Here is a 111,202-nt window from a genome sequence, read left to right on the forward strand (position 1 = left end):
ACGCAAGGCCATCTTCAACAAACCAGCATCATATTATCTGAAAAGGGGGTCCCTCTTCGACGCCGATCGGGGGTCCCTTTTGAACGCCGTTTGACACCCTTGGTGGTCAGATACCCCTCATGGAAGGTGACTTCGCCGCGATGGCTGATGGCAACATAGACCCGCCCACCTTTCTTCTTCGGGCAGCGCTCATGCTCCCATGTGTGGAAATAGTCGCCGCGCTCCAGGACGACGACCTCCGGCCATCCCGCCTCGCGATAGCTTGCGGCTCGCTGCTCGACCGCCGCCATCTGCGCCGTCCAGAAATCTGAGGAACAAACAAAATAGCTGTCCTCGCCGAACAGGTTGGAGACGGTTTCGCCGGAATAGCTGGCAAGGTCGAATAGCGCGACCTTGGTGGAAATGCTGCTCCCACCAAATAGCCATGATTTAAGATTCTGACCCATGGGGGCGTGATCGGTCTCACTGTCGAACAATGCCAGCCAGTCCCGCTGTTGCCCCTTGGTGGCAAGCGTCAGATGCCGGACGGTGATGGCATCGATCCTCTCGGCCCGATAGAGATTGCGGATGCGCGGCATGAGATTGCCCAATGCAAGGGTGCGCTTCACCTGCAATGCGGTCAGGCCGAAGGTCAGGGAAATGTCCTCCACATTGCGTCCTTCACGGACCAGTCGCGTAAAGGTTTCGCACTGGGTCATTTCGTCGGCATCAAGCCGGGCGATATTCTCGATCAGTGACGCTTCCAGCGCTGCCGCGTCATCGCCCGCTTCCATGACGGCGCAGGGCAACGGGTCGATGCTCCCGCTTTCCTCTGCCACGGCTAGCGCCGCATGATAGCGCCGCTTGCCCGCAACGATCTCATAGTTGGTCGGTGAACCTCCCTCGACAGGCTCGGGACAGGATTTTGCTCGCACGATCAGCGGCACAAGAATGCCCCGCGCCCGGATGGACGGCAGAATATTGGTGAGGTCCGGTGCCTTCTTCACGCCGCGCATGTTGGCAGGCGAAACCGAGAGGCAGGCGATATCGATATGCTTGAGTTCCATGTTCTTTACTCCTTGCCAAAACACCGGCCCCGAAATGCGGGGTGGGCGGCAAGAGCGACCGGAAGGCGCGTCGGCAGAGGCGGGCTGCACCTGCAAGGCTGGAACGAAGAGGAAGACCCGGCACAGCCGGGTTGCGGCCCGCCGCGACGGGCCTAGAGGGTAGCGACGCCCACACCGCTTGTCGGAGCCGGTCAACGCCATCGCGCCCGCCGCGATGTCCACATGGGTCCCCCGCGTCATGCGATCGTAACGCCCCTTGGCGACGAGACGGCGCGCAGCAGCGGCTCGGTGGAGCGAAGCGGAATAGAGCGCGGCCCGTGCGGAACGCACGGGGACGCCCCCTCGCTACCGCCTGCACCCTGGCTACGAAAACCAGACGCTGAGATGCATAAAGCGGCGTGCCAATGCGTAACCGGCACTACAGTGCCCACGCCCTTGCGGGGTGGGGGTGTTTGCGGCAGATTGATTCGCGGCGGGCAGGCCATCGCAAAGGACGATGGATATGCCGAATACATCATAGCTCAGACGATCTGCGGGGACCGGCTAGCGTAAAAATCGTGGCAATCAGGCAACAGCGCCTGAGAAAATACGCATGGGTGATGAGGCAGGCAAATTCCCGCCAATTCCCTCTACGTCCGTCGATGTCCCTCACCGTCCCTCTACAGCCCTACGACATATATCCGGGCGGCCTGACAGGCTGCAACGGGTGTCTTGTCTTGCGCGGAAACTCCGCCAATTCTGGCTTTAGGGGGCTTTGGCAACGCATGACTTGAAAGCTCTCTTATGCCCAACACCGATCGTATCATTCGCCTCAAAACCGTTCTCGACCGCACCGGCCTTTCCCGGTCCACCATCTACCGCAAGATCGCGGAAGGGACTTTCCCCCGGCAAGTACCGATCAGCATCCATGGTGCTGGCTGGCACGAGTCCGCCGTCAATCGCTGGGTCGCTGATCCTGTCGCTTACCGGCCAGACAACGACAATCCTCCATCGCTTGGGAAGTCGGGCCATGGAGAAGGATGACAACACCGCGCCGCCCAATCGCCTGACCGCCGCCAACGATAACGGGCCTCTCACCGAGCCGTCCAGCGTGGACGTTGAGGCGGCGCTAATCCGCATCGCGGAGGCGATCGGCCGCCATATTGCGCGTCAGCATATTCGCGCGTGCAAAGCCGCCAATGACAATGAGCCCGAAGTAACAGAATGATGGAATCATTGACATCAATGCTATTCGATGGCATATAATCCATCATGAAGGCGGAACCGTTGCTCAACGAACGCCACCAGCTTGATGCGAAGTCCTTTGTAGAGCTTCGTATCTGGCGGGTGCCGCAGCCGGTGAAGGGATCGATACACGATCTCAAATATGCCCTCGCCTATATTGTCGATGGCGTCTGCGTGCTGCGCTATGACAATGAGGCGGGCAAGAGCGATCATCGGCATATCGGCGAGAGCGAAACGGCCTATGCCTTCACGACGCCCGCCGCATTGCTGGCGGACTTCTGGAAGGACGTGGACCAATGGAGGCAAAAATGAACATCGTAACGCTCTCCGTCGCCAGCCGCGACGATGTGACGCGCCGTGCGCTTGCCGCTTTCGGGGGCGAGGCCCAGGGCGCGCATCATAGCTTCGCCAGTCCCGATCTGTTGTGGCAGACGCTCACCCGCAAGCGCTGGGATTTGATCCAGGCGATGACCGGGCAAGGCGTCATGTCGATCCGTGAGGCTGCGCGGCGCGTGGGTCGGGACATGAAGGCGGTGCATGGCGACGTGCAGGCACTCATCGGCGCTGGTGTAATCCATAAGGAAGGGCGCGGCATCGTCTTTCCCTATGACGGCGTCCATGTCGATTTCATGCTGACTAAGGCTGCCTGACGGCGGAACGGATCGCAGGAGTTTTTCTCATGACCCGCATTGCCCTTTATGCCCGTTACTCCTCGGACCAGCAGAGCGCCGCATCGATCGAGGATCAGCTTCGCATCTGCCGCGAGCGCGCCGAGCGTGAGGGCTGGCATGTCGTCCACAGCTATCAGGATGCCGCGATATCGGGTGCGAGCATGATCCTGCGTCCGGGCATTCAATCGCTACTCCAGGACGCGCAGGCGGGTAAGTTCGATATCGTTGTTGCCGAAGCGCTCGACCGCGTGTCGCGCGATCAAGCCGATGTGGCGACGCTCTACAAGCATCTTCAGTTTGCGCGCGTGCCGCTCGTGACGCTGGCCGAGGGCGAGATCAGCGAACTGCATGTCGGCCTCAAAGGCACGATGAACGCGTTGTTCCTCAAGGACCTGGCGAAGAAGACCCATCGCGGGCAGCGCGGGCGGGTGGAAAAGGGCTTCTCGGCAGGGCCGGTGGGTTATGGCTACCGCACGGTGCGGCGGCTTTCGAGCGAAGGCGAGCTGGTGCGCGGAGAATGCCGGATCGAGCCGTCGGAGGCGCCCATTGTGGAGCGCATCTTTCGCGAGTTCGCGGCGGGCAAGAGTCCGCGCGCCATCGCGCGTGACCTGAACCGGGACGGCATTGCCGGTCCATCCGGCCGCGTTTGGAGCGATACGACCGTACGCGGCAAGCCCAAGCTGGGCATCGGCATACTCCACAACGAAATGTATGTCGGCCTGCGGGTCTGGAATCGCAAGCAGGCCGTCAAAGACCCGCGCACGGGACGGACCGTGCGGCGTCTCAATCCCGAATCCGAATGGGTCCGGGTCGAAGTGCCTGACCTGCGAATCGTCAGTGACGAGATGTGGCAGGCGGTGAAGCGGCGGCAAGATGTGCTGGTCGAGCAATATAAGCCGATGATCGATGGCCTTCATGCGGCGCAGGCGAGCCGGATGCACCGGGCCCGTCGTCCCGTCACTCTGCTGTCGGGCCTTGTCGAATGCGGCATGTGCGGCGGCACGGTGGGCTTGGCGGTCAACGGGCGCTTTGGCTGTATCAATCACCATCGCCGCCATATCTGCGCCAACAACCGGACCATTCGCCGCGAGGCGCTGGAAGAGCGGGCGCTTGCGGGTCTGCGCGAACGGCTGCTGTCGCCGGAGAAGGTGCAGGCGGCGGTCGCCGCTTACGCCGAACATATCAACCGAGAGAACCGCGAACACGAAGCGCAGGTCGAAGCCGACCGCCGCGCGCTGGACAAAATCGAGCGCGCCATTGCCGGGATCATGACGGCGATCGAGGACGGGCTATACCAGCCCACGATGAAGGCCCGCATGGCGGATCTGGAGCGGCAGAAGACCGAAATCGCTGCCCGCATGGCGTCGGTCCCGCACGTCGTTCCGGCGGTCCACCGCGGTATCGCCGCAATGTACCGGCGCGAATTGGAGCGGTTCACCCAAACGCTCGAAGACCCGCAAACTCGGCTCGACGCCTCCGACGCCATTCGTTCGCTCATTCACCGGATTGTCCTGCATCCCGGCGAAAAGCGGGGCGAAATCCATGCCACGCTCCATGGTGCTCTGATGGGCATCCTCGATTTTGCCAAGGAAACCCCTCGGCCCGCCGCCGTTGTTACGACGAAGGTGGCTCAGCCTTCGCTGGGGTGACGGTATAGGGGATGACAGCATTCGCGCGGCGGCGGCGTCGAAGCGGAACGCTGGATCGAATTCGGGGTCACGCAGACAATTCGACGCCCTGCCCGACGCCATGGCGGGCGCGGTAGCGGGAGGGACTCATGCCCGTCCACGCATGGAAGGCGCGCGTGAAACTGCGCGGTTCGGCATAGCCCAGGGCAGCCGCGATCGCTTCCACGCTGCGCCCAGTGCCGGCGAGCGCGCGAGTGGCCGCGTCGCGACGGACATTTTCGCGAATGGTGGTGAGGCTGCTTCCTTCCGAACGCAGGCGGCGGCGCAGCGTGTCAGGGTGGAGCGTGAGCGCCTGCGCCACCCCATCCGCACCCAGCGCCGGGTCCTGCGCCAGCATGAGGCGTACCTTGCGGGACAGGGTGCGGTCGCTCGCGGGGATCGACATCATGGCGAGCGGCGCGTCGCGCAGCATCTCCGCCAGTTCATCCCTGCTGCGGCGCACGGGAGCCCTGAGCGCATGGGCATCCATGGCGATGGCGCGTTCGTCCGCGTCGAAAACCCGGGGACAGGGGAAGAGATATTTGAACTCCTCGAAATAGCCGTCCGGGCGCGGATAATCGAAGCGCGCTTCCAGCATCGGCACCGTCTCTCCCGCCAGCCAGCAAGCCAGTCGATGCCAGATGATGAGCCAGAATTCGCTGAAATAATGGGTCGGGTCGCGCTGCGGTTCGGCGAAGCGGACGGCGATGGCCAGACGATCGTGACTGTCGTGCGCGACCGTGTGGATGTCCTGGCTGGCGAGATTGTAGAAGCGGATCGCGCGGCGCAAGCCGTCGGCGACGCTGGGGCCGGCGAGCGCGACTTCGCAGGCGAAGGCGAAGGCGCCGAGCGGCATGGCATGGGCGGTGTAGCCCATATATTCGTCACCAAGAGCACGCCATATGCTGCGCACGAGGCGCGCCATCGCATCGACATCGCCGCGCCAGGCGGGGTCATGGAGCTGGGCGGGCGCGATGCCCGCTGCGCGGAGAAGATGGTCGACGTCCACGCCCCGGCGGCGCGCGCCATCGGTGCACACATGGAAATAATAGCGGTCGATCGTGGCCATATCGTTCTGCCCGATTTGGTGAGTTTAAGTCGCTCATACTGACCTGTTGGCGTCCGACAGGGAAGCCTAGACTAAGCCCCATTCGTTTCGCCGGGTAGGGCGAGAAACGATCCGAGGAGATCATCATGGCCACCACCATCGACCGCATTCCCGACCGCATCGACACCGGCGTGCAGCGCCGCGAGGAGAGCGCCGCAGAGCGCTGGGCGCGCTTTGCGCCAATCGCCACGGGCGAAGACTATGTGGAGTCGTTGCGCAATCGTGGCGTGACCGTCTATCTGTTCGGAGAGCGCATAGCCGAACCGGTCGACCATCCGATCATCCGCCCGTCCATCAATGCGCTGAAACGCACCTATGACCTGGCGGTGGAAGACCCGGAACTGGCGACCGCCCATTCGTTGCTGATCGATGCGCCGGTCAATCGTTTCCTGCATATCGTAGGCAGTCCGCAGGATCTGGTGATGAAGAACCGGATGCAGCGGCGGCTGGGCCAGTTGACCGGCACCTGTTTCCAGCGCTGCGCGGGGCTGGACACGATCAGCGTTCTGCATTCGATCACCTATGATATCGACCAGAAACACGGCACATCCTACCATCGGCGCTATCTGGACTTCATGAAGGAGGCCCAGCGCAACAACATCATCCTGGGCGCGGGCATGACCGACCCCAAAGGCGACCGGTCCAAGCGGCCGAGCGAGCAGGCCGATCCCGACCTGTTCCTGCACGTGAGCCGCCGCACCGAGAAGGGCATCTATGTCCAGGGCGCCAAGGCGCACATGACCGGCGGCCTCAACAGCCACTGGATCGCGGTGATGCCGACGATGAACATGGGCGAGCAGGATCGCGACTATGCCGTCGTCGGGCTGGTGCCGGGCGATGCGGAGGGCATCACCTATATTTATGGTCGCCAGTCCTGCGACACGCGGGCGATGGAAGCAGGCGACATCGACAAGGGCAACGCGCAATATGGCGGGCAGGAAGTGCTGGTCGTGTTCGACGACGTCTTCATTCCCCATGAGCATGTGCTGATGGATGGCGAATATGAATTCGCGCAGGAGATGGTCGCGCGTTTCACCGCCTATCATCGCGCCTCCTATGTCTGCAAAACGGGGCTGGGCGACGTGATGGTGGGCGCGGCCGCCGCGATCGCCGACTATAATGGCGCCGACGCCGCCAGCCATGTGAAGGACAAGCTGGTCGAGATGACGCATCTCAACGAAACGATCTTTTCGTCCGCCATCGCGTCCAGCCATGAGGCCAAGCCGTTGCCGTCGGGTATCTTCATGAACGACGCGATGCTGGCCAATGTGTGCAAGCATAATGTCACCCGCTTTCCTTATGAGATCAGTCGGCTGGCGCAGGATCTGGCGGGCGGTCTGATGGTGACGCTGCCCAGCGAGCAGGATTTCGACCATGACGTCGCGGGCCCGATGCTGAAGAAATATTTCCAGGGCCGCGCGAACGTGCCGATCGAATTCCGCCAGCGCATGTTGCGGCTGGTCGAGAATATGACGCTGGGCCGCAATGCGGTGGGGTATCTGACGGAATCGCTGCACGGCGCGGGCAGCCCGCAGGCACAACGTATCCAGATCCTGCGCGGCATGGAGGTGGAACGGAAAAAAGGCTATGCGCGCGATCTGGCCGGCATCCGTAACGCAGAGAGCGACGCGGCCTGACCGGCGATAGATCGACTGTGGCGCCCGGCGTGATCCGGCATCGGCCGCGGTCATCGCCTGCTGGAAAAGGGTCCGGCCGCATTTCGCCGGTTGCCGTTGGGGGACAAGCCGGGCAGAACGGTGGTTCAGTCGCGGCAGACCCCCTCGTGCGCCGGCGCGCACCCTTATATCAGACACGCCGTAAGAGCGGCAATGGGAGGCATTATGACCGAGATCATCGACAGGAGCAGGGCTGATAGCCGTGCCGACATCTATGACCGCATCGTCGCCGAGCGACGATCGGTGCGCGCCTTTCTGCCGACGCCCCTGCCCGCCGACCTGATCACGCGGCTGTTCACCGTAGCCGGGCGCGCACCGTCCAACTGCAATGCGCAGCCATGGACCACGCATATCGTATCGGGTGCATCGCTGGCGCGCATCCGCAATGTGTTGCTGGAACAGGCGAGGGCCGGACAGATCGATCCCGACGTGCCGCTGACGTCGACCTATGTCGATCAATATAAGGCGCGGCGGATCGGTTCCGCCGTGACATTGTTCGAGGCGACCGGCGTGGGTCGCAACGATCCGGAGGCGCGGGAAGCATCCTTCCTGCGCAATTTCGAGCTGTTCGACGCACCCCACGCGGCATTCTTCTTCATGCCGCGCTATTTCGGGCTGCGCGAGGCGGCCGATGTCGGCATGTACGCGCAGACGCTGATGCTGGCGCTGACGGCCCATGGTCTGGGATCGTGTGCGCAGGGGGCGCTCAGCCATTATGCCAGCGCGATCAAGCGCGAATTGGGCGCGTCCGACGAACTGATATGCCTGTTCGGCCTCAGCTTCGGCTATCCGGACGAGGATCATCCGTCTGCTGCGGCGATCACCGACCGGGCGCCCCTGTCGGAAACCGTCATCCTGCACGACTGAAGCCATTGGGGAATATCGCCATGTCCACGCTACAACCCCTTGGTCCCACATCGCACAGCTTCGTGTCGCAGCGGCTGCGGCTCAACTATCTGGACTGGGGCAATGCGCAGGCTCCGACCCTGATTCTGATCCATGGCGGGCGAGACCATGCGCGTAGCTGGGACCAAGTGGCGCAGGCGCTGCGCGACGACTGGCACATCATCTGCCCCGACTTGCGCGGCCATGGCGACAGTGCATGGTCGCCGGACGGGGCCTATACCATGCCCTATTTCATCTGCGACCTGGCCCAGCTGATCCACCAGCAGGGTGAGGCGCCGGTCACGATCGTCGCCCATTCGCTGGGCGGCGCGATCTCGCTGCGCTATACCGGCCTCTATCCCGAACATGTGCGCAAGCTGGTGGCGATCGAGGGGCTGGGCCTGCCTTCCGCCGCGACCGGCATGGGCGTGGAGAGGCCCTTCAACACGCTGTGGCGGGACTGGATCGAGGAGCGGCGCAGTCTGGCCGCGCGCCAGCCGCGCCGTTACGCCTCGATCGAGCAGGCGCTGGCGCGGATGCTGGCGGAGAACAGTCATCTGACGGAGGCGCAGGCGCGGCACCTGACCGTGCATGGCGTCGCCCGGAACGAGGATGGCAGCTTCAGCTGGAAATTCGACAATTATGTGCGGAGCGGGCCACCGTTCGACATCAGCCCTGCGGAACTGCACGCGCTGTGGGGCAACATCAGCTGCCCGACGCTGCTATGCTATGGTAATGACAGCTGGGCCGAAAACCCGCTCGAAAATGGACTGTCGGCGCATTTCCGCGATGCGTCGGTCCAGACCTTCGACAATGCCGGTCACTGGCTGCATCACGACCAGTTCGATCAGTTCATCGCGACCCTGCGCGCCTTTCTCTAGCCTCGTCGCGGGCGATCGCTTCGCTCCTTGCGGACCACAGGCTGCACGCAGGAGCGATCCCTAGGTTCGCGCGCCCGTCATGCTGCTCCGCACCAATTGGGCTTGACAATATTGAGTGAGCTAATGCTATGCTTGCTCACTATTTGAGTGCCGCGCCGTGACCGCCGAGTCCCGCGGCTTTGGAACAGAGGGGAAAATCCATGCGCTTCATTCTTGCTCTTGCCGCCGCGATCACCGTTGCCTCGCCCGCGATGGCGCAGACCGCCGCCAATCCGCCGAAGGAAGGCGCGATCATCCGTGACGCGGCCAAGGCACGATTGGGCAAGATCGACCGGGTCTATCCCGATGGCTCGGTCCAGTTGATCTACCGTTCCAAATTCGTGACGATCCCCGCCGACAAGGTGATCGTGGCCGAAGATGGCGTGATGACCTCGCTCAGCCGCCAGGAAGTGTCGAAACTGAACTGATCGCAGGGCGCGCCGCAAGGCGGATCGCGGACGGAAAAAAGGGCCAGCCGGCAGCGACCGGCTGGCCCTTTTTTGAATGACGCCGTCTTCAGAGCGTCCGGGCGATCAGCATCTTCATGATTTCGTTCGATCCGCCATAGATGCGGCTGATCCGGGAATTGCGGAACATGCGGGCGATCGGATATTCATTGATATAGCCGTAACCGCCATGCAGTTGCAGACACTGATCGACGATTTCCCATTCGGTATCGGTCGCCCATAATTTGGCGATGGCGGACGTGGTGCCGTCCAGCGTGCCGTCGATTGCCTTTTCGATACAATCGTTGACGAAGGTGCGGGCGATCCGTGCCTTGCTGTACATTTCGGCAAGCTTGAACTGGGTGTTCTGGAAGTCGAACACCGGCTGGCCAAAGGCCTTGCGCTGTTTGGTATAGTCGATCGTGAGGGCCAGGGCCTTTTCCATAACGATAACGCTGGTGATGGCGATCAGCAGCCGTTCGCGTGGCAGTTCCGCCATCAGTTGGAAGAAGCCCTTGCCCTCCTCCTCACCCAGAAGATTCTGCGCCGGAACCCAGACATCGTCGAAAAACAGTTCGGACGTGTCCTGCGCCTCGTTCCCGATCTTGTCGAGATTCTGGCCACGACGGAAGCCCTCCACCTCGTCGGTTTCCACCACCAGCAGCGAGACGCCACGCGCGCCCTTCGACGGGTCCGTCTTGGCCACGACGACGATGAGGTCGGCGATCTGGCCATTGGAGATGAAGGTCTTGGACCCGTTGATGCGATAGCCGTTCCCGTCCTTGAGCGCGGTCGTGCGGATCGCCTGGAGATCGGACCCGGCGCCCGGTTCACTCATCGCGATGGCGGCAACGAGATCGCCCGTCACCATCCGCGGCAACCAGCGCTGCTTCTGTTCCTCGGTCCCGTGCAGCTGGATATAAGGGGCGACGATGACATTGTGCAGCGACGCGGCGAAGCCTTCCGTGCCCTTGCGCGAAATCTGGTCCACGACGACCAGATCATGGCGGAAATCTCCACCATGGCCGCCATAGGCCTCCGGCACGGACACACCCAGCAGGCCGGCTGCGCCCGCCTCGCGCCAGAAGGCGCGCTCCACCTGACCGTCCTCGCGCCATTTATCCATCCGCTCGGCGGGAGCATGTTGGTCCAGGAACTTGCCGACCGCATCATGGAACATGGTGAGTTCCTCATCGGCCATGTAGGCGGGCTGGGGGAATTCGAGCGTCATCGCGGAGCCTTTGCAGCAAGGGGCGAATGTTTCGCCCGCGGGGAATCAAACCATTTCCATCGCAAAGAATGGCGCAAAGAGCAATATTACTTAGTGATATACGTCAATCAATATCCATCGACTCGCAGGCCGGCAGCCCCGCTGAGAGATCAGCCTGCTCAAGATTGGCAATCATCCGGTCGAGTATATCGCTGACCATGGCCAGCTCCTCACGCGTCACCCCTGCCAGCTGGTTGCGCTGCTCATCCTCGCCAAGCATCGTGAGTTGCGCCAGCAGCGGTGTGGCGGCGGGGGTGAGGTACAGACGGTGGGCGCGGCGATCATATTGATCAACGCGCCGTTCGATCCAGCCCTTTTCCACCAGCCGATCGACCAGCCGACTGGCGGTCACATCGCCGACATCCATTGCTTCCGCGATGGAGCGCTGCGTCGCCCCTTCGGCACGGCTGACGGCATGGATGACCCGCCATTGGGCCAGCGTCATGCCCATGGTGCGAGCGCGCATGTCGAACCGCTTGCGTTGCAAACGGGCGGCGAGGCTGATGCGCAGACTGATCGTGCGCTCGCAATCTGTCAGGCGCTCGGTGATCGCCCACCTCCCATATAACCTGGTTAAACATCTTGCCCTGCGCCGCATTGCACGGCAAGGACGGTCAGGAGATGAATAGCGGGAGGGAAAGCATGTCGCCAGTTGAATCACAAGCCGTCATCGAACGCCCCGGCATACGCATCAAGACCCGGTTTACCGAACTGGCGGGGATCGAGCATCCCATCGTCCAGGGCGGGATGCAATGGGTGGGAACCGCCGAGATGGCGGCAGCTGTCTCCAATGCTGGGGGCCTGGGCATGTTGACCGCGCTGACGCAACCGACTCCTGACGCACTGCGCCGCGAGATCGAACGATGTCGCACGATGACCGACAAGCCGTTCGGCGTGAACCTGACCATATTGCCGTCCATCAACCCGCCGCCCTATGCCCAATATCGGCAGGCGATCATCGATGAAGGCATATCGATCGTCGAAACCGCAGGCTACAAGCCGCAGGAGCATGTCGATGCCTTCAAGGCGCACGGCATCAAGGTCGTGCATAAATGCACCGCCGTGCGCCACGCTCTGTCGGCCGAGAAGATGGGCGTGGACGCCATATCCATCGACGGGTTCGAATGTGCCGGCCATCCGGGCGAGGACGATATTCCCGGCCTGATCCTGATCCCCGCCGCCGCTGACAAGGTGAAGATCCCGATGATCGCCAGCGGCGGCTTCGGCGACGGGCGCGGCCTGGTCGCCGCGCTTGCCCTGGGTGCCGAAGGGATCAATATGGGCACTCGTTTCTGCGCCACGAAGGAGGCGCCGATCCACGAGAATATAAAGCGGGCGATGGTGTCCGCAGACGAACGTTCTACCGCCCTGATTTTCCGAACCTATCGCAACAGTGCGCGCGTGGCGAAAAATGCGATTACCGAGCAGGTGCTCGCCGCCGAGGCGAAGGGTTTGCCCTTTGAGGAGGTTGCCCATCTGGTGAAAGGCGCCCGCGGCAAGGAAGGCCTGGATAATGGCGATCCCGATCATGGCATCTGGACCGCCGGCCTCGTCCAGGGGCTGATCCACGACATACCCAACTGCCAGGACCTGATCGACAGAATCATGGCCGACGCGGTGACCATCATCAAAGGACGCCTCGCCGGCTTCCTGTCCCGCTGATCCCGACCCGACCGGTCGCAGCGAAGGGGAAGACAGAACGGGCGCCAGTGAAGGAGAGCAGGATGCACAGTGTCGACCACATGAGCGCCGAGACCGGCCCCTCCCCCGCGCGCCAGCTGTCGGCCGCGCGTCGGATACTGCTGATCGCGGCGATTCTGAGCGGCAATGCCGCCGCCGCCCTGCTGTACGATGCGTTGCCGCCGATCCTAGCGGATCTGGCAAGGCTGCTGGGCGGCGGCACGCGCGGCCAGTTCCTGGCGCAATTGGCGAGCACGTTGCCGATGCTGGGCGTGATGCTGTCGGGGCTGTTTTCAGGCCTGCTGATCGCCATGATCGGCATCCGACCCGTGCATCTGGGCGCGTTGGTCCTGTTCGCCCTGTTCGGCACGGCCGGTGCCTTCATCGACCAGCCGCTGCTGCTGCTGGGCAGCCGGTTCGTCATGGGTTGCGCGATCGGCACGATGATTACCTGCGGCACGACGCTGATCGCGGCGTGGTTTACCGGCAAGGATCGCGCGCGCATGAACGGGTGGCTGGTGAGCGCCGGGGCGATCGCGGGGATCAGCTTCCTGTTCATTGCCGGGCAGGTCGCTTCGGCCTGGTGGCGCGCGCCCTTCCTTCTGCACGGGCTGGTCGGCATCCTCTTCCTGCTTCCGATCCTGCTGCTGCGCCCCCTGCCCGCCGTGGCGACGCCCCCGCTGGGCACACAGCCGGGCCATATCGCGCGCCTGCGTCGCTTGGCGCCCGTAACCCCCATCTACCTGATCGCGCTCGCTCTCTTCATCCTGATGCTGCTGTTCAATGTCCAGACGACCTTCCTGATGAGCGACGTCGGCATCACAAGCCATGCGAAGATCGCGCTGGTATTCATGGTCAACGCCGCCGCCGTGACGCTGGCGTCGGTGGGATTCGGCTATGTCGCGAACCGCCTGACCCCGGCCAATGCCATGCGGATCGTGTTCCTGCTGGTAGCGGGTTCGATGCTGATCGTCGGGGCCGCCCGTGCGCAATGGCAATTCGCGCTGGGGCTTGGGATCAGCGGCATCGGTGTGGGCGTCGGGCTGACGACGCTGTGGACCTGGACCATGCAGCGCGCGCCCAAGGATGTGCTGCCCCATGCCGTGGGCCTGATGATGACCTGCATGTATCTGGGCGGGGCGGCCAGCCCGTTCGTGCTGGCGCCGGCCCGGGCGATATTCGGCCTTCGCGGGCAATATTTCGCGCTGGCCGCATTGATCGTCGCCATCATATTGCTGCTGGCAATGACGGGACGCCGCCGATCGGATCGCCCGATGCCGGCGGAATAGGCCTATTTGCGCCGTTCGTTCGCAAGCGCGGTGCAGGCGATGAAGCCGATCGCGCCGTTGCGGTCGTGGATCCGGCAATGTCCGACCGCTATGCCGTCCGACGCTTCATGCCCGGTCGCCTCGAAGCCGATCCATTCCCCTTGCGGCGGGCGATGGAGGTGCAGGCTGACGTCGCTGTTGATGTAGCGAATCCCTGCGTCGCCCGCGTGAACGAAGGCGCTGACGAAGTCGGCGGCGAGCGCGACGCGGGCATAGGGCCCGAGCGGTTCGCCGGCGACCAGCGCCAGCGTTTCGCGCAGCCACAGCCGTTTGGGCGCGACGGCGCCCAGATGGCCTGCAATCGCGCGAATTTCGAAATGGCGGGGCTGCTTTCCATCCGGCATCGGCGGCAGGGCGGCGGGATCAGGCGCATCCCAGGGCGGCGGCGCCCAGACGCGACCGGGAGGCGCTTGCGTGAACCGCAGGAATTGCATCGTCGCACGCGCCACGGTCGCGTCGTTCACCATCATGGTCGCTTCGACCAGCGCCATGCGCGGCCCCGCGCGCACGACATGGGTCTCGATCCGGGCCGGGGCGAAAGGCGCGATGCGGACCATGTCGATCGTGAAACGCGCGGGCACCCAGTCGGCCGCACCGTGTCTAAGCGCGATTTCAGCGCCCATCAGCCCGACCAAGGCACGCCCATGCAGCGAATCATGGCGCCACCAGCCCCGCGCAGCCTCCTGCGGAACGAAGGATGTGCCGTTCCGAACGAAGAATGAAAGCGCGTCCACCCGTTGACCGGCCCCGTCTATTGCCCGCGGCCGCGCGCCTGCACAGCCTGTCGGCGCGCCTCGACATCTTCGGGCGCTACCTTGCCATTGGCCGCCGAGGAAATGCGGTGCTCGATCGCCAGCGCATCGCCGAAGCTGGCGGCATAGCCTTGGTCGATCAACTGCTTGTAGGCGAGCATCATGCGCGGTTCGATGCTGGCCATGTCGGCCGCCAGCGCGCGCGCGCGCGGCATCAACTCCTCCGGCGCGACGACCTGATTGACAAGTCCCCAGCGTTCGGCCGTCGCTGCGTCCAGAAAATTGCCGGTGAACGACAATTGTTTGGCGCGGCTGATGCCGATGATGCGGGAGAGCTTCTGCGACAGGCCCCAGCCGGGCAGGATGCCGACGCGGGCATGGGTGTCGGCAAAGCGCGCATTGGTCGATGCGATCAACACGTCGCAGGCCAAGGCGACTTCGAACCCGCCGGTAATGGCGACGCCATTGATGGCGCCGATGACGGGCTTGGTGCAGACCTCGATCGCCTTGACCGGATTTTCGTCCGCGCCTTCAGCATTGGCGGCGCCGAGCGCGCCCGGCTGCGAACCCAGTTCCTTGAGGTCGAGACCGGCGGTGAAGGCCCGCTCGCCCGCGCCGGTCAGGATCACCGCGCGCACGTCGTCGTCGCTATCGATCTGCGTCATCACTTCATAGAGGCGCGAACGCAACGCCTTCGACAGCGCATTCATTGCTTCGGGGCGGTTGAGCGTCACGACCGCGACGCCATTGTCCTTCTCGACGGTAACCAGATCGCTCACGCGGCTTCCTTTCCTGCTTCCGCACGCGCTCGTGCGCGCAATTCATGCTTCAATATCTTCCCCGTGCTGTTGCGCGGAAAATCATCGACCAGGACCAGTTGTTCGGGCGTCTTTTGCCGCGCGATACCGGCCTTGGCGAAAAAGTCGCGGACCGATTCAAGGTCCACGCTCGCGCCGGGTCGGGGCACCACGTAGGCGCGCACGACTTCGCCCATCCGCGGGTCGGGCGCGGCGACGACAGAGGCTTCGGCAATGTCGGGATGGGTGAAGAGCAGATCCTCCACCTCCCGTGACGAGATATTCTCGCCCCCGCGAATGATGACGTCCTTCTTTCGGTCGGTGATGATGAGGAAACCTTCGGCATCCAGTCGGCCGATGTCGCCGGTGCGAAACCAGCCACCAGGCAGGAAGGCGGCAGCGTCGAGCGAATCGTCGAGATAGCCAAGGAACAGTTCGGGGCCACGCACGATCAGCTCGCCTTCTTCCCCGTCCGGCACCCTGTGGCCGTCATCATCGACGAAGCCGACTTCCGATCCGCGCATCACCTGTCCTTCGGTCGTCAGGCGCTTTTCCATCGAATCGCCAGGATGCCCGGTGGTAACGGTGGGATGTTCGCTCGACCCATAGCAGCGGAAGGTCTTCAACCCGTGCGCGGAACAACGGGTGATGAGGCTGGGCGGCACCGGTGCCGCCCCCACCATGCAGCTGCGCAGGCTGGAGAGGTCGCGACCGTCTCGCTCGGCAGCTTCCAGCAGGCCCGAGAGATGAAAGGGCGTGAAGGAAGAGGAGACGATACGGTATTTTTCCACCAGCATCGCCGCTTCGCCCGGTTCCCAATGGTCCATCAGCACCACCGGCGCGCCGGTAACGAGAAAGCGCATCAACTGGAACGCGCCTGCGACATGGCCCGGCGGCCAGGGACAGAAGGCGATTTCATCCTCCAGATCCCGGCGCGACCAGGCGATCGCGTCGACTTCGGACAGAAGCGTGCGCGCGGAATGCTTCACGCCCTTGGGATCGGCCGTGGTGCCGGAGGTGTAGACGAGAATCGCCAGATCGTCCGGACTGCGCGCAGCTGCAGGGCCGATCGCGATCGGGGCGAGCATGGCGTCCCAGGGCACCGTGCCGGGCGCGGCATCGCCGATCATGACGTGCGTGGTAAGCGCGGGGAGTTCCCCGGCCTCAGCCAGCGTCGCGGCATAGTCCGCCTTGCGCCAACGGTCGGGGGTGACGATGAGCCGGGCGCGCGACTGGGCCAGGATGAAGCGCAGTTCCTTCGCGCCATAGATGGAGACGACCGGTAACAGTACCGCGCCCGCATGGGCGATTCCGACCGCCGCGATCATCCATTCGGTCCAGGCGGGCAGTTGCACCGCAACGACATCCCCCGGCGCGATGCCGCGGGCGCGCAAATGTTCGCCAAAGCGCAACCCCTGTTCGTGGACCTGCGTCAGAGTCTGCCTGCCCGGCCGAACCTGCGAGGAGACAGCGACCCAGCTGGCCCCGTGGATCTGCGCACCCTGGGCGAACGCCTCGCTCAGGCTGCGATCGGCAAAGCTTCCGGCTTCCATCAGCGTCTTGCGCTCCTCTTCCACATGCGGGCCGTGGCCATTGCAGATCCAACAACTCGCCGGTCTCATATAACAACAAAGTCTACTTAGCTAGCGATGTTGCTTCCCATTGTCACCCGCCCTTGCTAACAGCGTCGCGGTAACGGAAGCCAGGAAGAGGGACGCCGCACCGATGACGCACGAATCGCCCGCGGAGACTTATCCCGAAATTCGGGACGGCGTCCGCCAGCTGGTTGCTGCATTCCCGGGCGAATATTGGCGCGCGCTCGATCGCGAGCGCCGCTATCCCACCGCCTTCGTCGAGGCTCTCACCAAAGCGGGCTATCTGGGCATGTTGATCCCGGAAGAATTTGGCGGGTCGGGCCTGGGCCTGTCGGCGGCCTGTGCCGTGCTGGAGGAAGTCCATCGGTCCGGCGCAAACGGCGGCGCGGCGCACGCCCAGATGTACACCATGGGCGCCATCCTGAAACATGGCAGCGAGGCGCAGAAGGCCCGCTATCTGCCGGCGATCGCCGCGGGCGCGCTGCGGCTCCAGGCCTTTGGCGTGACCGAGCCGGGCGCAGGCACCGACACGACCCGCATCAGTACCTTCGCGCGGCGCGACGGCGATCATTATGTCGTGAACGGCCAGAAGATATGGATCAGCCGGGCCGAGCATTCGGACCTGCTGCTGTTGCTGTGCCGCACGGCTCCGCGCGATGAAGGCGCCAAGCCGTCTGCGGGCATGAGCCTGTTGCTGGTCGACATGCGCGAGGCGAAGGGCAACGGACTTACCATCCAGCCGATCCGCACCATGCTGAACCATGCGACGACAGCTTTATTCTTCGATGACCTCAAGGTGCCGGTGGACAACCTGATCGGGATCGAGGGGCAGGGATTCAAATATGTGCTGGACGGCATGAATGCCGAACGCGTCCTGATTGCGGCCGAATGTATCGGCGACGGCCGCTTCTTCATCGATCGCGCTTCCGCCTATGCCAAAGACCGCACTGTCTTCGGTCGGGCGATCGGCGAGAATCAGGGTGTCCAGTTCCCGATCGCCCGCGCCCATGTGCAACTGTCGGCGGCAGCCCTGATGGTCGACAAGGCCGCGGCGATGTTTGATGCAGGCCAAGCGTGCGGTACCGAGGCGAACATGGCCAAGCTGCTGGCATCGGAAGCGAGCTGGTATGCGGCCGATCAATGCATCCAGACCCATGGCGGCTTCGGTTTCGCGGAGGAATATGACGTCGAGCGCAAGTTCCGCGAAACGCGGCTGTACCAGGTTGCGCCGATCAGCACGAACCTGATCCTGAGCCATGTCGCCACACATGTCCTGGGATTGCCCAAGAGCTTTTGAGGACTGCGCATGACCGACACACCGGACCTTTCCCCTCTGTTCGCGCCCTTCGCCTGCAAGACGATGCGGCTGCGCAACCGTATCGTCATGTCGCCCATGACGCGCCAGTTCGCGCCCGACGGCGTGCTCGAGCCAGCGGTGGACGATTATTATGCGCGCCGCGCCGCGGGCGGCACCGGACTCATCATCACCGAGGGCACTGCGGTCGGGCATCCGGTGGCCCATTATTCGAGCAAGATTCCGCATTTCTATGGCGAGGCGGCGCTGGCGCGATGGCGATCCGTGGTCGCGTCGGTCCACGCACAGGATGGCGCGATCGTCCCGCAACTGTGGCATACGGGCCTGTCGCGGCGGCGCAGCCACACGGCCAACCCCGATGCACCCAATATATCGGCGTCCGCCCTGACCGACGAGGATCTGAGCGCCGAGGCGGCGGCAGGCACGGCGCCTGCGCCCACCAAGCCGCGGCGCCCTGCGGAGGTCATGACGAAGCATGATATCGACAGCGTGATCGGTGCATTTGCCCGCGGCGCGGCCGCGGCCAGGGAGGTCGGGTGCGACGGCGTAGCGATCCATGGCGCCCATGGCTATCTGCTCGACCAGTTCTTCTGGGAACGCTCCAACCGCCGCGAGGACGCCTATGGCGGCAGCCTGGAAAACCGCATCCGCTTCGCGGTCGAACTGGTCGCAGGGGTGCGCGTCGCGGTGGGCCCCGACTTTCCCATCCTGTTCCGCTTTTCCCAGTGGAAGGCGCAGGATTATGCTGGAAAACTCGCCGACACGCCGACCGACCTGGCACGCATCCTGGAACCGCTGGCCGATGCCGGGGTCGATATATTCGATGCCTCGACACGTCGTTTCTGGCTGCCCGAATTTGACGGCAGTCCGCTGAATCTGGCCGGATGGGCAAAGAAGCTGACCGGCAAGGCGGCGATGACGGTGGGATCGATCGGCCTGGAATCACCCTTCCTGGGTGGCGGGAGCAGCGCGACCAGCGCAGTTACAGCCGACAATCTGGGCCTGCTGGCGCGGATGATCGACCGGGGCGACTTCGACCTGGCAGGCGTCGGCCGGGCGCTGATCGCCAATCCCGCCTGGGCCGATCTGGTCCGTGAGGCCCGATTTGACGCGCTGCGAACCTATGATGCCCGAGGCCATGTCAAAACGCTGGAGCAAGTGGACGGCTGATGGGTTCAGCCGGTCGCCAGGCCTGCCCCCATTTCCTGCGCGAAAACGTCAATCAGGCGCAGGATTTCGCGGTCGCGGTCGCCTGCGAAGCGGCGCATGAGGAAAGAGAGCGAGAGCGACTGCCACACGACAAGCTGGGCGACGCGGGCGGTATCGGCATCGGCCCTGACTTTGCCCGCGCGTTTCAGTCCATCCAGTCGTTCGGCCAGGATGATGGCGCCGCGCTGGGTGATGCTGTTGTCGAATCCGGGGGCAAGCGTGGGATCGCGCACCAGTTGGGGCAGCACGATCTGCAACAGACGGGCGATGTCGTGCAGATGATCATGCTTCCAGTGGAGGAAACGACCGATCTCCTCTTGCGCGGAACCAGACGGGGGCAGCGCGGCATAGGCGGCATCATTGTCGCGCCGTTCCAGAAAATGGGCGTAGACTGCGGAGAGCAGCCCCGCCTTGCCCCCGAAATAGCGGGTGATGAGCTGTTCGTTGAGCCCCGCATGGGCGGCAATGGCGCGCGTGGTCGCGGCGTCATAGCCCTGCTGCGAAAAGAGCGCGATGCCAGCGTCGAGGAGCGCGCGTCGGCTCGCTTCGCGGTCCCGTCGCCGGGTCGGCGTCTTCACGGCTTTGACATCCACCATGCAAAATTCCTTTCCACCCCGCGCAGCTTAGCGTAAGTATGCAATTGCATACAAAAGCCGTTCCGGAGAGTCGATATGACCAAAGCCCCCATCCGTGTCGCCAATTTTTCTGGCGCGCTCGGCGATTATGTCGGCGCCTTCGCCGATGCGATCGCCGACGAGACGATCGATGTCGCGATCGGCGACTATCTTGCCGAAATGACGATGGGACGTGTCGCGGAGGGGTTTTGCGCCGCCGGCAAGCCCGAAGCGCTGGCGGGCTATCATGCCGATGTCTTCCTGCGCCAGATAACGCCCGAACTGGGACGGATCGCTGCGCGCGGGGTGAAGGTCGTAACCAATGCGGGTGCGTTCAATCCCGCCGGACTGGCAGGCCGAATTGCGCAGGAGGCCGCGGCGCAGGGGCTGGCCCTGCGCGTCGCCTATGTCGAGGGCGACGATCTGCTGGCCCGCGTGCCTGCGCTGGCGGCGGAAGGGCAGCTCGCCAATCTGGACGATGGGAAGGCGATCGGGTCAATTGCGGACAGGCTGCTGGCGGCCAATGCCTATCTGGGCGGATGGGGCATCGTCGCCGCGCTGGAACAGGGCGCGGATATCGTGATCTGTGGTCGGGTATCGGACGCATCGCTGGTGCTGGGACCGGCCGCCTGGTGGCATGGCTGGGCGAAGGATGATTGGGATGCCCTGGCCGGCAGCGTCGCAGCAGGCCATGTCATCGAATGCGGGCCACAGGCGGTAGGCGGCAATTTTTCGGGGTTCGCACAACTGGGCAACCCGGCCCGGCTGGGCTTTCCAATCGCAGAAATCGCGGCGGATGGCAGTTCTGTCATCACCAAGCGCACAGGCGACGCGGGCGCGGTTACGGTCGATACCGTCACGGCGCAACTGATGTACGAGATCCAGGGCGCGCGTTACCTCAATCCCGACGTCATATTGCATGTCGATTCGATCGCGCTCAGCCAGCAAGGCCCCGATCGGGTGCTGCTGAGCGGTGTACGCGGCAGCCCGGCTCCCGAGACGACCAAGGTCGGTTGCTTCTATCAGCACGGGTGGCGGGCGATGATCTGGGGATTCGCAACGGGGCCTGACTGGCGCGAGAAGGCGGATTGGCTGCGTGGGCAGTTGGAGGCGCTATCCGCGGACCTGGCGCTCGACGAATTTCATTTCGAGCCGCTGGGCCAGCCCATCGCCGACCCGGCGAGCGAGGCCGAGGGGACGGTGGCGATCCGCATCGCCGCTGCGGCGCAGAGCCGGTCGAGCCTGTCCAAGCTGCTGGCCGGCTATGCCTCCTTCGGATTGGGCGGCATCCCCGGATTCCAGGGCGATGGTGCAGGTCCACCACAGCCACGCGTCCATTATTGGCCGGGGCTCGTGCGGCAGGCGGACCTCGAGCATCGCGTGACCTTTATCAACGGGCCGAGCATGGCGGTGACGATGCCCCCCGTAGCACCCTTCGCCGCCCCTGCCCCGGCTGGCCCGGCGCCTGCTGCCACGGCGGGCGAGACTCGCACAGTCATGCTGGGATCGCTGGTTCATGCGCGATCAGGCGACAAGGGCGCCAACGCCAATATCGGCGTCTGGGCGAAGCGACCGGAGATATGGCCATGGCTGCGCGACACGCTGGATGCCGACCGACTGGCGCAGTTGATGGGCCTCAATCCATCGGTACAGGTGGAACGGCATGACCTGCCCAATATCAACGGCCTGTTGTTCGTGCTGAAAGGCTATTTCGGGACGAGCGGCACCGGCAATATCGCACTCGACCAGATCGGCAAGGCGGCGGGCGAGTTCCTGCGCGCCCGCTTCGTGGAAGCGCCTGTGGTCCTGCTGGACGATGCAGCAACGATGGAGGCGGTGGCATGACGATGGTCCAGCATGATGCGCAGGCGCTGGCCGCCCGTATGCGGGCTGCGGTGTCCCAGCCCGCCAGCGACGACAGGTTCGATATCCAGGGAGAGTTGGCCGCGATGCTGGCCGAACTGGGCATGACGCCGGCGGACGGCGGCGGCGCGATCGATTTCCATGGCCTGGACCCGTTGGTGCCCAGCACGATCCGTCTGGGTGGCGGCGCAGCGCTGGGACTGGTGCAGCAGTCGGTCGTGGCAGCCGCGCTGCATCGCGACCGGGGCGGGCCGGGGCAGGATATTGCCATCCAGCTTTCGCAAGCGCTGCGCAAGCTGGCACCCGGATTCGAGCGGCGATGGGAATTGCTGAACGGCCATATGGCCGTACTGGAAGACCCAAATATCATGACCATGCTGCGCTTCTACCGCACCGCCGACGATCGCGAGGTGCTGGCCGCCAATCTCTATCCCAAGCTCAAGTCAGGGATGATGGCGCTGCTGCAATGCTGGGACAAGCCCGAGGCGGTAGCGCAGGCGATTGCACGCCATAGCGCCGATGAACTGGAGATGATGTTCGAGGCGGCAGGGCTGGTTATGGCCAAGGCCCGCACGGTCGAGGAGTTCATCGCCGAACCGGTGTTCGACTATCTGGCGGCACGGCCCTTGATCGAGATCGAAAAGATCGCCGACGGCCCGCCCGAACCGCTGCCGCCGGCCGGGGCGATGCCGCTATCGGGCATCCGTGCGCTGGGGATGGGGCATGTGATAGCCGGCGCAGGCGCGGGCCGGTCGCTCGCGTCACTGGGCGCCGATGTCCTCAACATCTGGCGACCCGCCGAATTCGAGCAGGAAACGCTGTATCTGACCGCCAATGTCGGGATGCGATCGGCGAAGGTCGATCCGCGATCCGACGCCGGACGGGCAAGGCTGCGCGAACTGGTCGGCGAAGGAGATATTTTCTTCGCCAATCGGCGGCCGGGACTGCTGTCCGAGTTCGGGCTGGACGCCGCGACGCTGGCACAGGTGCGGCCCGGCATCGTCCATGTGACGATGAGCACCCATGGCGAGGGGGGACCGTGGGCGCAGCGGCCGGGGTTCGACCAGATTGCGGGTGCCGTCACCGGCATGTTGTGCCTGGAGGGATCGCCCGACCGCGTAAGCCTGCCCCCGACAATCATCGTCAACGATTTCCTGACCGGATGGCTGGCCGCGACCGGGGCGATGGCGGCGCTGCGGCGGCGGGCGAGCGAGGGGGGCAGTTATCGCGTCCATGTCTCGCTGACGCGGGTTGCTATGTGGCTGCTATCGCTTGGTTCGTTCGACAAGGCCTATGCCAAGGCCATCGCCGGAACGGATGGTCCCCATGCCACCGTCAACCCTACCCTATTCACGGTCGATACACCGCTCGGCCGCTATCAGGGCATGGACGAGCAGGTCCGCATGTCAGCTACGCCACGCGCATTCCAGACAGTGCTGGTCGCGCGGGGATCGAGCCGGCCGGAATGGATGCCAAGGGACTAAGAGTGATGGGCGGAGGATGATCCTCCGCCCATCAAGCGCGCGTCAGTCGAACATGCCCTCGTCGCCTTCATGGGTGACGCGGATGCTGACGGCCTGTTCTTCGGGGAAGCGGGCGCGGGCCTCCGGGCTTTCCCAGATCACCGCCTTGTCGCCGTCGCGCCGCAATTGGGAGACGGTGAAAGCCGAGAAATCCTCGCGATCAAGCAGGTCGAGCGGCCGGGCGGCCTGCCCTTCGCCCGCGACAATCTCGACCCGGACACGGAAACGGGGCAGCTTGACGATCTCTTCGTCCAGTCGGTGGGAAGCGTCATTCTCCTCGCGCCATCCCGCGTCCCAGGCCGCCGCCTTGTCGGTCCCCTGCGGATAGGGGTTATAGGCGCTCGTCAGGCGCTGCGCATGATCGGCGCGGGCCATCGCCCGAATGGTATCGAGTTCGCTTTGCGGGGTCAGGGTCGGGGTCAATTGAGGTTCCTCTATCTCGAATGATCCTTAGCCAGGATGAGCGGGATATACCAGCTGCGCCTTATCGTGCGGACGCATCGCGCCGCGCCTGCACGGCCGCCGCCAGCTTCGGCAGGAGGTCACGCTTGACGATCTTGCCCGTCGCGTTCAGCGGCAATTCGTCCAGGATGAGGATCGTGCGCGGCAGCTTGTTGTTCGCCAGCCGATCGCCACACCAGCCGACAAGCTGTTCGACGCTCACATGTGCACCGGGGCGCAAGGCCACGGCCGCGGCAATATCCTCGCCCAGGACATCGTGCGGGACGCCGAGCACGGCCGCATCCTTGACTGCCGGATGCGCGTGCAGGACATTTTCGATCTCGATCGGCGTGATGTTATAGCCACCGCGAATGATGAGTTCCTTCGACCGCCCACTGATGATGAGGTCGCCATCCTCGTCGACAAAACCCAGATCGCCCGTGCGGGTCCAGCCGCCCGCAAAACCGTTCGCAGTCGCTTCCTCGTCACGCCAATAGCGCCGGGGATTGGACTGGAGGCCGTAGATTTCGCCGACGACCATGGGCGCCGCGACATTGCCCGCCTCGTCGCGTACCTGCATGTTTGCCGGCAGCTTGCCGACGCAACCGGGCTTGAGTACTTCCTTGCCACGCGTCGACACCCCCACACCGCCTTCCGACATGCCGTAGCTGTTGCGGATGCTGGCTCCCGGCCAGAGCGCCATGGCGCGGACTACCGAATCGTTCGGCAATGGCGCGGTCCCGGTCATCAGATAGCGCACACTCGAAAAATCGGTGCTCGCGGCATCGGGATGATCGAGGATCAGGCGCAGCATCGTGGGCACGAGATAGACGGTCATCGGCCGTTTGGTTTCGACGAGTTTCAGGAACGCGCCGGGGTCGAAGCGCGGCTGTGTGAAGGTGGTCGCGCCGCCGTAAAGAGGCAGCATGAGCACGCCGAGATTGCCGCCCGATCCGGTGAAGGGCAGCGCGTGGAGGGTGGAGGTCGAACGGTCCTTCTCCTTGCCGGTGCGCGACCGGCCGAGAAGGTCGGGGTGGGTCACGACGACACCCTTGATCCGCCCGGTCGTACCCGATGTACCCAGAATCTCTGCATCGGCCTGCGGATCGAGCGCCGCCTGATCGGGCAGAGCCGCAATGTCGCGCGGCATTGCGTCCGCGGTCCAGACCGCGTCGAGCGCAAGGCCCGCGAGCAGGTCCGGCTGGTTGGTGATGGCAAAGCGCGGTTCGATCAACGCCGCATAGTCGCTCACTTCAAGCGGCGAGAGGCGGGTGTTCACCGGCACGGCGATGCCCCCGGCCCGCAGGACCGCGAGCACGGCGATCGCCATCTCCACCGCATGGGCGTTGCTGATCGGCAGGAAGACACGATCGCCCGGCGCCAGCCCTGCCGCCGCCAGACCACCGCCGATTTCGTCGGCTTCGCGGTCCCATTGCGCGAACGTCAGCACACGCCGCGTATCGTCATGGGCGACAGAATCCGCCATCGTGGCTGCGCGGATACGCAGAACATCGGTGATACGTCGCACGTCGGTCATGAAAGCCCCCGGTATGGCCGCCCTCCAGCAGGACGCCGCCTGTCGCACGCTGCCCGTCGCCGGAACCGCAGCGTGACCCGAAGCTATCTAGTGCACTAGGTAATATATGTCCAGACGTTGCCTTCGCTATCCCGTGATCCCGCGCCCGAAGATGCGACGGGCGATGATCCAGCGCTGGATTTCGTTGGCGCCTTCGTAGATTTCGCCGATCTTGGCATCGCGATAGATCGCCTCCAGCGGCAAGCCATGCCCTTCGCCCTGAACGTGGCGGGCAAAGCCATAGGCGCCGCAGGCCTGGATAGCATCGCGGGCGACATCGACGGCCAGGCCCGAACCTGCGATCTTCGCCATCGCGGCCTCGATATCGGCCATGCCCTCCCGATCGAAGCGGTATGCCGCCTTCTGGTAGAGCGAACGCGCATTTTCGATGCCGATGGCATGGTTGGCGAAGGTGAACTGCCAATGCTGGAAGCGCGCCAATTCCTGTCCGAACACCTTGCGCTTTTCCATATAGGCGCAGGCCTGATCGAAGGCCGCCTGCGCCATGCCGACCCCGATCGCGCCAATGCCCATGCGGCCGAGTGTCAGCGCGGACAGCGCGCCCTTCAGCCCTGCGCCGGGCGCGCCGATGACATTTTCGTCCGGCGTGAAGGCGTCGTCGAAAACGACATCGGCCGTCAGTTGCGCATGGTTGCCCATCTTGAGATCCGGGTCGCCCACGGTGATGCCGGGCTGGTGCATGTCGACCAGCAAAAAGGTCTGGGCATTGTCGTCCGACCGGCACAGCACGAGGATGAAGTCGGCCGCGACCGAATTGGTGATCCAGCGCTTGCGTCCGTCGATGCGCCAGCCCCCTTCCACCTTGGTCGCGATGGTCCGCATCATCGCTGGAGACAGATCGGTCGATGCGTCGGGTTCGGAAGTGGCGAAGGCGCCGACCAGTTCGCCGCGGGCGAGGCGCGGCAGATAGCGGCTGCGCAACGGCTCGGGCGCTCGCTCCAGCGTCTTGCCGCACAAGATCGCCTGCCCGTCATACAGGGCAGAAGCGGTGCCAGGCGCATAATAGCCCAGTTCCTCCGCCACGGTCATCGTCGCGAGGGTCGGAAACTCCAGCCCGCGCCCGCCGACATCGGCGGAAAAGGGAATGGTGTAGAGGCCTGCCGCGCCAATTGCCTCGAACGCGGCTCGAGGAAAGCCGTCGCGCCGCTCCGCCGTCGTATTGAGCGCATAGGCCATGGGCCGGAGCACGTCGTCAGCGAAGGCGCGTGCTTCCTTGCGGATTCGCACCGTCTCGTCCGGCATCCAGATGTCGGAATAAAGGCTATCCGCGCGTCGCGTGATCTGCATTTTACGCTCCTTCCTGCGCCGGCGTCACGCCATGCCGCGCTCGAGGCTCTGACGGCTGGCGTCGCCCAGTTGCGATCCACCGTCGCAGTCCAGGATGGTGCCTGTGATGTAGCCGGCAGACGGGCTGCTGAGGAATATGGCCGCCTCGGCGATTTCGTCGATCTCACCCCAACGGCGCATCGGAATGCGCTCATAATAGGCGGCCCGGCTCGCGGCGTCCGGCGCGAGGCGGGCCATGCCTTCGGTATTTTCGATCGGGCCGGGCGAAATGCCGTTGACGCGCACGTCCGGCCCCCACTCCATCGCCAGCACGCGGACGAGCTGGTTGATGCCCGCCTTGGCCGCGCAGGCGTGGGCCTGAAGCGGCGCGGCATTGACAGCTTGGCCCGCCGTGATCGCGATCAGCGACGCCCCCGGCTTGTTGAGCAGGTCGTGAGAGCCACGAAACACGTTGAACGTGCCGTTGAGGTCGATATCGACGACCGTCCTGAACGCATTGGCCGACATGCCGAGCGCGGGCGCCAGAAAATTGCCGGCAGCGCCGGACACAACCACGTCGAACGCGCCATGGGCTGCTGCCACCTGCTCCATCGCGGCGCGGATCGCCGCATAGTCCCGCACGTCGGCCGACAGGCCGATCGCGCCGTTACCGATGCTGGCGGCGGCATTTGCGGCCTTTTCGGGATTGCGGCCGACGACGCCGACTTTGGCACCCAGTGCGGCGAATCGCTGCGCGATACCCAGATTGATACCGCTGGTGCCTCCCGCGACGAACACGCTCCTGCCCGCGAACAGGCCATCCTTGAATGCGCTCATGCCTTTTCCTCTCCTGGATACTAAACACTGTTTATCGTTGCATAACGAACGCTGTTCAGTATGACAAGCGGGATGGCACTACTTCTTACCGACGATCAGGTCATGGAATGCCGCGCCCGCATCCGGGCGGTGGCGGAGGAACAGTTCGCGACGCGCGGGCTGGCGGCGACGTCGCTGCGATCGATCGCGGCGGAACTGGGCTGGACCGCCGCGTCGCTCTACCGCTATTTCCGCAACAAGAGCGAACTGCTGGCGCTGACGCGGGCGGCCGCGCATGACCGCTTTTCGGACCGGGTCGAGGCTGCCTATGCCAGCACGACGGATCTTTGGGACCGGTCCCGTGCGGTCGGGCAGGCCTATGTCGATTTCGCGTTCGACGAACCCCATGCCTATCAGCTGATGTTTGCCTTTTCCCAGCCCGAGGCCGAGAAAACCGAAGAATTGCGCGCCGCCGAGTGCCGTTCACGCCGGACGCTGACTGCCTATATCGAGGATATGATCGCTGCGGGCCTTTTGCAGGGCGATCCGTCCGTCCTGGGCCATGTCTACTGGGCGGGCATCCACGGGTTGGTCGTGTTGCAGATGGCGGGCAAGCTGGATCCCGACATGCCTTTCGAGCTGATCCGGCATGAGATCATGCGCCTCGTTACCCGAGGCGCCCAGCCACCGGCCGGGGAAGCCAGACCAGCCAAGGGAAGCAAAGAATGACCGCGATCGCGCCCTTCACCCTGCCAATGCCCGGCGGCGAAGAAATCGTCCCGCTCGACCTGTCCGTTCCGCAGCCGCATCTGGACGATCTGCATGAGCGGCTGAACCGCACCCGCTGGCCCGAGCAGGAGACCGTGACCGATGCCAGCCAGGGGGTTCCGCTGCTCACTATGCAGGACATGTGCGCCCATTGGCGCGATCACTATGACTGGCGGCGCTGCGAGGCGATGCTGAACGGTTTTGGCCAGTATCGCACCGCGATCGACGGCCTGGGCATTCATTTCCTCCACCGGCGCTCGCCCGAACCCCGAGCGCTTCCGCTGATCCTGACCCATGGGTGGCCGGGATCGGTGATCGAGTTCAACAAGGTTATCGGGCCGCTCACCGACCCCGCGCGTCATGGCGGCGATCCGGCTGACGCCTTTCATGTCGTGGCCCCCTCCCTGCCCGGCTATGGCTTTTCCGATCGGCCCTCTGGCTCGGGCTGGCCGGTCGAGCGGATCGCAGCCGCCTGGATCACGCTGATGCGCCGCCTGGGCTATGACCGCTTCGTGGCTCAAGGCGGAGACTGGGGGTCTGCCGTGACCAATGCGATCGCAACCTCCGGCGCGCCGGAGGTGACGGCGATCCATCTCAACATGGTCATCGCCCAGCCGGAGGCTGAAGACATGGCCGACCTGACCGACGCGGAAAAGACGGCGCTGGCCGATCTGAAGCGCTACGCCAGGGACGGCAATGGCTATGCCAGACAACAGGGCACGAGGCCGCAGACGCTAGGCTATGGCCTGGTCGATTCACCCGCGGGGCAAGCGGCGTGGATTTACGAGAAGTTCATGGCCTGGACCGACAGCGGCGGCGATCCGACGCGGGTGCTGACGCTGGACGAGATGCTCGACAATATCATGCTCTACTGGCTGCCGGGAACTGCCGCGTCGGCGGGGCGGCTTTACTGGGAGAGCTTTCGCAAATTCGCCGCCAATCCGGTGGCGATCCCTGTGGCCTGCACCATATTTCCCAAGGAGATTTTCCGCGCATCGCGCCGCTGGGCGGCACGAAAATATCCCAATCTCGTCCATTGGGGGGAGCCGGCGCGCGGCGGCCATTTCGCAGCGTTCGAGCAACCCGAAATCTTCGTCGACGAAATTCGCGCCAGCTTTCGAACGGTTCGATGAGACCCGTTTGCAAGCAACCGTATCGCTCAGCGCTGGCCTGCGGAATGGACCCGATGGACCATTTCAGTCCATTCAAACCCTCGTTCGCTTGCAACCTCTTCCCGTGTGACGGTAAGGCGGCGGCACGGGCGAGACACAGATTCGCGCGTCGGAGAGAGGAACCCCAGCGTGGCATTCATCCGGAAAGACGCGCAACATGACCAGATATTGCTGTTCTGCGTCATGTTGTGCGTGGCGATCGGCAATACCGGGCTGCAATCCGTACTCCCCGCGATCGGTCGGACGATCGGGCTGCCGGACGCACTGATCGCGATCGCCTTTTCGCTGTCGGCCCTGCTCTGGGCCGTCGTCGCGCCCTTCTGGGCCAGGCGGCTTGACGACCGTCGCGCCAAGCCAATGATCCTGGTCGGCATGGCGGGTTTCACCCTGTCGATGACGATCTGCGCCCTGGCGCTGACAGCAGGTGTCAGGGGCTGGATCACCGCCGGCGTGGCCTTCATCCTGTTCGTGATAGGACGAGGCTTTTATGGCGGGTTTGGCGCGGCCGCGCCTCCGGCCGCGCAGGCGATGGTCGTCGCCCGGACATCGCGCGCGAACCGGACGGCTGCGCTGAGCCTGCTGGCTTCGGCTTTCGGCCTTGGCACGATCATCGGCCCGGCGCTGGCGCCCTTTTTCGTGCTGCCTTTCGTCGGTCTGGCCGGACCGCTCTATGCCTTCGCGCTGCTCGGCATCGCGATGCTGGTCGTGGTGCAACTGCGGCTACCGCAGGGCATGGGAACCGGACCGGGCGCTGCGGCGAGCGATCCCGTGATCGGCTACGAACCCAGCGATGCGCCGGTGATCGCGACCGGCGATCCAACCGGCACGGCGCGCGTCGCCATGTTCGACCCGCGCATCCGGCCGTGGATCATCGCAGGGCTGGTGTCGGGACATGCCCAGGCCATCGCCGGGCAGACGATGGCCTTCCTGGTGATCGACCGTCTGGCCGATTCGCCACGCGAGGCGCAACCGCTGATCGGCATGGTTCTGATGGCAGGCGCGGGCGCGGCGCTGCTGGCACAATGGGGTATCATACCCCGACTGCGGATGCAGCCGCCGCCGATGGCGATATGGGGATCGGTCATGGCGGCCGCCGGTGCTGCGGGCTGCGCAGTGGCGCATGACCTGCACGCGCTGGCCATCGCCTTCGCCATCGCCTCGCTGGGCTTCGGCTTCCTGCGGCCAGGCTTCACCGCCGGCGCATCGCTGGCGGTCAGGGAACAGGAGCAGGGCCTGGTCGCGGGCCATGTGACGGCGGTGAATGGCCTGTGCTTCGTACTGGGACCGTCGATCGGTATCGGCCTGTACCAGATCGGCCAGCCGCTTCCCTATCTGCTGTGCGCCGGCGTCATGGCGGGACTGGCAGGCTATTGCCATATCGTGTTGGGCCGCCTGGCGCGCGAAGGATGATGCCGACGGGCTTCTCTTCCGGAGCGGTCGTGCCTAAGATGAGGCAATCATCGCGCCCGGACAGAGGCGCGGGACGGAGACGCGGATGTACCTGACCCAAAGCCTGCACCGGATGGTGCAACGCGCGCCTGACGCCCCTGCGGCGGGCGACCGGAATGGTCTTTTGAGCTGGACGGCGCTGCGCGATCGCGTCGCGCGTTTTGCCGGGGCGCTGCGGGCGAGCGGATTGCAGCCGGGCGACCGGGTGGCGATGATGGCGCCCAACGGCACCGACTTCCTGGTCTATCTGTTGGGCACATGGTGGGCCGGCGGCGTCATCAATCCGGTCAACCTGCGCTGGACGCCGCAGGAGATCGGCTACTCGCTCGACAATTGCCAGACGCGATTCCTGATCGTCGATCCGCTATTCGAACCGTTGGTGCTGGCCATTCGCGCCCATTCCGGCTGTGTCGCAACCGTGGTGACGACCGGGCCGGGTGATGACGAAGGGATGAGCCTGGAGACCTGGCTGGCGGCGGCCGATCCGGTCGACGACGCGCTACGCGGAGGCCAGGATCTGGCGGCGATCCTCTACACGGGCGGCACCACGGGCTTTCCCAAGGGTGTGATGCTGAGCCACGATAATCTGGTGGCATCGGCGCTGGGATCGATGGCCAGTGGCGAGGGTCATGCCAGCGCGCGTTATCTGCACAGCGCCCCGCTTTTCCATATCGGCGCTCTGTCCGGCCTGCTGATCGCGCTGCATTCGGGCAGCACCAACCTGTTCCTGCCAGCGTTCGATCCGCTGGCGATGCTCGAGGCGATCGCGCGCTGGGATGTGACCGAGTTCTTCCTGGTTCCCACCATGCTGCGCATGATGGTTCAGCATCCCCGCTTTGCGGAGTTCGACGTCGGCGGCGTGCAGCGCATCCGCTATGGTGCGTCCTCGATCGACGAAGCGCTGCTGGACCGGGCGATGGCGGCTTTCCCCAACGCGCAATTCTGCCAGGCCTATGGGATGACGGAATTATCGCCGGTCGCAACGGTGCTGGGGCATGAGGATCATGGCGCAGAAGCCCGCGCGAAAGGCCGGTTGCGGTCGGCCGGCCGGGCTAGCGCGACCTGCGAGGTGCGGATCGTCGATGGCGAGGATCGGGAAGTGTCGCGCGGTGAGGTCGGCGAGATCGTGGCGCGTGGGCCGATCGTCATGCTGGGCTATTGGAACATGCCCGAAGCCACGGCGGAGGCGACGCGCGGGGGGTGGATGCATACCGGTGACCTGGGCCGGATGGACGCCGATGGCTATGTGACCGTGATCGACCGGCTGAAGGACATGATCATCACCGGCGGCGAGAATGTCTATTCGGCGGAGGTCGAGAACGCGCTTTCGAGCCACCCCGATGTTGCCAACGTCGCGGTGATCGCTGCCCCCGATGAGACATGGGGCGAGCGGGTCCATGCGGTAATCGTACCGCGCCCGGGCACCAGCCCCACGCCCGAATCACTCACCGCCCATTGCCGCGGCCTGATCGCCGGGTTCAAGTTACCCCGCAGTTTCGATTTTATCGATGCCCTGCCCCTGTCGGCCGCCGGCAAGGTCCAGAAGAATGTGCTGCGGGAACGCGCGCAGGCGTTGGCGGCCGAAGTTTGATTGGATGAAAGAAACCATGCAGGCTCTGGTGACATTCGCGGTGACGGACGGCGTCGGCCTGCTGACGCTCAACCGGCCCGAACGGCTGAATGCGCTCGATGACGCCATGCATCGTGCGCTCGATGCGGCCTGGGTCGATGCCTATCATAGCGATGCGCGGGTGATCGTGGTGACGGGTGCGGGCCGCGCCTTTACCGCCGGCGCCGATATGGAGCGGCTGGACCGACTGGCCGCAGGCGGCGATTTCGACATTCCCCGGCCCGGCGCGCTCACAGCCGCCTTTGACGGAATCGATGCGCCAGCGGCGCTTATGACGAGCTATACCTTCCCGCTGGCCAGCCCCAAGCCGGTCATCGCGGCGATCAACGGACCGTGCGTGGGGGTGGGCGTGCTGATCGCGGCGGCCTGCGACATTCGCTTCGCCAGCCCCACCGCGATGTTCTCCGCAGCCTTCCCGCAACGGGCTGTCGTGGCTGAATTCGGACTGGACTGGCTGCTGCCGCGGATCGTCGGCCGGGGCATCGCGGCGGACATCCTGCTGTCGGGGCGGCGGGTAGAAGCCGAGGAAGCGGCGCGGATCGGATTTGTCTCGCGCGTGATCGAAGCGGATTTCCTGGATAGCGTGCTGGCCTATGCGCGCGAGATGGCGGCGACTGCGTCGCCGCGATCGACGCGCCTGATAAAGCAGCAATTATGGGACAGCGCGACCAGCGATTATGTTTCGGCCTCGCAGCGCGGATGGGACCTGCTCAAGGAAAGTTTCGGCACGCAGGATTTTGCCGAGGGCATCGCCAGCTTCCGTGAGCAGCGCCCGCCCCGTTTCATTGGGGCCTAGAGTGGTTCGCGTTCCGATTGCATCGGATGAACCGCTCTAGATTATTGGTTTCAGGCGATTTCTGAGTCATCAGATGATTCCATCTGATTGGAAATCGCTCTAGCCGGACCCCGCCCGGAATTTGACCCCGGTCAAAGCAAAACAGGCACCTCTATCGTACAGCTCTTTCTGGCCCACCGTGGAACTCTGCGTGAGGCTGATGTCCAGAGAGAGGAAAATCGATGCAGCCCTTCGTCTTCAGTTGCGACGCGCATATCGCCGAGCCCGCCGACCTGTTCACCAGCCGGATGCCCGATCATCTGCGGCAGTTCGCTATTTCTTCCCAGGCCGATGGCGATGTCCGCATCACCCGCATCGGCGAAAAGGTCATCCTCAAGATCAACACCAATTTCCATGCCCATAAGACCGGTGCCGACGACAAGGCGTTCCAGCAGCAGAGCAGCGGCGATACGCCTTCGCCCGACCGAGCGTGCGTCGATGCGCGTGAGCATTTCGTGAGCGACTGCGCCGTCGACACGCGGCGGCGCGGCGCACGCGACCTCGCTTTGCGACTGGCCGACATGGACCGCGACGGTGTGGATGCCGAACTTGTCTTCCCGTCCCTGGGCCTGATGCTGCCGCGCATCGACGACCGCGAAGGCCAGCAAGTCGCCTGCCGCATCTATAATGACTGGGCATGGGACTATACCGCCCCGGTCCGCGACCGATTGATTCCCGCCGCCATGATCCCCTGTTTCGACTTCGACGACGCTCTGACGGAATGCTTGCGGACCGCAGAACTTGGCTATGCCGCCTTCTGCCTGTGGGAAGGGTTGAACAATTATAACGACGCGCGCTGGGATCCGATCTTTGCGCTTGCCGCCGAGCGCCATATCCCGATCGTATTTCATACCGGCGTGGGCGACATCAATATTCGCGCGCTCCGGGGACCGGGGGCCGCAATGTTCAACTACACCCGCCAGATGAACGATGCAGTCGACATCATCACCCAGCTCGTCGGCGGCGGCGTCCTGGATCGCAATCCGGGAGCCCATATTCTGTTTGCCGAACATAGCGCCGGTTGGCTGATGGGCCTGGCAGAGCGGATGGACGAGGTCTATCACGGCCATGCGCCGGCAATTACGCCCAAGCTGTCACGGCTGCCCAGCCAGATCGTGCGGGATCAGGTCCACTGCGCGCTTCAGAACGACGTAGGCGCGCTGAGGACACGCGATGGGGTAGGTATCGGTGCGCTATTGTTCGCCACCGACTATCCTCATTCCGAGGGCACTTTCCCCTATTCGCGCAATGTGGTCGCACGGATGATCGCGGAAAATCCAGCCTGTTCTCAGGAAGATTTCGTCGCGGTGCTGGGCGGCAATGCCGCCAGCCTGTTCGTGCGCGCCAACCTGAAGCACAAGGTCGAAGCGCGCGCCCGGCAGACAGAGGCCGCTTGAAACCGCACGGTCCAGTTGTCAGACAATGATGCCCGATTCCAGCAACGCATCGACCCGGGCTTCGTCATAGCCGATTGACGCCAATATGGTCCTTGCGTCCGCACCGGCAGGCCGGGGCGGACGCGGCGGGTCGGCCGGAGCGCCGGAGAAGCGGGGCGCGGGCGCGGGCTGGGGCTGGCCGCCCACATCGATGAAAGTGCCGCGCGCCTGGATATGCGGATGATCGAGCGCCTCATCGGGCGACAAGACAGGGGCAAAGCAGATGTCGGTGCCTTCCATGACCTCGCACCATTGCGCACGGGTTCGGGTGGCGATGATCGCAGCGACCCGGCTCTTGAGCGCAGGCCAGGCGGCACGGTCCATCTGCGCGTCGAAATCCCGATCGTCAGCGACGCCCAGCATCTGGCGCAGCAGGGCATAGAATTGCGGCTCGATCGATCCGAACGCGACGAACCTGCCATCGGCGCAGGCATAGGTGTCATAGAAATGCGCGCCGGAATCGAGCCAGTTGGCGCCGGTGCGCTCATCCCACATGCCCGCGCCCTTGAGCTGCCATACCATAGAGGCAAGCAAGGCGGACCCATCGACCATGGCGGCATCAACCACCTGTCCTGCCGCGCCATTTTTCACCGCAAGCAGTGCGGCGACCATGCCGAAGGCGAGCAACATGCCGCCGCCACCGAAATCGCCGACATAATTGACCGGCGGGGTCGGCTTGCCTCCCTGGCGCCCGATCGTATGAAGGACGCCGTTGATGGCGATATAGTTGATGTCGTGGCCTGCCGCATGGGCCAGCGGGCCATCCTGCCCCCAGCCGGTGATGCGACCATAGACCAGCGCGGGATTGTCCGCGATCAGCACGTCCGGGCCAAGGCCGAGCCTTTCCATGACGCCGGGTCGGTAGCCTTCGATAATAGCATCGGCCGAACGGCAGAGATCGCGCACCACCGCCATACCGGCGTCGGCCTTCATATCTATGGTGAGCAGGCTGCGCGAGCGGGCGAGTACATCATAGCGGTCAAACCCATCGAACAGCTCCGGCGCTCGGGGTCGGGCGATCCGGATCACCTGCGCCCCATGATCCGCCAGCATCATGCCGCAGAAAGGGCCGGGGCCAAGACCGGCAAATTCGATGATGCGGACGCCGGTGAGCGGGCCGCTCATGCCGCGGCATCGCGGCGCACGCGCATCCGGTCCAGCCCGGCACGGAAGCTGTCGGGCAAGGGCGCGGCCTTGCCATCCACCGTCCCGACAAGCACGGCCCGCGCGAAGGCACAGGCCCGTCCATCTTGCGTGGCGAGACAGGCGAGCGTCCAACTCGACCGGCCCAGGTCCAGAACGCCCACATACATGTCGAGCGGGGCGGGATAATGGGCCTCACCGACATAATCGATATGGTTTGCGGCTATCATCGTGCGCATATGGCCCATCGTTTCCAAATGACCCTGCGCCACGTCGAAACGGGCGCGGGCATCTTCGAACGCAGCGGCCATCGCCACGTTGTTGATGTGGCGATTGGGGTCGATATCCGCAAAGCGCGTCGTGATGACGTGGCGGAACGGATAGCGCGTTAGATCGAGAAGGGCGGGATCGGGACGACCCATGGATGAAAGCTCCTTCAGCCGTAAGTCAGAGCGACTGGCCGTCGTCGATCGTGAAATGCGTACCGGTAACCGCGCGGGAGGCATCGGACGCGAGAAACAGCAAGATCGAATCCAGATCGCCCTCCTCCATCAGGCGGCGGCGATGAAATTTCTGGATCTGGCGCTCCCCTGCATCGGTATCGAACCATTCGCCGTTGATTTCCGTCTTGATATAGCCGGGGCAGATCATATTGACGTTGATGCCCTTGCGAATCCAGTCGCGCGCCATGACCCGGCCCATCTGGAGCACGCCGGCCTTCGACCCGGAATAGACGGCAAGGCCGGCGTCCACCTTGTGCGCGGTGATCGATGAGGTGATGACGATGCGACCATGCTGTTTTTCGGGACTGCCCGCCGCGATGAGCCGACGCGCGCCTTCGCGCGCGGTCAGGAAAGGCCCCCGCAGGTTGACCGCCATGACCCGGTCAAATTCCGCCACCGGTAATTCGGTCGTCATCCCTTCACTGTTCATGCCGGCATTGGCGATGATCGTATCGACCGTTCCGAACGCACCCTCGGCAGCATCATAGGCGGCGATGGTCGATGCCTCGTCAGCGACATCCATGGCGACCGCGATGGCGCGGCCGCCTTTGGCCTCGATCGCCGTCCTGGTCGCCTCCAGCCGTTCGGTACGCCGTGCCGCCAGCACGACCGCAGCCCCCGCGTCGGAAAGGATGTGCGCGAAACGCTCGCCTAATCCCGACGACGCGCCGGTTACCAGCGCGACCCGGCCGGTCAGATCAAATATGGGCGCTGCGGTCATTATCGTCCTTTCCGGGGAAACCTGTCATCTTGTGACACCGCGGTAAACCGGCCCACCATCCGACCACAAGGTAAAACTTGCGCATCAGCGAAACATAGATAACGTAGTAGACCTTATCGAGGGATCGGCTTGCAGGAACGCGGGTGAAAATGGAGGGGATCAAGCGGCTGACGACCTTTATCAATGGGACATCGCGCCGTAACCGCGTTGCCAGATGCGCGCATCCAGCGCATGACTGAACGGCCAGCGCCCTTCTTCTACGCCGCCGACGGCGACGCCTTTACGCCCACGGGGCTGGCGGCCAGTCCGTGGGAACGAGGCAAGCAGAATGGCGTGGCATTGGGCGGGCTGCTGACCCATCTGGTCGAGCAGGTGCCCGCCACAGTCGCGATGACGACGGCGCGGCTGACCATCGATATATTGTCCGCCGCCGATTTCGCGCCAACGATCGGTCGCGCCAGGACCGTCCGCGAAGGTCGACGAATCCAGATGGTGGAGGCCGAACTGTTGACGGGAGATCGCGTCGTGGCGCGCGCGACGGCGCTGCGCGTGCGCAAGGCCGATACGCCCATGATCGCCACTCCCAATCCCTATCCGCCGCCGGAAGATGTCGCGCCCAGCGATTTCATGGGCGACAGAGCTTTCGGCGGATCGATGGAGACGCGGCTGGTGCGGGGCGGATTGCGAACGCGCGGACCAGGCACGCTATGGGTCCGATTCGCCCATGAACATGTAAAAGGCGTGGCGCTTTCGCCTCTGCTGCGCACGGCCATATTGGGGGATTTCGGCGGGGGCCTGGGCAGCGAGGTCGACAGCGAGGTCTGGACCTACGCCAATCTCGACATTGCGGTCCATCTGGTACGCGAGCCGGTGGGCGAATGGCTGTTGATCGACGCGCGTACCGCGAGCGCAGGACAGGGGGTGGGCCGGTCCGACATGGTTCTGGCCGATCGTGACGGGCCGTTCGCGCGGGCGCACCAGACCCTTTTCATCGCGGCGCGCGGATGAGGACGCTTTTTGCACCACCGCGGCACGAAGATATATGTTACCGCTGGACCTATCTAACTATGTCGGGCAAGAGCAGCGCAGCCATCGACAGGAGTGCCATGCCATGACCGATCTCGTCACCGGAACGCTTGAAGGCGGGCTTGCCACCATCACACTCGACCGGCCCGAAGCGGGCAACGCGATGAGCTGGGAGTTGGTCGATACGTTCAGCGCCGTAGTCGAGCGGCTGACGGCGACGCCGGCCGTGCGCGCGTTCCTGATCCGGGGGGAAGGCAAAAATTTCTGCGTCGGCGGCGACATTCGCAGCTTTGCCAGCGAAAGCGACCCTGCCGACTTCATCGGGCGTCTGGCGCGGCGTCTGCACGTCGGCCTCGCCCTGCTTGCCGCACATCCAGCCCCGCTGGTCATCGCAGCCCAGGGGGCGGCCGCGGGTGCGGGCCTGAGCCTTGTTGCCAGCGGGGATATCGTGCTGGTGGGACAATCCGCTTCCTTTGCCATGGCCTATACCGGGATCGGCCTGACCGCCGATGGCGGCGCGACCTGGCTGTTGCCGCGGCTGATCGGACTGCGCGCAACGCAGGAACTGGCCTATCTGGGGCGGCGGCTGACCGCGCAGGAGGCAGTGGATCTGGGCCTGGCAACCCGGATGGTCGCCGACGAAGCGCTGGCGGACGAGGCCACTGTCGTGGCCACCCGGATCGCAGCAGGGCCGACCGGCGCCTTTGGCGGCGTGAAGCAACTATTGGCGCGAAGCTATGACGCGACCCTGCACGATCATCTGGATGCCGAAGCTGCGGCGATCGCCATTGCAATGGCCGGCGCGGATGCTCAGGAGGGCGTCGCCGCCTTCCTGGAGCGGCGCAAGCCGGCGTTCCGCGGCGCGTAGCTGTACCTGTCCACCAAATCGGGAGAATGACCATGACCCATGCGACGGGCTATGCCGCCCTGTCGGCCGAAAGCCCAATGGCGCCATTCACCTTCGAGCGGCGCGCGCTGCGCGCCGACGACGTGCGGCTGGACATCCGCTATTGTGGCGTATGCCATTCCGACTTGCACCAGGCGCGTGACGATTGGCATAACAGCGTCTATCCGTGCGTGCCAGGGCATGAGATCATCGGGACGGTCACCGAGGTCGGCCCGGACGTCACGCGGTTCCAGATTGGCGACTTGGCAGCGATCGGCTGCATGGTCGACAGTTGCATGGCATGTCCAGAATGCGTGCGCGGGCAGGAGCAATATTGCGTCAAGCGTTCCACGCCGACCTATAATGGCAAGGACCGGATGGACGGATCGCCGACCTATGGCGGCTATTCCGACCATATCGTCGCGCGCGAACAGTTCGTGCTGAAACTGCCCGAAGGTCTGGATCCCGAGCGCGCCGCGCCGCTGCTCTGCGCGGGAATCACGACCTGGTCGCCGCTGCGGCACTGGAAAGTCGGTCCGGGAAGCCGGGTGGCGGTCGCAGGACTAGGTGGCCTGGGCCATATGGGCGTCAAACTGGCCGTCGGGCTGGGCGCCGAAGTGACCGTCGTGACGACATCCCCCGCCAAGTCGGCCGATGCTCTGGCGCTGGGCGCGCACAAGGTTCTGATCGCATCGGACAAAGAGGCGATGAAGGCAGCCAGGGGCAGTTTCGACCTGGTGCTCGACACGATCCCAGTGGCGCACGACATCAGCCCCTATCTGATGCTGCTGGCGCCCCGGGGCGTTCATGTGATCGTTGGCGCAATCGACATGTTGCCCTCGCTCCATAGCGGCCTGCTGGTCGGCGGGCAGAAATCGGTGGCGGGGTCGGCGATTGGTGGCCTGCCCGAAACGCAGGAATTACTGGACTTCTGCGCTGCCAAGACCATCCTGCCCGACACCGAAACCATCGCCATCCAGGACATAAACCACGCCTTCGAACGTATGGAGAAGGCCGACGTCAAATATCGCTTTGTCATCGACATGGCATCATTGGGTCGGGGAAGCTGATACAATATCATAAATTTGTAGCGATTGCCGATACGAACCAGGGGATATCCTGCTATGCGAGGATCATGGGGAAGAAACAGATAGACGTCATGTCGCCGCCGTCGGACAATAGTCGCAGCATCGAAACGGGCGCATTCGGCCGACCGGCCATGGGCGCCCAGCCGATCGCGGACCCGGTCCTGAATGCAGCGGCGAGTTGCATTCGGCGCAAAGGCATCGACAATGTGTCATTGGAGGAAGTGGCTGCGGAGGCCGGCGTGTCCCGCACGACCCTGTACCGCCGGTTCGGCAATCGCGAGTCCCTGTTCACAGCGTTGCTGATGGAGGGCGCAAAGCCGTTTCGCGAATGGTCGCACAAAATTCTGATCGGTCCCGGGTCCGTAGCGGACCGACTGGAAACGGTACTGGCGCACGCCATCCTGGAAATGCAGCATGTCGGGTGGCTCGATCGCAGCCTGCATTCGGGCATGTCGCCCGCAAGTGCCCGATTGTTCCGGGCCGCGCAGGCGGACGGATCGACCGGCAGCATCGCTTCGGTGCTGGCGTCGTTGATCGACGAACGGGCGACGGCTGCGGGGGTGACGCTGGACGATCTGACCGGGTGGATCACCGACCAGATGATCGTCCTCGCCAGCGGCGAGATGTGGGACGAAGAGAGATTACGGAGCCGGTTGCGCTACTTCGTGATGCCTGTGCTGACCGCTGCCTGCGAACCCCCGGTTGCCGCCATGCATGAGCGGCTCGATGCCATTGAACGCAAAATCGACATTTTGATGGAGAAGGGTGCATGATTAAGGTCCACCACCTCGACTATTCGCGCTCGACCCGCATCCTCTGGTTGCTGGAGGAATTGGGCGAACCTTATGAACTGACGACCTACCACCGCGATCCCAGCACGTTTCGAGCGCCAGCCGAACTCAAACAGGCACACCCGCTGGGTAAGTCACCCGTCATCGAGCATGACGGCGCAGTGATCGCGGAATCGGGGGCTATCCTGGAATATCTTGCCGCAAAACTGGGCGACGGACGGTTGGGCAGGTCGCCCGCCGACGCTGACTGGGCGGAATATCTGGAATGGCTGCACGCGGGCGAAGGCACCGCCATGATGGGCGTTGTCATGCTGATGCTGGTGCGCGGCTCCGACAAGACGTCACGCGCGAGCGCCTATGGGCTGGAAGTCGTCGACGGGGCGATGGCGGAGATCGAGGCCAAGCTCGACGGGCGAGATTATCTGCTGGCGTCCGGCTTCAGCGCCGCCGACATTCAATTCGGCTATGTCGTGGCGGTAGCTGACCAGTTCGGCGCTGTGGGCGACCGGCCACGGCTGCGCGCCTGGCTGGCGCGAGTGACTGCCCGCCCGGCCTATATTGCCGCCGTCGAAAAGGGCGGTCCATGGCTGCTGCCTATTTCGCGTTGATCGGGACCCGCATGGCTTACGAACATATCGACTTCGCCATCACCGACGGCATCGCCACGCTGGCAATCAACCGGCCGGAAAAGCTCAATGCGCTGTCGCAACAATCGCTCGACGAGATGATGCACGCTCTAGATCGCGTCGCGGATGAAGGCGCGCGCGTTCTGCTGATGAGCGGGAACGGCCGGGCTTTCTGTTCGGGCGCGGATCTGTCTGCCGGCGGGCGCGGCGGCGCGGATGCCGCGCGCGACATGGGCGCCGGACTGGAAAGCGGGTTCAATCCCGTGCTCGAGCGGCTCGTGCGCCTGCCCTGTCCGCTGGTGACCGCAGTGAACGGCGCGGCGGCGGGCGGAGGATGCGGCTATGCGCTGGCTGGCGACATCGTCATCGCCGGGCGATCGGCCTATTTCCTGCAGCCCTTCGCCAATATCGGGCTGGTGCCCGACGTCGGGGCGACATGGTTGCTGCCACGCCTGGCCGGCAAGGCAAGGGCGACCGCGATGATGATGCTGGGCGAGCGTATTCCAGCCGACCTCGCACTGGAATGGGGGTTGATCTATCAGGTGGTCGAGGATGCGGCGCTGATGGAAACGGCCCGATTGATCGCCGCGCGGCTGGCGACCGGCCCCACCGTCGCCTATGGCCTGATGCGCAGGGGGATCGCAATGGCTATGAACCAGTCACTGACGGATACGCTGCGGATGGAACGCATTCACCAGCGCGAGGCGGGGCGGACCGCCGATCATGCCGAGGGCGTCGCTGCGTTCCTGGAAAAACGCAAGCCGGTGTTCCGCGGCACCTGACAGTCGTCAGGCGCCGCGCATCCGGATCATGGCTTCCTGTGCGACCGATGCGACCAGCAGGCCGTCGCCGTCGTAAATCGTGCCCCGGCTGAGGCCACGCTCGCCCGCGCTGATGGGCGTATCCAGCTCACACAGATGCCAGCGCGTGAAGTCGAACGGGCGATGGAACCAGAGGCTATGGTCGAGGCTGGTGAATTGAAAGCCGGGCGTGCGCCAGGTCACAGGATGCGGCTGGACGATGGTGGGCAGTTGGGGGAAGTCCGACGCATAGGCGAGCGCCGCCTGGTGCATCGCGATATCATTCCCCAGCGGCAAGGCACTGCGGAACCACATGGCGTGGCGGGGCGGGCGAATTCCGTCTTCCATGCCGGGGCGCGGCACCCGGATGTTGCGCAGTTGCAGGCCGACGGCCTCGCCCCGCAGGTCGTCGTCATACAGGGCGTCCGCATCGGGCAGGTCAGCGGCGCGCGTGAATTGATGGTCGAATGCGCCATCGGCCGGCGCCTGAAAGGACGCCGCCAGGTTCAATATCTGCCGTCCGTCCTGAAGCGCGACAACCCGCCGCGTCGCGAACATGCCACCGTCGCGCGCACGATCAACCTCGAACAGGATCGGCTTCGTGACATCGCCGGGATGGATGAAATAGGCGTGCAGCGAATGGCACGCTCGCCCTGCGACCGTTGCGGCGGCAGCCATGAGGGCCTGGGCCACCACACTGCCGCCGAAGATGCGTGACGCGTCAGGCTCAGGCGGCCACCCGCGGAAGCTGTCGTGCCCACAGGGTTCGAGCGTCAATATTTCAACAAGCGAACGGCTCATGCAGCGCTCGGCATCATGGCAGCGGGCCGGTCTGCTCGAGGTCGATGGGCGGTGCAGGGGGGCCGATGCGGAATATGCCGCTGCCGCGCGCGGTCAGTTCGCCATTCACCTCCAGCGTCCCCTGAATGAAGACCATGCGCTTGGTCGCGCGCAAGACCTGCGCCCGTCCTTCGACCCAATCTCCCAGCTTCGGACCGGTCAGATAGTCGATGCCCATCTGAACGGTCAGCAGGAAGCGTTCCTCGAACCCCGCCACATAGCGCGCCGTCAGTGGCAGCACGATGTCGAACATCGTCGCCACCCATCCGCCATGCGCGATACCCATGGGATTGCACAGATGCGGCAGGATGCGGCACCCGAACGTGACTTCGCCGTCGGCACGGCGTGCATAGACCGGACCGTTATGGCCCAGAAAGCCATCGGAAAAGGATATAGGGACGAAACCGGGCGGCGGATCTTGCGCCGCCGCCCTTTCCTGGATGCTTTGCGCCATAGGGACGGGGCGCTTAGCGCGGCGGCATTCGGATGGCGCCATCAATGCGCAGATTCTGGCCGTTGAAATAGCTGTTCCTGACCAGTTCGACGATCAGCGAACCAAACTCTTCCGGCTTGCCGAGACGCTTGGGGAAGGGCACCGACTTTTCCAGATTCTCGAAGATCTGCGGCGCCGTGTCCTTGACCCCCAACATGGGCGGGGTGGCAAAGATGCCCGGCATGACCGAATTGACGCGGATGCCCAGTTCCATCAGGTCACGCGCCATCGGCAGGACCAGGCCATTGACGCCAGCCTTGAGCGACCCATAGGCCACCTGACCAACCTGACCGTCCTGCGCCGCTGCCGAGCTGGTCAGCACGATCGCGCCGCGCTCGCCATCTTCGTTCAGCGGCTCGGCGGAGGCCATGCCCAACGCCGAAATCGACGCCATGCGGTAGCTGGCGATCAGGATGCCCTGCGCGCCAAACGCATAATCTTCCGTCGACAGCCGCTTGAAGCCGCCGGTGTCGCGGTCGCGGGCAACCGTCTTGCCGCCCTTCGACACCTGCGCGCAATGAATCAGCGCCCGCTCCTGCCCATGGGCGGCGCGCGCCTTTTCAAAGCCGGCCAGCACCGAATCCTCGTCCAGAATGTTCACCTTGCAGAACAGGCCGCCGATGTCACGCGCGACGGCCTCACCCGCTTCCTCGTTCAGATCGAAGATCGCAACCTTCATACCCGCATCGGCGAGCGCCTTGGCCGATGCCTTGCCCAGGCCCGATGCGCCGCCGGTAACAATTGCGGCCAATTCATTCGTGATCTGCATGGCGAAACGCCCCTTTTCGTAAGAATCTATCAACAACCTATATAACTAGGTTTGCTACTGGTAAAGCCTGCTCTGACCTACCCCTCAAAGTCATCGCACCTTGTAAAAAAGCCGACGCTCCCTTGCACCGGAGCGCCGGCTCAGCTTTGGGAGAGGAGATATGGCCAGGCCGTTCTCCTTCCCGTTCAGAGCGCCTCGACGATGGTGACGTTGGCGACACCGCCGCCTTCGCACATCGTCTGGAGCCCGTATTTCTTGCCCTGCGCCTTGAGCGCGTAAACGAGCGTCGTCATCAATTTCGTACCCGACGCGCCCAGCGGGTGGCCCAGCGCGATCGCGCCACCATTGACGTTGAGCTTGGCGGGGTCGGCATCCTGGTGCTTGAGCCAGGCCATCGGCACCGGGGCGAAGGCTTCGTTGACTTCATACAGGTCGATGTCGCCGATCTTGAGACCCGAGCGGGCAAAAGCCTTGTCGGTCGCGAACAGCGGCTCTTCGAGCATGACCACCGGGTCGCCGGCGGTCACGGTCATGTTCACAATGCGCGCCAGCGGGGTCAGGCCATATTCCTTGACCGCCTTTTCCGATGCGATCATCACCGCCGATGCGCCGTCGGTGATCTGGCTCGACGTTGCGGCGGTAATGACGCCGCCTTCGACCAACAGCTTGACCGCCGCCATACCTTCTGGCGAGGCGTCCCAGCGGATGCCTTCGTCGATCGTGTGCATTTCGCTGACGCCATCGGCGCCGACTATCTCCAGCGGCAGAATTTCCGCATCGAACGCCCCCGCCTTGGTCGCGCGCTGGGCGCGCAAATGGCTTTCCAGACCATAGGCGTCCAGCATGTCACGGGTGAAGCCCCATTTCTTCGCGATCATCTCCGCACCGCCGAACTGGCTGAAGTTCTGGATGCCGAACCGGTCCTTGATCGAGGCCGGGAGCGGGTCGGATCCTTCGGGCGAGAGGGCGGCCGACCCCATGGGCACGCGCGTCATGCTTTCGGTGCCTGCCGCGATGACGATGTCCTGCGTGCCCGACATGACCGCCTGCGCCGCAAACTGGATCGCCTGCTGCGAGGAACCGCACTGGCGATCGATGGTGACCGCCGGCACGCTGAGCGGCAGGCCGGACGCCAGCACGCAGTGTCGGCCGACATGCAGAGCCTGCTCGCCCGCCTGGGTAACGCAACCAACGATGACGTCGTCCACAGCTTCGCCCGGCACGCCGGCCCGCGCGACGACCGCGTCGAGGACCTTTGCGCCGAGATCGACCGGGTGCCAGCCGGCAAGGCGGCCACGGCGACGTCCACCGGCGGTACGGACGGCGGCTACGATATATGCTTCTGCCACTTCACTTGCTCCTGAAAGGGATGGGATGGAATAGGATGGGACGTCGGCGGTCAGCCCGCCAACATGCCCGACAGGCGCGTGTTCACGATCGCCGTGGCGTCAGCCACGATACGGTCGATCAGTTCCCGACAGGTCGGGATGTCGTGGATCAGGCCCTGGATCATGCCGGCCCAGAAGATGCCGGCATCCATGTCACCCTCTTCCAGGACCACCCGGCCCTTGGCCCCGGCCACATAAGCCTGCACGTCCTTGAAGGTCGCGTCCGGCTGCGCCAGGATTTCGACAACCTTGTCCGACACCGCGCTCTTGCCGACGCGGGCGGTGTTGTGGAGCTTGCGGAAAATCAGATTCGTGCCGCGCTCGTCATTGTCGATATAGGCCTGCTTCACATTGGGATGGATTGGCGCCTCGACAGTGGCGCAGAAGCGCGTACCCATGTTGATGCCCTCCGCACCCAGCGCCAGCGCTGCGACCAGGCCACGCCCGTCGCCAAAACCGCCCGATGCGAGCATGGGGATCGTAACCTTGTCGGCTGCGGCGGGGATCAGGATCAGGCCGGGAATGTCATCCTCGCCCGGATGCCCTGCACATTCGAAACCGTCGATCGAGATCGCGTCCACACCCTTCTTCTGGGCGGACACGGCATGACGCACGGCCGTGCATTTGTGGATGATACGAACATCCGCCGCCTTGAACATTTCCCAGATTTCCGCGACCGCAGGCGTTCCGGCAGTTTCGACCGCCTTGATCCCCATGTCGATGATCGCCTTCGCATAGGCCTTGTAATCAGGTGCGTTGATCGTCGGGAAGACGGTCATGTTCACGCCGAAGGGCTTGTCGGTCATCGACCGGCAACGCTCGATCTCCTTCTTGAGGTCATCGGGCGTGGGTTGGGTCAGACCGGTCAGGATCCCGAAGCCGCCCGCATTGGACACCGCGGACGCCAGTTCTGCGCGGCCCACGCCCTGCATACCGCCCTGAACGATAGGATGTTCGATGCCGAGCATCTCGGTGATACGTGTCTTGAAAGCCATATGTTTGCCCGTCCCGCTCCACTTTTGCTGCAAAGCCCCTCGACGGGCTTATCGCACCTAGTTACCTATGATGTGGAAAAAGCGCTAGCCACTTTGGTGCGCCACGACAATGGGGAAGGATGACGGCATGTCCATCGACTGGTCACAACTGGCATTGCCGGTGATGCAGGCACCGATGCTGATCTGTTCCAGCCTGGAACTGGTGATTGCGTCGTGTCGCGCAGGAATTATCGGAGCCTTTCCGAGCGGCAACCCGCGCGGCGATCATAGTCTCGACAGCTGGCTGTCGGCGATTCGCGAAGCGGAGGCCGAATCGCTGGACAAGGGCGAGCGCTTCGCCCCCTTCTGCGTCAATCTGCTCGCCAGCCGCGCGATCGACCAGCAGACCCGCGCCGACCGGCTCGCGACCTGCCGCAAGGCCAGGGTGCCACTGATCCTGACCAATCTGGGCGACCCCCGCGCCGAAGTCGAAGCCGCGCACGAATGGGGCGGCATCGTTTTCCACGATGTGACCACCATGAAGTTCGCGGAAAAGGCAATCGCATCGGGCGTCGATGGGTTGATGCTGGTCAGCGGCGGTGCGGGCGGCCATGCCGGCACGCTCAACCCCTTTTCCTTCCTGCCGCAGGTGCGGCGCATGTTCGACGGTACGATCATGCTGGCGGGCGGCATCGCCGACGGCAACGGGATCGCGGCAGCGCTGGCGCTGGGCGCGGACCTGGTGGTGATGGGCACGCGATTCATCGCAACTAAGGAATCAGGGACGTTCGACGCGCACAAGACTATGCTGGTCGAGTCGCGCGCTGAGGACGTGCTGTTCACCGACGCCATCGCCGGGATGCCGGCGAGCTTTCTGCGCCCGTCGATGATCGCCAACGGACTGGACCCGGACAAGCTGCCGCCGCCCAAGGGGATGCACACGCCCGACCTGCCCGAAGGACTGCGCGCATGGAAGCATATCTGGTCAGGCGGACATTCCACAGGACTGATCGACGACGTGCCGAGCGTTGCGGACCTGGTCGGGCGGCTGGGGCAGGAATTTGCGGCGGCGCGCCACCCTGGCGACTGGCGCGCGGCGCTGGCGCGGAGCCTGACATGACCATCGAGGAGATGCTGGACCGCGAGGCGATCCGCCTGCTGATGGCGACCTATACGATCAACGGCGATCGGGGCCGCATCGACGGGCTGGTCGATGCCTTCGCCGATGATGGCATATTGGAGTTTTCGGGCGAACAGAGCCACGGACGGAGCGCGATTGCGCAACGGTTGGGGACGCCGGACCGACCGCGTGACCCACAGCACAGCTTCACCCGGCACAATCTGACCAGCTCGCTTGTGGAACTGGCGGGCGAAACCGCGACAGGCCGAACCTATTTCCAGGTCATGACCGACATCGGCCTCGATCATCACGGCCATTATGCCGATCGTTTCGAGCGGACGGGCGCGGGTTGGAGGATCGCACATCGCCAAGTGCGGATCGACTGGCAATCGCCCGACTCGCTCTACCCGCCCTTCCCGAAACGCTAAGGAGACGAACCATGGAGTTCATCACCGTCGACAAGGCCGATCGCGTGACCACAGTGACCCTGAACCGCCCAGAGGTAATGAATGCCATAAACGGTCGGATGCATCATGAATTGCAGGCCGCGTTCGATGATTTCGCCAGCGACTGCGAACAGTTCGTTTGCATCGTAACAGGCGCGGGCGAGCGCGCCTTTTGCGCTGGATCGGACCTGAAGGCCGTGGCCGAGCGCGGCGAGCATCCGGTCTATCCGGCCAGCGGCTATGCCGGGCTGATCGAACGGTTCGACTGCGACAAGCCGATCATCGCGGCGGTCAACGGGCTGGCGCTGGGCGGCGGGTTCGAGGTGGCGCTGGCCTGCGACATCATCATCGCGGCGGACCATGCGAGCTTCGGCCTGCCCGAACCGCTCGTCGGCGCGATCGCCTTTGGCGGCGGGCTGCACCGACTGGCACGCGAGATCGGCACGAAGCAGGCGCTGGGCATGATCCTGACATCGCGGCGGGTGAGCGCGCAGGACGGACTAAGGATGGGCTTCGTGAACGAGGTCGCGCCGCCAGAGGCGTTGATGGCAACGACACATCGCTGGGTCGCGGAGATTTTGCGTGCCTCCCCCATGGCGGTGCGCGCGTCCAAGCAGGTCGTCCATCGCGGGCTGGATGAAGCGAGCCTGGCCGCCGCGCTGGCCAACCAGGCCGATTATCCTGCCTATGTCGCCTGGCGCGAGGCGGAGGACACGAAGGAAGGGCCGCTCGCCTTCGCACAGAAGCGCGCACCACACTGGAAGGGATGCTGATGAGCCGGGCGGTCGTCATCCGGGCGTTCGGGCCGCCCTCGGGCTTTTCGCTGGAGGAGCATGATCCCGGCGTACCGGGACCCGGAAGGGTCCGCATCGCCATCCGCGCGGCGGGCATCAGTTATGTCGACGTCCTGGTCGCGGCGGGGCTGTACCAGTTGAAGCCCACCCTTCCCTTCGTCCCTGGCAGCGAGTTTTCCGGGGTGATCGAGGCCGTCGGCGAGGGCGTCGATCCCGCACGTATCGGCGAGCGGGTGCTGGGCAGCGCCTTCGGCGCGGCCATCGGTGAAGCTTGCGTCATTCCAGCCAAGCTCGCCCTGCCGCTCCCCGACGCGATGGATTTCGTGACTGCGTCGGTGTTTCGGGTCAGCTACGCCACCGCCTATCATGCGCTGGTGCAACGCGCGCGGCTGCAACCAGAAGAAACGGTCTGCGTGCTAGGTGCAGGCGGCGCGGTCGGCTATGCCGCGATCGAAGTCGCCAAGGCGCTGGGCGCCAGGGTGATCGGATCGGCTTCGACCGCAGACAAACGCGCGTTGGCGACGCGGGGCGGGGCTGACGCGGTGATCGATGCCGCGTCGCCCAGCTGGCGCGACGACCTGAAGGCAGCCAATGCGGGCAAGCCGGTGGACGTGATCGTCGATCCGGTGGGGGGTGAAGCGACCGAACCGGCCTTCCGCTCCCTGGCCTGGAACGGGCGGCATCTGGTCATTGGCTTTGCCGGCGGCTCAATCCCAAGGCTGCCGGTCAATCTCGCGCTGCTGAAGGGCGCTTCGCTGATCGGCGTCGATGTGCGCCAGTTCGGGGATTATGAGCACGCGCTGGCGGAGGCCAATGTGCAGGCGCTGCTCGCCCTTTTCGCACAGGGCAAGCTGCACCCACCCATCGCCCGCACCTATCCGATCGACGATTTCGTCGCTGCAATGGAGGAAGCCCAGCGCGGCGTCACCGCCGGGCGCATCGTCATCACCATGGCCGCGCCACAATGATCCGCACGATCGCGGTCGAGGGCGCGAGGCTGGTCTATGAAGATGTGGGTAGCGGCGATCCGCTTCTGTGCGTTCATGGCTTTGGCGGCAGCCGGGCAAGCTGGGAGCCGATATGGCGGACCATCACTGCCGGTCGGCGGGGACTGAGGCTCGACCAGCGCGGCTTCGGCGAGTCGATAGCGAGCGCTGCTGTGGACTATAGCCACGCCGACGATCTGCTGGCGCTGATGGACGATGCCGGTGTTGCGCGATGCGACCTGATCGGATTTTCGCTGGGGGGTGCGGTATCTCTGCAATTTGCTCTCGATCATCCCGAACGGGTGCGCCGACTGGTGCTGATCGCGCCTGCGCTGTTCGGCTGGGACTGGTCGGAGGCGTGGCGATCCGAATGGCGGGCGGTCACGACTCACGCGCGGGCCGGCGATATGGAGAGCGCGCGCCGTCGATGGCTCGCGCACCCGATGTTCACCGCGGCAATGCGCAATCCTGGACACGCTGCAATCATGCGCGAAGAAATCGCCCTGTTCCCCGGCCAGCAATGGGTCGAGGCAGATGGGCAGCGGCCAACGGGTTCCGACCTTGAACGGATAGACATACTTGCCATGCCCTGTCTGTTGCTCACAGGCGAGCAGGACGTGACCGACCTGCGCGAGATCGCCGACCTGCTGCCTGTGCTGTCGGACCAAGTCCAGCGGCTCGACTATCCCGGCTGCGGCCACATGCTGATGCTGGAGGCCTCCAATCGCGTTGCGGCCGATATCAACAGGTTCCTGGCCACGGGCTGATCATTTCAGCCTTCCACGGGATCGGGCAGATGGCTCGCCAGCGTCGGCACTTCGGCCAACGCGCGCAGCATGTCGTTGAGATGTGTGCAGCCCGCGGTCTTGCGCAGCGTAAGCAACACTTCATTGCGCAGATCAACGAGCGGCACGCCTACAAGTGCGTCGACATTGACCGGCGCGGCGCGACACTCCTTGTACGGCAGGGTGCCCGGTCGCGCGACGACGCTGCGCAAGCACTGGGTTGCGGCGTCGGCCGTCGCAGTGAGTCGATATTCGTGAATCGCGATCCGGTCCCCGCCATCGGGCGCGCTGGCGCTGTCCTGAAAGCCGGATTCGACGTGAATGACATCGCCTTCACGCCAGACGTCGATGCGCCGGGCACGGCGAAAGTTCACCCCACCCCGATCAATCAGCGGATGCCAGCCATCGGGATCTTCAGGGTTGACCAGCGATGGAACGCGCGAGGCATTCTGGTCCGGCACGGGCCTGCCGCCGATGGACAGGGCGTCCGAACCCGGCCGGAAGCCGATGCAGATGCCTTCCATGCGCGCCGCATGGTCTGCTCGTTCCTGCACCGAAAGGCGCGACATCCAGTCCTGGGTCCAGCGCGACCAGGCCCAGCCGCCCACCAGCGACGCGCCCGCCAGATCGTCGAGCAGCAGGTAGAGCGGTGTGCCGCCCCGCTTTTCGCCAGGTAGCGCCTTGTCGATTTCCGCGCGCAGATAGCCGCCCGCTCGTGCGCCGGACAATTGGGCAAGTTCGGGACGCGGCGGCGTGCTGGTCACCGAAAGCATCACCCGGTGTTCGGCGACCACGTCGATGTGGGCCGTCGCGACGATGGCCGGCTTTGGGACAGGCCCGCCTCCCTGCCATTCCGTAACGATATCGCGCGCATCACCGGCAAAAATCACGTCGCCATCCTGGCCATCCGGCCAGGTCGCGTCGAGCGTCATCGTGCGGCGTACCGACCCCGGCCGGCGCAGGGGAGACGGCCCCCAGGGCTGGCTGACTGGAACGTCGAACAGCGGCAACGGCGCGCCCGAGAGCGCCACGCCGTGGGCCCCCGGTTCAATGGCAATGTCGCTCACCAGCCCGCCAGATCGGCCGCTCGCGCGCGATGCACGGTGGGACTGCCCAGATAAGCGCGATCGAAGAGCGAGCGGCGGAACCAAGTGTTGAGGCTATATTCCCACGTATAGCCGATGCCGCCATGCGCCGCCACCGCGGCGCGGGCCACGGACACGTAGCGATCGGCGATATGCGCCTTGGCCATCGCCGCCGCGCGTGCGGCATCGTCCTGCTGGCTATCCCAGGCATAAGCGGCATACCACATCAGGGCGCGGGCAGGCTCGACCTCCAGCGCCATCTGCGCCAACTGGTGCTTGAGCGCCTGAAAGCGGCCGATCGCGACACCGAACTGTTCACGTTCCTTTGCATAGGCAACGGACAGGTCGAGGCAATATTGCGCGCCGCCGAGCGCGTCGGCCGAGGCCAGCACCAGGGCCGCATCGAAAATGCGCGCAACGCGCGCATCTCCGGGTTCGAACAGGACGGAAGCAGGCGCGCCGTCGAACGTCACGGCAGACAGGCGGCGCGTGCGATCAGCGGACTGCACGGCCTCCACGACGACTCCGGCACCCTTTTCGATCAGCGCCAGCCCGCCGCCCTGCGTGCCAACCAGGATCAGATCCGCCGCTTCCGCGCCGGGCACGAAACCGATAACGCCGCTCGCCTTGCCGCCCGCCACTGTCACGGCCCAGCTGTCGGGCAGCCAATTGCCGCCGAACGCCACGGTCGCTACGGTTTCGCCACTGGCGATCTTACCGAGCCAGGCCTCCCTGGCGTCCGCGTCATCGGCCAGATTGAGCGCCAGCCCCGCGAGGCAATGCTGAAGAACGGGGCCTACCACACCGCCCTGGCCCAAAACTTCGATGCCCATGGCGAGATCGACCAGGCCCAGCCCCGCGCCGCCCACGCTTTCGGGCAAAGCGAGGCCTCCAAGGCCCAGCGCCATCAATGCGTTCCAGCTCTCGCGATCGAAATCGCCGCCGTCATTGACGATCTTTTCAAGTCGTTCGCGCGGCATCGCATCCTCCAACGTGCCCTTGAGCGCGTCCTGGATCGCCAGTTGCTCTTCGGTCGGATGGAACCTCACTTGTCCGCCTCCATGGCCAGGTCGCGCGGCAGGCCAAGGCCACGCTCCGCGATGATGTTGCGTTGAATATTGGTTGTGCCGCCGGCAATGGAATTGCCAAGCGTGCCCATGATCTGGTCCAGCCATTTTTCCGGGCCACGGCCACGGGTGCCCGCAGAAGCGGGTTCGATCAGCGCATGATCACCGATCAGCTCCTGCGCCAGCAGCGCCATCTCATGCCCGGTTTCAGTCAGCAGCAACTTCATCATGAGGCCGACGAGGCCGGGTTGTTCCTGCGCGGCGGCAAGACTGAACAGACGAAAGCTGGAATAGCGGTGCGCCATCACCCAGCCTTCGATCTTCGTCAGCGCATCACGCACCTTCGCGTCCTTGATCGCAGGCTGGCCGTCAATCTCCATCTCCTGCGCCAGCTCGACCAGCTTGCGGAAGGTGCCACCCAGCGCATCAGCCGAGCCGATGGACGCGCGCTCATGTTTGAGCGTGGTGCGCGAGACATTCCAACCATCGCCCCGCTCGCCAACGATCCAACTCGCCGGGGTCCGGGCATTGTCGAAGAAAAATTCGTAGAAGCCCGCCTCGCCCGTCATCTGGCGGATCGGCCGGCGGGTGACGCCGGGCTGATTCAAGTCCAGCATCAGATAGGAAATGCCGCCATGCTTGGACGCGTTGGGCTCCGTGCGAAACAGGCCGAACATGTGAGTCGCGCGGTCGCCCTGGCTCGTCCAGATCTTCTGCCCGTTGATGACCCACTCGTCACCGACCAGTTCGGCCCGCGTGCGGACCGACGCCAGGTCGGACCCGGTGCCGGGCTCGGAATAGCCCTGCCCCCACATCATGTCGCCGGCCATCGTCTGACGGATGAACATGTCCTTCTGCTCGGGCGTGCCCTTTTCCAGCAAAGTTGGGACCAGCATCGACATGCCGTTGCCGCCAATCTCCATCGGAGCACGGGCGCGGGCGAACTCTTCGCGGATGACCTGCGCCTTGACCACGTCGGCCGGCTGCTCCGATCCGCCATATTGTTTTGGAATCGCGCGATAGAGATAGCCCGCATCCGTCGCCTTGGTCCGGAAATCGCGGATGAAGGTCTTCAACTCATCCTTGCGCCGTTCGCCTGGCTGCCATGCGCCTTTCAGGAAGCTGCGCACCTCCCGGCGAAAGGTCTCGGCGCCTTCCCCATAGCTCAAATCCATCTGACCCATTCTCCCAGGGCTGTCGTTCAATCGCGTTGCCACGTCTGCCATGACACTTCTTATACAACTTAGTCAAACAACTCTGCACGAGCCGGCAGGAAAGTCGGCGATGCAGGGCTACCACGCCACGCATGACTGACCTGATTGCGGTCTCCGGCGGTCAGGCGCCCTTTGCCTCCTGCATCGCCTTGTAGATCTGCGCCGTGGCGGTGGTAGACAGCCCCATGTTCAGCGCCTCATGATCCAGCGCGGTTTCGAACGCACTGTCCTCGGCGATATTGAGGTTCGACTTCATGTACCGATACCCCATGCGCGGACCGTTGGCGAGACGGTGCGCCGCCTTGAGCGTTTCCGCACGCAGCACGGCATCGTCGAAGAGACGGGTGTAGATGCCCTTGGCCAGCGCGGATTCGGCGTCATATTTCTCGCCCAGGAAAAAGATTTCACGCGCGACGCCCGAACCCACTATCTTGGTCCAGAAATAGCTGGAGCCGAAATCGCCACCGGCGCCGATCCGGTCGAATGCAGACAGGAAGGTGGCCGATCGGCCGGCGAACCGCAAATCGCAAGCCCCGGCGATGCCGATCCCCGCGCCTGCCACCGGGCCGTTCACCATCGCGATCGTCGGTTTGGGCATTTCATGCAGCAGGCGGGAGGTTTCCATGTAACCGCGCAGGCGGGCGAACCCCTGCTCCACGCGGCCGCCCACATCATTGTTCGCGGGAAGCGGCTTGTGCCCGCCCCCCTTGAGATCGCCTCCTGCGCAGAAGCCGCGCCCCGCGCCCGTTACGACCACACAGCCCACCGTGGGATCGCGCGCCGCATCGGCGGTCGCGTCGGCCAGCAAGGTCATGATGCCGTCGGCCAGCGCATTGAGTTTGTCGGGCCGGTTCAACGTGATGATGCGAACGCCGCCCTCATTATCCACCAGCACCTCGGGGGCCTGTGCTTCGTCCATCTCTGCCACGCGTCCGGTCTCCATATGATTTGACGGCCCATGCCTATCATGGTTCACTAGGTGATACAGCATAAAGCGCAAGATACTTGGTTCGCGGGAGGGGAATTTGACGGCGATGACGCACAAACCATCGTGCACGATGATCCTGCTTGGCGACGGGATTTGCGACGAACTGCTTTTGGCGCGAATGGGGCGGGCGCGCGATGACCGATAAGATCCTCCGTCCGCTGCCCGCGACCGATCGCGACACCCTGCCCTTCTGGACCGGCGGGAAGGATGGCAGGCTGCTGATCGAACGATGTAATGATTGCCATTATCTCATTCATCCGCCGACCGGCTTCTGCCCCCAATGCGAAGGGCGCGATACGGCGCCCCATGCGGTGTCCGGGCGCGCCACGATCGAGAGCTTCACGGTCAATCACAAGCAATGGATGCCCGGCCTCACCGTGCCCTATGTGCTGGCGCTCGTCGCGCTGGAGGAAAGTCCCGAGGTGCGACTCGCCACCAATATCGTCGGTTGCGCGCCGCACGAGGTGGAGATCAACATGCCGGTCACGGTGCGCTTCGAGCAGGTGGATGATCTTTGGGTGCCGCTATTTGCGCCCATATCCGCAGCGGTGGAGCATGACGCATGACCGCCTATGCCGAAAAACAGACTGCGATTACAGGAATCGGGCAGTCGAAAATATCGCGCGGGGCGGACAAGTCCGCGCTTGGCCTGACGATCGACGCGGCTTTGGGGGCGATCGCGGACGCAGGCCTGACCCGCGCCCACATAGACGGCATGGCGACCTGGCCAGGGGACCGGGCGGATGGATCGGGCTTTTCCGATGTCGGCATTCCAGCCTTGCAGGATGCGCTGCGGCTCAAGCTGGGCTGGTATTCCAACGCTGCCGAAACGTCGGGGCAGTTCGGCGCGCTGTTCAACGCGATCGGCGCGATCGCATCCGGACTATGCCGCCACATACTCATATTCCGCACCATGTATGAAGCGACCGCGCGCAAGGCGGGTTTTGCCAACGCGCTGAATAGGCCTGGCGATCGAGTGCGCGGCCCCTTCGCCTGGTATGCGCCCTATCACACCTATGCCGCCGCGACCCAGCAGGCGCTCATGTTTCAGCGTTACGTCCATGAATCGGGTATCAAGCCCGCGCAGGTCGCACAGATCGCGATCAACGGCCGGCGCAATGCGAGCCGCAATCCTGCGGCCATCTATCGTACGCCGATCGACATGGATGATTATTTCGCCTCTCCGATCATCTCCACGCCGTTGCGCTTGTTCGACTGCGACGTCCCGATCGACGGTTCGACGGCCATAATCCTGAGTCACATCGACGCGGCGCGCGACGGGCCACATCCCGTTACCCATATAGAAGCGATCGGCAGTTCCATGCAGTATCGCAACAGCTGGACCCAACTCGACGCACTCGCCACCCAGGCCCAGCCCAAAGTGGCGCAAATGATGTGGAACCGCACCGACCTCAAGCCCGCCGACGTCGACGTCGCTGAACTTTACGACGGATTCAGCTTCCATACTATCAACTGGTTGGAAAACTTCGGCTTTTGCGGTCGGTATGAAGCGGGTGACTTCATCGGCGACGGCAGCCGTATCGCGCTCGAGGGCGATCTCCCGATCAACACCAACGGCGGCGCGCTGTCCGCCGGACGGATGCACGCCTATGGGCAGGTGCATGAAGCGTGCGTGCAGTTGCGAGGGCTGGGCGGCGACCGGCAGGTCAATGGCACGCCACGCGTCGCAGCCCTATCGACCGCTGGCGGGCCTCTGGCGGGATGTTTCCTGTTGGTGCGTGCCAATTGAGCCGCACCTGCGATCAGCGAAGGCCGGCCTGTTCAAGCAATTTCTGGGCGCGCGACAGAAAGGGCCGGTCGAGCATCCCGCCCCTGTAACCTATGGCGCCGGTGCCCGGACTGGCAGAGAAAAGATCAACGATCGCTTGCGCTTCCGCGATTTCCGCGTCTGTTGGGCTGAACGCTGCGTTGATCACATCCACCTGTGCAGGATGGATCGCCAACATGCCTCGATACCCTTCGCGTCGCACCCTTTCCGCCCGCATCTTCAGGCCGTCAAGATCGCGAAAATCGCTCTGTATCGTATCTATCGCCGTCACCCCGGCTGCAGCCGCGCCCAAAAGACATAAGGACCGCGCCAGTTCATAGGTAAAACCATAGCTGCCGTCGGAATTTCGATTCGTGGTCGCGCCGAGCGAATCAGCCAGATCCTCACTGCCCCATGTCAGCGCCACGACACGCGGCGCCCCCTTATAGTCGCCGGTATGGAACATCGCTTGGGCAGTTTCGGTCACCAGCGCGATCACCGGGGTCGATCCCGGCGCGATGCCATTCGCCGCCTCCAACGCAGAGAGATAATGGTCCAGCCTTTCCACATCCTGCCGTCCGTGAACCTTGGGCAGCATGATCCCGCCGGGCCGTTCGGGCATGATCGCAACCAGATCATCAAGCGTATAAGGGCCATCCAGCGGATTGACCCGGACCCACAATCTTTCGTGCCCGTCCGCCCGCGTCTTCAGAACGGCGCAAACAGTTTGACGAGCGATAGCCTTTTTTTCGGTCGCGACAGCATCTTCCAGGTCGAACAGGACGATGTCGGCCGCACTGTCCACCGCCTTGGCCATTTTGCGATCATCATCGCCCGGCACGAATAGCCAGGACCGCATCGGCAAAAGGGACGCAGCCATGATCGCCTAATCCAACACGTCGATCAGGCTGTCGGCTTGGTCAGGCTCCAGCCAGGACTTGTTTGCATTGATAACATGCAGACGCCAATGCGCTTCCGCTTTGTCGCCATCGCCCGCTTCGATCAGCGCCACCAGCTTGCGGAAGGACCGAATACCGCCCAGCGATCGCTTGCGCTGGATCTCGTCCGAAACGGCGCGCCTCTCGAGATGCTCGACCTGATATCGGGCCACCACGCCATGCAGGATGGTCGTGAGGAACAGCAGCGTCTGATTGCCCCCCAACTCGACCAGAATACGATGGAACTCAGCCAGACCGATCATGAAATCGACATAGCGGGCTTCCTCGACCATCGCCTGCAACCGATCGATTTCACTCGTCAGTCGGCCGACGACATCCTTGGGCGGCTTTTCCGCCAGGCGCCGTGCAATATAAGGCTCAATCGCGAGCCGCGCCTCGTAGATGTCGCCGACGGTCGTACCCTGGGACTGCAAAACGAATCCTGCGTAACGCGACACGCTTTCGACGCGCGGCGCATGAACCCGGGCACCGGTACGCGACCCGCGACCGACGCTGATGAGCATTTCGGCTTCAAGGATGCGAAACGCCTCTCGCAACGTGGGGCGGGATATCCCCAGCGTCACCATCAATTGGCCTTCGGGCGGTAGAAAATCGCCCTCCTTCAGCTCGCCGCGCACAATGCGCTTGCGAATATGATCAGCAACAACTTCGGATGTCTTGGGCACGCGAATAGGCCCGGCTGCCGGCGGCGCCGGCACCTGTTCAGTTGTCATCTCGTTACGCACGCGGGACAAATTCATCTCCCCAAAAAGGTAAACCTTGTTCTAAAACCGGCGGCCGGAGCTTGGCAAGCTTGCACATATCGTTACGGCGGAATAAGGCCTATCTAACCTAGTTATAGTGGAATGTCCCGATGGAATATGAAACGATCATCGTCACAAAGGCCGATCATGTGGCCACCGTCACGATCAACCGACCCGAAGCGCTGAACTCCTTTACCAAACGGATGCTGGAAGAGTTCGACTATCTGTGGAAGGATATATCGGCCGACGATGATGTTCATTGCGTCGTGCTGCGGGCAGCGAAGGGGCGGGCTTTCTCGACGGGCGTGGACGTCAAGGACAGCCAGACGCCCGAAGGCAAGATCATGCACGACAATATCTGGACCGCGCAGGATCCTGGCGACTTCCTGGGCCCCAAGGCCAATCGCTGCTGGAAGCCAGTGGTCTGCGCCGTGCACGGCATGGCTGCGGGCGGCGCCTTCTACTGGATCAACGAGAGCGACATCATCATCTGCTCGGACGAAGCGACCTTCTTTGACCCCCATGTCACCTATGGCATGACGTCGGCGCTGGAACCCATCGGTGCAACCTATCGGATGCCATTGGGCGACGTACTGCGCATGGCCCTCCTCGGCAATGACGAGCGGATCGGCGCGGAGACCGCGAAGCGCATCGGATTGGTGAGCGAAGTCGTCACGCTGGAGCGGCTTTGGGAGCGGGCTGACGAACTGGGGCGGCAGATCGCGGCCAAGCCGCCCGCTGCCACGCAGGGCACAGTGCGTGCGATCTGGGAGTCGCTGGACCAGACCCGTACCGGCGCGCTCCAGACGGGTCTCAAATATTGTTTTCTCGGCAACCCCATCGGGACCGCGCAGGTCGATCGCTGGGCAATCATGAACAATGCCAAGAAGTGGGAAATTCGCTGAGCGCGTCGACCGACAGATCAGGGCGTGTCGCCGGCAAAAAGGCACTGGTCACCGGCGGTGCGCAAGGCCTGGGCGCGGCGAGCGCCTGGATGCTCGCGCGCCATGGTGCCAAGGTCGCAATCGCTGACCTGAACCTGTCCGGCGCCGCCGCCCTGGCGGACGCGATCAATGTGGAACTGGGCGCCGGCACAGCCTGCGCCTTCTTCCTCGACGTCACGGACGAGGAAGGGTGGCGACCGGTCATCGACGCGGCGGCGGCGGCGATGGGCGGCCTGTCAGTACTGGTCAACAACGCCGGCATCGCGCCCATGGGCACGATCGAGGATATGCCGACCGACCTCTGGGACCGGACCATGGCGATTAATGTCGACAGCGTCTTCTTCGGCAGTCGCGCCGCACTGCGCGTGATGCGTGACCATATGCCCGGATCGATCGTCAATATCTCGTCGATCGCGGGGATGATCGCGAGCGCCAACTTCGTAGGCTACAATACGTCCAAGGCGGCCGTGTGGATGCTCAGCAAATCCATTGCCCTCTACTGCGCACGCGAAGGCCTCGATATACGGTGCAACTCGGTGCACCCTACCTTTGTCAACACGCCGTTGCTGGACGGCATCGGGCGTGGGACGCAGGAAGAGCGGCTCGCCAAGCTCGCGCGGCAGATCCCGATCGGTCGTGTCGGGGAACCCGATGATGTCGCCTATAGCGTCCTCTATCTCGCGTCCGACGAAAGCCGGATGATGACGGGCGCCGAACTCAAGCTGGATGGCGGCATTTCGGCGATGTGAGGTATCCGGCCGGACAGCGCGCTGGGACCAATCGAACGGGTTACCGGAGGCGGCACCTGTCCCGACGGCGCGGTCGTCATCGCGGGCAGACTCGTCATCGTGGTCAAGCGGGCCGGGGGACGGATCAGGCGCTGCTGGAGCGGCCCTACCGACGCTATTGCCGTCGGGCGGAAGGCGTCGCGGTCAGACGAAAGACCCGCCCTATGTTGCCAAACTTGCAGGCTTAACCCGTGAGCAAGCGGCAACCGGACGGATCCCGGCCCAAGGCAACCCCGCGATGCTCGCGCTGCGACGATCCGCGCCATGGTCCAGTTGCCCACGCCGCCCCCCCCCAAAAAAAAAATGGGGCGGGGCCATGGCGACGGCTCGCCTTGTCCCCGCGACTTCATCTTTTCGGCCGCTCCTCAGGCCGCAGCGAACATCGCCATGATCTCGCCCGACGTGACCGGACGGCGGGCATCGCCGACGATGTGCATACTGTCCGTCTTCAACCCACCCAGCCCCTGGCGCGGGCTGACATCGACGTCCTTACCCAATTCGCGCAGATGCCCGACGGTGCAGTTCTGGCGGCCGCCCAGCGCCTCAATCGGGTTGAAATTCATCACCCGCATGGCATTTTCGTGCGTGACCTTGTTAATCACCTCGTCGCTAAGACCTTGAACCGACAGCCATAGATGTTCCGGGCAGTTGGGCCACAAAGTGTCGGAATGTGGATAGTCTGCTTCATAGCAAACCATATCCGGGTTCATATATTCCATGCTCTTCAGTCCGAACTGGTCGTCGATGAAGCAGGTGACGATATGGCGTTTGAACACGTCCGACGGGCGTTCGCCATTGGCGAAGTCGGTAAAGGTCCACTCATGATGATGTTCATTGGTGAAGTCGGCCCGTTCCAGGAAATAGGGAATCCAGCCGATGCCCCCTTCCGACAGGGCCATGCGCAAGTCCGGAAAATCCTTCCAGAAGCGGCCGAACAACCAGTCCGCCGCGGAATTGGCGATCGCCATCGGCATGGTCGTGATCCAGGCGTCGATCGGCGTCTCGTCCGAGGCATGTTCCGCGCGGCTGCCAGTGCCGATATGGCAGTTGAGCAGCATCTTGAGGTCGCAGCATTCCTTCCAGAACGGCGTCCAATAGTCGTTATGAATGCTGGGCAGTCCGCCGCGCGCGGGATTGTCCGGGAAGGCGATATTGTGGACGCCATATTTTGACATCCGGCGCATTTCGGCGATGGTAAGGTCCATGTCCCAAAGCGGCAGGATAATCATCGGGATCAGACGATGCTTGCCGATTTCGCACCATTCCAGCACATGCCAGTCGTTCCACGCCCGAATGGCGAGCAAAGCCTCTTCACGGTTCGGGTTGGCGATGAAGGTGCCGCCGGCAAAGCCCGGCATGGTAGGGAAGTTGAGCGACCCCAGCACGCCATTGACGTTCATGTCGTCGACCCGCGCCTTGGGATCGAAGCAGCCGGGGCGCAGTTGCTCGAAGCGCGTCGGCTCCATGCCATATTCGCTGCGCGGACGACCGACGACGGCGTTGAGGCCTATGGTCGGGTAGATCTTCCCATCCCACAGCCATACGTCCTTGCCGTCCTTATCGATAATCTTGGGTGCGCGGGCCTTCTTGTCCGCCGGATAGTGGCGGACGAAGGCTTCCGGGGATTCGACGGCGTGATCGTCAACGCTGACGATGATCATGTCTTCCAGTTGCATCCTCAAAACTCCTCGCGCCATTCTTAAAACTGATGTTTTGTCATTTTTATGCCCGCCCACGTGATTTTGCAAGCGGCGAATTGCGGGTTTCATTGTCATGCTGCATGTGGCGAGCCGCGCAATCGCGCGGTTTTTAGCGAGGCGCTCAACGCCCTGCCGAGAATATTGGCAGCGCGTATCGACGGTGAAGAATTAACCGACTCGGTGCACGCGCTACCGGCTCGCGCGTCAGGCCGGTGCGAACACGGGCACGAACAGGCCGCCCTGCTGCTCGAACCGCACCTGCACCGCCATACCGATCGTGACATCCTGCGGATCGCAGTTCACGATGTTGGTGGCGATCCGCAGATCCTCCTGTTCCTCCAACTGCACGATGGCGATCACGTAGGGCGGCTGGACCGCAGGATTATAAGCCTGATGGTTGACGGTGTAGGTAAAGACCGTCCCGCGACCGCTCACGGGCACGCTTTCCAGCAGCGGGTCATTGTCTGCCACTGGCCAGAAGGGGTGGACGAAACGGCCGGTCTGGCGATTGCGCAGCAGGTGGAGCACACCGTCCTGCCCGCCAGTCCAGAAGCTGCGATAGGTTTGGGGTAACATGTCCAGCATCCTGGGCGCGGGCTCGGCAGCCTGTAACTGACTCATTGTCATTTCTCCCGTGACAAGGGCGCGACCCTAGCTTTAGGAGAGACTTTGTCCAGTGATTCAACGACAGACAGGAGATGATGATGTCGAGCAAGAAAGCCGTGATTTCCGGCATCGGTATTTCCGACATCGGTCGCAAGACGGCGATCAGCGATCTCGACCTCACGCTCCAGTCGAGCCGCTTGGCGATCGCGGACGCGGGACTGACCGCGGCCGATCTGGACGGTGTCGCGACGCTGGGGGACACCCCGCGCGCCACCGCCTGCGCAGCGCTCGGTATCGACCCGCCTTATGCCGGGCAGGGCTATGACCGCGGTGGCCTGCTATCCTATGTCATGGCGGCGGCCGAAGCGGTCGAGGCGGGCCAGGCGCGCCATGTACTGGTCTATCGCACGGTCAAGATGATGGGCGGCAACCTGCTGGAGAATGACAAGACCGGGCTGTTCGGTGCCGGGCCTGCCGTCTCCGCCGCGCAGGTGCAAATGCCCCACGGTATGGCCGATGCACCGCAACTGATCGCCTATCATGCCTATGCCGCTACCAACTGGCTCAGTATGCATTGCCGGCGGCATATGGAATTATATGGCACCACCAAGGAGCAGTTGGGCTGGCTGGCGGTCAATACTCGCCATAATGCAGCGCGCAATCCCCAGGCGGTTTTTCGCGATCCCTTCACGCTCGACGACTACATGAATGCACGCATGATCTCCACGCCGTTCGGCCTGCTCGACTGCGACATTCCGATCGATGGATCGATTGCGGTGGTCGTTTCCCATCCCGATTATGCGGCGGAATGCCCCCAACCGCCGATCCGCATAGAAGCCTTTGGCGGCAGCACGGGCCAGGGCGCCTGGACGATGCGGCCCGATTATCCCAAGATGGCATCGGTCGATGCGGCCGCGGAAATGTGGAGCAAGACGGCGCTTCGCCCATCCGACATCGACATCGCCCAGCTCTATGACGGTTTCACCTTCCTGACCTTCGCCTGGCTGGAAGCGCTGGGTATCTGCAAGGATGGTGAGGCCGGACCGTTCGTGGAGGGCGCGAGCCGGATCGCGCTGGACGGGGAAATGCCGCTCAACACCTATGGCGGCCAGCTTTCGGCAGGGCGTATGCATGGCTATTGGATATTGCACGAAGCCTGCGTGCAGCTGCGCCGGCAGGGCGGCGCACGGCAGGTTTCCAAGCCCATGGACGTGGCCGTGGTCGCCAATGGGGGCGGACCGATCGCCGGGTGCCTGCTCCTGACGGTATGAGGACGGCCGGGCGGGCACCAAGGCCCGCCCCCTCCCAACAACCGCTCAGACCCTGGCTGCCGCCTTCGCCAGCTCAGCTTTGAGCACGCGGCGCAGCAGCTTGCCGGTGTCGTTATAGGGGAGCTCCGCGCGAAAATCCCAGCTTTCCGGCGTCTTGGTGGAACGCAACTGCACCTTCACCCAGTCAGCCAGTTCCTGTATGCTGGGCGCCGGATCATGGGGCACGATGACCGCAGCGACCCGCTCCCCCCACTGGTCGTCGGGTAGGCCCAGCACCGCGACATCAGCGACCCCAGGATGCTGGCGCAGCACGTCCTCAATCTCGCCAGGCGAGATATTCTCGCCGCCGCGCACGATCACATCGTCCAGCCGTCCCTCGACATAGAGATAGCCATCCTCGTCGAGCCAGCCCGCATCATTGGTGGCGAACCAGCCATCGGCGCTCAGCACGCTCTTGTGGGTATATTCGCCCGCGACCTGCTCGCCGCGGACGTGAATCTCGCCAGACTCGCCGGCTGCCACGACCCGTCCCTCGGGACAGCGTATCTCCAGTTCCAGCGCTGGCAGTGGCCGACCGACCGATCCCAGGCGCCGACGCACGGCCGGATCATCCGACCCGATCGCATCGCGATGATCCTGCGGCCCCAGCACCGCGATAGTCGAACTGGTCTCCGTCAGGCCATACGCGTTGACATAATCGACATGGGGCATGTGGGCGAGCGCGCGTTCGATCACCGGTTGCGGCATACGGCCGCCGCCATAGGACAGCGCCCGCAGGTTCGGCAGATGTTCGCCGCGCACATCCAGTATGTCGAGGATGCGGCCGAGCATTGTCGGCACCACCATGGCGTGCGTCACCTTTTCCGCCTGGACACGGTCGACCCAGGCTTCCGGCGTAAAGGCGTCGAGATAGACGAGCCGACGGCCATTGTAGATATTGGTCAGGATCGCCGAAATGCCCGCAATATGGTAGGGTGGCACACTGACCAGCGCGGCCTCCCCATCATCCGCGCCCATGAACTCGACGGTCGAGATGACATAGGAGGTCAGATTGGCGTGGCGCAGCACCGCTGCCTTGGGTTCGCCAGTCGTGCCGCTGGTGAACAGAAGCACAGCGATGTCCTCGTCGGCATAATCCAGGTCGGCCTTGCGCCAGAGAGGATCGACACAGGCGGCGTCGAATGCCGCGCGGGCGATGAAAGTCACGCCCTCCACGCCCCGGACGCGCGGCAGCATATCGGCATCGACCACAGCGATCGACGGCGCGGTGCGGGCCAGCAGCTTGCACAGGTCGGCATCCGAAAGACGGTAGTTGAGCGGAACGAACGGCTTGCCTGCAAGGCCGCTGGCGAACAGGGCGACGGGCAGCGTGGGTCCGTTGAGGCCGACGAACACCAGCCGTTCGCCCGCCTGCGCACTCACCCAGGCGGCGCCGGCGCGTGCGCGCGCCAGCAACTCGCCATAATCCATGGTCGTCCCGGCGCCTGACATGGCGATCCGGTCGGGGAAACTGTCCGCCCCCATTTCGAGCAGAAGATGCGTCTGCATGGCTTTATCGGATCCCGATCAGTCGGACGCAGGAAGCGCCTTGGCTTCCTTGAGTGCGAGCGGCACGCCATTGGCGGAGAGCGACCCTTTGCCGGCCTTGCTGCCCAGCACCTCGATACCGATCGCATCGCTGAAATAGCGCTTGCCGACCGACGTGCCCCCGGCCAGATCGGCGGACAGTTCCAGCCCCTCCGGCACGGGCGCGTCCTTCGCGACCATCGGTGCCCCGCCGCATTCCAGCACCACATCGCACTTGGGAGGGCGCACCACGACGACTTCGGTATCGCATACCGCACTTTTCCAGCGCGATCCCGGCTTCAACTGCATGTCTTTTCCTCCTGGAAAGGGCGATCAGGCGATCGCGCCCTTGTTCTTCAGTTCCTCGATCCTGTCCCAGTCCAGGCCCAGTTCCATCAGCACCAGTTCGGTATGTTCGCTGGGTTCGGGCGCGCGGGTGGTCTGGACGCCCGCCTTGTTGAACTGGACCGGATTGGCGACGAGCCGGATGGGTGCGCCGCCATCGGCGGATTCCACTTCGAAGATCAGGTCGTTGGCCAGCACCTGTTCGTCGGTCGCGACATCGAGCACCGTCTGGTAGGCAGCCCACTGGCCCTTCATCGTCTTCAGGCGCTCCAGCCAATATTTGAATGGATGCTGCTTGAAAGCTTCGCGCACCAGCGCCTGCGCATCGGCTGCATGGGCCATCAGTTCGACATCGGTCGCGAAGCGGGGATCGCTTGCATGTTCGGCGATATGCAGATGCTCGAAGACATCCTGGATGAACGGACCCGGCTTAAGAACGGTCAGATTGATATGTCCGCCATCGGCGGTTTCGAATACACCGACAAAGGGGTTGGTGCCCGCGTCCTCTTGGCCGGGCATGGCCGACCGGAACGGAACCGTGTCCAGCTCCATCGCGACATCGATGCTGCACGCCGTGGCCCAAATGCCGGATGAGAGCAGCGACACATCGACCTCCGTCGCCTCGCCGGTCCGTTCACGATGGAACAGCGCGGCAGCGATCCCGCCCGCCAGGTTCATGCCACCAATCGTGTCGCCATAGGCCGGGCCGGGCTGGAGTAGCGGACCACCCAGTTCGGGCGGACTGACCAGCTTGGCCGAACCACCCCGCGCCCAGAAAGCCGTGGAATCGAAACCACCCTTCTCCCGCTCCGGCCCCTTTTCGCCAAAGGCCGACCCGCGCACATAAATGATATCCGGATTGGCCGCCCGGATATGCTCCAGGTCGATCTGCAGCTTCTGCCGCTGCTGGGGCAGGTAGTTGGTCAGGAACACATCGCAGTTCCTGGCGAGTTCGTAGATCAGCTCCTGTCCTTCGGGCGTGGACACATCGATCCCGACGGAGCGCTTGCCGCGATTGGGATGCTGCATCAGGCTGCTGCGCTGCGGGTTGACTGCGAGACGCGCCAGCATCTGGATGCCGCGCTGGGCGTCTCCGCGCACCGGATGCTCGATCTTGATCACGTCGGCGCCCCAATCGGCCAGCACCGCGCCGGCTGCCGGCACATAAGTGAATTGCGCTACTTCCAGAACACGCACGCCCTCCATGACCCTGGTCATTGCGCGCTTCCAATCAGCCGGTCCGGCATCGTCCATCTCCCTATCGCGCCACGCCTCCGTCCAATGCGGAGATCAATAGCTGACATTGTGTCAGTCTTTTATCGTGCGATGGGACGCATGTAAACCGTCATCCGATATCTGCCCAAACGGGCGCGTGGGGCGCAAAATTCGAGGACATGGTTCAAGGTCGCCCGGCGCGACGCGGCCGGGCGGGTCCAGACAAGCCCTGCCTCTATGCTATTCCAGCGGCGCGAAGTGGGTTGTTGCCAGGCTGCCCATGGCGTCGGCCATCAGGGCATTCTCCCGAACGACGCGGGCATGGACCAGCGAGATCGCAACCGCCCTGTCGATCGTCCCGGCCAGCACCGCGTCGCGCAGCGCCTCACGACCTTCGGTCCGAGTTGCGAAGGATCGCCCCAGCGCCCGCGCCAGTTCGTTGCGCTCGGCCGCGTCATAGCCAGGGCCGTAGCGGGCATGGGCCTGCCACCATTTGACGAGCCGGGCGAGTCCCTTGGCCTTGACCGACGCCTGCTGGTCGGCAATGCGCGGCACGATGATATCGCGCAGATCGTCAAGGGCGATGTTGAACGACCGATCGAGCGCGCCGGGCGCGGCATCGGGCATCTCGACTTCGGGCAGGTCGATGCCGCTCGCTTCCGCCAGCGCTTGCGCCAGCACGCGACGATGGACCATCGAATAGACCATGTTCATGCCAAGGTTTGGCGGCGGCGGCGCGTCCGGATCCTCATGGCGGGCGCGACTGGCGAAACCGGTCTGGAACAAGAGACGCCAGTACCGCACCCGATCGAGATCGACCGTCTCGCCGCCGGCAGCCTCATAGGCGGCGAAGGCTTCGGGCAGCGGCACCAGCGGCTGGAACAGCCCGCGCAGGCACAGCATCGCCATGTCCGCCATCGGATCGCCGAAATGGACCAGCTCCCAGTCGAGCAGCGCCGTCACCCGGTCGCCCTCAAACATGAAATTGCCTGCCCCCCAGTCGCCATGAACGACGACAACGCGGGCGGGTTCGGGTGGCACGTTGTTTTCCAGCCAGTCAAGCGCAAGATGGATCAGCGGGTCGTCGCCATGAGCGCGCACATGCGCGCGGATCGCCTGCGTCCGCGTCAATATCTCGTCACGCACAGTCCGCACGGCGCCCAGCCCCTCCACGCTCGTGGCATCGATGCGATGAAGCGCCGCCAGTTGGCCCATCAGGTCGGCCGCGATGGCAGAGCGCAGCGCGGGATCACGAACGGTATGAAAATTGGCTTCGCCTGCCACCTTTTCCGTCACAAGCGCGCGCAGTTCGGGCACGCTGGTGATGTAAGGGGCCGTTCGGACGCAAGCATGGCGGAGAGGTCCAGACAAGGCCCGCAATATGCCGGCCTCGCGCAGGAAAGCGGCATCGTCGCCCGCTCCCGCCCGATAGACATCGTAATTCATATAGGCGTGACGGACTGTCCCGTCGGGCCATTGCAGGGATAGCTCGGCGCCGGAGCGCGACGCCCCGCCGCCGCCGCGCGGCACCACCTGCGTGATGATGGCGCTGGCGGCCCGCTCCACCGCATCGCCCAGACCTTGGGGGAGAAGCGCCTTGGGATCGCTCACCGCGTCGTCCTCAGCGCATTCAGCATTCGCGCGAAATGGTCGCCCACCCATACGTCCTGATCCTCACCCCAGCCGATCTTGCCGTCCATCTCCCACCGCATCAACTGGTTGAGACCGTAGCCGCCCTCGCTCATCCGGCTGACCGACTGGCCTTCGGCTTCAAGCGTGCGACCGGTGGTATCGGCGAGATCGACCAGCATATGGCTGTTCCAGCCCGCGACGGGATCGCGGAAGTTGAGCATCCGCGATTTCGTCTTGTCGATCTCTCCGAACACGCCGTCCTTGAGCAACCAGCCGACATTCATCGGCGCCCACCCTTTCGCGTCGCCATCCTGCATCCGCACGAAGCCGAGAAAGCCGGTCTGGAAGTCGAGGCTGTGGCCATAAATATAGTCGATCCGTCCCCGCCCGCGCTCGCGCTCGATCTGGCGCCAGAGCGGCCCACCGGGATGCTTCACCCGCTGGCTGTCGTCGGCATGTCTCTTCTGACTGGTCTGATACGGGCCGCCGCGCGGTCCCCAGGTCCGATCCCGCACGCCCACGCCGTCGATCGCGATCTTCTCGCCGCGCAAGGTCATAGTGCCCATGACATGGCCCAGCTGGTCGAAATGCGGCGTCTGCATGAATGGCGGCTCGCCCGGCTGGAAGCGGTGCGGCGGATGGACGCCGCTATGTATGAAATCGAGCGCGAAGCCGCGCTCCTTGTCCTCATAGGCCAGATGATATTTCATCCCGGGCTCCAGCATCTTGAGGCTGTAGCCGCCCTTGGGGAAGCTGATGTCGCGCAGGTCCGGGTCGTCCGGCATCGGCGCTTCCTCGACCTTCTTGTAATAGGCCAGCCGTCCCGGCTCGATCCCCTGATCGTCCCAGACGAAGATGCGCCAGGTCACCGTCTTGCGGTTGGGATAATAGGGCGTGTGGATCCAGCAGCCGATCTTGCGCTCGGGTATATTGAACGACCACCAGTTGGTTTCCGTCTCATAGGGATCGTCCGACAGTTGGTGATAGCAATCATCTTCCGGCATGAAGGCCAGATGCGGGTCGGCGGTCATGTCATTCTCCCTTGAACCGGGGAGCGCGTTTTTCGATCAGAGCGCTTACCCCTTCGCGATAGTCGGCGGTGGCATGACTCATCACCTGCGCCGTTGCCGCATCTTCCAGCGCCGCGTCATAGGTGGCGCTCTGCCCCTGACGCAGCAGCGATTTGGTGAGGCGCAGAGAATGGGGCGGCTGCGCGCAAATCCGCCCGGCCAGCGAAAGTGCCTCGTCCATCAGCCTTTCATGCGGGACTACCCGGCTGACCAGCCCCCATGCCATGGCGGTATCCGCGTCGATCAGGTCGCCGGTGAAGAACAATTCCGCCGCGCGGCTCATTCCGATGGTGCGCGGCAGCAGCCAGGCGCCGCCATCGCCCGGTACAAGGCCCAGCTTGAGGAAGGTGACGCCGAATTTCGCCCGGTCAGACGCGATGCGGATGTCGGCCATGCAGGCAACGTCACAGCCCAGGCCGATGGCGGCACCGTTGACCGCTGCGATAAGCGGCAGGTCAAGGCCATGGATCGCCCGCGCCGCGCGATGGATATTGTTACGGTAATGATCGCGGGTGATGAGGCCGCCACGCGAAAAGGCGCTCTCCGGATCTGCCATCGCCTTGACATCGCCGCCAGCGGAAAAGGCCCGCCCCGCGCCGGTCAGGATCGCGCAGCGAAGTGACAGATCGGCGTTGAGATCCTGGCAGATCGCCTCGATCGCCGCGCCGTCGCCCTTGTGTCCGAGCGGGTTCATCGCGTCGGGACGGTCGAGGGTCAGGATCGCGATTTCGCCGTGCCGCTCGACGATCATCGGCGGCCTTGTCGTGCTGTCAGTCAAAATTCAGTCCTTCCGCCAAGGTCCAGTTGCCCCGTGTGCCTCGGTGCCATCCAGACGCCGCCATCGTCCCGCCATCAACCGGCAGGGTAACGCCGGTGATATAGCTCGCACGATCCGAACAGAGGAAGGCGACCGCGTCGCCACACTCCATGTCCACGCCCTCGCGACCCAGTGGTATGGCGCGGCACATCGCGTCCTCCATTTCGGGGCTGGGCTGGACCCAACTGGTCGGATCGACCGGCCCGGACCGATTGCCGCGATTGCCCGGCGTCACCGTGTGGTCTGGCGCGATGCAGTTTACCCGGATGCCGTCGGCCGACAGCTCCAGCGCCATCGACTTGGTGAAGCTTTCCATCGCGGCCTTGCAAGCGGCATAAACCGCAAAACCGGGGGCGGCGCGTGACCCTTCCATACTGCTGACGCCGACGATCGCGCCGCCCTGCCCGCCGCGCCGCATGATCGGGATGACGGCATGGGTAGCGGCCAACATGCTGGTAAAGTTGATATCGATATGGCGCTGCCAGCTTCGCTGAGACTGGTCGGCGAACATTCGGCGCGAGACACCGCCGGCATTGTTCACCAATATGTCGACCCTGCCGAATTGCGCATCGGCGGCGGCTACCAGCGCTCGCACCTGATCGCCGTCCATCACGTCCATGGGGTATGGCAGAGGCTGCTGCCCCGCCTCGCGGACTCGGATGGCGACTTCCTCGCAGCGTTCAGGAACGATATCGCCGATCGCCACATGTGCGCCCGCCTGCGCCAGGCGGATCGCAATGGCGCGACCCAGACCGCCACCACCGCCAGTGACGATGGCGGTCCTGCCACCCAGGTCGATCGCTAAGGTCATTGATCCTCTCCTGCCGGTGCCGTCCTTTGGCCTCCAGCAACTGACGCCATGTCATTTTGACACGCTGGTGTCAAATGCCCACTCAGTTCGGGATCGCGACGCCTTCCCGGAAAGTTGCCCTGACATGCATTAATCAAAGAGCGATGGGCGCGACCGCCAGCGGGCAGCGATCCGGCCGCCCGCACCCCGTAGATCGACAGGGCGGCCTGCGACATCGACCGACCGCCGCGGCATCTTCATGCCATCATCTGTGCGGCACCGGCCGCGACCTGCGCCATGGCTGCATCCACCAGAACGCCACCGCCCGCTTGCATCGCCTTGATCGTCGCCAATGCCGCGGCCATGCCGGTCAGCGGATCGGCCAGCGCATCGCCCATAAAGTGCGGCCCGCCCTCGACCCAGTCGACCAGTCCCCCGGCTGCGGCGGCATCGTCGCCGAAGGCGACCCTGCCCGCCTCTTTGCCGGTCCAGCCATGGCCGGTTATCGCCACCCAAATAAGCGCCGGGTTTGCGGCGAACAGCCGCGCCGGTGCCAGACCCAGGCTTTCAAAGGCGCGGGGCCGGGCATTGGTGATGAGGACATCGGCGACACTGGCCAATGCAAAAAGCCGGGCGCGTCCGGCCTCTGTGCCAAAGGAGAAGCGCCGTTCCGCTTTCCCACGGCTCAGCCGCGCGAAATGATGCGGCGTCGTGACGCGGGTAGGATCGGCCCGCGCCGGATCCTCGACGCGCATCACCTGTGCGCCCATCTCCGCCAGGATGGCTCCGCACAGGGGCCCGGCCCAGAGACTCGACAGGTCGAGAATGACCGGCGCCGCCTTCGGGCTGTCGCCAGCGCCCATGGTGACAAGAGCGGGCGACAAACTGCCCTTCCCAACTTCGCCGACACGCGCCACGGGCAGACCGAGCAGGAGGCCCGTTTCGATCAAATGCGCGGCGGCTGTCACTGCAGCATGATTGCGGGCCGCCTGCCATGGATCATCGTCGATTTCTGCGCCGATCCAGGCCGGCATCAGTTCCAGGTCGCTGGGCCGCGCGAGATTGAGCGCGACCCACCCGTCCGCTGCCGCCAGTATCCGGCAATGGCCGTTGGGCGATATCGCCCCCGGTTCACCCAGCACTATGTCGCCGCTACGATCCAGCACGGCCTGCGGGTCGAGCGACACGCGCCTGCCAAAAGCTGCCGTCGCAGTCTCGATCCGTTCCGCCAGCAGGACGGCGGCACGCCGGGCCGCATTCATGCCGCCGCCTCCACCAAACCCCATTGCACCGCCTCGGCCAGGGCGACCCGCCGACCGCTGAACAGCATGTAGCTGGCGCGATGTCGCCCTATGGCGCGGGCGAGGGAGACCGTACCGCCCGCGCCGGGGATAAGCCCCATGTCCAGTTCCGGCAGCTGAAAGAAGGTGCCCCGCCGGGCGGTGCGGTGCGGTGCGGCGGCCGCGATTTCAATGCCGGACCCGATGCAGGCGCCATGCAAGTCGATGCGCGCGCGTTCTCCCAATGCGTGGAGACGCGCCGCGCAGGATCGCAGCGTCCGGATCGCGTGGGCCTGCGCCATGTCGTCCGCGCTGCCGAGCTCGGCGAGGTCGCCACCGGTCGAGAAGCAGTCGCCCTCACCGCGCAGCGTCATGCCGGGGCGGCTCGGGTCGTCCAGCACCGCGCACAGCGCCTCGTGCAGCGCATCCCGCATCGACGCGCGCATCGCGTTGCGCGTATCGGGCCGGGCCAGCGTAATCGTGACATGGTCGCCATCGCGCTCGACCCGGACCTGCGGCCGATCGACCTCATCGACAATCGTGCTTGGCCTCACGCGGCCTTGCCGCCACTTGCGAAATTCACCCCCGGCCAGAAGGGTGGAGTAGCCAAGCGATTCCATCGCTATCCCAAGGTCGAAAGGCAGATGATCGCAGGCGCGAAAGACATCCACCGCGATCCCGGCCGCCATCGGCGCATTGGCGACGCGCGCCTCGATCGCCTTCTGCCGATCGTCCATCCGCCTCGCCGCCACGCCGACCCATGGCGATGGCGGCGCCACGACGGTGGTCAGCAGCATGTCGAAAAAAGCCGGGTCAAGCGATGGGCACGCCCCAGCCAGATCGACCCCGACGACGATTGCCCGCGTATCTTGCCGATATCGGCGCGCCATCCCTTCGGCGCTGGCCGCTGCGCAATCGACCCACATGATCGGCCGGTCGCCAAGCGGGCCGAAGGCCTCTGCGGCCAGATGATCAGTCATAGCATCTTCCATGACCACGATCCTACCCATCGCCTTGCGCAGGCGCCACCATGATGGGTGGCACCCACGCTGCGACGGAAATGCCTTGTGCATTTGCAAGAATCCGATGCTTCTGCAAAGACGGACGAATGTCAGGGACAGACTTCGAACCGCCAGTACCGACGCCGCAGGAATGAATATGAAAACCGCGCTCGCGCAACCGAAAGAGAATCAAAGCGGACAACGCATGGGCGCCAAAGGTCTGAAGACCCGCCGCCGCCTGATCGACGCAACCGTAGATCTGCTGAACAGCATTCCGATCCGCGACATCAAGGTCGTGGATATCGCTGCGCGCGCCAAAACCGCATCGGCCACCTTCTATCTTTATTTCGACAGCGTGATCGAAGTGGTTTGCGCCGCAAGCGCGGAACTGGTGCAGAGCACCCCGGAGATCATGGCACTGTTCGACAGCGAATGGACCCAGGACAACAGCATGGAAAAGGCCATCAGCCTCGTCAGGCTGTACATCGCCTTCTGGGACGGACATCGGGCACTGCTGCGCACCCGCAATCTTGCCGCCGAGGAAGGCGACGTGCGATTCGTCCATGTGCGCGAGGATTCTGTCAGGCCCCTGCTTGTTGCGCTCGCCGACCGTATCGTTGCGGCGCAGCAGGCGGGGCGCACGCCCTCTTTCGCTCCTGCCGCCGCAATGTCGGGCACGATCATGATGATGCTGGAGCGACTGGGCGCCTTGATGGATGTCCATCGCGCGCGCAGTGATGTGACCCTGGAAGGCATGATCGCCGCTTGCGCCCAACAGATTGCGACCAGCGTCGGCTTTCCGCCGGCCTGAAGAACGCTGGCAGAAAGCTAGGCAGCCCTGTTCCAGAGCGCGTCGTACACCGCGCCGGCGGCCGCATCCGCACCGCCGAGTTCTGCCTGGAGCGCGCGCAGGCGATAGGTGAAGAAATGCAGCTTATGCTCGGCCGTCACGCCCATGCCGCCGTTGAACTGGTGCAGATCGAAGGCGAGCTTGCCGACATGATCCTGCGCATAGGTCGCCGCAATGTCCGCCGCGACCGCCTCGCCCGACCAGGCGGCGTACAGGGCCAGCATCCGCATCGCGCAGGCGATCTGGTGACATTGGGCGAGCCGGTGCTGCACCGCCTGGAACGATCCGACCGGCCGGCAAAACACCATACGGTCCTTCACATGCTGAACGGTCAGGGTTATCGCAGCCTTCGCCGCGCCAGCACATTCGACAGCGATGGCGACGCGATGCCATTGACGCAGCCGGGCGGCATCCCCGACGGGCCGTGCCACGGACATATCCGGTACGGTGACGAAGCGGCCATAGGGATAGGCGAAGATGGACTCGACCGGCTCCACGACCATCCCTGAAAGATCGAGCAGAACCGCCTGCCCTTTTCGCTCAGCCAGGCCATGGCGCGCCACCGGCAGCAGCCGCTGCGCCTTGCCAAGGTCGCCTGACAGCAACGCTATCGGATCGTCGAGCGTCCCGCCCAGCAATGCAGGTGCCACCAGCGCGGACGCGCCGGCGCTTGTCACGACCGGCAGCTGCGATATTTCCAGCACCACCAGCGCCGCCTCCAGCATTCCCCAATCCACCCCGGCGCGCATAAAACCGTGCACATCGAGCGCATCCTGAAGGTCAGCGGCAAAATGGCTATAGTCGCGCTCATGCCCCATCGGCATGTCGCGCCATTTCGCCCCCAGAGTACGGACCGCATCCACCAGCATCTGCTGGTCGCCGTTCAGTTCCATGTCCATGGTCTACCCCTTCGGCAGGTCAAGCGCGCCGCGCGCTATCAGGTTGAGTTGCAACTCGTAGGTGCCTGCCGCGATGGTCGCAGCGATGTTGCCCCGATGGAATTCGCGCAGGATCGCGTCGCCGCCGGCCAATATGTCGGGCAGATACTCCATCAGGAAATGGGTGAGATCCGTGCAGGCCTCAGACGCGGCGATGCGGCTGATATTGCCGTTGACGCTGGGCGGCGCCTGCCTGGCGCGTTCGTCGACGACGACATAGGTCAACAGGCGGGCTGCCTCGAACTTGGCATGGATACGGCCGACCCTCGCCTTGATGATCGGATCATCGCCGCGCCCCTCCGCTGCCAATCGTGCGATGGCGCGATCGAGCAGCTTTCTGCCTACATGATAGCGCGGAATGCCGACCCGCTCGAAGCTGAGCGCATAAGTGATGATGTCCCAGGCCTTGCCCTCTTCCCCCACCCGGGCGCTGTCGGGCACGAACAGGTCGGTAAAGAACATCTCGTTGAGATGCCCTTCGCTCACGAGCCCCGGAAAAGGCTTCACCTCTATCCCGGCTGAATCCATCGGTACCAGGAAGATGGAAATCGCCTTGCGCTCCGCGCCTGTGCGCGCGAGCAGGAAACAGAAATCGGCCTTCCCCGCATAACTGGTCCAGATTTTCTGGCCGTTGACGACATAGCCGCCCTCCACCTTCTGCGCGCGGGTCTGGAGCGCGGCCAGATCGGTGCCCGCCCCCGGCTCTGAATAGCCCTGGCACCAGATTACCTCACCCCGCGCGATCCGGCCCAGATGCTCGGCCTTCTGCCGGGGCGTGCCATATTTCATGAGCGTCGGCCCAAGCCAGTTGACGTTCATATATTGGGGGCCGCGCGGTTCCCCGCGCCATTTCATCTCTTCGGCCAGTATGAACTGTTCCCATGGATCGGCGCTTCGGCCGCCCCATTGTTCGGGCCAGTGACGCACCAGCAGGTCGCGTTCGGCCAGTTGCGGGCAGAATGTCCGGCTGAAGGCGATCTGGTCGTCCGATCCATAGCCCTGGGGCGCATAATGGCTGTCCCAGTCCGCCGGGAGCAATTCTTCGAGCGCACCCCGCACCCGCTCGCGATACGCCCGCTGGTCGTCGGTCCAGGCGAACTCCATGGCCATCTTCTCCTGCCGTGGCCGATTCATGCCGACCCTGAACCCATCTGATATTGACAGGGTTTCCATGTCAATATCAGATGGGTTCCTTGATAAGTAGTATGGAGAGAGGGATGATGTTCGACCTGACGGGCAAGACCGTGGTGGTGACGGGTGGTGGCCGGGGTATCGGACGCGGGATCGCCCGCGCCATGGCAATGGCGGGTGCCGATATCGTGATCAGCGGCCGCAGCCTGCGTCCGCTGGAGGAGACAGCCACAGAATTACGCGCATTAGGTGTCCATGTCGTTGTCGCGCCCGGCGACATCATGAGCCATCGGGGCATAGCCGACCTGGTCACCGCAGCGCTGGCGCTCAAGGGGCGCGGGCGCATCGACTGCTGGGTCAACAATGCCGGCAGCGCGACGCCCGCCGATGTCGGCCCGCTGATCGACATGGACGAAGGGCAATGGGACCGGGTCGTCGACCTCAACCTCAAATGGACCTTCTTCGCCGCGCAGGCTGCCGCGCGCGCGATGCGGGACATCGGGGGATCGATCGTCAATATCTCCTCGCGCTCCGGCTCTCAGCCTTGCCCAATGACCGGCAATTACGGCGCGGCAAAGGCGGGCGTGGAAAGCCTCACCGCGACCATGGCGGTCGAATGGGGGCATCTCAATATCCGCGTGAATGCCATTGCGCCCGGTGTTGTTCTGACCGAAAGCTCCTCGGCGATGGATAGCGAGAATCGCCGCCGCCGCCAGATCGAGACCGTACCCCTGCTGCGGCTGGGCGTGGTCGACGATGTCGGCCCGCTCGCCGTATATTTCGCCGCCGACGAAAGCAGTTGGACGTCGGGCACGGTGGTACAGGTGACGGGGGGCAGCCGCATTCCGGTGGGGGCATTGACCTATCTCCACAAGCGCAGCCAGGAAGCGTTCGCACGCAGCGCCGACAGGGGCGCGCCATGACTGACCACGCCCCGATCCGCCAACGCGCGTCCGACGCGATCGCCGATCAGTTGCGGCGCGAAATCGCGGCCGGCGCTTTTGCCGACGGCCTGCTTGATCCTACGCCGCAACTGATGCAGCGCTTCGGCGTGTCGCGCCCCACCTTGCGGGAAGCATTCCGCATGTTGGAAAGCGAGCGGCTGATCGAGGTGCGCCACGGCAGCCGCACGGGTGTCCGCGTCCGGCAACCCAGTGGCGAAGGCGCGGTGCGGATGACAGGCCAGACGTTGCAAGCGGCCGGCACGACGATCGAACAGCTTTACGAGGCCCGCCTAGCCTTCGAGCCCTTTGCCGCGCGGCTGGTCGCGCAGCGCTGCGACCGGCGCGATATCGGTCGCCTGCGGGGCGCCCATGCCGATCTCGACGGACTGCTGGAGGCCAGGGCCTGGCCTGCGCTCGGCGCAGCGATGGCCCGTTTCCATCATCTGCTGGTCGAACTAACCGGCAACCAGATGCTCACCCTGACTGCCGATACCATCGCGACCCTGCTCGAACGGCACCAGCGAAACCGCAATGCCGCCCTGCACGAGCCGGCCGATCCAGATGCGTCCTGGCTAGCCTTCCGCGGCCTTGGCGTCCGATCGGTCGCGCGCCTGATCGCGCTGGTAGAGGCAGGCGACGCCGATGCGGCTGAAGTCCATTGGCGCTTGCACGTCGAAGGCGCCAATGACTATTGGCTCAAGGGTGAGGATCGCCATGCCGTCATCGACGTGATCGGCGATCGCGGCGCACGCTGAAATATTGGCGCATAAGGAGAGAAAAGCCCCATGTTCGAAACGATCCGCTATGACGTGGCCGACGGAATCGCCACCATTACGCTCAACCGGCCCGATCGGCTCAACGCCTTCAATCCGACCATGGCGCAGGAACTGATCGCCGCGTTCGACCGCAGCGATGCGGATGATCTGGTGCGTGTGGTCATTGTTACCGGCGAGGGCCGGGGCTTTTGTGCCGGCGCAGATCTGGAGGCGGGAGCCGACACCTTCAACTATGCCGTGCGCGACGGCGGGCCCATCAGCGCGGACGGCAGTATCGACTGGTCCCACGCAGAAGTGCGTGACACCGGCGGCCGGGTAACGCTGCGCATCTTCAACAGCCTCAAGCCCGTCATCGCGGCGATTAATGGTCCCGCGGTGGGCGTGGGCATTACCATGACATTGCCGATGGACATCCGCATCGCGGCCGATGGCGCCAAGATCGGTTTCGTCTTCGCCCGGCGCGGCATCGTGCCGGAAGCGGCGTCGAGCTGGTTCCTCCCCCGGCTCGTCGGCATCAGCAAGGCAATGGAATGGTGCGCGACCGGTCGCGTCATGCTGGCGGACGAGGCACTGGCCGGCGGCTTGTTGCGATCGGTCCATGCGCCCGACGAACTGCTGGACACTGCGCGAGAGATCGCCCGCGAGATCGCCGAGAATACTGCTGCCGTTTCGGTGTCGCTCACGCGCCAGATGCTGTGGCGCGGCCTGGGCATGAGCCACCCGATGGAGGCCCATCGCATCGACAGCCGCGCCGTCTACGCGCGCGGGCGCAGCGCTGATGCGGGCGAAGGCGTCACAAGCTTCCTGGAAAAGCGCGCGCCAATCTATCCTGACAAGGTCAGCCAGGACATGCCGGGCTTCTATCCCTGGTGGGAGGAACCCGCCTGGCGCTGAACGGCAGAAGTGCCAGCGGCGGCGCCTATTTTTTTCCGGCGCCGCCCTGAAAGGTCAGTGCCTGTTAGCCCCCGACCTGCTGAGCGAGTCCGGCGTTGCGGGTTTGGCCGAGCGAGCCTCCACAAGATCAAGATTTACGTCGGGGGGCAGCGAAACCATGGCCACCAGTGTTAGCGCCATAGTCGTCGGCTCAGCAAAGTCGCCGGTGAAACTGGCATGTCCGGTTTCCTGGATCTTGGCGAAGAAGCGCTGGGCCACTTCGCCATCCCAATGCTGGCCTCCGGTACCGCCTGCCACCGACCCCGAGCGCAGCACCGACACGCGGATGCCGTCACTGCGCAATTCGTCGCGCAACCCTTGCGACAGGGCTTCGACCGCCGCCTTCGTCGCGGCATAGACAGTGAGATAGGGAAAGGGCATTCGCACCGATTCCGAACTGATCGTCACGATCTGCCCCTGGGATTTGCGCAGGTGCGGGATCGCCGCCCGGATGCACCAGATCGGTCCCATCAGGTTGACCGCAACATGCTGTTCCACCTGATGGACGGTCGCATCTTCGACCAGGAACGGATGAAAGATGGCGGCATTGTTGACCAGCAGGTCGATGCGGCCGAAACGATCCGCCGCGGCAGCGATTGCCGCATCGACGGCCCCCGCATTGCCGACATCGCAAGCAAATCCCGCTGCCATGCCGCCATGTCGTGCGACCACCGCATCGAGTTCAACCGACGCGCGGGCCAGGCACGCCACGCGCGCACCTGCCGCCACCAGCGCATCGACGAAGTGACTGCCCATCCCCTTGGATGCTCCAGTCACGACTGCAACTCTCCCCTCTAACGTCATGCATCATCTCCTATGTTCAGCCTGCTGGACTGCGCCGCATCCCGAAAACGACAGCCGGCGTGTCTGCAATTTCTGGCGCAATATCGCGCCGATGACCCGACCCCGCCCGGTCCATACGCCTGATGAGCAGGCTGCGCGGCAGCACATTCCGCAAGGCATTTTTCCCAAAATCCGATGGTCGTCCGGCTACTAATCAATATCGACTTGAAACAAATATATTTCATTGTATCATAATTCGCAACATAATGATGAGAAAGTTCCGCCGGCAGGATCGGCGGTACGTCTGCGGGAGAATGTTTGTGGTCAGCGTTCGAGCCGTTCTTCGTGGTGGCGATGTGCATCAACTGGATGCGCAGCCGGGAACGAGCCTGATGGAAGCGCTGCGCGACTCGGGCGTCGATGAGATGCCGGCCCTGTGTGGCGGGTCCCTGAGCAGCGCGACCTGTCACATAGTCGTCGATGATGACTGGATCGACCGTGTCGGTCGGGCAAATGCCGACGAGAACCACCTGCTTGACAGCAGCGACCATTGCACCGTCCCATCTCGCCTGTCGTGCCAGATCAGGCTGGACGACGCGCTCGAAGCCCCGCGCGTGACAATCGCGCCGGAAGACTGATCCCCAAAAATATCGCCCTTCGAGAGGACATCGGATGACAATCCTGAAGAACAAGAATGCGCTTTACATCAACGGCGAATGGGTGACGACCACCCAGACGGAAGCGGTTATCAATCCTGCGACCGAGGGCAATATCGGCGATGCGCCGGTCGGCACGTCTGCCCATGTGGAAGCGGCGATAGCAGCGGCCCATGACGCCTTCCACAAAGGACCGTGGCCCCGCCTTTCGCAGCGGGAACGCCAAGCCAAGATGAGCGAATTTCTCGATGCCATCGACCGACGCGCCCAGGAAATCATCGCCCTGATCGTCGCGGAAGCCGGTTCGACCCAGATGCTCGCGCAATTCCTGCAATATGGCATCCCGATGCAACATGCACGGGCCGCGATCGAATTGTCGGGCCGCCCTGCGATCACGCCCCTGCCGGTTGAGACCACGCCCAATGCGCAAGGCACGACCACACTTGGCGCAGGCGTCATGGTGCGCGATCCTGTTGGCGTCGTGTCCGCGATCACCCCTTATAATTTCCCTTTCTTCCTCAACGTCGGCAAGGTCGTACCTGCCCTTCTGATGGGCAACACGGTCATCCTCAAACCGTCACCCTACACCCCGTTCGAAGCGTTGATCCTGGGCGAGATCGCCGACGAGGTCGGCCTGCCCAGGGGCGTTTTCAACATCGTCACCGGCGATGTCGCGGCGGGTGAGGCGCTGACGACCGACAAGCGGATCGATCTGGTCAGTTTCACTGGGTCGGACAGGGTAGGGTCGCTGATCCAAGCGCAGGCGGCGCCGACGTTGAAACGGCTGGTGATGGAACTGGGAGGGAAGTCCGCACTGATCGTCCGCCCCGATGCCGATCTTCAGGGCGCGGCGATGAACGGCTTGATGGGCTTTACCGTCCATTGCGGCCAGGGCTGCGCATTGCTGACCCGCCATCTGGTCCATAATTCGGTCAAGGCGCAATATATCGAGACATTGAAGGCGATGGTCGCCCATGTGAAAGTCGGCGATCCGGCTGATCCGACCAGCACCATGGGTCCGCTGATCCGTGAAGTCGCGCGGACGCGCACCCAGAATTATGTCGACATCGCGCTGTCTCAGGGCGCCAGGTTGGTCACGGGGGGCAAACGCCCCGCAGGCTTGGACAAGGGCTTCTTCTACGAACCGACCCTATTCACCGACGTGGAAAACCACCATCGCATCGCGCAGGAAGAGGTGTTCGGCCCGATCGGCGTGGTCATCGGCTACGATACGGACGAGGAAGCGATCACCATCGCCAACGACAGCGATTTCGGCCTGTCGGGTGCGGTCTTTTCCGCCGACGTCGGCAAGGCCTATGAGATCGCGCTGCAACTGCGCACCGGCGGAGTCGCCGTCAATGGCGGCGGTGGCAAGATGTCCAGCTACGCCCCGTTCGGCGGCATCAAGCGGTCGGGTTACGGCCGCGAATATGGCTATGAGGGCATCAACGAATTCACGAACATCAAGACAATCAGCTTCAAGGGAGGATGAGCGATGCAACCGCGCATCAACATGATCATGACCGCCGCAGAAAATGTACCTGCGCTACGTCGATTCTATGAACAGGGACTGGGATGGACCGCCTGGGGACCGGCTTCCGACATGTCGGTGCTCTACAAGGTCGGGACGTCCATTCTGGTCTTCCTGAACGCTGACTATCAGGCGCAGGAAAGCGGCCTGCCCAAGGCCGACGGCGTCAAGTCGATCTGGGCGATCTTCGTCGAATCCAAGGAGGCGGTCGATCGCGTCTTCCAGAAGGCGATCGATGCCGGCGCTACCGTCGCCAGTCCGGTGCGCGACCGCGATATGGGCCTCTATTCTGGCTATTTCGCCGACCCGGAAGGTAATGGCTGGGAAGTCGTATGGAGCCCGCACATGCCGATCGGTTCCGATGGCGGCCTGACGCTACCGGGACAATGAACACAATTTGAAAGGAACCGCAAAATGGCTGACCTGATGGAAATCATGATGAGCCCGCCGCCGGCCGAGCCAGTGGTGCTGAATGTCCCGGTGCCCGATCATGTGCCCAAGGAACTGGTCCGGGATCTGCGCGCATATCTGGGGCTGGCGCCTAATGATTTCGACGACCCCTATCTGCCGAACGAGAGACTGCGTGCAGCGGATATGCCGCCGGTCATGTGGTCCCCTTTCCCCGCGACCTGGATAACAACCGGGATGTGGGTCGTCACCAGCTACAAGGATTGCGCCAAGGTCTATCAGGACACGGAGCATTTCATCAGCGGCGGATCGTCGGATTTCCAGCGTCTTATCGGCGAAACCTTCCGCAACCTGCCCTTGTCCTATGACGACAAGGCACACATGATGTATCGTCGTTTCCTCAATCCCTTCTTCACGCCGAAGGCCGTGGGCGAGCTTGACGGCTATATCCGCAATCTGTGCGACGAGATGATCGACGGGTTCCTGGCGAACAGCGGCGGCGACTTCGCCTATGATTTCGCCCGCGTCTTCCCGGTGAAGGTATTCCTGACATTGATGGGCTTCCCACACGCCATGCTGGACCAGTTCCTCGCCTGGGAAGACCAGATCCTGCACAGCCGCAACTTCGACATCATGCGCGGTGCACTGACCGAGGTGCTGGCCTATCTGCGCGCGATCATGGCCGATCGTGAGGCAGCGCCACAGGACGACCTTCTGTCCAAAATCCTGCACGGCGAAGTCGATGGCCGCCCTCTCAACGAAGAGGAGAAGATGGGCGCGGTCTTCCTACTGTGGCTCGGAGGTCTGGACACGGTCGCCTCGACGCTGGGCAAGATGTTCCGACGCCTGGCGCTCGACCATGAACTTCAGAAGCGACTGCGTGATCATCCGGAACTCATCACCGGTGCAGTGGAGGAATTTCTTCGGACGCAACCCCTGATCGCGGGAATGCGTCAGCTGCGCAAGGATCTGACGCTGCATGGCATCGAGATGAAGGCGGGCGACTGGGTACAGGCGCTGGTGATGACGGCCAATTTCGATCCGGAGGCTTTCCCCTGCCCCCGTCATTTTGATCCGGAACGCAAGGCCAACCGGCACTTTACCCTGGCGAGCGGTCCGCATATCTGCCTGGGCGCACATCTTGCGCGGCAGGAATTGCGGATCGCGCTGGAGCACTGGCTGCGGCGGGTACCAACCTTCAGCCTGGCGAGCGACGCCGACAGGACAGCCTTCCCTGGATTGCACGCCACGAGGAATATGCACATCCGCTGGTAATAGAGAGCGATCGCTTGACCGTAAGCGGCGAACGAAGACAATGGAGAGAGATTGATGCGTTTTGAAAACAAGGTCGCTGTCATCACCGGCGCGGGACAGGGCATCGGCGAAACCTATGCCAAGCGGATCGCCTCCGAAGGGGCAAAAGTCGTCATCGCCGAACTGAACGAGGAACAGGGCCGGCGGGTCGCCAGCGAGATCGGAGAGGCGGCGATCTTCGTGAAGACCGACGTATCCGATCCCGCATCCTGCCAGGCGCTCGCGGACGCCGCCAAGGCCGCGTTTGGCGGGGTTGACTATCTAATCAACAACGCTGCGATCTTTGCCGGAATGCGTTACGAACCGCTGATGAGCGTCGACATCGACTATTATATGAAATTCATGGCGGTGAACTTGCACGGCGCGCTGTTCGTCACCCGCGCGATCGTGCCGTTGATGGAGGCCCGCGGCGGCGGCGCGATCGTCAACCAGTCCTCCACCGCCGCCTATCTGTCAGGCAGCGTCGGTGCCTATTACGGTATATCCAAGCTCGGCACCAATGGCCTCACGATGAGTCTGGCAGCGGAACTTGGGCCCAAGAATATCCGCGTCAACGGCGTCGCGCCCGGACCAACGATGACCGGTGCGATGCAGCAGGTCGACGAAAAGGTGATCGCAGGCATCGTCGGCCAGATGCCGCTCGGGCGCATTGGCGAAACCGACGAACAGGCCAACGCCGTATTGTTCCTGTTGTCTGACGAAGCGTCCTTCATCACCGGCCAAACGCTCTGTGTCGACGGCGGCATGATCCGCAAGCCCTAGACCACGCGAGGCAGGTCCAGACACGCACGGGCAGCGATCCGACTGACGCCGATAGGACAATGGAAGGGGAATTCGTTTGATTGTGGGACGCCGGTGGACGGCACGTTGATGACGCCCTCACCCGATCAGTTCCCTACGTTCGTTATTTTTCCACATGCAACAGCCCTTCCGGGCAGGCGAGGATCGCAGCATAGAGTGCCAGCCCAAGGTCATGATGTTCGACAGGAAGCCATGCTGCGAGACGCTTGGACCAGGTTTCCAGGCATCGCCGCCCTGCGTGCAGCGGGAATCTTTTTCATATGGGTCACGACCCGCCTCGCGTTCTAATGCGATGTGGCAGGCGGATGACTTCGACTGAGCCATCCGCCTCACCGATTTGACCGATGGCTACGCTCATGCCGCCGTCAGCCATCACGACGGAACCGACGATGAAGCTCGCGCGGTCGGATGCGAGGAATGCCACGATTTCCGCGATCTCCTTGGGGTCGGCTGCGCGTCCTATGGTCGCATTCTGCCCATGTTCGGCGAGGAACGCGTGGCCGTCGTCACGGAAATGATTGAGCAAGTTGGTGACCGTGGCCCCGGCGCCGATGGTATTATTGACGCGGATGTTGTGCTCGATCGCTTCAAGAGCCTGGGTTCGGGTCATCTGGGCAAGCGCGCCTTGGACGCGGTAGGCCGCGATGCCTGGGAAGGCGAAGTAGGACGCATAGGAAGCGATGTTCACGATCGCACCCGAACCAATCTTCATCATCGCCTTCTGGGCTTCACGCGCGTGGAGGAAGGCGCCGGTGACATTAGAGGATGCGGCCGGCATTGTTGACGAGGATGTCGAGCAGGCCGTATCGACTGCAAGCGATACGGCCTGCTCTGCGAAGCCGTCCATCGTGATGTCCGCGACCAGGGCGACGATGCCTTCGCGCTCGAGATTCTTCACCGCCGGATCGATGTCTTCCGCAACGACCTTGGCCCTTGAGACAACGGTACGGACCGATTATTCGCCACGCAGGACCGACACCCGCAAGATTTGCTTCACCGCAGGAAATCGGGTCTATAGACCTTCATCCTCCTGTACCGCGCCTCGATTAGGCTGAACAGCCCGAACAGCGCCAGGCCGAGGGCCACGACGCTCAGTAAGACGGCGCCTTCATCCTGCGCGCGCAACTGCTCAAGCGCTTCGCCCAGACCGCCAGCGCGATCTGGATCATGGTTCAGCGCTGCCGAAATGATGAACCAGCCGATGAGGGAGAAGACCAGAGCGCGTGCGGCATATCCCCATCGTCCGATCCATCTCACATAGCTGGGCGCCGGAACATCGCCGCCAAGCTCGTCAAATCGCGCCTTATAGGCTTTGAGCGCTTGCGCTGCCGCAATGATAAGGAGCAGGATTCCCGCGAGAACGAGCAGGAATACGCCCCCCGGCTGTCCCAGAAGCCAGGCCGACCACCCCTGGGCGCTTTCGTCTCCAGGACTCCCCTGCTGTTTTGCCGTTTGTTCCAGAGCAAGGCGTCCGGCGGCGGTCGCAAGCATGATATGGGAGATGCCGCTGATGGCGTAGCCAAGTCGTTCAAACTTCCCTTTCAAGGTTCGACCGCGTTTCTCTGGGTCCGTGATCGCTTCTGTAAGCCTCCAGAGCGCATAGCCAGAAAATCCCACTGCACAGACTGCAAGGAGAATATGTCCAAGCGGCGCATCGGCCAGGGTTCCCAATGCGCCCTGATTGTCGGTCGTCTCGCCTCCGTGCAATGCGACATCGAGCGCGAACCATCCGATCAGGATATATACAAGGCCGCGCGCGGCAAAGCCGATACGCGCCAACAAGGTCATTCGGTCGCTATATGCCATCCTGTCCTCCTACAGGATCGCAACTGCCAAGTGACGTTCTACGTTCCCAAGTGGATGTTCAAGGCGCGCGGACGGCCAGGCTCCATTCAACCATCCTGCCAAAGCTGAAGGATGCCGTTCTCACGACATCCCGGCGCGGCTCTTCATGAGCGGCTGGATGCGGGTGCCGAATGCCTCCACGCCTTCGAGGAAGTCGTCGAAAGTCAGCAGTACACCGCCCGTATTCGGCACTTCGGCCATCTCGTCGAGCATCCGCGCCACGCTTTCGTAACTGCCGACCAGCGTGCCCATGTTGATGTTCACGGCGCCTTCCGGCGCGGCGAGCTGGCGTACGTTGGTATCGCTGTTCACGGTGTCCCTTGCGCCCTGATCGGCCAGCCAGGCGATCGCTTCGAGGTCTACGCCCTCGTTATAGCTCTGCCATTTGGCCATGGCTTCCTCATCCGTCTCCGCAGCGATCACCATGACCAGCACGAATACCGAAACCTCGCGGCCTGTCTCCGCGGTGAACTTCGCAAGGCGATCGTTATTGAAGGCGAAGGCTGTCGGCGTATTCACACCCTTGCCGAGGCAGAACGCATAATCCGCCCACTTCGCAGAGAAGGCCAATCCCGCGTCGGAGGAGCCGGCGCAGATAATTTTCATGTCCGCCTCTGGCTGCGGACGGACGAGGCAGTCCTCCATCCGATAATATTTGCCCTTGAAGTCGGACCGACCCATTTCCCACAACTCGCGCAGCACGCGGGCATATTCATCGAGCACGTCGTAGCGATTTCGAAAATGCTCGTCGCCCGGCCAGAGACCCATCTGCGTATATTCGGGCGGCTGCCAGCCGGTGATCAGATTGAGCCCGAAACGGCCGTGGCTGATGCTGTCGATGGTGTTGCACATGCGCGCGGCGAAGGCGGGCGGAATGATGAGCGTGGGGCAAGTTGCGAAGATTCTGATCTTCTCCGTCACCGCAGCAAGCCCTGCCATCAACGTGAAGCTTTCGAGGCCATATTCCCAGAATTGCGTCTTGCCGCCGAAGCCGCGCAGCTTGATCATGGAGAGCAGGAAATCCAGCCCATGCTTCTCGGCCCGCTGGGCGATCTCCTTGTTGAGATCAAAGCTGGGCAAATATTGTGGGGCGTTCTCGCTGATCAGCCAGCCATTGTTGTTGATGGGAACAAAAACGCCGACCTGCATGGACTTCAACTCCTGAGGAATTCGAGAACGAGGCGATTGAAAGCGTCCGGATCAGTGACGTTGCAGGCGTGGCCGCCCCATTCGACGGTCGCGACATGGGCGCGGCGGGCCGCTTTGGCCAGGTCGAGCGCGGTGGCGAAAGGCACGAGAAAATCGTCGCGCGTGGCAATGACAAGCAGGCTTTCGAGCGCGGTCAGCCCGGCCGGGTCGGGCGCGTAGGCCTGCACGGCCGCGATGCGCCTGGCGGTTGTCTCGACTCCCGGGAAGCCTGCAAGCTGGTGGTCCATGTCTGCGTTCAGCTCGGCATCGTGCGAGGCGATCCAGTCCGGTGGATAAAGGAACAGCGGCTGCGCTTCGAGAAAGGCGCGTACGCCCGCACCATGCAGCAACGCAACCCGTGCGGCAAAGCAGCGCCGCGTATGTGGCGAGAGCGTTCGCCAGCCATTGACGACGATCAGCCGGTCGACTCTCGCGGTCCGGATGGCAGTTTCGACACCAATCGCGCCACCGAGCGCATGACCGATGAAGTGCGCCCGCTCGATGCCCAGCGCATCCATGAGCGCGATCACGTCGCTCGCCATGCCCTCGACCGAAATTGTCGCGGGCAATGTCCGATCGCTACGGCCGGTGCCGCGATGGTCGTAAGCGACGACCCGGAAATGCTCGGCCAACGCCCGAAGATTCGGCGCCCAGTAGCCCGCCGAACCGCCAAGACCGCTCGACAGGATCAGCGACGGCGCGTCCGCCGCTCCGTGGATTTCGTAGTAAAGCCCGGCCACCTCAGCCAAGATGGGCGACCGAGGCGATTTCGACGAGGCAGTCGGGCTTTACCAGTTCGCATTTGATGCAGTAGCGCGCAGGCTTGTCGCCCGGAAAATACTCGGCATAGACCGCATTGAAGGCGGCGTAGTCATTGAAGTCCTTGAGGAAGATATGGTTCATGGCGATGTCCGCCATGGTGCCGCCTGCCGCCTCGACCGTGGCCTTGATGACCTCCAGCACATGGCGGGTCTGCGCGACCGCGTCGCCCACATGCAACACCGTGCCGCCCTCGCCCAGCGCCAGCACGCCCGAGACATAGACCGTGCTGCCCGCCCTGGCGCCGGCCGAATAGGGCGCGATGGGCGTGGGGAACTGCGGCGGATTGATCGGTTCGAAAGGCATCAATCATCCTTTGGTGGAAGCTGACCGACGGCGGTGCGGAAGTCCGCGACGCTGCTCACCCAGCCGAAGAACTTCTCGACATTGTAAAGGCTTGCCTCGCGGATGAAGTCGGGACCGAGATGATGGACCGCATCCTCCAGCAGCACGCCGAAATACTCAAGATGGAACCCGTCGCGCAGGGTCGATTCCACGCAGACATTGGTGGCGATTCCGGTGAAGATCAGCGTGCGGATGCCGCGCGCGCGCAGCACGGAGTCAAGCTGCGAGTTGAAGAAGGCCGAATAACGAGGCTTATGCACGCGAAGGTCGCCATCCCGCACATTCAAGCTATCGACAAGGTCATAGTCCCAGCCGCCCCGCGCCAAAAACTTCCCGGCGAGAGCAGGTCGGGACCGCATGGTCTTGAGCGCATTGGACTTATGCCAATTGGGCGACAGCGGCGTACCTGCCTCGACATAGTCCGGATCCCAGCCATTCTGCAGAAAGACCACCGGCATCCCCGCCGCGCGCGCCGTGACTATGACTTCGGCAATCTTCGGAATCACGCTTGCTGCCGGGCCGACATCAAAACCAGCCTCATCCACATAGCCACCTTTGCTGGCATAGGCATTCTGCATGTCGACGACGATGACCGCCGTCGTCGCGGCATCGACCCGGATCGCTTCGGGCCGCGCCGGCAACACCACCGAGGGACCGACACGCGAAGGGGAAGGATCGACGATTGCTTGGCTCACCAAAGCAGGATTGAGCAAATGCAACCAGTGGTCAAGCGAAGCGCGCATTTGCTTTACTCATCCAGGATGGCTGTTGTTAACCATTCACTGTCCTGAGGGCCAGAGCTGACCGACATCCGTAGGGAACGACAAATCGCTGATCGCGCATAGCGTAGCGGTCGAAAGGCAGAATTTCCGCTCAAGCAGCTCGGTGACGGACTCTGTGCCGCGCTGGCCGTCCACCGTGTACCCGGTGGAAATGACCGGCACGCCACCGGGAGGGCAATCGAGATAAGCGTCGCGATGACCCGCCGGGTGATCCTACACGCCTCAAATCAATGGCATGGCCGAATGTTTCAAGGCCGCATCGCCGGTGGAGTGATAGGCATCAACCTCGCCGGCCATGCTGATCTTGCAGTCGTGCCGACCGGCTTTAACCGTGCCTACAATTGGCTACGACAGCAGGCGCTCCAAGGCATTTTCTTGCGTCAGAAGGTAGAGAACCCGATTGGTCTTTGCCCATCTCTCGCCAGCTGCTATTTTATCCCGATGATGTGTCGCAACCAGACAGCTAGCTGCCATCGGTGATCAGAGTTCCCCCATCCACGACGAGATTGTGGCCCGTCACGTACGCGCCCGCCGGCGACGCGAGGAAGAGTGCGCTACCTGCCACCTCCTCCATCTCGCCCGGCCGGCGCAAGGGCGTCATCTGCATTCGCCGCGCCATGAATGCATCGTCAGCCAGCAGCGGCGCTGACAGTTCTGTGCGGATGAGGCCTGGCGACAGGGCGTTAACGCGCACATTGCGCGGGCCCCACTCGACCGCAAGGTTGCGGGCGAGCTGTGCCACGCCCGCCTTGGCCAGAGCATAGGCGTTGATCGCACCATTGCCGCGCAGACCCGACAGGCTGGCGATAAGGACTGCGGCCCCGCCGCCTGTCGCGGCGATATGGGGCAAGGCGAGATTGCACAGGCGCACCTGGCTGCGCAGGTTAATCGCCATCACCCGATCATAATCCGCCATGTCGATCGTAGCGAACGGCCCCGCACGCCCGGTGATCCCGGCGTTGCAGACGAGAATGTCGAGGCGGCCGAAATGGGCCATCGTGCCATCGACCAGTGCATCAAGTTGCGCGTCGTCGGCCACGTCCGCCGCAATTGCCAGCGTATTCAGTTGCTCCCCGACCCTCTGGCTGTCTACGGCATCTTCGCTGGAGATTACGACATTCGCGCCATGGCCCTGAAGCGCCCGCGCGATGGCAAGGCCAATGCCCCGCGTCGATCCGGTAACGATCGCGACCCTGCCGGTAAGATCGAACAACGGCGTCAATGCTTGTCTTCGGGCTTGTCTTCGGGGAGCGGCTGGCCGTTGTGCAGATAGGCGGGCGCCTCGATCAGGATGAAGGCGATGCGGCAGGGCTTGTCGGTGACGTTGCGCCAGAGATGATTGGTGCCGCGCTGGATGATGACACCACCTTCCCGCACCGTCGTTTTGCGGCCATCGTCCAGTTCCAGCTCGACCTCGCCCGACATGACGATGCCATAGTCGATGCTGTTGGTGCGGTGCATCGGTGACTCCTTGCCTGGCAACATGTCGACAATGCGGATCACCGAGCCCTGGTTGAGGGTGAGGCCGGCGTCGCGCAAGCGGCCATCGGTTTCGTCATTATTGTCGGCCGGCACCGTGGCCGTCGTCCACAGGAGCAGGAAGGAGGCGTCGCCCGACGGGATCATCCGGGTTGGCGTGACATCTTCCGACTTGAAAATCGCCCGGCCGTCCGCGTCGTGGCCAGTGACGACGCGCTGGACCGGGGGAAGGCCGGAATCGCTGAGGTCGGTCATGATTGCTCTCCAGTATAGGCGATGACCTGCTGGTCGATGATGCCGAAGGGCGCGCGCCCGTCTGCGAGGCGGCCCTCCATGCGGACGCGGTCGCCAAAGCGCATGAAGGCGGTGCGGGCCGCGCCTTCGTCCACGATCTCGATCCCTCGCCGTTCGGCGATGCAGGAGGACCCGACCTCGCGGAAATTGGCGTTGGACACCGTGCCTGAGCCGATCACCGTGCCGGCCACGAGATGGCGGGTCCGCGCCGCGTGGGCGACCAGTTCATGGAAGCCGAACCCCATCGGTTCACCATTGGCGGCGCCAAAGCGCTGGCCATTCCAGTCGACCAGCAGGTCCATGGCAACCCGGCCATCGCGCCATTGTTCGCCCAGTTCGTCCGGCGTCACGGCGAACGGCGCCATGGAGCAGGCAGGCTTGGCCTGAACCCAGCCGAAGCCGCTCTTCATTTCGGGACCGGCAAGCGCGCGCAACGACCAATCGTTGATCTGAACGATCAGGCGGATATGCGCCATCGCATCGGCGGGCGTGATGCCCATCGGCACGGCGTCGACGATGACGCCGAACTCACCCTCGAAATCGATGCCGAGAGTCTCGTCAGGCATGGGGACATCGTCATGCGGACCGTAGAAATGATCCGAGACACCCTGATACATCAGCGGCCGCCCGGTTTTTTCCGGAGTGATGCCGAGTACCTTGTCCATCAGCGCGCCATGGCTTTCGAACGCCGAACCATCGAGCCACTGCCAGGCGCGCGGCAGGGGGGCGGCGAGGTCGGCAGGATCGAGCGGATGCGGAAAATCGGTGATGGCGGCGAGCGTCGGCGCAACGTCCGTCCAGCTTTCGAGCGCAGCCTGGAGCGTGGCGACGGCGGGCTGCGCATAATGGCTGCCATCGGGCGACAGGACGACCAGTCGCCCGTCCCTGCCGCCATTCCTGATCGTCGCCAGCCGCATCGCTTCTCCTCTCGTTCTTGTCGGCAGAAGCGATGGGACAGGGCGGCGGCATGGTCAAAGCCAATTGATGGATAGTGGGCTTCCACGGTTTCAATTTGATCCGGGCCATCCCTGCGGGTTTGTGATGCGGTGGATGAAGCTGCCCATGCCGGCGGCGCGACAGTCGAGAGGATCTGCATGTTCGAGCCCTTCCCCGGAAATTATGTCTGGAATCTCGCCACCAATCTGGCGCTGGTGTGCGGCGGCAATCATGGCGAGATCGACGAGGCGAACCGGCCCATCATTGAGGCCGCCAAGGCCGGCGCCGACGCCGGAAGCGCGCTGATGTTCGACAGCTGGCTGCGGGTGGCGGACCAGGTCGCGGCCAATGGCGCGGCGGACGAAGCGGCCGGTTATGCCTTGTCCGCGGGGACCAAATATCTGCGCGCTTCTGGCTATTATCTGGCGGCCGAACGGATGCAGAGCCGCGACTATGCGCCGCGCTGGGCCGCCTATGATCGCGGGCTGGAGCTGTACGCCAAGGGGGTGGCGCTGCGCGGGCTGCATGTCGACTTTGTCGAGATCCCTTATGAGGACAGCGCCTATACGGCGATCTTCGTCCATGACGGATCGGGGACGCCGCGCCCCACTCTGGTGTCGGTCAATGGCCTCGATTCCATGAAGGAACAGGTCAATATGGCAGGGCACGGCGCGTCCAATCTGGAACGCGGTATCAACACGCTGTTCGTCGACCAGCCCGGCACCGGCGAAGCGCTGCGCAAGCGCGGACTGACGGCGGTGTTCGATGCCGAACGCTGGGGATCGCCCGCCTTCGACTATCTGCTGACGCGCGACGACGTACTCCATGACCGGATCGGCATTTTCGGCCTGTCCTTCGGTGGCTATCATGCGCCGCGCATCGCCGCCAATGATCCGCGCTATGCACTGTGCGCGGTGATGGGCGCGAACCATGTCTGGGGCCGGCGCCAGCGCGAGCGGGTCGCCAATGAAGGCGAGAACCCGGTGCCCCATTATTGGGACCATGTGATGTGGGTGTTCGGCTTCGACAATCAGGCCGATTTCCTGGCCTATGCCGACCAGATCACGCTGGACGGACAGGTCGAGAAGATCAGGGTGCCCTTCCTGATCACCCATGGCGAGAATGACCGTCAAATACCCGCCTTCAACGCGCAGTTGAGCTACGATCAGGCGGTCAATTCCCCCAAGCGCACGCTGCGCATGTTCACGAAGGCCGATTTCGAGGTCGAGCATTGCGGCGCCGACAATGGCACGGGGATGCGCGACTATATCGCCGACTGGTGCGCGCAGACCTTCGCCGAGATGGGCTGATGGCCGAGTTCAGCTTTCATCATGGCGGCGTGAGCGTGCCCAGCCTGGACGCGGCGATCGACTGGTATGGCCGGGTGCTGGGCTTCGTGGTCGAAAAGCGCTTCTACATCGAGGCAGCGCGGTCCCATGCGGCGATGGTGCGCAAGGGACCGTTGCGGTTCGAGCTGTTCGAGGTAGAGGGCGCCGCCCCGCTGCCCGAAGCACGCCGCCATCCGCCATCGGACCTTAAGACCCATGGCAACAAGCATGTCGCCTTTAGGGTCGATGACCTGGAGGCGTTTCTGGTCGAGATGGAGGGCAAGGGCGCGGACATCGCCTTTGTTGTGCGCGAGGCATTCGGCAAGGGGTGTTTCCTGCGCGATTGCGCCGGCAACCTCATCGAATTCGTCGAGGAGCCGATCCCCTGAAAAGAGGATATCCGCCGCTTAACTTCGCACTTTTCCTGCCCCTTTCGGCATGATCGAACAAAAGCGGGAAATATGATTACGCCCGCCACGCCACCGAACACTTTGAGGCGGCACGGATGGATATAAGCCAAAGGGCGTTCCGCAGGACAGGCCGGCACGACTGCCGGCCTGTCCTGCGGAATCCTTCATATGGCGTGTTCATCCGCTTCGCTGATATCAGCCAGCTTCCCTTCGACCGGCCGCTTGCCCGGCTGGCTCTTGCGATACGGTTCGAAGCTGGCGCGATCGGCGTCGAAGCTCATGTCCCAGGGGATATTGTCGCCGCGAAAGATGGGCGGGGCGTTGTTCGACCAGAGCAGCGAACCGAAACGGAAATCCCAGGCGCGCGGAACCCAGTTATCGTCCAGATAATCGGTGTCGGCATGATATTCCGCTTCCCCCGCCTTGCCCGGCATGTCGCAATAATAATAGATGGCCGACGAGATGCGGTGGCGCGATATGCCGCCCGAGCTGTTCATCGTCTGGTTCTTCCAGCCCTTCGCCTCCATGATGTTGGCACCGAGCATGACCTCGTCGATATCGTCCATGCCGAAGGCGATATGCATGAACTTGAAATGGTCGGGCGCAATCGGGAGGTCGCAATTAACCCAGAAAATCGAATGATGTTCGAACGTGCCGTCGGCGCGGGAAAAGATACCAGTGCCCTTGCTATGGTCGACATAGCGAAAGCCCAGATGCCGTTCGTAAAATTCGAAGCTGCCGACATAGTCGGGCGAGAAAAAGACGACATGGTTGATCGTCTTGGGGATGGCCTTGCGCCGCCAGATCCGGTGCTGGTTGAAGCGCGGATAGGAACCCGGCGTGTTGACCGGGCTGGTTTCGCTGACGACCAGGCGCTTGTCCCAGACCCGCAGGCCGATGGGCTGACCGTCGGGGCAGGTGCAATGGACAGTGCCGTCGTCGTCGCGATGCACGGCGACCTCGGACGCGAGGCTGGCGGCGATCCTATCCAGCGCATCGGGGCTTTGCACGCCCCAGACGGTTTCTTTCAGCCCATCGCCGGGGAAGGGATCGGGCGAAGGCAGCCGCGCGTCGCCATGGCGGTAGAGAATGACACGGGAGCCGGAGGCGAGGCGGAAAATCGACTGATGGTCATCCGCCTGTTCCAGCGGCAAGCCGAAATCGGTCCAGAAGCGGGTATGTTCGCCCAGGTCGGCAACCCCGAAAATCGCGCTCTCAACGCCCAAAATGCTCATGCATGTCTCCTCATCCTGACCATCATCATGGCGGCGGGGGCGACGGCGCGGAAACGCATTTCATGGGACGCTGCTATCGGTGGGGCGGATAGGTGGGGCGTTTGTTGGGGGGCTGGCATGTCCTCCCCTGCAAGGGGAGGTGGCTGGCGCAGCCAGAATCGATAACGGGAAACCCCTCCACCCGCTTCTCCGGTCCCCTCCCCTTGCAGGAGAGGATTGTTGGGGTTGCCCTAGCCCCGCCGGAACAGCAGGGTCAGCAGGAAAAGGATGGTGCGCCTGTCCAGCAACCGCAGCGCGGCGCGCGCTTCGGCGGGGGTCAGTTTGGCGACCATCGGCATGGCGCCGAAGATCTTCCCGCGGATGATGAGGGCGTTGCCGTCCCGCTCGATCTTGCGGACAGTCATCAATTCCTTGTCCTGCGCGTCGAGGATTTTCATGACGGGCGGCTTGTTCGTAGTCATTGTACGGCTCCTGCGCAGACCTTGTCATAATCGATGCCCATATCGTCCATCATCTGGATCGCGGTGGCGCGGCCCGCGCCGAACACGCCGCCGCCCGGATGCATGAAGGGGCCGACGAGATAGAGGCTCTCGATCCCCGGCACGCGGAAATGGCCAAGGTCTGGCGTCGGGCGGTGGCCGACCGTCTGGTACATGAAGGGCGCGCAGCCATGAATGTCGCCCTTGACGAAGCTGGCGGGGCTGTCGCGTTCATGATCGAGCGGGGAGCGGACCAGTGAGCCGATGATATTATCCTCGTCCAGATTGCTGTAGAAGAGGCGATATTGCGCCAGGCTTTCCTGTGCGATCTCTTCCTTCATCCGGTCCCAGGCCGCCGGGCCGCCTCCGTACAGGTCGTAGGGGGCGAAGGTGACGCCGTAGAAGACGCCGCCGCCCGCGGGCGCGCGGCTGGGATCGTTGGACGTGTTGTCGCCGCCCGCGATCAGGCGGCGGGGCGGCACGATGCCGCGCCGCAGATGGTCATAGTCGAGCAGCATGTCGCGCATGGTGTGGGTCTGGAGCAGTTCGGTCATGACACCGCCCTCCCCGTCCGCCCAGCGCAGCTTCGCCTTTTCCTTCAGGGCCATGTGCAGCAGATTGATGGAGAAGGTCGACGGCGTAACCCGCTCGGCGCGTTGCAGCACAGGCTCCGGCGTTTCCGACACGAAGCGGCGCAGGACATGGGGATGGATCGCGCCGATGACCCCATCCTTCGCCATGATCGTTTCGCCATCCGTAAGTTCAAGGCCAGTCGCCCTGCCCGACGAGACGATGACGCGCTTTACTTCCGCATTGCAGCGCACTTCGCCGCCCATATGCTCGATCGCGCGGACCAGCGCCTTGCTGAGTTCGCCCGATCCGCCCCTGGGCATCGAGACGCCATAGGTGTGGATGATACCGGGCATCAGTAGCGCGCCCATGCCGGTGCCCAATTCGTCGGGCATCTGGAGATTTTCAGTAACAAGCCGAACGATATGGATTTTGAGCCGGTCGCTCTCGAAATATTGGTTCACGACATCGAGCGCAGAGCGCTGCATCACGTCGAGCAGGAAGCGGCCCTCGTCCGACTGGTCCATCATCGCAACGAAGGCACCCATCGGGAAGGGCGGCGCGTAGAGGCCGCCCATGAACATCGGCAGCACGCCCTGGCTGATACCGACGAACTTGCGATAGGCGTCGGCATCGCGCAGGCTGTACTGCGCGATTTCCTGGCAGGTGCGGTCGAGATCCTTCCAGGATCGCATCACGGTGCCATCATCCCAGATGCTGACATGCGGCAGTTCGGGATAGATATAGTCGAGGCCGAATTTGCCGATCAGGCCCAGCTCGTCCTCGCGGATCATCGGGTTGCCCTGGATCATGATGTGAACATTGCTATGTTCGTCATGCCAGTAGCCCGGCGTGATGAGTTCGCGGGTCGACACGCCGCCGCCGAAATGGGGCTTGCGTTCCAGGACCAGAACCTTCTTCCCCGCCTTGGCCATATAGGCAGCAGCGGTCAGGCCATTATGGCCCGCGCCCATGACGACGATGTCGTAATTGCTCATTGATGCTCTCCAAAGAAGGCGCGGAACTGGGCGATGCCAGGGACGTGGCTGGCGCAGCCGCCATCAGCGACGATCAGTTGGCCGGTAATGTTGCGGGCGGCGTCGGACGCGAGGAAAGCGGCGACCTGGGCAATGTCGTCCGGGTCGCCAAGCTGGTCGCGCAGGGTTTCCGCCTCCACCGCTTCGCGCAAGGGCGGCGGGAAGGCAGCGCGGAGTGCGGGCGTCATCGTCATACCGGGCGCGACCGCGTTGCAGCGTATGCCATCGGATCCGTGGCTGGCGGCGATCGAGCGTGTCATCTGGATGATCGCGGCCTTGGACGAACCATAGGCGGCCTGAATCAGATGCCCCTGCAACGCCAGATTGCTGACGGTGTTGACGATATTGCCGCGCGTGGCCCGCAGATGGGGGAGCGCGGCGCGGCAGGCGACCATGGTGCCGCGCACGTTGACGGCATAGGTGCGGTCCCACAGCGCCGTTTCCATATGCTCGATATTGCCATCCCGTTGCGCGATGTCGGGGCCGAGCAGGGCGGCATTGTTGTGGAGAATGTCGAGCCGGCCATAATGGGCGATGGCGGCGGCGATCATGGCTTGGGTCGAGGTTTCGCTTTCCAGATCGAGCGCGATCGCCAGCGCATCGGGGAGCGTCGCGGCCAGCGCCTGCGCTGCCTCGAACGCGATGTCGGCGATGGCCACCAGCGCGCCGCGCGCCGCCATCAGTTGCGCGGTGGCCGCGCCGATCCCGCCCGCTCCGCCGGTGATGATCGCTACCTTGCCGTCCAGACGGATCGCATCGGCCTGCATCGCTTTCTCCTCCCTTGCTCTTGTCGACAGGCATCATATGCTGCGCAGCAGAGGCGGGAAGACGGCACTTTTTTGTGCCCTCCAAAATGAGACCGATGATGATCTTCGACGATTTCTATCCGCACGCGCGCGTGGGTCTGGCCGCGCTGGCGCAGGATATGGCGGACCATGGCGCGCAGCGCGATGCGCCGATCCGGACCATCTTCGGCTTGCTGGGGGATCGCTGGTCGATGCTCGTCCTGTTGCTGCTGGCAGTCGCGCCGTTTCGCCACGCGGAATTGCGCAGGCTGCTCGACCGGCTGAGCGCGGAAGGCAGGATTTCTCAGCGGGTGCTGACGCTCAAATTGCGGCTGCTGGAGCGCAACGGGCTGGTGGCGCGATCGGTGAGCGAAGATGTCCCGCCCAAGGTAGGCTATGCTCTGACGCCCTTGGGCGCCGAACTGGTCGAGGAAGCGCGCCGGCTGCTGGGCTGGGTGCAGGCCAGCAGCGTGCAAATCAATCAGGCACGGGCGGCCTTCGACAGGATGGAGGACGTCTAACCGCGCGACTTGGGCGTCGAATCGCTCAGGAATTGCGCGGCCAGTTCCTCGCGCGATACCCGCGCCTCGTCCAGCGATACGACGGACGGATCGCGTGCCGGGACGGCGGGCATCTGCGCATAGGACATGATTCGTTCGACGACCCAGCGGATCGCCGGATCATTGTTGCTGGAAATATGCCACTGGATCGCTTCGCGAATGGGAGGGATGTCCATCGGCACTTCGCGCAGGGTCAACGGCAGATAAGCGGCCATGCGGGTCGCCAGCCGCCGGTGCATAGTCGCGATGCGGTCGGAGCCGATGACGAGGCCGGGAAGGGAAAGAAAACTGTGGGTTACGATCTCGACCCGGCGCTGACGCTTCTGACGACGCACGAACCAGTCCTCGAAAGCGGACACGCGAGCGCGGCCGAAGCGAGCGGTGACATGCCCAAGCTCGAAATAGAGTTCCTTGGTCATGGGCCCGGCCATCGCCGGATTGCCGTTCCAGCCGACGACGACATAATCGTCCTCGAACAATATCTGGCTGGGGTGGTCGGCGGAAATCGCATAGTCGATGGTGATGAGCAGGTCGATGGCGCCGCGTTCAAGCGATTCCAGCAAGGCTTCGCTCAGCGACTGGATTTCGAACCGCATACCGGGCGCCTGCTGTTGCAGGTCGGTCATGGCCGCGGCCAGCAGCACTTCGGTGATATAGTCCGACGCCATGATACGAATCGTCCGGTCGGACGTGGCGGGATCGAACGGCGGCGGCACCGCGATGGTCGAGCGGATCTGTTCCAGAACGGCGCGGACCGGATCGACCAGCCCTTCGGCGCGGGCGGTCAGCACCATCTGGCGCCCCTTCTGGACCAGCAGATCATCGGCGAAATAGTCGCGCAGACGGCCCAGGGCGGAGGATGTGGCGGACTGGGACAGGCAGATGCGGTCCGCCGCCAGGCTGACACTGCGCTCAGCGAGCAGCGCATCAAGCGCCACCAGCAGATTGAGATCCAGCCTGTCGAAGCGCATGTCCTGTTCTCCCTCAGCCTGCCGCTATAGCCGACAGCGCGTTGGCAACGAGCTTAGCAGGATCGCCGTCATGGGCAAAGCCGGCATGGTCCGCTGCCGGGGTGGCAAGCGATGGATGCGCGCCGAAGGCAGCCTCCAGCGCAGGGTCCGGGCGGTAGCGGACAAGATCGGGCGACACGCCGCATTGCCGCGCAACCTCGGCGGCCAGATCGCCCATGGCGATGCGCTGTGCGGGCAACGTCACGACGCGGGTGACGGGCATCAGCGCCGGGTCCATGGTGAGCGCATGGACCAGATTGTCGGCGCAGCGCGCGACCGACTGCGCCCAGATGGTCGCGCCTTCCGAGACCGGGCAGACGAAGGGTTCGCCCGCGCGCAGGGCATGGAACAGGTCACTCATGAAGGCAGATTTCATACCCGATGGCCCCTTGGGCCGGGCGAGGATGCCGGGCAGGCGGACGCTGATCCCCTCTATCTCCCCGCGATGGTGCAGCATGGCGACGGCGATCTCCATCATCGCCTTGTGCCCGCCATAGATCATGCGCGGGGCGAGCGGGGTGTCGTCGTCCACGCCACCGGCGGGCAACGGATCGCCGAACACCGCGATCGAGCTGGCATAAACGATGCGCGGCCTGCGCCCCGCTGCTTTCGCGGCATCGAGCAGGTCGTACATGGCGTCGATATTGATACGGCGGGACGCGGCGGGATCAGCCTCCGCCGCGCCGCCCGGAACGGTCGCGAGATGGACGAGCGCACTGCATCCGTCGGCAAAGGCTTCGGCACGGACGGACGGCGAAGCAATGTCACCCGCCACCGCGCGCGCCCCAGCGGGGATGCCGCCTGCCACGCTGTCCATGCCGACAACGCTCTCACCCGCGTCCAGCAGGCGTTGCACAAGCTGGCGGCCGACGAAGCCGCCGGCCCCGGTCACTATGATCGTCATGGTTCAATATCTGTCCGCATAATGAGCACGCACATCCTCGCTATAGCTTCCGAGCGGGTAGGCGAGCATCTGGCTGTTCCAAGCATCCCATTGCAGGCGCATGGCCTTGAGCCGCGCGGGATCGTCGGGCGCGAGATCGGCGCGTTCGCGCGCGTCGCTGGCGAGGTCGAACAGATGTTCCTTGTCGCCCAGTTTGAGATATTTCCAGTTGCCCTGGCGCAAGGCGGCCTGGCCATTGGCCTTGAACCGCCAGTAGAGGGTGCGATCGATGGGGGCAGCACGGCCGGTGAGTTGCGCCGACAGGTCGAGGCCGTCGAACGTGCCGGCCTTTGCGCCATTGCCTCCTGCCATGGCGAGCAGGGTCGGGAGGAAATCCATCGAGATCATTACCTGATCGCTGGTCGAGCCTGGGGCGATATGGCCGGGCCATCGTGCGAGCAGGGGTACGCGTATGCCACCTTCCAGCAGCTCGCCCTTGACGCCGGTGAAGGGCCAGGTTTCGGAGAAGCGTTCGCCGCCATTGTCGCTGGTGAAGATGATGATTGTATTCTCGGCCTTGCCGCTGCGCTCCAGCGCCGCCAGCAGCTTGGCGACATTTTGGTCCATCGCCTCGACCATCTCCTTATATTTGGCGAGGCTTCCGCCATTATAGTGAAAGGAGCCATCAAGCGTCGGCGCAACTGCGGCGTCCTCGCGCCCTTCCCAGGGCCAGTGCGGCGCATTGAAATGCAGGCTGAGAAAGAAGGGCTTGTCGCCCGCCTGCTCGACCGTCTTCACAGCTTCGTCGCCGAACAGGTCGGTCAGATAGCCGTTGCGCTCGATCGGCGTGTCGCCTTGCGCAAGGCCGACGCCGACCGTCTTCTTTCCCATCACCATATGATGGCGGAAATAGTCGGCCGCGCCTTCGACGATGCCGAAAAATTCGTCATAGCCATGGCGGAGCGGCCCGTGGCGGGGCGGTTCGCCCAGATGCCATTTGCCCACCAGTTTGGTGCGATAACCCTGGTCGCGCAGGACCGAGGCGATGGTAGGTCGGTCGACCGGCACCCCGATGCCGTCCGGTGCGCCGGGGCCTAGCGGCTCCTCGACGCCGATCGGGAAGCGATATTGGTAGCAGCCCGTCAGCAGTGCAGTACGGGTTGGCGAGCAGATGGCGCTGTTGGCATAGCCCTGCCGGAACTGGATGCCCTGCGCCCCGATGCTGTCGATCGCGGGGGTACGGATATGGTGCGATCCGGTGCAGGACAGGTCAGCATAACCCAGATCGTCGGCCATGATGAAGATGATGTTGGGGCGGACCTTGCCAACCGGCGCAGTAGCACCCTCCCCGCTCGCGGCCAGTGTCCCGAGCGCGCCTACGCCGCCAATGAAAGCCCGTCTGTCCAACTGCATGATCGTCCTTCCGGAAGTGTCGGGAGCAGGACCGCCAGGCCCTGCTCCTTTACCCTATCCCCGTTTGCTTCAGAAATTCGCAGAGAAGCGCAGGCCATAGGTCTGCGGTGCCGTGTACCGGGCGACCGCCATACCGATCGGCGAGCGCTGGGGCGTAGCTATACGGCGCTTATTCTCCAGATTGTAAAGGAAGGCGCCCAGCGACCAGCCGCCATCGGCCGCGCGCAGGGTGAGGTTGAGGTCGGTCTGCCAATAGGCGCGAATATGTTCGAAATCGAGATATTCGAACGCGCCCCATTGGTCGTCGCGCCAGGCGGTGGCGATATTGCCGACCAGTTCGAGCGAGCGGCCGAGCGGCACCACCTGTTCCGCGCCCAGATTGACGGTCCATTCGGGCGAATAGAGCAAGGGCTTGCCCGAACAGTTGAAGTCCTTGACCGGCGCGCCGCCGGCGGTCGCGCCGGTCAGGGTAAAGGGACAGGCGATATTGTCGCGGGGCGAGGCGGTATAGAGGTGCAGGTCGTCATAGGTGGCTTTGAGATATTGCACTTTGGCGTTCAGTGTGGTCGTCGGCGTCGCCTTGACGATGGCGTCCACGTCGAAGCCCTTGATCGTCGACTTGCCCGCATTTTCGTTGGAATTGATCAGCGTGCCGCTGGTATCGACCGTGAAATAGGTGATCTGCTGGTCCTTATACTTCCAGTAGAAACCCTCGACGTTCAACTGCACCCGATTGTCGAAGAAGCGGTTCTTCGATCCCACCGTGTAGGCCGTGATGAATTCCGGATCATAGCTCGACTTGCCCTCCGCCAGCTGGAAACCGCCGGCGCGATAGCCAGTTTCGACCGTGGCGTAGAGCAGGTTCGCCGGGCCGAGATCGAACTCCGCCGACGCCTTCCAGGTGACGCGCGAATAGCTGCCGCTGTCGACCACCGGATTATAGGTTTTGAGGATCGTGCCGTTGCCGTTCAGCAGCGCGAAGACCTGCGGGTTCGCCTGGTCGGTGCTGCCCGCCGCGATCCAGCCATTGCTGGCCAGCCAGTTGACCGTGTCGCCAGTCGTCAGGAAATTGGGATAGCGCGGCAGCGCATTGGGTGCCGCGCATCCCGCCGCGAAGGAAGCCGGCGGCACGATATTGGCGGGCGGCAGGCCACCGCAGAAGGTGATGAAATTGTTGATGATGCCGTCCATCGACTTTTTGTCGCGGGTGTAGCGCGCACCGCCGACCAGGCGGAAGCGGTCGCTGACATGGGCGGTCAGCTGGCCAAAGCCGGCCCAGCTTTTCGTCTTGTGGGTGTAGGACTGGATCGGCAGCACGAATTCCTGATTATATTCGTTCTGGGCGTCGATCTTTTCGTTGAAGTAGAAGCCGCCCAGCACATAGTCGATCATACCGACCGACCCGGCGAGGCGGGCTTCGAGGCTGTATTGTTTGTCCGTTTCGGCGCTATACGCCGTGTTGAACGCCGGGCCGTAGAAGAAGCTGTCGCCCTTCGACTTGCGGAAGGCGGGGACGAGCGTGAACGTCCCGATATCGGTCTTCCAGTTCAGTTCCGCATTGACGCCCCAATAGGTGTAATCGACCGACTGCTGCTGGTTCATCGCGTTGAGGAAGCCGAAGCCGGGCGCGCCCAGCAATGTCCGTCGATAGGCGTTGGCCGCATCCGTGTTGAACCCTTCCGACGCATCGAACGGCCCCGGCGTGAAGCTATATCCCGATGGACCGGGCGTATAAGCGCCGATATAGCTGCCCCCCGGCCCGACGCCGCCGATCTTGGTCCAGTCCGCGCCGATGCGCAGGCTGATGGCGTCGGTCGGCTCGATCAGGAACTGGCCACGCAGGCCGGTCCGCTTCAGATCGTCACTGCCATCGCGGTTATAACCGTCATGGACCTGGCGCGTGGCAGCGACGCGGAGCGCACTGGTGTCGCCGGTCGCAAGGTTGAGATAACCGTCGACATTGACCGCATCATAATTGCCGAGGGACACGTTGAAGCCCGCGCCGTTGCGGCCCAGTTCCGGGCGAGCGGGAATGATGTTGACCGCACCGCCGGTGGCGTTGCGGCCGTACAGTATGCCCTGCGGGCCTTTGAGCACCTCGACACGGGCAAGGTCGTAGAAGGCAGAGCCGAAAGCGCCCGCCGCGCGGCCCAGCACGACGCCGTCATAGCTGGGGGTGACGGCGGGGTCGTTATAGCTGCTGGACGTGATGTTGCCGACGCCGCGGATAAAGATCGAGGTGTTGGACCCGCCGCCATTGGTGACGGTGATGGCGGGGACGCTTTTGGTGATATCCTCCGCCTTGGTGATGCCCTGCTGGATCAGCGTGTCGCCGGTAACGGCGTCGATCGCGATCGCGGCCTTTTGCGCGCTTTCCGACTTGCGCTGCGCCGTCACGACGATTTCGTCGATACCGGCCGACGACTGGTCGGCCGCCTGTTCGGATACCTGCGCCCAGGCGGCCGGCATGGTGGCCATCGTTACGACGGCGGCCGTTGTGGCGAATAGAATCTTGCGCATTGCCCTCTCCCTGAATGGTTTTGATTTGGCGCAATATTGGTCGTTGAATCGGGTCGCTGTCGCATTGATTTTCTGGATGGGACCTATCTGCACGCGCGGACGATGGCGAAACGATCGCCCCGTCTATCCAGCTTTCCGATAGCAGATATTGAAGCAAAGGATTTTCGCGGCCGCCCGGCACTCGATAGCAGAAACAGTGAGAAGAGTTTCCGGGAGAGGCATGGTATCATGATTGCGGGCAAACATATATTGATCGTAGGCGGAGGCATTGGCGGCATGGCTGCTGCCATCCGTCTGGGCGAACTGGGCGGCAAGGTCACGCTGATCGACATCGATCCGGAATGGCGGGTCTACGGCGCGGGGATCACAATCACCGGCCCGACGCTCCGCGCCTATCGGCGCCTTGGCCTGCTCGACGCGATCAAGGAAGAAGGCGCAATCGCCAAGGGATCGACCATCTTCCGCCATGACGGGTTGCGCTTGCAGCAACTGGATGAACCCGCGTTGGAGGAAGGGCTTCCTGCGACCGGCGGCATCATGCGGCCCAAATTGCACCGCATCATGCAGGCGCGAGTCAAGGCGCTGGATACCGATATCCGCTTGGGCCTGTCGGTCAGCGCGCTCGAAAACCGCGATGGCGGCGTGGACGTGACCTTCACCGACGGGACCCAAGAGCGCTTTGACCTGGTGGTCGGCGCCGACAGCATCTATTCGGCGGTGCGGCGCATGGCCTTCCCGCACATGGCCGAGGCGCAGCCCACCGGCCAGGGATGCTGGCGCGTGTCGATGAAGCGCCCGCCGACGCTGGAGAGCGGGGAGATTTATCTAGGCCATCGCTATCCCGCAGGCATCAATCGTTGCGCGCAGGATATGGTCTATCTGTGGATGCTGACGCCGCATGAACATCGCGAAGTCCATTTCACCGACGAGGAACTGTTCACCAGATTGCAGGAAAATCTTGCCGATTTCGGCGGCAACATCGCTTGGGTGCGGGAGAATATGACCCGTAACGACTGGATCAACTATCGCCCGCTCGCCGCCGCCTTGCAGCCTGGACCCTGGCATATGGGGCATATCGTGCTGCTGGGCGATGCCGTCCATGCGACCACGCCGCACATGGCGTCGGGCGCGGGCATGGCGGTAGAAAGTGCGCTGGTGCTGGCGGAGGAACTGGACCGGGCGGCTACTATAGAGGCTGGTCTGGAAGCCTATGAAGCGCGACGCTACGACCGGTGCCGCCATGTCGTGGAGACCAGCATCGCCGTCGGCAGGATGCAACTGGCAGGCGATCCACCCGAAGCGATCGGTGCGGCGCTGGGCGCGGGACTGCACCGGCTGGCGGACGATTATTGAACGCGGCGAAAGGCCCGGCGGACGCAACCGCCGGGCCTTTCCTTATTCGGCGGTCCAGCCGCCATCAACGACCAAGCTGGTGCCGGTCATCAGCGCGCTGGCGTCGGACGCGAGGAAGACCACAACGCCCATCAGATCCTCGACCGTGCCGAGCCGCCCCAGTTTGATCTTGTCGAGCACGCTGGCAAGAAACGCCTTGTCCTCGAAAAAGGGTCGCGTCATCGGGGTTTCGATGAAGGTCGGCGCGATCGTGTTGGACCGGATACCGTGCGGCGCCAGGTCCAGCGCCATGGCCTTGCTCAGCCCCTCCAGCCCCCATTTGGACGCGCAATAGAGCGAGCGACGCGGGCCGCCGACATGGCCCATCTGCGACCCCATATGGATGATCGATCCGCGCAGGCCCGCAGCGATCATGCCCCGCGCCACGATCTGCGCGGCAAAGAAGGCGGCGCGCAGGTTGAGGCCGAGCACCGCGTCATAATCCTCCTCACTCACCTCGGTGAACGGCTTGGGGCGATTGGTCCCGGCGTTGTTGAGCAGAATGTCGAAAGGGACGAGCGCGCCGAGCGCCGCGGTCATGCTTGCCACGTCATTGACGTCGATACGGACCGCCTCCGCCTGGCCACCCGCGGCGCGGATCGCCTCCGCCCCGGCCGTGATCTCTTCCCCGCTGCGGGCGGCAAGCGTCACATGCGCGCCCGCCTGCGCCAGCGCGGCGGCGCAGGCGAGGCCGATGCCTCGCCCTGCACCCGTCACCAGCGCGCGCCTGCCATCCAGCCGGAAGCTGGGCGTCGTTGGCAAAGCCTCCATCGTCAGGCGGCCGTCGCCGGCGTGGGTTCGGCCGCCCCGGCATAGGGGACGTCGCGGCCGCCATAGCGGCGGACCCGGATGTTCGCCTGCTCACCATGGCCAGAAAAGCCTTCGAGCGCGCACAGGCGGCTGCAATATTCGCCGACCAGCGCCGATGCTTCGTCGGTCATGACCTTTTGATAGGTGCAGGTCTTGATGAACTTGCCGACCCACAGCCCGCCGGTGTAGCGCGCCGCCTTCTTCGTCGGCAGCGTGTGGTTGGTACCGATGACCTTGTCGCCGAAGCTGACATTGGTACGCGATCCCAGGAACAGCGCACCATAATTGGTCATGTTCTTGAGGAAATAATCAGGATCAGCGGTCATCACCTGGACATGTTCCGACGCGAGATCATCGGCGATGCGGACCATTTCCGCATCATCCTCCGCCACGATCACTTCGCCGAACGTCTCCCATGCCTTGCGCGCATAGTCGGCGGTGGGCAGTATCTGTAGCAGCCGCTCGACCTCCTTCATCGTCTCGCGCGCCAGCTTCTCGGAAGTGGTCAGCAGCACGGCCGGGCTGTCGGGGCCATGTTCGGCCTGGCCGAGCAGGTCGGTGGCGGCCAGTTCCGCGTCGCAGCCGATCTCGTCGGCAATCACCAGCGTCTCGGTCGGCCCGGCGAACAGGTCGATACCGACCCGGCCGTAAAGCTGGCGCTTTGCTTCGGCGACGAAGGCGTTGCCCGGCCCGACGAGAATATCGACCGGGTCGATGCTCTGGGTGCCGAGCGCCATCGCGCCGACCGCCTGGATGCCGCCCAGTGCATAGATGGCGTCCGCGCCCGCCATGGCCTGCGCCGCGACGATCGCGCGGGCCGGCTGCCCCTGGAAGGGCGGCGCGCAGGTGATGACCCGCTTCACGCCTGCGACCTTGGCGGTGATGACCGACATATGGGCGGATGCGAGCAGCGGATATTTACCCCCCGGCACATAGCAGCCGGCCGAGTTGAGCGGCAGATTCTTGTGGCCCAGGATGACGCCCGGCATCGTTTCGACCTCGACGTCGTGCAGGCTGTCGCGCTGGATCTGCGCGAAGTTGCGAACCTGGGTCTGGGCGAATTCGATGTCCTTGCGCTCCTGCGGCGACAGGCTGTCGACGCAGGCGTCGATTTCTGTCTGGCTCAGGCGATAATCGTCCCGCTCCCAGCCATCGAATTTGATCGACAGGTCGCGCACCGCTGCGTCGCCACGCTGTTCGATGTCGGCCAGCGTCGCTTCGACGATATCGCGGACCTTCCGGTCGGCATCGGCCTTCGCCTGTGCGGTCGCGCCCCGCTTGAGATATTGTGCCATATGTTCGTCCTTTCTTATGGGGCCATCCGAGCCCGAAAATGAGTCAGAATCCGCCGATCGCGGGTTCGATGTGGAAGACGTCAGGCGCCGCCTTGAAAAAGGGACCAGCCAGCGCGCGCCAGGCCTGGAAGCCGTCGGACGCGCGGAAATCGACCATGTGCGCGTCGACGCTGTCCCAGCCCACCACCAGTAGATAATGACCCGGCCGATCGACCGCGCGCTCCAGCGCAAAGCTGCGGCAGCCGGGCGCGGCACGGAAATGGGGCTGCGCCTGCGCGACGGCCGCCTCGAAATCGGCGGCTTGGGCCGGATCGATGTCGATCCGGGCAATTTCCTTGATCATGTCCATTCCTTCCTTCGTCGCATCACCAGGCAGTCGCGCCCGCATCGACCGCCACGTCGGCGCCGGTCACATAGCGGGCCTCGTCCGAGGCCAGCCACAGCGCACACCAGCCGATGTCGTCGGGCTCGCCCAACCGCTTGAGCATGTTTTTCGCCAGCACCGTTGCCTCGAACGCCGGGTTTTCCGCCAGATGGCGCCCCGTCGCTGCGGTGCGAATGAAGCCGGGCGCGATGCTGTTGGCACGGATATTATGTGGCGCGCCCTCCATCGCGAGTTGGCGAGTCATCGCCAGCACCCCGCCCTTGCCGGCGCAATGGGCGAGCGCTGGAGAGCCTTCGAGCGCGTGGCGGGCATTGGCCGAGGCGAAATTGATGATGGAGGCATGGCCGCTTGCCTTGAGCCAGGGCCAGGCGGCGCGGGTCGCGAGAAAGACGATATCGAGTTCACCCGATAGCGTCGCTCTCCAATCGGCATAGGAAAGCGCCTCGATCCAGTCGAAGATGGCGAAGGCGGCGGCATTCACGAGAATGTCGATGCGGCCATGATCGGCGCCGATCCTGTTGAACAGCGCATCGGTCGCGGCTTCGTCCAGCAGGTCGCAACTCTCGTCCGCGCCTGCCCGGTCGACGCCGATGACATGCGCGCCTTCCGCAGCAAAGATGCGCGCGCAGCCCTGGCCGATGCCATTAGCCGCACCTGTGACCACCGCCACCTTGCCCTTCAGCCGATCAGCCATGGACGATCATGCTTTCCACCGGCTGTGCACCGCGACGGAGCGGCGCTAGCAACGCGATACCTGCGCCGACCAGCGCGCCAACCGACATCAGCAGGAATGCCCCCATCAAGCCGCCGGCCTGACGCCCCAGGAGCGTGACGACGACGGGGCTGAGAAACTGGCCGAAGGCGAAAGCGCTCTGCCACATGCCGGCACCCCGTCCACGTACCTCGAACGACAACAGGCTCATCGACCAGACCAGCAGCGTGGGCAGCAGCAGGCCAGCGCCAACTTGATTGAGGAAACAGCCGACAAGGAAGGGCGTCGGGCCCTTTGCCAGCGCCATGGTCGCAAAGCCCGCCGCGAGCAGCGCGAATTCAATGAGCAGCAGGCGGCGAATGGGCCAGCGTCCGACGCGAGAATAGACGAAGGTGCCCAGCGGCACGCCGATGCTGGCGATCGATGTCAGCAGGCCGATTCGGGCGGGATCGGTCAGGCCCAGATGCACCAGCCCCGACGATGCCTGAATCTGCACCGTGTAGAAGAAGATCGAGCCATAGACGGTGATCGCCAGGATCATCATCATGCGCCGCCAGGGGAAGCCCCCATCAGCGACAGGCGCCGCCACCCCCGCGGGACCGCTACGCTCCCCCTTCGGCTCCCACGTGAAGCGCAGCACCAGCGCGAACATCAGCAGCGCGGACGCATAGACCCAGAAGGGCATACGCCAGCCGAACGCGCCAAGCTGGCCCCCGATGTTGAAGAAGAGCAAGGCCGACAGGGACGCGAAGGCGGTCTGTCCCGCCAGCCATTTGTCGCGCGCTGCGCCGGTGAAATAATCGCCGATCAGCGTGGTGGACAGTACCATGATCAGCGCCTCGGACAGCCCCACGCCGACGCGCGACGCCAGGATGGCGGGAAGGCTGGTGAGGAATACCGGCGCGACGCCGGTCAGCGCATAGAGCAGGAAGGCGGCCAGCAGCAGGCGGCGGCGGCCGAAATGGTCCCCCAGTAGTCCGGCTATCGGCGAGAGGAACGCCACGCAGAGCGCCGGAACGGTCAGGATCATCGGCACCCAGAATTCATATCCGGGCACTGCACGATAGGCGTGCAGCAGTTGCGGCAGAATGGGTGCCAACAGGACGATCGCCATGGTCGACAGGGTGATCGGCAACAGCAGCGCGATTCCCGTCAGCGCGCCGGGCATAGGGTGGGAAAGGGTTTCGCTTGCCATGCTGCTAATCGCTCCGCCGCAATATGGTGCAAGCGCGCATCGTCTTTTCCCCTCCGCGGTTTTTCTGGGGGGCAGGATCATGCCGCGGGGCGATCCGGTCAAACCGAAAGGATGAAATCGACCTATTCATGGAAGTGCGCCGCGATCCGGGCGCTTGCAACATGTCGGCATCGCGGCGAATGTCCCACCATGTCCGCGCCCGCTTCCGTCTCTGTCCCGTCCGCCAATGGCAAGCACCGCGCCGCCAACGCGCGCAAGGCCGCGCTGATCCATCACGCCCGCGAACAAATGGCCGTGCATGGCGTTCAGAACGCGAGTCTGAACGACATCATCCGGCTCGCCGGCGGATCGAAGGCCACGGTCGTCAAATATTTCGGTAACAAGGCGGGGCTGTTCGCTGCAG

At 63.9% G+C, this 111,202-nt stretch carries 113 protein-coding genes (1 of these 113 cut by a window edge); 51 read left to right on the forward strand and 62 right to left on the reverse strand.

The window, feature by feature from the left end; translation table 11 throughout:
* Positions 1-14 precede the first annotated feature (14 nt).
* The gene (locus A7Q26_RS03765; RefSeq protein ID WP_332308756.1) at positions 15-1,376 is read right to left on the reverse strand and encodes a ParB/RepB/Spo0J family partition protein; all 1,362 of its coding nucleotides are present in this window, start codon (positions 1,374-1,376) and stop codon (positions 15-17) included.
* 453 nt (positions 1,377-1,829) lie between these two features.
* Between A7Q26_RS03765 and A7Q26_RS24490 the strand changes: the two genes are divergently transcribed.
* The 5 genes from A7Q26_RS24490 to A7Q26_RS03785 are packed head-to-tail and all read left to right on the forward strand — an operon-like array spanning position 1,830 to position 4,590.
* The gene (locus tag A7Q26_RS24490) at positions 1,830-2,069 is read left to right on the forward strand and encodes a helix-turn-helix transcriptional regulator (RefSeq protein ID WP_084438982.1); all 240 of its coding nucleotides are present in this window, start codon (positions 1,830-1,832) and stop codon (positions 2,067-2,069) included.
* Complete coding sequence (locus A7Q26_RS03770; protein WP_232313682.1) at positions 1,954-2,253, forward strand: hypothetical protein; 300 nt, start codon at positions 1,954-1,956, stop codon at positions 2,251-2,253. The genes A7Q26_RS24490 and A7Q26_RS03770 overlap by 116 nt, the downstream gene beginning before the upstream one ends.
* Positions 2,254-2,297: 44 nt before the next feature.
* The gene (locus A7Q26_RS03775; protein ID WP_066606313.1) at positions 2,298-2,582 is read left to right on the forward strand and encodes a toxin-antitoxin system TumE family protein; all 285 of its coding nucleotides are present in this window, start codon (positions 2,298-2,300) and stop codon (positions 2,580-2,582) included.
* A complete protein-coding gene (locus A7Q26_RS03780) occupies positions 2,579-2,920 on the forward strand; it encodes an HVO_A0114 family putative DNA-binding protein (protein WP_056683795.1) in 342 nt (113 codons plus the stop codon). The genes A7Q26_RS03775 and A7Q26_RS03780 overlap by 4 nt, the downstream gene beginning before the upstream one ends.
* A 29-nt stretch (positions 2,921-2,949) precedes the next feature.
* Positions 2,950-4,590: a recombinase family protein gene (locus A7Q26_RS03785; RefSeq protein WP_066856776.1), complete on the forward strand. Its 1,641-nt coding sequence runs from the start codon at positions 2,950-2,952 to the stop codon at positions 4,588-4,590.
* A gap of 67 nt (positions 4,591-4,657) precedes the next feature.
* Here A7Q26_RS03785 and A7Q26_RS03790 read toward each other — a convergent pair whose 3' ends face one another.
* The gene (locus tag A7Q26_RS03790; RefSeq protein WP_066856778.1) at positions 4,658-5,677 is read right to left on the reverse strand and encodes an AraC family transcriptional regulator; all 1,020 of its coding nucleotides are present in this window, start codon (positions 5,675-5,677) and stop codon (positions 4,658-4,660) included.
* Positions 5,678-5,802: 125 nt separating this feature from the next.
* On the opposite strand from A7Q26_RS03790, the gene A7Q26_RS03795 reads away from it, so the two are divergent.
* The 4 genes from A7Q26_RS03795 to A7Q26_RS03810 all read left to right on the forward strand — a co-directional run bounded on the left by A7Q26_RS03795 (position 5,803) and on the right by A7Q26_RS03810 (position 9,625).
* The gene (locus A7Q26_RS03795; RefSeq protein WP_066856780.1) at positions 5,803-7,353 is read left to right on the forward strand and encodes a 4-hydroxyphenylacetate 3-hydroxylase family protein; all 1,551 of its coding nucleotides are present in this window, start codon (positions 5,803-5,805) and stop codon (positions 7,351-7,353) included.
* A gap of 204 nt (positions 7,354-7,557) precedes the next feature.
* Positions 7,558-8,259, forward strand: a complete 702-nt coding sequence (locus A7Q26_RS03800) for a nitroreductase (protein ID WP_066856782.1) — start codon at positions 7,558-7,560, stop codon at positions 8,257-8,259.
* A 20-nt stretch (positions 8,260-8,279) separates the two neighbouring features.
* On the forward strand, positions 8,280-9,158 hold the full coding sequence (locus tag A7Q26_RS03805) for an alpha/beta fold hydrolase (protein ID WP_066856784.1): 879 nt from the start codon (positions 8,280-8,282) through the stop codon (positions 9,156-9,158).
* Between the two features lie 200 nt (positions 9,159-9,358).
* Positions 9,359-9,625 (forward strand): hypothetical protein, encoded by a 267-nt coding sequence (locus tag A7Q26_RS03810; protein WP_066856787.1) that lies wholly within the window; start codon positions 9,359-9,361, stop codon positions 9,623-9,625.
* Positions 9,626-9,713: 88 nt separating this feature from the next.
* On the opposite strand, the gene A7Q26_RS03815 is transcribed toward A7Q26_RS03810, so the two are convergent.
* On the reverse strand, positions 9,714-10,874 hold the full coding sequence (locus A7Q26_RS03815; protein ID WP_066856791.1) for an acyl-CoA dehydrogenase family protein: 1,161 nt from the start codon (positions 10,872-10,874) through the stop codon (positions 9,714-9,716).
* A gap of 103 nt (positions 10,875-10,977) precedes the next feature.
* Positions 10,978-11,379, reverse strand: a complete 402-nt coding sequence (locus tag A7Q26_RS03820; protein WP_198162828.1) for a MarR family winged helix-turn-helix transcriptional regulator — start codon at positions 11,377-11,379, stop codon at positions 10,978-10,980.
* 218 nt (positions 11,380-11,597) lie between these two features.
* On the opposite strand from A7Q26_RS03820, the gene A7Q26_RS03825 reads away from it, so the two are divergent.
* Together A7Q26_RS03825 and A7Q26_RS03830 are read left to right on the forward strand one after the other, a co-directional pair.
* Positions 11,598-12,575 (forward strand): NAD(P)H-dependent flavin oxidoreductase, encoded by a 978-nt coding sequence (locus A7Q26_RS03825; protein WP_066857040.1) that lies wholly within the window; start codon positions 11,598-11,600, stop codon positions 12,573-12,575.
* Positions 12,576-12,637: 62 nt separating this feature from the next.
* The gene (locus A7Q26_RS03830) at positions 12,638-13,882 is read left to right on the forward strand and encodes an MFS transporter (protein ID WP_084438984.1); all 1,245 of its coding nucleotides are present in this window, start codon (positions 12,638-12,640) and stop codon (positions 13,880-13,882) included.
* A gap of 2 nt (positions 13,883-13,884) precedes the next feature.
* On the opposite strand, the gene A7Q26_RS03835 is transcribed toward A7Q26_RS03830, so the two are convergent.
* The 3 genes from A7Q26_RS03835 to A7Q26_RS03845 are packed head-to-tail and all read right to left on the reverse strand — an operon-like array spanning position 13,885 to position 17,023.
* Positions 13,885-14,655, reverse strand: a complete 771-nt coding sequence (locus A7Q26_RS03835) for a thioesterase family protein (protein ID WP_066856798.1) — start codon at positions 14,653-14,655, stop codon at positions 13,885-13,887.
* Positions 14,656-14,672: 17 nt separating this feature from the next.
* On the reverse strand, positions 14,673-15,452 hold the full coding sequence (locus tag A7Q26_RS03840; protein ID WP_198162829.1) for an enoyl-CoA hydratase: 780 nt from the start codon (positions 15,450-15,452) through the stop codon (positions 14,673-14,675).
* Positions 15,449-17,023 carry a class I adenylate-forming enzyme family protein gene (locus tag A7Q26_RS03845; RefSeq protein WP_066857046.1) on the reverse strand — a complete coding sequence of 525 codons (1,575 nt, stop codon included), beginning with the start codon at positions 17,021-17,023 and terminating at the stop codon, positions 15,449-15,451. The genes A7Q26_RS03840 and A7Q26_RS03845 overlap by 4 nt, the downstream gene beginning before the upstream one ends.
* Positions 17,024-17,195: 172 nt before the next feature.
* On the opposite strand from A7Q26_RS03845, the gene A7Q26_RS03850 reads away from it, so the two are divergent.
* Together A7Q26_RS03850 and A7Q26_RS03855 are read left to right on the forward strand one after the other, a co-directional pair.
* Positions 17,196-18,362: an acyl-CoA dehydrogenase family protein gene (locus tag A7Q26_RS03850; RefSeq protein WP_066856801.1), complete on the forward strand. Its 1,167-nt coding sequence runs from the start codon at positions 17,196-17,198 to the stop codon at positions 18,360-18,362.
* A gap of 9 nt (positions 18,363-18,371) precedes the next feature.
* Positions 18,372-19,550 carry an oxidoreductase gene (locus A7Q26_RS03855; RefSeq protein WP_066856804.1) on the forward strand — a complete coding sequence of 393 codons (1,179 nt, stop codon included), beginning with the start codon at positions 18,372-18,374 and terminating at the stop codon, positions 19,548-19,550.
* 5 nt (positions 19,551-19,555) lie between these two features.
* Here the strand turns inward: A7Q26_RS03855 and A7Q26_RS03860 are convergent, their stop codons facing one another.
* A complete protein-coding gene (locus A7Q26_RS03860; RefSeq protein WP_066856806.1) occupies positions 19,556-20,185 on the reverse strand; it encodes a TetR/AcrR family transcriptional regulator in 630 nt (209 codons plus the stop codon).
* Positions 20,186-20,260: 75 nt separating this feature from the next.
* Here A7Q26_RS03860 and A7Q26_RS03865 point away from each other — a divergent pair, with 75 nt between their 5' ends.
* Both A7Q26_RS03865 and A7Q26_RS03870 read left to right on the forward strand, forming a co-directional pair.
* Entirely contained in the window at positions 20,261-22,048 is a 1,788-nt protein-coding gene (locus tag A7Q26_RS03865) for an acyclic terpene utilization AtuA family protein (RefSeq protein ID WP_066856809.1), read from the forward strand.
* Positions 22,045-23,550, forward strand: coding sequence for a CoA transferase (locus A7Q26_RS03870; RefSeq protein WP_198162830.1), 1,506 nt, complete (start codon positions 22,045-22,047; stop codon positions 23,548-23,550). Before A7Q26_RS03865 ends, A7Q26_RS03870 begins: the two co-directional genes overlap by 4 nt.
* Before the next feature lie 42 nt (positions 23,551-23,592).
* Here A7Q26_RS03870 and A7Q26_RS03875 read toward each other — a convergent pair whose 3' ends face one another.
* The 4 genes from A7Q26_RS03875 to A7Q26_RS03890 all read right to left on the reverse strand — a co-directional run bounded on the left by A7Q26_RS03875 (position 23,593) and on the right by A7Q26_RS03890 (position 27,730).
* On the reverse strand, positions 23,593-24,012 hold the full coding sequence (locus tag A7Q26_RS03875) for a hypothetical protein (protein ID WP_066856812.1): 420 nt from the start codon (positions 24,010-24,012) through the stop codon (positions 23,593-23,595).
* A gap of 61 nt (positions 24,013-24,073) precedes the next feature.
* Positions 24,074-25,567, reverse strand: coding sequence for a class I adenylate-forming enzyme family protein (locus A7Q26_RS03880; RefSeq protein WP_066856816.1), 1,494 nt, complete (start codon positions 25,565-25,567; stop codon positions 24,074-24,076).
* 126 nt (positions 25,568-25,693) lie between these two features.
* On the reverse strand, positions 25,694-26,914 hold the full coding sequence (locus A7Q26_RS03885) for an acyl-CoA dehydrogenase family protein (RefSeq protein ID WP_066856819.1): 1,221 nt from the start codon (positions 26,912-26,914) through the stop codon (positions 25,694-25,696).
* A 24-nt stretch (positions 26,915-26,938) separates the two neighbouring features.
* The gene (locus A7Q26_RS03890) at positions 26,939-27,730 is read right to left on the reverse strand and encodes an SDR family oxidoreductase (protein ID WP_066856822.1); all 792 of its coding nucleotides are present in this window, start codon (positions 27,728-27,730) and stop codon (positions 26,939-26,941) included.
* A 72-nt stretch (positions 27,731-27,802) separates the two neighbouring features.
* Here A7Q26_RS03890 and A7Q26_RS03895 point away from each other — a divergent pair, with 72 nt between their 5' ends.
* The 6 genes from A7Q26_RS03895 to A7Q26_RS03920 all read left to right on the forward strand — a co-directional run bounded on the left by A7Q26_RS03895 (position 27,803) and on the right by A7Q26_RS03920 (position 34,960).
* Positions 27,803-28,438, forward strand: coding sequence for a TetR/AcrR family transcriptional regulator (locus A7Q26_RS03895; protein WP_066856825.1), 636 nt, complete (start codon positions 27,803-27,805; stop codon positions 28,436-28,438).
* Positions 28,435-29,610, forward strand: a complete 1,176-nt coding sequence (locus A7Q26_RS03900; RefSeq protein ID WP_232313676.1) for an epoxide hydrolase family protein — start codon at positions 28,435-28,437, stop codon at positions 29,608-29,610. The genes A7Q26_RS03895 and A7Q26_RS03900 overlap by 4 nt, the downstream gene beginning before the upstream one ends.
* Positions 29,611-29,778: 168 nt before the next feature.
* A complete protein-coding gene (locus A7Q26_RS03905; protein WP_228221237.1) occupies positions 29,779-31,059 on the forward strand; it encodes an MFS transporter in 1,281 nt (426 codons plus the stop codon).
* An 85-nt stretch (positions 31,060-31,144) separates the two neighbouring features.
* Complete coding sequence (locus A7Q26_RS03910) at positions 31,145-32,689, forward strand: acyl-CoA synthetase (RefSeq protein WP_066856828.1); 1,545 nt, start codon at positions 31,145-31,147, stop codon at positions 32,687-32,689.
* A gap of 16 nt (positions 32,690-32,705) precedes the next feature.
* On the forward strand, positions 32,706-33,524 hold the full coding sequence (locus A7Q26_RS03915) for an enoyl-CoA hydratase-related protein (RefSeq protein ID WP_198162831.1): 819 nt from the start codon (positions 32,706-32,708) through the stop codon (positions 33,522-33,524).
* A gap of 221 nt (positions 33,525-33,745) precedes the next feature.
* Positions 33,746-34,960, forward strand: a complete 1,215-nt coding sequence (locus A7Q26_RS03920; RefSeq protein ID WP_066856834.1) for an amidohydrolase family protein — start codon at positions 33,746-33,748, stop codon at positions 34,958-34,960.
* Positions 34,961-34,978: 18 nt separating this feature from the next.
* Here A7Q26_RS03920 and A7Q26_RS03925 read toward each other — a convergent pair whose 3' ends face one another.
* Genes A7Q26_RS03925 through A7Q26_RS03935 form a run of 3 tightly spaced genes read right to left on the reverse strand, consistent with a single transcriptional unit; the run spans position 34,979 to position 37,366 of the window.
* Positions 34,979-36,124, reverse strand: coding sequence for a CaiB/BaiF CoA transferase family protein (locus A7Q26_RS03925; RefSeq protein ID WP_066856837.1), 1,146 nt, complete (start codon positions 36,122-36,124; stop codon positions 34,979-34,981).
* Entirely contained in the window at positions 36,121-36,564 is a 444-nt protein-coding gene (locus tag A7Q26_RS03930) for an acyl-CoA thioesterase (RefSeq protein WP_066856840.1), read from the reverse strand. Before A7Q26_RS03930 ends, A7Q26_RS03925 begins: the two co-directional genes overlap by 4 nt.
* A gap of 25 nt (positions 36,565-36,589) precedes the next feature.
* On the reverse strand, positions 36,590-37,366 hold the full coding sequence (locus A7Q26_RS03935; protein WP_066856843.1) for an SDR family NAD(P)-dependent oxidoreductase: 777 nt from the start codon (positions 37,364-37,366) through the stop codon (positions 36,590-36,592).
* 231 nt (positions 37,367-37,597) lie between these two features.
* Here A7Q26_RS03935 and A7Q26_RS03940 point away from each other — a divergent pair, with 231 nt between their 5' ends.
* The 6 genes from A7Q26_RS03940 to A7Q26_RS03965 all read left to right on the forward strand — a co-directional run bounded on the left by A7Q26_RS03940 (position 37,598) and on the right by A7Q26_RS03965 (position 42,565).
* Positions 37,598-38,374: a thioesterase family protein gene (locus A7Q26_RS03940; protein ID WP_198162832.1), complete on the forward strand. Its 777-nt coding sequence runs from the start codon at positions 37,598-37,600 to the stop codon at positions 38,372-38,374.
* Positions 38,375-38,477: 103 nt separating this feature from the next.
* A complete protein-coding gene (locus A7Q26_RS03945) occupies positions 38,478-39,260 on the forward strand; it encodes an enoyl-CoA hydratase/isomerase family protein (protein WP_066856849.1) in 783 nt (260 codons plus the stop codon).
* A gap of 32 nt (positions 39,261-39,292) precedes the next feature.
* Entirely contained in the window at positions 39,293-40,348 is a 1,056-nt protein-coding gene (locus tag A7Q26_RS03950) for an NAD(P)-dependent alcohol dehydrogenase (RefSeq protein ID WP_066857058.1), read from the forward strand.
* Between the two features lie 65 nt (positions 40,349-40,413).
* The gene (locus A7Q26_RS03955; protein ID WP_066856853.1) at positions 40,414-41,139 is read left to right on the forward strand and encodes a TetR/AcrR family transcriptional regulator; all 726 of its coding nucleotides are present in this window, start codon (positions 40,414-40,416) and stop codon (positions 41,137-41,139) included.
* Complete coding sequence (locus A7Q26_RS03960; RefSeq protein ID WP_066856856.1) at positions 41,136-41,765, forward strand: glutathione S-transferase family protein; 630 nt, start codon at positions 41,136-41,138, stop codon at positions 41,763-41,765. Before A7Q26_RS03955 ends, A7Q26_RS03960 begins: the two co-directional genes overlap by 4 nt.
* A complete protein-coding gene (locus A7Q26_RS03965) occupies positions 41,741-42,565 on the forward strand; it encodes an enoyl-CoA hydratase-related protein (protein WP_332308757.1) in 825 nt (274 codons plus the stop codon). Before A7Q26_RS03960 ends, A7Q26_RS03965 begins: the two co-directional genes overlap by 25 nt.
* A gap of 6 nt (positions 42,566-42,571) precedes the next feature.
* On the opposite strand, the gene A7Q26_RS03970 is transcribed toward A7Q26_RS03965, so the two are convergent.
* The 5 genes from A7Q26_RS03970 to A7Q26_RS03990 all read right to left on the reverse strand — a co-directional run bounded on the left by A7Q26_RS03970 (position 42,572) and on the right by A7Q26_RS03990 (position 47,068).
* Positions 42,572-43,384 (reverse strand): acyl-CoA thioesterase, encoded by an 813-nt coding sequence (locus tag A7Q26_RS03970; RefSeq protein ID WP_066856859.1) that lies wholly within the window; start codon positions 43,382-43,384, stop codon positions 42,572-42,574.
* 13 nt (positions 43,385-43,397) lie between these two features.
* Positions 43,398-43,877: a PaaI family thioesterase gene (locus A7Q26_RS03975; protein WP_066856862.1), complete on the reverse strand. Its 480-nt coding sequence runs from the start codon at positions 43,875-43,877 to the stop codon at positions 43,398-43,400.
* A gap of 13 nt (positions 43,878-43,890) precedes the next feature.
* On the reverse strand, positions 43,891-44,685 hold the full coding sequence (locus A7Q26_RS03980; RefSeq protein ID WP_066856865.1) for an SDR family oxidoreductase: 795 nt from the start codon (positions 44,683-44,685) through the stop codon (positions 43,891-43,893).
* 185 nt (positions 44,686-44,870) lie between these two features.
* Positions 44,871-46,034: an acetyl-CoA C-acetyltransferase gene (locus tag A7Q26_RS03985; RefSeq protein WP_066856868.1), complete on the reverse strand. Its 1,164-nt coding sequence runs from the start codon at positions 46,032-46,034 to the stop codon at positions 44,871-44,873.
* A 50-nt stretch (positions 46,035-46,084) separates the two neighbouring features.
* Complete coding sequence (locus tag A7Q26_RS03990) at positions 46,085-47,068, reverse strand: NAD(P)H-dependent flavin oxidoreductase (RefSeq protein WP_066856871.1); 984 nt, start codon at positions 47,066-47,068, stop codon at positions 46,085-46,087.
* A gap of 127 nt (positions 47,069-47,195) precedes the next feature.
* Between A7Q26_RS03990 and A7Q26_RS03995 the strand changes: the two genes are divergently transcribed.
* From A7Q26_RS03995 to A7Q26_RS04015, 5 genes are read left to right on the forward strand one after another with little or no spacing between them, the layout of a single operon-like run.
* Positions 47,196-48,167 (forward strand): NAD(P)H-dependent flavin oxidoreductase, encoded by a 972-nt coding sequence (locus tag A7Q26_RS03995; RefSeq protein ID WP_084438990.1) that lies wholly within the window; start codon positions 47,196-47,198, stop codon positions 48,165-48,167.
* Positions 48,164-48,595, forward strand: coding sequence for a nuclear transport factor 2 family protein (locus A7Q26_RS04000; RefSeq protein ID WP_066856877.1), 432 nt, complete (start codon positions 48,164-48,166; stop codon positions 48,593-48,595). The genes A7Q26_RS03995 and A7Q26_RS04000 overlap by 4 nt, the downstream gene beginning before the upstream one ends.
* Before the next feature lie 11 nt (positions 48,596-48,606).
* Positions 48,607-49,386, forward strand: coding sequence for an enoyl-CoA hydratase-related protein (locus A7Q26_RS04005; RefSeq protein WP_066856880.1), 780 nt, complete (start codon positions 48,607-48,609; stop codon positions 49,384-49,386).
* Complete coding sequence (locus A7Q26_RS04010) at positions 49,386-50,375, forward strand: NADPH:quinone oxidoreductase family protein (protein WP_066856882.1); 990 nt, start codon at positions 49,386-49,388, stop codon at positions 50,373-50,375. The genes A7Q26_RS04005 and A7Q26_RS04010 overlap by 1 nt, the downstream gene beginning before the upstream one ends.
* The gene (locus A7Q26_RS04015) at positions 50,372-51,160 is read left to right on the forward strand and encodes an alpha/beta fold hydrolase (protein WP_066856884.1); all 789 of its coding nucleotides are present in this window, start codon (positions 50,372-50,374) and stop codon (positions 51,158-51,160) included. The genes A7Q26_RS04010 and A7Q26_RS04015 overlap by 4 nt, the downstream gene beginning before the upstream one ends.
* 5 nt (positions 51,161-51,165) lie before the next feature.
* Here A7Q26_RS04015 and A7Q26_RS04020 read toward each other — a convergent pair whose 3' ends face one another.
* From A7Q26_RS04020 to A7Q26_RS04035, 4 genes are all read right to left on the reverse strand, one after another.
* Complete coding sequence (locus A7Q26_RS04020; RefSeq protein ID WP_084438991.1) at positions 51,166-52,245, reverse strand: DUF2889 domain-containing protein; 1,080 nt, start codon at positions 52,243-52,245, stop codon at positions 51,166-51,168.
* Entirely contained in the window at positions 52,242-53,312 is a 1,071-nt protein-coding gene (locus A7Q26_RS04025) for an acyl-CoA dehydrogenase family protein (protein WP_066856886.1), read from the reverse strand. Before A7Q26_RS04025 ends, A7Q26_RS04020 begins: the two co-directional genes overlap by 4 nt.
* Positions 53,309-54,505, reverse strand: a complete 1,197-nt coding sequence (locus A7Q26_RS04030; protein WP_066856888.1) for an acyl-CoA dehydrogenase family protein — start codon at positions 54,503-54,505, stop codon at positions 53,309-53,311. The genes A7Q26_RS04025 and A7Q26_RS04030 overlap by 4 nt, the downstream gene beginning before the upstream one ends.
* 160 nt (positions 54,506-54,665) lie before the next feature.
* The gene (locus tag A7Q26_RS04035; protein WP_084438998.1) at positions 54,666-55,463 is read right to left on the reverse strand and encodes an enoyl-CoA hydratase-related protein; all 798 of its coding nucleotides are present in this window, start codon (positions 55,461-55,463) and stop codon (positions 54,666-54,668) included.
* A 203-nt stretch (positions 55,464-55,666) separates the two neighbouring features.
* Between A7Q26_RS04035 and A7Q26_RS04040 the strand changes: the two genes are divergently transcribed.
* The gene (locus tag A7Q26_RS04040) at positions 55,667-56,098 is read left to right on the forward strand and encodes a Zn-ribbon domain-containing OB-fold protein (RefSeq protein ID WP_066857067.1); all 432 of its coding nucleotides are present in this window, start codon (positions 55,667-55,669) and stop codon (positions 56,096-56,098) included.
* On the forward strand, positions 56,095-57,282 hold the full coding sequence (locus A7Q26_RS04045) for a thiolase family protein (protein WP_066856894.1): 1,188 nt from the start codon (positions 56,095-56,097) through the stop codon (positions 57,280-57,282). The genes A7Q26_RS04040 and A7Q26_RS04045 overlap by 4 nt, the downstream gene beginning before the upstream one ends.
* Before the next feature lie 13 nt (positions 57,283-57,295).
* Here A7Q26_RS04045 and A7Q26_RS04050 read toward each other — a convergent pair whose 3' ends face one another.
* Together A7Q26_RS04050 and A7Q26_RS04055 are read right to left on the reverse strand one after the other, a co-directional pair.
* Positions 57,296-58,180, reverse strand: coding sequence for an HpcH/HpaI aldolase/citrate lyase family protein (locus A7Q26_RS04050; RefSeq protein ID WP_066856897.1), 885 nt, complete (start codon positions 58,178-58,180; stop codon positions 57,296-57,298).
* Between the two features lie 6 nt (positions 58,181-58,186).
* Positions 58,187-58,984 carry a FadR/GntR family transcriptional regulator gene (locus A7Q26_RS04055; RefSeq protein ID WP_232313681.1) on the reverse strand — a complete coding sequence of 266 codons (798 nt, stop codon included), beginning with the start codon at positions 58,982-58,984 and terminating at the stop codon, positions 58,187-58,189.
* 128 nt (positions 58,985-59,112) lie between these two features.
* On the opposite strand from A7Q26_RS04055, the gene A7Q26_RS04060 reads away from it, so the two are divergent.
* A complete protein-coding gene (locus A7Q26_RS04060) occupies positions 59,113-59,907 on the forward strand; it encodes an enoyl-CoA hydratase/isomerase family protein (RefSeq protein ID WP_066856900.1) in 795 nt (264 codons plus the stop codon).
* The gene (locus tag A7Q26_RS04065) at positions 59,892-60,695 is read left to right on the forward strand and encodes an SDR family oxidoreductase (protein ID WP_232313677.1); all 804 of its coding nucleotides are present in this window, start codon (positions 59,892-59,894) and stop codon (positions 60,693-60,695) included. The genes A7Q26_RS04060 and A7Q26_RS04065 overlap by 16 nt, the downstream gene beginning before the upstream one ends.
* Positions 60,696-61,099: 404 nt before the next feature.
* Here A7Q26_RS04065 and A7Q26_RS04070 read toward each other — a convergent pair whose 3' ends face one another.
* The gene (locus A7Q26_RS04070; protein WP_066856903.1) at positions 61,100-62,410 is read right to left on the reverse strand and encodes an amidohydrolase family protein; all 1,311 of its coding nucleotides are present in this window, start codon (positions 62,408-62,410) and stop codon (positions 61,100-61,102) included.
* A 228-nt stretch (positions 62,411-62,638) separates the two neighbouring features.
* Positions 62,639-63,010, reverse strand: a complete 372-nt coding sequence (locus A7Q26_RS04075; protein ID WP_198162835.1) for a Zn-ribbon domain-containing OB-fold protein — start codon at positions 63,008-63,010, stop codon at positions 62,639-62,641.
* A gap of 128 nt (positions 63,011-63,138) precedes the next feature.
* Between A7Q26_RS04075 and A7Q26_RS04080 the strand changes: the two genes are divergently transcribed.
* The gene (locus tag A7Q26_RS04080) at positions 63,139-64,311 is read left to right on the forward strand and encodes a thiolase family protein (protein ID WP_198162836.1); all 1,173 of its coding nucleotides are present in this window, start codon (positions 63,139-63,141) and stop codon (positions 64,309-64,311) included.
* Positions 64,312-64,356: 45 nt separating this feature from the next.
* Here the strand turns inward: A7Q26_RS04080 and A7Q26_RS04085 are convergent, their stop codons facing one another.
* The 9 genes from A7Q26_RS04085 to A7Q26_RS04125 form a co-directional block, all read right to left on the reverse strand.
* Positions 64,357-65,859: a class I adenylate-forming enzyme family protein gene (locus A7Q26_RS04085; protein ID WP_066856912.1), complete on the reverse strand. Its 1,503-nt coding sequence runs from the start codon at positions 65,857-65,859 to the stop codon at positions 64,357-64,359.
* A gap of 18 nt (positions 65,860-65,877) precedes the next feature.
* Positions 65,878-66,186, reverse strand: a complete 309-nt coding sequence (locus A7Q26_RS04090) for a hypothetical protein (protein ID WP_066856914.1) — start codon at positions 66,184-66,186, stop codon at positions 65,878-65,880.
* Between the two features lie 24 nt (positions 66,187-66,210).
* A complete protein-coding gene (locus A7Q26_RS04095) occupies positions 66,211-67,440 on the reverse strand; it encodes a CaiB/BaiF CoA transferase family protein (protein ID WP_157102447.1) in 1,230 nt (409 codons plus the stop codon).
* A gap of 237 nt (positions 67,441-67,677) precedes the next feature.
* Entirely contained in the window at positions 67,678-69,048 is a 1,371-nt protein-coding gene (locus A7Q26_RS04100; protein ID WP_198162837.1) for a phosphotransferase, read from the reverse strand.
* The gene (locus tag A7Q26_RS04105) at positions 69,045-70,100 is read right to left on the reverse strand and encodes a DUF7065 domain-containing protein (protein ID WP_066856920.1); all 1,056 of its coding nucleotides are present in this window, start codon (positions 70,098-70,100) and stop codon (positions 69,045-69,047) included. The genes A7Q26_RS04100 and A7Q26_RS04105 overlap by 4 nt, the downstream gene beginning before the upstream one ends.
* Before the next feature lies 1 nt (position 70,101).
* Positions 70,102-70,917, reverse strand: coding sequence for a crotonase/enoyl-CoA hydratase family protein (locus A7Q26_RS04110; protein ID WP_332308758.1), 816 nt, complete (start codon positions 70,915-70,917; stop codon positions 70,102-70,104).
* Positions 70,910-71,767 carry an SDR family NAD(P)-dependent oxidoreductase gene (locus tag A7Q26_RS04115; RefSeq protein ID WP_066856925.1) on the reverse strand — a complete coding sequence of 286 codons (858 nt, stop codon included), beginning with the start codon at positions 71,765-71,767 and terminating at the stop codon, positions 70,910-70,912. The genes A7Q26_RS04110 and A7Q26_RS04115 overlap by 8 nt, the downstream gene beginning before the upstream one ends.
* A 236-nt stretch (positions 71,768-72,003) precedes the next feature.
* Positions 72,004-73,008 carry a CoA transferase gene (locus A7Q26_RS04120; protein WP_066856927.1) on the reverse strand — a complete coding sequence of 335 codons (1,005 nt, stop codon included), beginning with the start codon at positions 73,006-73,008 and terminating at the stop codon, positions 72,004-72,006.
* Positions 73,005-74,006 carry an enoyl-CoA hydratase/isomerase family protein gene (locus A7Q26_RS04125; RefSeq protein WP_198162838.1) on the reverse strand — a complete coding sequence of 334 codons (1,002 nt, stop codon included), beginning with the start codon at positions 74,004-74,006 and terminating at the stop codon, positions 73,005-73,007. Before A7Q26_RS04125 ends, A7Q26_RS04120 begins: the two co-directional genes overlap by 4 nt.
* 10 nt (positions 74,007-74,016) lie before the next feature.
* Between A7Q26_RS04125 and A7Q26_RS04130 the strand changes: the two genes are divergently transcribed.
* Complete coding sequence (locus A7Q26_RS04130; RefSeq protein WP_157102448.1) at positions 74,017-74,838, forward strand: TetR family transcriptional regulator; 822 nt, start codon at positions 74,017-74,019, stop codon at positions 74,836-74,838.
* A 17-nt stretch (positions 74,839-74,855) separates the two neighbouring features.
* Here A7Q26_RS04130 and A7Q26_RS04135 read toward each other — a convergent pair whose 3' ends face one another.
* Positions 74,856-75,776, reverse strand: coding sequence for an acyl-CoA dehydrogenase family protein (locus tag A7Q26_RS04135; RefSeq protein ID WP_066856932.1), 921 nt, complete (start codon positions 75,774-75,776; stop codon positions 74,856-74,858).
* Between the two features lie 3 nt (positions 75,777-75,779).
* Entirely contained in the window at positions 75,780-76,925 is a 1,146-nt protein-coding gene (locus A7Q26_RS04140; protein WP_198162839.1) for an acyl-CoA dehydrogenase family protein, read from the reverse strand.
* A 107-nt stretch (positions 76,926-77,032) separates the two neighbouring features.
* Here A7Q26_RS04140 and A7Q26_RS04145 point away from each other — a divergent pair, with 107 nt between their 5' ends.
* The 3 genes from A7Q26_RS04145 to A7Q26_RS04155 are packed head-to-tail and all read left to right on the forward strand — an operon-like array spanning position 77,033 to position 79,560.
* On the forward strand, positions 77,033-77,869 hold the full coding sequence (locus A7Q26_RS04145) for an SDR family NAD(P)-dependent oxidoreductase (RefSeq protein ID WP_198162840.1): 837 nt from the start codon (positions 77,033-77,035) through the stop codon (positions 77,867-77,869).
* The gene (locus A7Q26_RS04150) at positions 77,866-78,645 is read left to right on the forward strand and encodes a FadR/GntR family transcriptional regulator (protein WP_066856935.1); all 780 of its coding nucleotides are present in this window, start codon (positions 77,866-77,868) and stop codon (positions 78,643-78,645) included. Before A7Q26_RS04145 ends, A7Q26_RS04150 begins: the two co-directional genes overlap by 4 nt.
* A 30-nt stretch (positions 78,646-78,675) precedes the next feature.
* On the forward strand, positions 78,676-79,560 hold the full coding sequence (locus A7Q26_RS04155; protein WP_066856938.1) for a crotonase/enoyl-CoA hydratase family protein: 885 nt from the start codon (positions 78,676-78,678) through the stop codon (positions 79,558-79,560).
* Positions 79,561-79,614: 54 nt separating this feature from the next.
* Here the strand turns inward: A7Q26_RS04155 and A7Q26_RS04160 are convergent, their stop codons facing one another.
* A complete protein-coding gene (locus A7Q26_RS04160) occupies positions 79,615-80,376 on the reverse strand; it encodes an SDR family oxidoreductase (protein ID WP_198162841.1) in 762 nt (253 codons plus the stop codon).
* Between the two features lie 398 nt (positions 80,377-80,774).
* On the opposite strand from A7Q26_RS04160, the gene A7Q26_RS04165 reads away from it, so the two are divergent.
* From A7Q26_RS04165 to A7Q26_RS04185, 5 genes are read left to right on the forward strand one after another with little or no spacing between them, the layout of a single operon-like run.
* A complete protein-coding gene (locus A7Q26_RS04165) occupies positions 80,775-81,020 on the forward strand; it encodes a ferredoxin (protein WP_332308759.1) in 246 nt (81 codons plus the stop codon).
* 34 nt (positions 81,021-81,054) lie between these two features.
* Positions 81,055-82,530 (forward strand): aldehyde dehydrogenase family protein, encoded by a 1,476-nt coding sequence (locus A7Q26_RS04170; protein WP_066856946.1) that lies wholly within the window; start codon positions 81,055-81,057, stop codon positions 82,528-82,530.
* A gap of 3 nt (positions 82,531-82,533) precedes the next feature.
* Positions 82,534-82,959: a VOC family protein gene (locus tag A7Q26_RS04175; RefSeq protein WP_066856949.1), complete on the forward strand. Its 426-nt coding sequence runs from the start codon at positions 82,534-82,536 to the stop codon at positions 82,957-82,959.
* 24 nt (positions 82,960-82,983) lie between these two features.
* Positions 82,984-84,252 carry a cytochrome P450 gene (locus A7Q26_RS04180; RefSeq protein ID WP_228221204.1) on the forward strand — a complete coding sequence of 423 codons (1,269 nt, stop codon included), beginning with the start codon at positions 82,984-82,986 and terminating at the stop codon, positions 84,250-84,252.
* Between the two features lie 54 nt (positions 84,253-84,306).
* Complete coding sequence (locus A7Q26_RS04185) at positions 84,307-85,053, forward strand: SDR family oxidoreductase (protein WP_066856952.1); 747 nt, start codon at positions 84,307-84,309, stop codon at positions 85,051-85,053.
* A gap of 304 nt (positions 85,054-85,357) precedes the next feature.
* Here the strand turns inward: A7Q26_RS04185 and A7Q26_RS04190 are convergent, their stop codons facing one another.
* From A7Q26_RS04190 to A7Q26_RS04230, 9 genes are all read right to left on the reverse strand, one after another.
* Positions 85,358-85,990 carry an SDR family oxidoreductase gene (locus A7Q26_RS04190; RefSeq protein WP_066856955.1) on the reverse strand — a complete coding sequence of 211 codons (633 nt, stop codon included), beginning with the start codon at positions 85,988-85,990 and terminating at the stop codon, positions 85,358-85,360.
* Positions 85,991-86,085: 95 nt separating this feature from the next.
* Positions 86,086-86,880 (reverse strand): DUF1206 domain-containing protein, encoded by a 795-nt coding sequence (locus tag A7Q26_RS04195; protein WP_198162842.1) that lies wholly within the window; start codon positions 86,878-86,880, stop codon positions 86,086-86,088.
* Between the two features lie 138 nt (positions 86,881-87,018).
* Complete coding sequence (gene rutA / locus A7Q26_RS04200; RefSeq protein ID WP_066856960.1) at positions 87,019-88,086, reverse strand: pyrimidine utilization protein A; 1,068 nt, start codon at positions 88,084-88,086, stop codon at positions 87,019-87,021.
* A 5-nt stretch (positions 88,087-88,091) separates the two neighbouring features.
* Positions 88,092-88,874, reverse strand: a complete 783-nt coding sequence (gene rutD / locus A7Q26_RS04205; protein ID WP_066856963.1) for a pyrimidine utilization protein D — start codon at positions 88,872-88,874, stop codon at positions 88,092-88,094.
* The gene (rutC, locus tag A7Q26_RS04210) at positions 88,867-89,250 is read right to left on the reverse strand and encodes a pyrimidine utilization protein C (protein ID WP_066856966.1); all 384 of its coding nucleotides are present in this window, start codon (positions 89,248-89,250) and stop codon (positions 88,867-88,869) included. Before rutC ends, rutD begins: the two co-directional genes overlap by 8 nt.
* Positions 89,250-90,032, reverse strand: a complete 783-nt coding sequence (gene rutB, locus A7Q26_RS04215; RefSeq protein ID WP_066856969.1) for a pyrimidine utilization protein B — start codon at positions 90,030-90,032, stop codon at positions 89,250-89,252. Before rutB ends, rutC begins: the two co-directional genes overlap by 1 nt.
* Before the next feature lie 502 nt (positions 90,033-90,534).
* Complete coding sequence (locus A7Q26_RS04220; RefSeq protein WP_232313678.1) at positions 90,535-91,284, reverse strand: SDR family NAD(P)-dependent oxidoreductase; 750 nt, start codon at positions 91,282-91,284, stop codon at positions 90,535-90,537.
* Between the two features lie 5 nt (positions 91,285-91,289).
* Entirely contained in the window at positions 91,290-91,805 is a 516-nt protein-coding gene (locus tag A7Q26_RS04225) for a cupin domain-containing protein (protein WP_066856976.1), read from the reverse strand.
* Complete coding sequence (locus tag A7Q26_RS04230; protein ID WP_066856979.1) at positions 91,802-92,761, reverse strand: fumarylacetoacetate hydrolase family protein; 960 nt, start codon at positions 92,759-92,761, stop codon at positions 91,802-91,804. Before A7Q26_RS04230 ends, A7Q26_RS04225 begins: the two co-directional genes overlap by 4 nt.
* A gap of 177 nt (positions 92,762-92,938) precedes the next feature.
* Here A7Q26_RS04230 and A7Q26_RS04235 point away from each other — a divergent pair, with 177 nt between their 5' ends.
* Positions 92,939-94,090: an alpha/beta hydrolase gene (locus A7Q26_RS04235; protein WP_066856982.1), complete on the forward strand. Its 1,152-nt coding sequence runs from the start codon at positions 92,939-92,941 to the stop codon at positions 94,088-94,090.
* The gene (locus A7Q26_RS04240; protein ID WP_066856984.1) at positions 94,090-94,497 is read left to right on the forward strand and encodes a VOC family protein; all 408 of its coding nucleotides are present in this window, start codon (positions 94,090-94,092) and stop codon (positions 94,495-94,497) included. Before A7Q26_RS04235 ends, A7Q26_RS04240 begins: the two co-directional genes overlap by 1 nt.
* Positions 94,498-94,682: 185 nt before the next feature.
* Here A7Q26_RS04240 and A7Q26_RS04245 read toward each other — a convergent pair whose 3' ends face one another.
* The 4 genes from A7Q26_RS04245 to A7Q26_RS04260 form a co-directional block, all read right to left on the reverse strand.
* Positions 94,683-95,753: a VOC family protein gene (locus A7Q26_RS04245; RefSeq protein ID WP_066856986.1), complete on the reverse strand. Its 1,071-nt coding sequence runs from the start codon at positions 95,751-95,753 to the stop codon at positions 94,683-94,685.
* Between the two features lie 230 nt (positions 95,754-95,983).
* Positions 95,984-96,214, reverse strand: coding sequence for a hypothetical protein (locus tag A7Q26_RS04250; protein WP_066856988.1), 231 nt, complete (start codon positions 96,212-96,214; stop codon positions 95,984-95,986).
* Positions 96,211-97,800, reverse strand: coding sequence for a phytoene desaturase family protein (locus tag A7Q26_RS04255; RefSeq protein WP_066856990.1), 1,590 nt, complete (start codon positions 97,798-97,800; stop codon positions 96,211-96,213). The genes A7Q26_RS04250 and A7Q26_RS04255 overlap by 4 nt, the downstream gene beginning before the upstream one ends.
* Positions 97,797-98,606: an SDR family NAD(P)-dependent oxidoreductase gene (locus tag A7Q26_RS04260; protein WP_066856997.1), complete on the reverse strand. Its 810-nt coding sequence runs from the start codon at positions 98,604-98,606 to the stop codon at positions 97,797-97,799. The genes A7Q26_RS04255 and A7Q26_RS04260 overlap by 4 nt, the downstream gene beginning before the upstream one ends.
* A 95-nt stretch (positions 98,607-98,701) precedes the next feature.
* Between A7Q26_RS04260 and A7Q26_RS04265 the strand changes: the two genes are divergently transcribed.
* Positions 98,702-99,145 (forward strand): winged helix-turn-helix transcriptional regulator, encoded by a 444-nt coding sequence (locus tag A7Q26_RS04265; RefSeq protein ID WP_232313679.1) that lies wholly within the window; start codon positions 98,702-98,704, stop codon positions 99,143-99,145.
* Here A7Q26_RS04265 and A7Q26_RS04270 read toward each other — a convergent pair.
* From A7Q26_RS04270 to A7Q26_RS04285, 4 genes are all read right to left on the reverse strand, one after another.
* On the reverse strand, positions 99,142-100,155 hold the full coding sequence (locus tag A7Q26_RS04270; RefSeq protein WP_066856999.1) for a LysR family transcriptional regulator: 1,014 nt from the start codon (positions 100,153-100,155) through the stop codon (positions 99,142-99,144). The genes A7Q26_RS04265 and A7Q26_RS04270 overlap by 4 nt on opposite strands.
* Before the next feature lie 13 nt (positions 100,156-100,168).
* On the reverse strand, positions 100,169-101,098 hold the full coding sequence (locus A7Q26_RS04275; RefSeq protein ID WP_066857002.1) for an NAD-dependent epimerase/dehydratase family protein: 930 nt from the start codon (positions 101,096-101,098) through the stop codon (positions 100,169-100,171).
* Between the two features lie 3 nt (positions 101,099-101,101).
* On the reverse strand, positions 101,102-102,490 hold the full coding sequence (locus tag A7Q26_RS04280; RefSeq protein WP_066857005.1) for a sulfatase family protein: 1,389 nt from the start codon (positions 102,488-102,490) through the stop codon (positions 101,102-101,104).
* Between the two features lie 69 nt (positions 102,491-102,559).
* Positions 102,560-105,010: a TonB-dependent receptor gene (locus A7Q26_RS04285; RefSeq protein WP_066857008.1), complete on the reverse strand. Its 2,451-nt coding sequence runs from the start codon at positions 105,008-105,010 to the stop codon at positions 102,560-102,562.
* Between the two features lie 228 nt (positions 105,011-105,238).
* Between A7Q26_RS04285 and A7Q26_RS04290 the strand changes: the two genes are divergently transcribed.
* Complete coding sequence (locus A7Q26_RS04290; protein ID WP_066857011.1) at positions 105,239-106,363, forward strand: FAD-dependent monooxygenase; 1,125 nt, start codon at positions 105,239-105,241, stop codon at positions 106,361-106,363.
* Between the two features lie 42 nt (positions 106,364-106,405).
* Here A7Q26_RS04290 and A7Q26_RS04295 read toward each other — a convergent pair whose 3' ends face one another.
* From A7Q26_RS04295 to A7Q26_RS04315, 5 genes are read right to left on the reverse strand one after another with little or no spacing between them, the layout of a single operon-like run.
* Positions 106,406-107,173 carry an SDR family NAD(P)-dependent oxidoreductase gene (locus A7Q26_RS04295; protein WP_066857014.1) on the reverse strand — a complete coding sequence of 256 codons (768 nt, stop codon included), beginning with the start codon at positions 107,171-107,173 and terminating at the stop codon, positions 106,406-106,408.
* 2 nt (positions 107,174-107,175) lie between these two features.
* Positions 107,176-108,507, reverse strand: coding sequence for a histidinol dehydrogenase (gene hisD / locus A7Q26_RS04300; protein ID WP_066857017.1), 1,332 nt, complete (start codon positions 108,505-108,507; stop codon positions 107,176-107,178).
* A gap of 43 nt (positions 108,508-108,550) precedes the next feature.
* On the reverse strand, positions 108,551-108,850 hold the full coding sequence (locus A7Q26_RS04305) for an antibiotic biosynthesis monooxygenase family protein (protein ID WP_066857099.1): 300 nt from the start codon (positions 108,848-108,850) through the stop codon (positions 108,551-108,553).
* A 22-nt stretch (positions 108,851-108,872) separates the two neighbouring features.
* The gene (locus tag A7Q26_RS04310) at positions 108,873-109,586 is read right to left on the reverse strand and encodes an SDR family NAD(P)-dependent oxidoreductase (RefSeq protein ID WP_066857021.1); all 714 of its coding nucleotides are present in this window, start codon (positions 109,584-109,586) and stop codon (positions 108,873-108,875) included.
* Positions 109,579-110,799 carry an MFS transporter gene (locus A7Q26_RS04315; RefSeq protein WP_066857024.1) on the reverse strand — a complete coding sequence of 407 codons (1,221 nt, stop codon included), beginning with the start codon at positions 110,797-110,799 and terminating at the stop codon, positions 109,579-109,581. Before A7Q26_RS04315 ends, A7Q26_RS04310 begins: the two co-directional genes overlap by 8 nt.
* Before the next feature lie 189 nt (positions 110,800-110,988).
* Between A7Q26_RS04315 and A7Q26_RS04320 the strand changes: the two genes are divergently transcribed.
* Positions 110,989-111,202 carry the 5' end (the start) of a TetR/AcrR family transcriptional regulator gene (locus tag A7Q26_RS04320; RefSeq protein ID WP_198162843.1) on the forward strand. 446 nt of this gene lie beyond the right edge of the window, so 214 of the gene's 660 nt are visible here — the first part of the coding sequence; it begins with the start codon at positions 110,989-110,991; its stop codon lies beyond the right edge, outside the window.

This window comes from Sphingobium sp. TCM1, from assembly GCF_001650725.1.
In the GTDB taxonomy this organism is placed as follows: Bacteria; Pseudomonadota; Alphaproteobacteria; order Sphingomonadales; family Sphingomonadaceae; genus Sphingobium.

Excerpts from the sequence above, each read along its gene's own strand:
- A7Q26_RS24490 (WP_084438982.1), top strand. The coding sequence starts at position 1,830 with ATGCCCAACACCGATCGTATCATTCGCCTCAAAACCGTTCTCGACCGC.
- A7Q26_RS03770 (WP_232313682.1), top strand. The coding sequence starts at position 1,954 with ATGGTGCTGGCTGGCACGAGTCCGCCGTCAATCGCTGGGTCGCTGATC.
- A7Q26_RS03775 (WP_066606313.1), top strand. The coding sequence starts at position 2,298 with ATGAAGGCGGAACCGTTGCTCAACGAACGCCACCAGCTTGATGCGAAG.
- A7Q26_RS03780 (WP_056683795.1), top strand. The coding sequence starts at position 2,579 with ATGAACATCGTAACGCTCTCCGTCGCCAGCCGCGACGATGTGACGCGC.
- A7Q26_RS03785 (WP_066856776.1), top strand. The coding sequence starts at position 2,950 with ATGACCCGCATTGCCCTTTATGCCCGTTACTCCTCGGACCAGCAGAGC.
- A7Q26_RS03790 (WP_066856778.1), bottom strand. The coding sequence starts at position 5,677 with ATGGCCACGATCGACCGCTATTATTTCCATGTGTGCACCGATGGCGCG.
- A7Q26_RS03795 (WP_066856780.1), top strand. The coding sequence starts at position 5,803 with ATGGCCACCACCATCGACCGCATTCCCGACCGCATCGACACCGGCGTG.
- A7Q26_RS03800 (WP_066856782.1), top strand. The coding sequence starts at position 7,558 with ATGACCGAGATCATCGACAGGAGCAGGGCTGATAGCCGTGCCGACATC.
- A7Q26_RS03805 (WP_066856784.1), top strand. The coding sequence starts at position 8,280 with ATGTCCACGCTACAACCCCTTGGTCCCACATCGCACAGCTTCGTGTCG.
- A7Q26_RS03810 (WP_066856787.1), top strand. The coding sequence starts at position 9,359 with ATGCGCTTCATTCTTGCTCTTGCCGCCGCGATCACCGTTGCCTCGCCC.
- A7Q26_RS03815 (WP_066856791.1), bottom strand. The coding sequence starts at position 10,874 with ATGACGCTCGAATTCCCCCAGCCCGCCTACATGGCCGATGAGGAACTC.
- A7Q26_RS03820 (WP_198162828.1), bottom strand. The coding sequence starts at position 11,379 with ATGCGCGCTCGCACCATGGGCATGACGCTGGCCCAATGGCGGGTCATC.
- A7Q26_RS03830 (WP_084438984.1), top strand. The coding sequence starts at position 12,638 with ATGCACAGTGTCGACCACATGAGCGCCGAGACCGGCCCCTCCCCCGCG.
- A7Q26_RS03845 (WP_066857046.1), bottom strand. The coding sequence starts at position 17,023 with ATGGAAGCCGGAAGCTTTGCCGATCGCAGCCTGAGCGAGGCGTTCGCC.
- A7Q26_RS03850 (WP_066856801.1), top strand. The coding sequence starts at position 17,196 with ATGACGCACGAATCGCCCGCGGAGACTTATCCCGAAATTCGGGACGGC.
- A7Q26_RS03855 (WP_066856804.1), top strand. The coding sequence starts at position 18,372 with ATGACCGACACACCGGACCTTTCCCCTCTGTTCGCGCCCTTCGCCTGC.
- A7Q26_RS03860 (WP_066856806.1), bottom strand. The coding sequence starts at position 20,185 with ATGGTGGATGTCAAAGCCGTGAAGACGCCGACCCGGCGACGGGACCGC.
- A7Q26_RS03865 (WP_066856809.1), top strand. The coding sequence starts at position 20,261 with ATGACCAAAGCCCCCATCCGTGTCGCCAATTTTTCTGGCGCGCTCGGC.
- A7Q26_RS03870 (WP_198162830.1), top strand. The coding sequence starts at position 22,045 with ATGACGATGGTCCAGCATGATGCGCAGGCGCTGGCCGCCCGTATGCGG.
- A7Q26_RS03880 (WP_066856816.1), bottom strand. The coding sequence starts at position 25,567 with ATGACCGACGTGCGACGTATCACCGATGTTCTGCGTATCCGCGCAGCC.
- A7Q26_RS03885 (WP_066856819.1), bottom strand. The coding sequence starts at position 26,914 with ATGCAGATCACGCGACGCGCGGATAGCCTTTATTCCGACATCTGGATG.
- A7Q26_RS03890 (WP_066856822.1), bottom strand. The coding sequence starts at position 27,730 with ATGAGCGCATTCAAGGATGGCCTGTTCGCGGGCAGGAGCGTGTTCGTC.
- A7Q26_RS03895 (WP_066856825.1), top strand. The coding sequence starts at position 27,803 with ATGGCACTACTTCTTACCGACGATCAGGTCATGGAATGCCGCGCCCGC.
- A7Q26_RS03900 (WP_232313676.1), top strand. The coding sequence starts at position 28,435 with ATGACCGCGATCGCGCCCTTCACCCTGCCAATGCCCGGCGGCGAAGAA.
- A7Q26_RS03910 (WP_066856828.1), top strand. The coding sequence starts at position 31,145 with ATGTACCTGACCCAAAGCCTGCACCGGATGGTGCAACGCGCGCCTGAC.
- A7Q26_RS03915 (WP_198162831.1), top strand. The coding sequence starts at position 32,706 with ATGCAGGCTCTGGTGACATTCGCGGTGACGGACGGCGTCGGCCTGCTG.
- A7Q26_RS03920 (WP_066856834.1), top strand. The coding sequence starts at position 33,746 with ATGCAGCCCTTCGTCTTCAGTTGCGACGCGCATATCGCCGAGCCCGCC.
- A7Q26_RS03925 (WP_066856837.1), bottom strand. The coding sequence starts at position 36,124 with ATGAGCGGCCCGCTCACCGGCGTCCGCATCATCGAATTTGCCGGTCTT.
- A7Q26_RS03930 (WP_066856840.1), bottom strand. The coding sequence starts at position 36,564 with ATGGGTCGTCCCGATCCCGCCCTTCTCGATCTAACGCGCTATCCGTTC.
- A7Q26_RS03935 (WP_066856843.1), bottom strand. The coding sequence starts at position 37,366 with ATGACCGCAGCGCCCATATTTGATCTGACCGGCCGGGTCGCGCTGGTA.
- A7Q26_RS03940 (WP_198162832.1), top strand. The coding sequence starts at position 37,598 with ATGACTGAACGGCCAGCGCCCTTCTTCTACGCCGCCGACGGCGACGCC.
- A7Q26_RS03945 (WP_066856849.1), top strand. The coding sequence starts at position 38,478 with ATGACCGATCTCGTCACCGGAACGCTTGAAGGCGGGCTTGCCACCATC.
- A7Q26_RS03950 (WP_066857058.1), top strand. The coding sequence starts at position 39,293 with ATGACCCATGCGACGGGCTATGCCGCCCTGTCGGCCGAAAGCCCAATG.
- A7Q26_RS03955 (WP_066856853.1), top strand. The coding sequence starts at position 40,414 with ATGGGGAAGAAACAGATAGACGTCATGTCGCCGCCGTCGGACAATAGT.
- A7Q26_RS03960 (WP_066856856.1), top strand. The coding sequence starts at position 41,136 with ATGATTAAGGTCCACCACCTCGACTATTCGCGCTCGACCCGCATCCTC.
- A7Q26_RS03965 (WP_332308757.1), top strand. The coding sequence starts at position 41,741 with ATGGCTGCTGCCTATTTCGCGTTGATCGGGACCCGCATGGCTTACGAA.
- A7Q26_RS03970 (WP_066856859.1), bottom strand. The coding sequence starts at position 43,384 with ATGAGCCGTTCGCTTGTTGAAATATTGACGCTCGAACCCTGTGGGCAC.
- A7Q26_RS03975 (WP_066856862.1), bottom strand. The coding sequence starts at position 43,877 with ATGGCGCAAAGCATCCAGGAAAGGGCGGCGGCGCAAGATCCGCCGCCC.
- A7Q26_RS03980 (WP_066856865.1), bottom strand. The coding sequence starts at position 44,685 with ATGCAGATCACGAATGAATTGGCCGCAATTGTTACCGGCGGCGCATCG.
- A7Q26_RS03990 (WP_066856871.1), bottom strand. The coding sequence starts at position 47,068 with ATGGCTTTCAAGACACGTATCACCGAGATGCTCGGCATCGAACATCCT.
- A7Q26_RS03995 (WP_084438990.1), top strand. The coding sequence starts at position 47,196 with ATGTCCATCGACTGGTCACAACTGGCATTGCCGGTGATGCAGGCACCG.
- A7Q26_RS04000 (WP_066856877.1), top strand. The coding sequence starts at position 48,164 with ATGACCATCGAGGAGATGCTGGACCGCGAGGCGATCCGCCTGCTGATG.
- A7Q26_RS04005 (WP_066856880.1), top strand. The coding sequence starts at position 48,607 with ATGGAGTTCATCACCGTCGACAAGGCCGATCGCGTGACCACAGTGACC.
- A7Q26_RS04010 (WP_066856882.1), top strand. The coding sequence starts at position 49,386 with ATGAGCCGGGCGGTCGTCATCCGGGCGTTCGGGCCGCCCTCGGGCTTT.
- A7Q26_RS04015 (WP_066856884.1), top strand. The coding sequence starts at position 50,372 with ATGATCCGCACGATCGCGGTCGAGGGCGCGAGGCTGGTCTATGAAGAT.
- A7Q26_RS04030 (WP_066856888.1), bottom strand. The coding sequence starts at position 54,505 with ATGGATTTGAGCTATGGGGAAGGCGCCGAGACCTTTCGCCGGGAGGTG.
- A7Q26_RS04035 (WP_084438998.1), bottom strand. The coding sequence starts at position 55,463 with ATGGACGAAGCACAGGCCCCCGAGGTGCTGGTGGATAATGAGGGCGGC.
- A7Q26_RS04040 (WP_066857067.1), top strand. The coding sequence starts at position 55,667 with ATGACCGATAAGATCCTCCGTCCGCTGCCCGCGACCGATCGCGACACC.
- A7Q26_RS04045 (WP_066856894.1), top strand. The coding sequence starts at position 56,095 with ATGACCGCCTATGCCGAAAAACAGACTGCGATTACAGGAATCGGGCAG.
- A7Q26_RS04050 (WP_066856897.1), bottom strand. The coding sequence starts at position 58,180 with ATGGCTGCGTCCCTTTTGCCGATGCGGTCCTGGCTATTCGTGCCGGGC.
- A7Q26_RS04060 (WP_066856900.1), top strand. The coding sequence starts at position 59,113 with ATGGAATATGAAACGATCATCGTCACAAAGGCCGATCATGTGGCCACC.
- A7Q26_RS04070 (WP_066856903.1), bottom strand. The coding sequence starts at position 62,410 with ATGCAACTGGAAGACATGATCATCGTCAGCGTTGACGATCACGCCGTC.
- A7Q26_RS04075 (WP_198162835.1), bottom strand. The coding sequence starts at position 63,010 with ATGTTACCCCAAACCTATCGCAGCTTCTGGACTGGCGGGCAGGACGGT.
- A7Q26_RS04080 (WP_198162836.1), top strand. The coding sequence starts at position 63,139 with ATGTCGAGCAAGAAAGCCGTGATTTCCGGCATCGGTATTTCCGACATC.
- A7Q26_RS04085 (WP_066856912.1), bottom strand. The coding sequence starts at position 65,859 with ATGCAGACGCATCTTCTGCTCGAAATGGGGGCGGACAGTTTCCCCGAC.
- A7Q26_RS04090 (WP_066856914.1), bottom strand. The coding sequence starts at position 66,186 with ATGCAGTTGAAGCCGGGATCGCGCTGGAAAAGTGCGGTATGCGATACC.
- A7Q26_RS04095 (WP_157102447.1), bottom strand. The coding sequence starts at position 67,440 with ATGACCAGGGTCATGGAGGGCGTGCGTGTTCTGGAAGTAGCGCAATTC.
- A7Q26_RS04105 (WP_066856920.1), bottom strand. The coding sequence starts at position 70,100 with ATGACCGCCGACCCGCATCTGGCCTTCATGCCGGAAGATGATTGCTAT.
- A7Q26_RS04115 (WP_066856925.1), bottom strand. The coding sequence starts at position 71,767 with ATGACCTTAGCGATCGACCTGGGTGGCAGGACCGCCATCGTCACTGGC.
- A7Q26_RS04120 (WP_066856927.1), bottom strand. The coding sequence starts at position 73,008 with ATGAATGCGGCCCGGCGTGCCGCCGTCCTGCTGGCGGAACGGATCGAG.
- A7Q26_RS04125 (WP_198162838.1), bottom strand. The coding sequence starts at position 74,006 with ATGACTGATCATCTGGCCGCAGAGGCCTTCGGCCCGCTTGGCGACCGG.
- A7Q26_RS04130 (WP_157102448.1), top strand. The coding sequence starts at position 74,017 with ATGACCACGATCCTACCCATCGCCTTGCGCAGGCGCCACCATGATGGG.
- A7Q26_RS04135 (WP_066856932.1), bottom strand. The coding sequence starts at position 75,776 with ATGGACATGGAACTGAACGGCGACCAGCAGATGCTGGTGGATGCGGTC.
- A7Q26_RS04140 (WP_198162839.1), bottom strand. The coding sequence starts at position 76,925 with ATGGCCATGGAGTTCGCCTGGACCGACGACCAGCGGGCGTATCGCGAG.
- A7Q26_RS04145 (WP_198162840.1), top strand. The coding sequence starts at position 77,033 with ATGATGTTCGACCTGACGGGCAAGACCGTGGTGGTGACGGGTGGTGGC.
- A7Q26_RS04150 (WP_066856935.1), top strand. The coding sequence starts at position 77,866 with ATGACTGACCACGCCCCGATCCGCCAACGCGCGTCCGACGCGATCGCC.
- A7Q26_RS04155 (WP_066856938.1), top strand. The coding sequence starts at position 78,676 with ATGTTCGAAACGATCCGCTATGACGTGGCCGACGGAATCGCCACCATT.
- A7Q26_RS04165 (WP_332308759.1), top strand. The coding sequence starts at position 80,775 with ATGGAAGCGCTGCGCGACTCGGGCGTCGATGAGATGCCGGCCCTGTGT.
- A7Q26_RS04170 (WP_066856946.1), top strand. The coding sequence starts at position 81,055 with ATGACAATCCTGAAGAACAAGAATGCGCTTTACATCAACGGCGAATGG.
- A7Q26_RS04175 (WP_066856949.1), top strand. The coding sequence starts at position 82,534 with ATGCAACCGCGCATCAACATGATCATGACCGCCGCAGAAAATGTACCT.
- A7Q26_RS04180 (WP_228221204.1), top strand. The coding sequence starts at position 82,984 with ATGGCTGACCTGATGGAAATCATGATGAGCCCGCCGCCGGCCGAGCCA.
- A7Q26_RS04185 (WP_066856952.1), top strand. The coding sequence starts at position 84,307 with ATGCGTTTTGAAAACAAGGTCGCTGTCATCACCGGCGCGGGACAGGGC.
- A7Q26_RS04195 (WP_198162842.1), bottom strand. The coding sequence starts at position 86,880 with ATGACCTTGTTGGCGCGTATCGGCTTTGCCGCGCGCGGCCTTGTATAT.
- rutA (WP_066856960.1), bottom strand. The coding sequence starts at position 88,086 with ATGCAGGTCGGCGTTTTTGTTCCCATCAACAACAATGGCTGGCTGATC.
- rutC (WP_066856966.1), bottom strand. The coding sequence starts at position 89,250 with ATGCCTTTCGAACCGATCAATCCGCCGCAGTTCCCCACGCCCATCGCG.
- rutB (WP_066856969.1), bottom strand. The coding sequence starts at position 90,032 with ATGCGCGCTTCGCTTGACCACTGGTTGCATTTGCTCAATCCTGCTTTG.
- A7Q26_RS04225 (WP_066856976.1), bottom strand. The coding sequence starts at position 91,805 with ATGACCGACCTCAGCGATTCCGGCCTTCCCCCGGTCCAGCGCGTCGTC.
- A7Q26_RS04230 (WP_066856979.1), bottom strand. The coding sequence starts at position 92,761 with ATGCGGCTGGCGACGATCAGGAATGGCGGCAGGGACGGGCGACTGGTC.
- A7Q26_RS04235 (WP_066856982.1), top strand. The coding sequence starts at position 92,939 with ATGTTCGAGCCCTTCCCCGGAAATTATGTCTGGAATCTCGCCACCAAT.
- A7Q26_RS04240 (WP_066856984.1), top strand. The coding sequence starts at position 94,090 with ATGGCCGAGTTCAGCTTTCATCATGGCGGCGTGAGCGTGCCCAGCCTG.
- A7Q26_RS04245 (WP_066856986.1), bottom strand. The coding sequence starts at position 95,753 with ATGAGCATTTTGGGCGTTGAGAGCGCGATTTTCGGGGTTGCCGACCTG.
- A7Q26_RS04250 (WP_066856988.1), bottom strand. The coding sequence starts at position 96,214 with ATGACTACGAACAAGCCGCCCGTCATGAAAATCCTCGACGCGCAGGAC.
- A7Q26_RS04255 (WP_066856990.1), bottom strand. The coding sequence starts at position 97,800 with ATGAGCAATTACGACATCGTCGTCATGGGCGCGGGCCATAATGGCCTG.
- A7Q26_RS04260 (WP_066856997.1), bottom strand. The coding sequence starts at position 98,606 with ATGCAGGCCGATGCGATCCGTCTGGACGGCAAGGTAGCGATCATCACC.
- A7Q26_RS04265 (WP_232313679.1), top strand. The coding sequence starts at position 98,702 with ATGATGATCTTCGACGATTTCTATCCGCACGCGCGCGTGGGTCTGGCC.
- A7Q26_RS04270 (WP_066856999.1), bottom strand. The coding sequence starts at position 100,155 with ATGCGCTTCGACAGGCTGGATCTCAATCTGCTGGTGGCGCTTGATGCG.
- A7Q26_RS04275 (WP_066857002.1), bottom strand. The coding sequence starts at position 101,098 with ATGACGATCATAGTGACCGGGGCCGGCGGCTTCGTCGGCCGCCAGCTT.
- A7Q26_RS04280 (WP_066857005.1), bottom strand. The coding sequence starts at position 102,490 with ATGCAGTTGGACAGACGGGCTTTCATTGGCGGCGTAGGCGCGCTCGGG.
- A7Q26_RS04285 (WP_066857008.1), bottom strand. The coding sequence starts at position 105,010 with ATGCGCAAGATTCTATTCGCCACAACGGCCGCCGTCGTAACGATGGCC.
- A7Q26_RS04290 (WP_066857011.1), top strand. The coding sequence starts at position 105,239 with ATGATTGCGGGCAAACATATATTGATCGTAGGCGGAGGCATTGGCGGC.
- A7Q26_RS04295 (WP_066857014.1), bottom strand. The coding sequence starts at position 107,173 with ATGGAGGCTTTGCCAACGACGCCCAGCTTCCGGCTGGATGGCAGGCGC.
- hisD (WP_066857017.1), bottom strand. The coding sequence starts at position 108,507 with ATGGCACAATATCTCAAGCGGGGCGCGACCGCACAGGCGAAGGCCGAT.
- A7Q26_RS04305 (WP_066857099.1), bottom strand. The coding sequence starts at position 108,850 with ATGATCAAGGAAATTGCCCGGATCGACATCGATCCGGCCCAAGCCGCC.
- A7Q26_RS04310 (WP_066857021.1), bottom strand. The coding sequence starts at position 109,586 with ATGGCTGATCGGCTGAAGGGCAAGGTGGCGGTGGTCACAGGTGCGGCT.
- A7Q26_RS04315 (WP_066857024.1), bottom strand. The coding sequence starts at position 110,799 with ATGGCAAGCGAAACCCTTTCCCACCCTATGCCCGGCGCGCTGACGGGA.